Below are 111,863 nucleotides of genomic sequence, written 5' to 3' on the forward strand. Positions count from 1 at the left end.
CGTCTCGTGGACGATGGACAGGCCCGAGGCCTGCGTCAGCGCCACCACCAGCGGCTGCTGCCAGTCGGTCTGGAAGCCGGGGTGCACGTCCGTCTCCAGGGCGATGGCGTTCAGCGCGCCGCCCGGGTGCCAGAAGCGGATGCCCTCGTCGTCGATCTCGAAGGCGCCGCCGACCCGGCGGAAGGTGTTGAGGAACGTCATCATCGAGCGCTGCTGTGCGCCCCGTACGTAGATGTTGCCCTCGGTGGCCAGGGCCGCGGACGCCCAGGAGGCCGCCTCCAGGCGGTCCGGGATCGCCCGGTGCGTATAACCGTCCAGCCGGTCGACACCGGTGATCCGGATCGTCCGGTCGGTGTCCATCGAGATGATCGCGCCCATCTTCTGCAGTACGCAGATGAGGTCCTCGATCTCCGGCTCCACGGCCGCGTTGGACAGCTCGGTGACGCCCTCGGCGAGTACCGCCGTCAGCAGCACCTGCTCGGTGGAGCCCACCGACGGGTACGGCAGCCGGATCTTCGTGCCGCGCAGCCGCTGCGGGGCCTCCAGGTACTGCCCGTCCGCCCGCTTCTCGATGGTCGCGCCGAACTGCCGCAGCACGTCGAAGTGGAAGTCGATCGGCCGGCCGCCGATGTCGCAGCCGCCGAGCCCCGGGATGAACGCGTGGCCGAGCCGGTGCAGCAGCGGGCCGCAGAAGAGGATCGGGATGCGCGACGAGCCCGCGTGGGCATCGATGTCGGCGACGTTCGCGCTCTCCACATGGGTCGGGTCCAGGAGCAGCTCGCCCGGTTCGTCACCGGGCCGGACCGTCACACCGTGCAGCTGCAGCAGCCCCCGGACCACCCGCACGTCGCGGATGTCGGGCACGTTGCGCAGCCGGCTGGGCCCGCTGCCGAGCAGCGCGGCGACCATTGCCTTCGGCACCAGGTTCTTGGCGCCTCTGACGCGGATCTCGCCCTCGAGCGGGGTTCCGCCGTGGACAAGCAGGACATCGTCTGTGCCGGTCATGAATCTCGCGTTCCGGAGTGGTCGGGCAGGGGGCCAAACGAAAGAGTAATGGCCCACTGCCCCCATTCCGTAAGAGAACAGGGGGTGTACGAACGTCATGAATCCGCCACAACACGCTCTGCTTCCCCGGCCTTGCGGAGGGTGACCGTCCGCATGGTTCTCCGGAATGCGCGCTCCCCGTGCACCCGTGCGCCCTGAGCTGCGCCGCGGCCCATCCGGGGACCGGGCGGCCCACTTGGTCCCCGCAAGGAGCGAAGATGCGGGATCATTTCTGCCATGACCGAGGTGTCCTCGCTCACAGGGCGACTGCTCGTGGCCACACCCGCGCTCGCGGACCCGAATTTCGACCGCGCGGTGGTGCTGCTCCTCGACCACGACGAGGAGGGCTCACTCGGCGTGGTCCTGAACCGCCCGACCCCGGTCGGCGTGGTCGACATCCTCACGCCCTGGGCCGGCCTGACCGGCGAACCGGACGTCGTCTTCCAGGGCGGCCCGGTCTCGCTCGACTCGGCGCTCGGCGTGGCCGTCATCCCCGGCGACGAGGGGCCGCTCGGCTGGCGCCGGGTGTACGGGGCGATCGGCCTGGTGGACCTGGAGGCACCGCCGGAGCTGCTGGCCGCGGCGCTCGGCTCGCTGCGGATCTTCGCCGGGTACGCGGGCTGGGGACCCGGTCAGCTGGAGACCGAACTGACCGAGGGCGCCTGGTACGTGGTCGAGTCCGAACCCGGGGACGTCTCCTTCCCGCGCCCGGAACACCTCTGGCGCGCGGTCCTGCGCCGTCAGCGCAGCGAACTGGCGATGATCGCCACGTACCCGGACGACCCTTCGCTGAACTGAAGCTCCGGGCTGTCGGTACCCTTGGCGGTTATGAGCACTCTTGAGCCCGAGCGCGGGGCAGGTACCGGAACCCTCGTGGAGCCGACGCCGCAGGTGTCGAACGGCGACGGCGACCACGAGCGCTACGCCCATTACGTCCAGAAGGACAAGATCATGGCGAGTGCCCTGGAGGGCACCCCCGTGGTCGCACTGTGCGGGAAGGTCTGGGTACCGGGGCGCGACCCCAAGAAGTACCCGGTCTGTCCCATGTGCAAGGAGATCTACGAGTCCATGGGCGCCGGTGGCGACAAGGACAAGGGCAAGGGCGGCAAGGACAAGAAGTAGTCCGGAGCCGTCCGGCGACCACTGCTTCGGGCCCCCGGGGCGCGCGTTGAAGCGCGCCCCGGGGGCCTTTTGCGTTGCACGGACTGCTTCCCCGGGTCACAGAGTGGTAGAGACCACTTGTCGGCGTCTGCGTGCGCACCTACTCTCCTGCCAGTTGTGCGGAACGAAACGCACGTTGCGTATGTTGCAACGCCTACCGGAGGGGTTCCCGGATGAAGCTGTCTGCCCGAATTGCCGCCCCGGCCGCGGCGCTTGTGCTGGCGGGTCTCACCGCCACCGCCTGTGCGCCGCAGACCTCCGACACCGGAGCCAAGGGGGACGAGAAGACCGGCACGCTGCGGGTCTGGCTGTTCCAGGAAGTCGGCAACAAGCCCAAGGAGCAGGTCGTCGACGCGGCGGTCGCCGACTTCAGGAAGGCCCACAAGGACGCGGAGGTCGAGATCGAGTACATACCGGTCGACACCCGGGCGCAGCGCATCAAGGCGGCGTTCAACGACCCCAAGAGCGCCCCGGACCTCATCGAGTACGGCAACACCGACACCGCCGGATACGTCAGGGACGGCGGACTCGCCGATGTGAGTGCCGAGTTCGCCGCCTGGGACGAGGCGAAGGACACCGACCCGACCGCCAAGCAGTCCGTGACGGTCGGCGGCAAGATCTACGGGGCCCCGCTCTTCGTCGGCGTACGGGCCCTGTACTACCGCACGGACGTCTTCGAGGAGCTGGGGATCGAGGCCCCCAAGTCCCAGGCCGAGCTGATCTCCACCGCGAAGAAGATCCACAAGAAGAAGCCGGACCTGTACGGACTGGCGGTCGGCGGCGCGTACACCTACGGCGCGATGCCGTTCATCTGGGCGGCCGGCGGCGAACTCGCCGACGAGAGCGGCGGCACGTACCAGGCGGCCATCAACGGCGACAAGGCCCGCAAGGGCATCGAGGCCTACACCTCGCTCTTCGGCGACGACAACTGTCCGGCCGCCAAGTGCGCGGCCATGGGCGGCAACGCGACCGTCACCGCGTTCGCCTCGGGCAAGGCCGCCATGGCGATCGGCGGCGACTTCAGCCACGCGGCCGTCGAGGCGGGGTCGGTGAAGGGCAAGTACGCGGTGGTGCCGCTGCCCGGTGTCGCCGAGGGTTCCGTCGCCCCCGCGTTCGCGGGCGGGAACAACATCGGCGTACTGAAGAGCAGCTCGCACCGCACCCTCGCCGTGGACCTGATGAAGTCCCTGACCGGCAAGCGGACGCAGACGAAGATGTTCGACGCGATGGGCTTCCTGCCGACGTACACCGACGTGCGGGCCGCGGCCGCGAAGAAGGAGCCGTTCGTCGAGCCGTTCGTCAAGACGCTCGGCGCGGGGGCGAAGTCCGTCCCGGCCTCGCCCGGCTGGGGCCAGATCGACTCCTCGCTGGTCCTGCCGACGATGTTCCAGGAGATCGTCAGCGGCCGTAAGGACGTGGCGAAGGCCTCGGACGACGCGGCGAAGAAGATGGACGCCGCGTTCGCCGACGCGGGCTGATCATGACCGCGAACAGTACGGCGTACAAAGCGCCCGGCACGTCCGGAGCGGGCGGCACGTCGGGAGCGGGCGGCACCTCCACCCGCCCGCTCCGGCGGCGCCGCCCGGCCCCGTCCGCGCGCCGCTCCGGCTGGACCCCCTGGCTCTATCTCCTGCCCGCACTCGTCCTCCTCGGCGGGCTGCTCGTCTACCCGATCTACCAACTCGGTCTGATCTCCTTCCTGGAGTACACCCAGGCCCAGGTCAGCGGTGGTGAGCCGACCACCTTCCAGGGGTTCGGGAACTACGCGACCCTCTTCGGCGACAGCCAGTTCTGGCAGGTGCTCCTGGCGACCGTGGTCTTCGCCGCCACCTGCGTACTGGCCACCCTCCTCGTCGGCTGCGCGCTCGCCGTCCTGCTGACCCGCATCCGGGCCCTGCCGCGGCTCGCGCTGATGATGGCCGCGCTCGGCGCCTGGGCGACCCCCGCGATCACCGGGTCCACCGTCTGGGTGTTTCTCTTCGACCCGGACTTCGGCCCGGTCAACCGGGTGCTGGGGCTCGGCGACTTCTCCTGGACGTACGGGCGCTACAGCGCCTTCGCCCTGGTGCTCCTGGAAGTCCTGTGGTGCTCGTTCCCGTTCGTCATGGTGACGGTGTACGCGGGCATCCGGGCGATCCCCACCGAGGTGCTGGAGGCGGCGGCGCTGGACGGCGCCTCGCAGTGGCGGATCTGGCGGTCGGTCATGGCCCCGATGCTGCGGCCGATCCTCGTCGTCGTCACCATCCAGTCGATCATCTGGGACTTCAAGGTCTTCACCCAGATCTACGTCATGACCAGCGGCGGCGGCATCGCCGGCCAGAACCTGGTGCTCAACGTGTACGCGTACCAGAAGGCGTTCGCGTCCTCGCAGTACAGCCTCGGCTCGGCGATCGGCGTCGTGATGCTGGTGATCCTGCTGGCCGTCACGCTCGTCCATCTGCGCCTGGTGCGGCGCCAGGGGGAGGAACTATGAGCGCACGGAGCATGCTGCGCATCCGCCGGCCCGGCCGGCTGGCCGCCGAGGCCGCGTCCCTGCTGATCGCCGCCGCGGTCGCCTTCCCGCTGTACTGGATGGTGCTCTCCGCCCTCAAACCGGCCGGCGAGATCCAGTCCACCGACCCCCGCCCGTGGACGCTGTCGCCGTCCCTGGACTCGTTCCGCCGGGTCTTCGAACAGAACGACTTCGGGCGGTACTTCCTCAACAGCCTGCTGGTCGCCGGAACGGTCGTCATCGCCTCCGCGCTGATCGCCTTCCTGGCGGCGACGGCGGTGACCCGGTTCAGGTTCCGCTTCCGCACCACGCTGCTGATCATGTTCCTGGTCGCGCAGATGGTGCCGGTCGAGGCGCTGACCATCCCGCTGTTCTTCCTGATGCGGGACTTCGGCCAGCTGAACACGCTCGGCTCGCTGATCCTGCCGCACCTCGCCTTCTCGCTGCCGTTCGCGATCTGGATGCTGCGCGGCTTCGTCAAGGCCGTACCGGATGCGCTGGAGGAGGCCGCGTACATCGACGGGGCGAGCCGCACCCGCTTCCTGTGGCAGATCCTCTTCCCGCTGGTCTTCCCCGGCCTCGTGGCGACCAGCGTCTTCTCGTTCATCTCCACCTGGAACGACTTCCTGTTCGCGAAGTCGTTCATCATCAGCGACACCTCCCAGTCGACGCTCCCCATGGCGCTGCTGGTCTTCTTCAAACCCGATGAGAACGACTGGGGAGGGATCATGGCAGCCTCGACGGTGATGACCATTCCCGTGCTGGTCTTCTTCGTACTCGTACAGCGCCGCCTGGTCTCCGGACTCGGCGGAGCGGTAAAGGACTGACGCCATGGACATGGACATGGACCCGACCACCGACCGGACTGCCGCCCCGATCACCGGCCTGATCCCGGCACCCGTGCGCGTCGGTGGTGAAGGGCGGTGCGGCTTCCAGCTCGACCCGTCCACCACCATCACGGCGGGCCCCGGCACGGAGAGCACCGAACGCTGGCTGCGCACCACGCTCGGCGCCGCCTTCGGCCTGCCGCTCTCCCCGCAGCCGGCTGCCCCGGGCGGCGAGCCCGCCGCGAACACCGTCCGGCTGGCCATCGACCCGGCACTGGAGCCGGAGGGCTACCGGCTGAGCACCGGCGCCGGCGGGAGCGTCGAGATCACCGGAGGCAGCTCCGCCGGGGTCTTCTGGGGCGCGCAGACCCTCCGTCAGCTCCTGGGCCCCGAAGCCTTCCGCCGAGCGCCCGTCAGCCCCGGCGCGCGGCGCACGATCCCCGTCACGGACATCGAGGACAGCCCCCGCTTCGCCTGGCGCGGCATGATGCTCGACGTGGCACGGCACTTCATGCCCAAGGACGACGTCCTGCGCTATCTGGACCTCCTCGCCGCGCACAAGCTGAACGTCTTCCACTTCCACCTCACCGACGACCAGGGCTGGCGCATCGAGATCAAGCGCTACCCGCGGCTCACCGAGATCGGCTCCTGGCGGCCCCGCACCAAGCACGGCCACCGGGCGTCCGAGCTGTGGGACGAGACCCCGCACGGCGGCTACTACACGCAGGACGACATCCGCGAGATCGTCGCGTACGCCGCCGAGCGGTATATCCGCGTCGTCCCCGAGATCGACGTACCGGGCCACTCGCAGGCCGCCATCGCCGCGTACCCCGAACTGGGCAACACCGACGTCATCGACACCACCACCCTCTCCGTCTGGGACACCTGGGGCATCAACGCGAACGTACTCGCCCCCACTGACAACACCCTGCGCTTCTTCGAAGGCGTCCTCGAAGAGGTGCTCGACCTCTTCCCCGCCGCCACCTCGCCGTTCATCCACATCGGCGGCGACGAATGCCGCAAGGACCAGTGGAAGGAGTCGCCGGTCGCCCAGGCCCGGATCGACGAATTCGGCCTGGCCAACGAGGACGATCTGCAGTCCTGGATCATCCGGCACTTCGACACCTGGCTCACCGCCCGCGGACGCCGGCTGATCGGCTGGGACGAGATCCTGGAGGGCGGCCTCCCGGCGGGCGCCGCCGTGTCGTCCTGGCGGGGTTACGGGGGAGGCATCGCCGCCGCCGAGGCCGGCCACGACGTCGTCATGTGCCCGGAGCAGCACGTGTACCTGGACCACCGTCAGGACGGCGGACCCGACGAGCCGATGCCCATCGGCTTCGTCCGCACCCTGGAGGACGTCTACCGCTTCGAACCCGTACCGGCGGGCCTCTCCGAGGAGGCGGCCCGTCACATCCTGGGCACCCAGGCCAATGTCTGGACCGAGGTGATGCAGAACCGGGCCCGCGTCGACTACCAGGTCTTCCCGCGCCTCGCGGCGTTCGCGGAGGTCGCCTGGTCGCCGCTGCCCGCCCCCGGCGACCGGGACTTCGCGGGCTTCGAACGCCGAATGACCACGCACTACGGCCGGCTTGACGCCCTCGGTGTCGACTACCGGCCGCCGAGTGGTCCGTTGCCCCGGCAGCAGCGCCCCGGTGTGCTGGGACGACCCATCGACGGGGCGCCGCCGAACGTGTGATCCCGACCGCACCCGGACTCCGGCCGGCAGTTTTTTTGTCCGGAACTCGCCCTGCTGGAATGGAACACGGCAACGGAACACCGCAATGGCCACCGCAACGGAACAATCGGCGGCAAGGCATGGCGAAGAGTCACAATTCACACTCTGCGTCGAAGCGGACCGAAGCGGGCCGAAACGGGAACATTCCCCTGATCAGGGATGGATACGCCCTTCGCGGACCCTCGCGTCGGTCCGATCCGAAGATGTGCCAGAGTTGCCACGTCCAGGCTTTGAGCACGTACCGTACGGCGAAACAGCCGGACAGCCGGGACACCGGGAAGGGGCAGCTGGGTTGACCACGCACGCACCGCAGGCGACGCAGTCCGTGACGCTGCCGGCCTCGCTCGACGAGGCCGTGGCGGCGCTCGGCGCCATGCCCGCCGCCGTTCCCGTGGCAGGCGGTACAGACCTGATGTCGGCCGTCAACAAGGGGCTGCTGCGCCCCTCCGGTCTGGTCGGCCTCGGCCGGATCAGCGAGCTGCGCGGCTGGCACTACCAGGACGGCCACGCCCTGCTCGGCGCCGGACTCACCCACGCACGCATGGGGCGGCCCGACTTCGCCGCCCTCATCCCCGCGCTGGCCGCGTCGGCACGCGCCGCGGGCCCGCCCCAGATCCGTAACGCCGGAACGCTCGGCGGCAACATCGCCACCGCGGCCCCGACCGGCGACGCCCTGCCGGTGCTCGCCGCGCTGGAGGCCGAGCTGGTCATCGCGGGTCCGGGCGGCGCCCGCCGCGAGATCCCGGTCTCGCACCTGCTGGCCGGCCGCGACATGCTCGAACCCGCCGAACTCATCGGCTTCGTCCGGGTCCCGCTGCTGCACGCCCCCCAGGTCTTCCTGAAGGCCACCGGCCGCACCGGTCCCGGCCGGGCCACCGCATCCGTCGCGATCGTCCTGGACCCGGCCCGGCGCGGGGTGCGCTGCGCGGTCGGCGCCATCGCGCCGATGCCGCTGCGGCCGCTGGAGGCCGAACGCTGGATCGCCTCACTGATCGACTGGGACGGCGAACGGGGCCTGGCTCCCGACGCGCTGGCCGCCTTCGGCGAGTACGTCGCCGCGGCCTGCATCCCGGACCAGGTACCGCCCGCCGACGGGGGAGAGGCGCCACCGCTGCCCCCCGCCGTACTGCATCTGCGGCGGACCGTCGCCGCGCTGGCCCGACGCGCGCTGGGGAGGGCACTGTCGTGAGCAACGAGGACCACAACGAACAGCACGGGCAGCAGGAGCACCTGCAGCACGGGAGCTGGCAGCCGACGCCGCAGGGCGGCGAGTACGACGACGGGGCGACCGCCTTCGTCCACCTGCCGCCGGAGGACCTGGCGAACATCCCGCTGGCCGCGCCCGGCCAGGGCTACGTACCGCCGATGATCCTGCCGCTGACACCGGCGGCCGGGCTCGACCCGTCGGCCACGGGCAGCTGGGTCGTGCAGACGCAGAGCCAGCAGGAGCGCGGTACGGCAGCGGAGCAGCCGGCACCCGGGACGGTGCACTGGCCGGACCCGAACCAGCAGCAGGGCCCGTACGACTACGGGTACGAGTACCAGCAGTCCCCTGATGCGCCTCAGATGCCTCAGGCTCCTCAGGCCCCTCACGATCCGTTCTCGCAGGAGCAGTACCGGGAGACGCCGTCGGCCACGGGCCAGTGGAACTTCACCGAGTCCACGGAGTTCGGCGTCCACACCGGTCAGGCCGGTCAGGCCGGTCAGGCCGGTCAGGCCGGTCAGACCGGTCAGACCGACCACGCGGGTCACGCGGGTCACGCGGGCCAAGCCGACCAGGCCGACCACACCGGTCAGGCCACCCACGCCACCCACGCCAGCCACTCCAACCATGATGGCCACACCGGTCAGTGGACGATCCCGGTCGCCGACGGTGATCTCCCGGAGGAGTCCGGCGAGTTCGCCGCCTCGGCCCTGGCCGCCCAGTGGTACGGGGACCGGACTCCGCCGGCCACGCTGCCGGGCGGGGCGCCCGCACCGTGGGCGACGCAGCAGCCCGCCTCGGAGCCCGGTCCTGAGCCCGAGCTCGTGGCGGAACCGGCACCCCCGGCCGACATCGAGCCGGAGCATGCGCCGGGAGCCGAATTCGAACAGGCCCCCGAGGCGGCACGGGCCCCTGAGGCGGCACGGGAGACGGAGCCCGTCGAGGACGGCCCCCTCCCCCTATCCGTCCCCGGAGCGAACCTCGCGCAGGAGACGGCCCCCGCCGTCGCCCCCGACACCGCCCCGGCCACCGCCGCGGGCGAGGCTCCCTCCGATCATCCGGCGGAGGCCGCGCCCGAGCCGTACCCGGCCGGACAGTCACCGGAGACGGCCCTCGACGAGTCGCACGACGTCGCCGCCGGCGCCGCCACCGACACCGAGTCCCCGGAATCCGGGCCGCCCGACACCGACTCCCCGGAATCCCAACCGTCAGACTCCCGACCGGCAGACTCCCCGCCGGCCGAATCCGGACCGGTCGAACCCGAGCTGGTCGAATCCGAGCCGGTCGAAGCCGGGCGGGCCGATTCCGAGCAGGCTGATTCCGAGCAGGCCGATTCCGGGCTGCTCGGCGCCCCCAGCGAGCACCCCGCCGCCTCCTACGTCCTGCATGTGAACGGCGCCGACCGCCCCGTCACCGACGCCTGGATCGGCGAGTCGCTCCTCTACGTGCTCCGTGAGCGCCTCGGCCTCGCCGGTGCCAAGGACGGCTGCTCGCAGGGCGAGTGCGGCGCGTGCAACGTCCAGGTGGACGGCCGGCTGGTCGCCTCCTGCCTGGTCCCCGCGGCGACCGCGGCCGGCAGCGAGGTCCGTACGGTCGAGGGCCTCGCCGTGGACGGCGAGCCGTCCGACGTCCAGCGTGCCCTGGCCAAGTGCGGCGCCGTCCAGTGCGGCTTCTGCATCCCCGGCATGGCCATGACCGTCCACGATCTTCTGGAGGGCAACCACGCCCCCAGCGAGTTGGAGACGCGCCAGGCGCTCTGCGGAAACCTCTGCCGCTGTTCCGGCTACCGCGGCGTCCTCGACGCCGTCAACGAGGTCGTCGCAGGCCGTGAGGCGACCACCGACCCCGCCTCGTCGGACTCCACGTCCCCGGAGCCCGACGAGGCCCGCATCCCGCACCAGGCGGCCCCCGGCGCCGGTAGCGTCCAGTCGCACCCGCAGGACGGAGGCATGGCGTGAGCAACGACGCAGCCACCGCTGCCAACGCGACCAGCACACGGATCACCACCCCGGCGACCGAAGGCCCCGAGACCGAGCCGCCCGCACTCGGCCTCGGCGTCTCGCTGCCGCCCGCCGACGCGCGCGCCAAGACCGAGGGCACCTTCCCGTACGCCGCCGACCTCTGGGCCGAGGGCCTGCTCTGGGCGGCGGTCCTCCGCTCCCCGCACCCGCACGCCCGCATCCTGTCCATCGACACCTCGGCCGCCGTCGAGATGACGGGGGTACGCGCCGTCATCACGCACGAGGACATCCCGGGGGAGGGCTCGTACGGCCGCAGGGTCGTCGACCGCCCGGTCTTCGCGTCCGACCTGGTCCGCCACCACGGCGAGCCGATCGCCGCGGTCGCCGCCGACCATCCCGACACGGCCAGGCTCGCCGCTGCGGCCATCGCCGTCGAGTACGAGGTCCTCGAACCGGTCACCGACCCGGAGAAGGCCTTCGCCGCCGAACCGCTGCACCCCGACGGCAATCTGATCCGCCACATCCCGCTGCGCTACGGGGACCCGGACGCCACCGGCGAGGTCGTCGTCGAGGGTTTGTACCGCATCGGCCGTCAGGACCCGGCCCCGATCGGTGCCGAGGCCGGACTCGCCGTGCCCCGTCCCGACGGCGGGGTGGAGATCTACACCGCCTCCACCGACCCGCACACCGACCGCGATCTCGCCGCCGCCTGCTTCGGCCTCGAACCGGACCGGGTGAAGGTCGTCGTCACGGGTGTCCCCGGCGCGACCGGCGACCGCGAGGAACCCGGCTTCCAGCTTCCGCTCGGCCTGCTCGCCCTGCGCACCGGCTGCCCGGTCAAGCTGGCCGCCACCCGTGAGGAGTCCTTCCTCGGCCACTCCCACCGCCACCCGACGCTGCTGCGCTACCGCCACCACGCGGACGCCGACGGGCGGCTGGTGAAGGTCGAGGCACAGATCCTGCTCGACGCGGGCGCGTACGCCGACTCGTCGTCCGAGTCGCTCGCCGCGGCGGTCGCGTTCGCCTGCGGCCCGTACGTCGTCCCGCACGCGTTCATCGAGGGCTGGGCGGTCCGTACGAACAACCCGCCCTCGGGCCATGTGCGCGGCGAGGGCGCGATGCAGGTCTGCGCGGCGTACGAGGGCCAGATGGACAAGCTGGCCGCCAAGCTCGGCATCGACCCGGCCGAACTGCGCCTGCGCAACGCCCTGTCCACCGGCGACATCCTGCCCACCGGCCAGACGGTGACCTGCCCCGCACCCGTCTCCGAACTCCTCGCCTCCGTACGGGACTTCCCCCTCCCCGCCCTCCCCAAGGACGCCCCGGAGGACGACTGGCTGCTGCCCGGCGGCCCCGAGGGCGCGGGCGAACCCGGTGCGGTGCGCCGAGGGGTCGGCTACGCGCTCGGCATGGTCCACATGCTCGGCGCGGAGGGCGCCGACGAGGTCTCCACGGCCACGGTCAGGGTCCACGACGGCATCGCCACGGTCATCTGCGCGGCGGTCGAGACGGGCCAGGGTTTCTCGACCCTCGCCCGCCAGGTCGTCCAGGAGACCCTGGGCATCGAAGAGGTCCACGTGGCGTCCGTCGACACCGACCAGCCCCCGGCGGGCCCGGCGACGCACGGCCGCCACACCTGGGTGTCGGCAGGGGCGGTGGAACGAGCCGCCAAGATGGTCCGCACCCAGCTCCTCCAGCCCCTGGCCCACAAGTTCGGCATGTCCACGGAGCTGCTGCAGATCGCCGACGGCAAGATCACCTCGTACGACGGCGTGCTGTCCACGACGGTCACGGAAGCGATGGACGGCAAGGAACTCTGGGCCACCGCCCAGTGCCGCCCCCATCCGACCGAACCCCTCGACGAATCCGGCCAGGGCGACGCCTTCGTCGGCCTCGCCTTCTGCGCGATCCGCGCGGTGGTGGACGTCGACATCGAACTCGGCTCCGTCCGGGTCGTGGAGATGGCGGTCGCCCAGGACGTCGGCCGGATCCTCAACCCGTCCCAGCTGACGACCCGCATCGAGGCCGGCATCACCCAGGGCATCGGCGCCGCCCTCACCGAGAACCTCCGCAGCGCCCGCGGCCTGATCCGCCACCCCGACCTCACCGGCTACGCGCTCCCGACCGCCCTGGACGCACCCGAAATTCGCATCGTCAAACTCATCGAAGAACGCGACGTAGTGGCCCCCTTCGGCGCCAAGCCCGCCTCGGCGATCCCCGTGGTGACGTCCCCGGCAGCAGTGGCCGCAGCCGTACGCGCCGCCACCGGCCGCCCAATAAACCGCCTCCCCATCAGACCCCAGGCGGCGGTGGCGGCCCCCAACTCCTGAGCCCTGCACGGGTGGCGTGATCCGATGCAATCCGGGTTGCAGGTGCAACCCGGAGATGCGCACTGTCACCGCTGCTGGCTAAGGTGAACCCCGAAGCAGTAGGCGGCTGTTGCTGAACGGGGGAGGGCACTGTGGGAGAGAGTGATTTGGGGACGGAGTCTTCGGCGTATCCCCTGGCGGTCTTGGGCGGCATCGGCGCGATCGGCGCGGTGGCCCAGAACGCCGCGGGTGAGCTGGTCACCGAGCTGTCGTCGTTCACCAAGTTCCGTACCCGTATCGACGAACTTCTCCGGGATCTCAAGGCATCCCCGGCGGACTCGAAGACGGTGGGCGAAGTCTCCATCGGCGCGACTCAGTTCGGGGACCCTGCGTGGACAGAGGCATCCGGCTTGCACGCCTCGTACCAGAAGGTCGTCACAGAGCTGGAAACCCTCTCGAAGCTGCTGTCGGATTCCATAGAGGGTCTGGGCATCGCGGTTCTTGCATCGCACAAGGGCTACGAGAACCTCGACGATGACATCCGCGACCGCATGCTCGCGATCAAGAGGGACACGCAGGAGCACTACGACGGGGTGTACAACCCGGTCCCCGAAGAGGGGAAGCCCACCGGTGGGAAATCGTCTACTGAAAAGCCGACGGGAGGCGACACGGCGGGCGTCGGGGGCATCTGACGATCGCGATCACTGGTTCGGCAGCGACGGAAACGGGGGAGTGAGATGGGTACGACATCGTTCGACGGCATGTCGCACGAGCAGATGGCCGCGTGGCTGGAAAAGGCCAACAGTGCGGCTGTCCAGGCCGCCGCCGACCGTTTGTCGAGCGCGGCGACCGAGATCGACAGGATCGGCGAAGAGCTGAAGATCCGTCCGCAGATCGTGAACTGGAAGGGTGCCGGAGCGAACTCGTTCCGCACCTGGAGCGCGGACCTGGCCAACGCCACCCTGCGTCTGGGCCTGTACAGCAGGGAGGCGTCGAAGCGACTCGGCGAAGCCGCTGAGGCGATTGCGTCAGCCAAGGCTGCGGCGCCTCGTCCCGAGGCAGGCGCGAAGGCGAACCTGGAGGCAGCTCTCTCGGCACAGAACGACCCGGACGCGTCAGCACTGGCGGCGAAGCTGCGCACGGAGAAGGACGCGATGGCCAGGGAGATGACGAAGCTCTCTCAGGCGTACAACCAGTCGGTGGACAGAATCGGCGCCTTGAAGAAGCCGGAATTCCCTCCGCCGCCGCAGGCGATCGCGCCGAGCGAAACAGTTGAGGAACGCGGCCGCGCCGGTAGTTATGTCTCTGGCGAGGGGGCGGTAGGCGGCGCCGGTGCGGTGTCACGCAGTGTTTCGATGCCCGGCGCCGGCCATGAATCGCCTGTTGGGTCGGCAGTACCCTCAACCGCGCATTCAAGCGTCACCGCTCCGGCCGGCGGTACCGTGCCGCGCCCGGTGGACATGGAGATCGATGGAGTCGCGACGCTGCCCAAGGCCGCACCGAATCCTCCAGCGCATCCGCCTGAAGTGCCGGGCCTGGCGAAGCCCGATGGCGGCCTGCCTGTACCGCCTGCGGTTCTGCCGCCGAGCATTGGCGACAGAACCGCAGTGCAGCCTCCGTCGACAAATGCGGGTGGCAGGACAACGGGTATTTCTCGTCCATCGATACCTTCGGCTACAGGGAACCCGGTGGCAGGGCCCGTGGGGAGGCCGTCCCGGGACACTGGAATCGTGGGTGGCCGTCCGGCCGCGCAGACAACTGGGCGTCCCACGGGGGGCCTTCCTCGCGGCACCGTGATCGGCGGCGAGGGCGCTCACGCCGGTCGCGGAATGATGGGGCACGGCGCCGGGATGGGCGGGGCCGTGGGCAGCGGCCAGAGCGGGATCGCCGGTGGCCGCCGATTGGCGGGCGAGACAGGGGGCGTCATGGGGGGCCGCCCCCAGCAGCCCGGCCGCACGGGCAATCGCCCCTTTACGCCCGGTGGCACCGGTCTGGTGCGGGGTACGGCAACGGGCGACGGGAGCCGAGGAATTGGACAGGTAGGTCGCGGGGCCTCCCATAGTCCGAGAGCCGGAGACCCACGCCGTGATGAGCGGGAACGCCCGGATTACCTCGTGGAGGACGAGGAAACCTGGCAGCAGGGTGACCGACGGGTTGTCCCGCCGGTGATCGACTGAGTAACCGAAACCAGAAAAAGGGAATGGGATGCGTACCAGCAGTGCAGCGGCCATCCGTCGTGGAATCGCCGTCTCGTCCGCAACGGCGCTGCTGCTGTTGGGCGCCAGTCCTGCGTACGCGGACACCATCCGTTCGCGCCAGTGGTACCTGGATGCGATGCAGGCCGAGCAGATGTGGGAATTGAGCACGGGAGAGAACGTCACCGTAGCTGTTATCGATTCGGGCGTGGACGCATCCATCCCGGATCTCAAGGGGCGCGTTCTCAAGGGGTTGGATCTGGCGAAGGATTCCCCAGGGGATGAACACACGGACTACCGTAATCACGGGACCGGAATGGCGAGCATTATTGCCGGAACTGGTAATGCGCGTGGTGGCGGTGGTTCTTTTGGGCTCGCACCGGGGGCAAAAATCCTACCGATTCGCCTGAGAGACAACCTCGGTAAGGTGAACGGGGCTACAGCGGACAAGCATTTCAATGATGACTTGTCCATGGCGATTCGCTTCGCCGTCGACCATGGTGCGAAAATCATCAATGCTTCGATCGGGAAAAGTGTTGGGTCGCAGCAGCTCACGGATTCCGTGAAGTATGCCCTGGGCAAAGGTGCACTCATTTTTGCGGCTGTGGGGAACAGTGCTGATAAGGAAAACCTGATCGAGTACCCTGCCGGGACTCCAGGGGTCGTCGGCGTGGGGGCGATCGGGAAGAACCTGCACAAGGCAGATTTCTCTCAATATGGCTCGCAGGTCGATCTCTCGGCCCCAGGCGTGGACATGGTGCACGGTTGCAGCGGTGGCACGAGACTATGTAAAACCAGTGGTACCAGCGATGCCACAGCTGTCATTTCCGCTTCTGCCGCGCTGATCTGGTCCAAGTATCCGGACTGGACCAATAACCAGGTACTGCGGGCTCTGCTCAACACAGCCGGCGCTCCGACCAGTGGCGCTCTGCGCAACGACTATGTCGGATACGGGGCCGTCCGCCCGCGCATCCCTTTGAAGGCCCCCGGCGACCCCGGCCCTGCCGATGAGTACCCGCTCCCCGACCTTGCCGCGGCGGCGTCCCCGTCTCCGTCCCCCTCCGCCCAGCCGTCCAAGGCCGGTAACGGCGCCGAGGAGAGCGACAGGCCCTCTGCTGGGCCCCCGGTGGCCGACGGCCAAAGCGACAACACCGCACTCTGGATGGGCCTCGGTATCCTCGTGGCCGCTCTTGCCGGTGCCGTCGTGACCTTCGTCGTCATCCGCTCCCGCCGCCGCCAGGCTGCAGCATCGGCCCCGCCGCCGCATCAGCCGCCGTACGCCCATCAGCCGCCGCCGTATGCGCCCTACACTCCGCCGCCGGGCGACCCAGGAGCCAACTCGCCCTACGGTGGCGCTCCGAACCAGGGCGGCCCGACCAGGTGAGTGTGTTTCGCCGCGCCTGCGAGCGAGGCATGCCCATCAGCGTCAGGCGAAGGAAGAGGAAGTGGCATAAGGCGGTCCTGCCAACTGCGTTGGCACTGCTGCTGGTCGGCTCCTCGGCCACGACGGGGTCCGCCGCGACCGTCCTGTCCCGGCAGTGGCACCTCGGCGCAATGCAGGCGGAAACGATGTGGCGCACGAGCACCGGCGAAGGCGTGACCGTCGCCGTCATCGATACCGGGGTGCGCGAGGTGCCCGAGCTGGCCGGGCGACTCCTCGAAGGCAAGGATTTCACCGACGGGGTTGCCGGGGAACACGACGAAGCAGGCACCACGGCCGCCGCTGTGATCGCCGGAACCGGGAAGGGGGCGGGCGGTAGGGAAAGCGCGTACGGGCTCGCTCCCGGCGCGAAGATCCTTCCTCTGAAAGTATCGGACGGAAGCGAAACCCCGGATTCCGGCGAGCGGTCGATAGCGGTCAATAGTGACTTGGTGCCCGCTATCCGGTATGCGGCGGACTCGGAAGCGAAAATAATCAGCATCTCGGTAACTGCCAGTCTGAGTGGTGGTGGGGCAGTGAATGAAGCCGTGATTTACGCTCTGTCCAAGGGGAAATTGATCTTCGCTGCTGCAGGTGACTCCGAATTTCCGAAACGGCCGGTGAAGAACCCGGCAGCGATTCCAGGCGTCACCGGAGTCGCTGCTCTGAGAAAGGACGCGACAGCCCTCAAATCGTCTGCAGTCGGTCCCGAGGTGACACTCAGTGCTCCTGGTGAGGACGTGCTCAGCGCATGCGCTGAGCGCGAGGGTCTCTGTACAAGCAGCGGTACGGCCGTGGCCACAGCCGTCACCGCGGCGTCCGCCGCGCTGATCTGGTCCAAGCACCCGGATTGGACCAACTACCAGGTTCTGCGCGTCTTGCTGAACACGGCCGGCGCTCCCAAGAGCGGTGCCGTGCGGAACGACTACGTCGGCTACGGGGCGGTTCGCCCCCGGATCGCGCTGAAGACCCCGGGTGACCCGGGACCAGCTGACAGCTACCCGCTCCCTGATCTCGTCGAGACGCCTGATGCGCAGCCCGGCGTGGGCAGTGGTGCCGGAGCGACCACACCGGCAGCATCCGCTGAGACCGACCACCGCGGCACTGCCCTCCTGGTCTCCCTCGGCGTGTGTGCGGCTGGCCTGATCTGCCTCGCCGTCGCGGTTCCGCTGCTCATCGCCGACCGGCGACGTACCGGGCTCAGCCGTCCTTGAACTGCCATGCCGCCGTGCCACCGCCCACGGCGAGCGCTGCCCCTCCGAAAGCGAGCGCGGTCAGGAACCGGCGTCGGGCCCGGCCCGGATGCGGGGCTGGAACCGCTGCCGCTGGGACGAGGCGGCGTACCTCCGCATGGTGCCGGTCGATCACCGCGCCCAGACGCCCCTGCCGCCAGATATCGCCCGTGCCACGCGCGGGTGCGAAAGCGGCTTCGATCTGGCCGGGGTTCGGGCGTAGACCGGCTTCCTTGACGAGGCAGGGGGCGATGAGCGCGCGAAGCATCTCAGACACCTGTTGCAACTGTGGCTGTCCGTGCACCACTTCGTACTGGACCGCGGCGATATGGCCTCCGCCGAAAGCGCGTTGCCCGGTCGCGGCGTACACCAGCACGGCACCCAGGGAGAAGACGTCGGCGGCTGGGCCCACCCGTTGGCCCAGTACCTGTTCGGGCGCGCCGTATCCGGGAGTGACGGGAATTTCTCCCGTTGTCGTCAGGGTGAGCCCGTGCTCCGGCCGAGCGATGCCGAAGTCGATGACCCGGGGGCCGTCCGACGTCATCACGATATTCGCCGGTTTCACGTCGCGGTGTACGAGCCCCGCGGCGTGGATGTCCCCCAGAGCGCGGGCGAGGTCGGCGGCCAGGGTGCGCACCATAATGTCGTCGAGCGGACCGTGAAGGCTGACAGCCTCGTCCAGGGTGGGACCGACCAAGAACTCGCTGGCGATCCAGGGACGCCCCTCCACGGTCTGCGCATCCAGCACCCTGGCCACACCGGTGCTGGTGACGGACCGAGCGGTCCATGCCTCGCGTACGAAGCGCTGTGCCAGGTTCTGGTCGTATGACATCTCGGTGCGGAGAACCTTCACAGCGGCGCAATCGCCGAGGCTGTCCTGCCCGAGATAGACCTTGCCCATCCCGCCCTCACCGAGGACACCGAGAAGGCGATAGGGGCCGATCCGAAGGGGATCTCCGATGCTGAGCGGTTTCATGGGGTTCCTCGGGGGCCGGGCGTATCAAGCGATGGGTCGACTTCTCTATTTCATGCGCAGGGCCGTTACTCTCTCCTCGCCGACCCCGATGATCATGCGGTTATGAGGATCAGTCGCGAGACGTCGCAAAGATGCCGCCTGAGTCCGTACATGCGCATGGGTACGCAGGTCGATCGCTCCGAGTCCCGCCTTGCCCGTGTAGTAGAGGTAGGACGCGCTGAGTACGGGCGGTGCGCCAAGGAGGGGCGCGTTCTCCTCGGGTGCGGGGGTCTCCCACAGCAGTTCGCCGCGCCGGGTGTCGACGGCGACGATTGCACCCGTGCGCTCTGCCGCGTACACGACTCCCTTCCGAATGGCGGGGGCTCCATAGTGAGTGGCCAGCGGCGAGGCATCTCCGAAGTCGCGGAAGTTGCCGAACTCCCAGATGACTGTGCCGTCGGATACCCGTATGGCCTGGACGAGACCCGCTCCGATGTATATGTGCCGGCCGTCATCCGCGAGTTCCGCGCCGGTGGTGACCGGTGCGGTGGTTTCGTCCATCCAGTCGGATACTGCGCTCGACCAGAGATGCTTGCCTGAGCGGTTGTCGTATGCGTGAAGCTTGAGCTGATCGAACTCGCCGCCCAGAACCAGCACGTCTCCGATGGTCTTGGCGAACCACACGCCGACCTCGAACGAGGGATCCTCCGTCTCATTGAACGGTGCCTGCCAGCGAATCTTCCCCGACGTGGTGTCCACCGCGAGGAGATGCCAGTCCTCGGTGTGCGGTTCTGCGTCGCGTCCGGCAGCGAGGTAGACCGTGTCGTTCGATGCGTGCAGAAGCGCGGCGGCCGTGGTGGAGGAGCCCAGGGCCTTCACGTCGGGCAGTGTGACGATCGTGCGGTCCGTCCCGCCGGTTTTGCCGAGGGAGAGGAGCGACAGACGATCCTTGCTGTCCAGGACGAGGCAGTAGATGCGAGATCCGTCTGAAATGGCCTGATTGCGCGTCGACAGTGACATTGAGTGCCAGCTGTCCTTGCCGGTTGCGGGGTCGAGGCCCACCAGCCGGTTGATGTCCATGACTACGGGGGTATCGCCGACGAAGAACGGGGTCCCGTAGTCCTGGGCCCTGGCGGTGTAGTTCGTCCACAGGGGGCGGAGCAGATCCTGTTTCCCCGGTCCCACCTGTCCGTGCGACGCGGCAGCGTCCGGTTTGTTCGCGCCGAGGAGTTCCACTCCGGCCCAGACACCCGCCCCCACGGCTGTCGCCGACAGACCTGCGACGCTGAGGAGCCGGCGGCGGGACATGCCGACACGGCGTGGCACGGTCGGCTCGGGCAGGGGGCCCGCCTGCTCCGGTGGCGCAGGCAGGCGGTGGGATCTGTACTGCCAGACCTCCGCCGAGAGGCGGGCGATCTCCGTGAGCACCTTGGCGGGAAGGTGGTCCGCGAACTCGCCGTGACCGTCATGCAGTTCCGTGACCAACCGCTGGGTGGTCGGGCGCAGAGCCGGGTCCTTGGAGAGGCACCGGGCCAGCAGTGGGGCAAGCGAGTGCGGTACGCCGGTGAGGTCCGGGTCCGCGTACCGGACCCGGTAGATCAGGTCCGCGGCTTGCCCGCCACCAAAAGGACCGTGGCTCGTGGCAGCGAAAACGAGGACGCCTGCGAGGGCGAACACATCACCGGCGGGCGTCTGCTCCTGCCCGCTCGCCTGCTCCGGCGACATGTACGCGGGTGTGCCGGCGGCGGTTCCCGTGCGGGTGAGCCGGTCGTCACCGAGGGCACGGGCGATACCGAAGTCGATGACCTTCGGGCCGTAGGCGCTGAGCATGACGTTGGACGGCTTCAGGTCACGATGCACCACCTCCGAGCTGTGCAGCTGACCGAGCGCGCCGCACAGAGCCGCCCCCACCGCACGCACCGCCGTCTCCGGAAGCGGACCGCAACGGGAGACCGCCTCGTCCAGGGGCGGGCCGAGGACGTACTCCGTGGCCAGCCAGGGTGTCTCGGCGAGCGGATCCGCATCGAACACCCGGGCGCCGTGCAGACCTCCGATGACGCGGGCGGCGTCCACTTCGAGATGGAAGCGGGTACGGAAGGTGGCGTCTGCGGCGATGTGTGGGTGGACGGTCTTGAGCGCCACTGTGCGACCGCCCGGCGAGCGTGCCAGATAGACCGTGCCCATACCGCCACTGCCGAGCCGGGCTGCCAGCCGGTAGGAACCGATGCTGTGTGGATCGTCGTGGAGGAGGGGCTTGAGCACGGTCAGCTTCCGAGGGGCAGGGGGAGGTCTGCGGCGAGGATTTCCGCAGACTGGCGAGCCAGGGCCGCGATCACACGACCGGGGAGGGGGAACTCTCTCGATCCTGGATCGATGACGGTGGGGGAAGGAGCTGTGCCGGACGTGGAAGGGGCCAGCGCCTGCAGGACGTCGATGGCGCGCGGCCGGGCGGTCGGGTCGCGAGCCAGGCAGGCAGGTACGAGTGAGCGGAGCAGGGAGGGGAGCTCCTCGCGGTCGGGAACCGTGTGCCCGGTGGCCGCGTACGCGAGGACCGCGCCCAGTGCGTAGACATCACCGGGAGGACGCGGGCGTCCACCGGTGGCCTGCTCCGGGGCCAGGCTGCCGGGTTCGAGTCCGGGGAGCCCCGAGCGTGGTTGTCCGTCCTCGGCAGCGGCCCGTACTGCGCCGAAGCAGGTGAGTTGTGGCCCGTCTCCGGCCAGCAGCACAGCGGCGGGGGACACCCCGGCGTAGGTCAATCCGGAGGCGTGGGCGGTGACCAGCGTCTCGGCCAGGCAGACGCCCAGGGCCCGCAGCGTGTCTCCGGTGAACGGTCCCCCATGGACGGCCAGAGCCGTCGGAAGAGGGACGGCCGGCACGTACGGGCGCGCACACCACGCGAGCACGCCGGGCTCCGCGTACTCGGTGACGGGGGCGAACCAGGGGCCGAGATGGCACCGGGCGGCCTGAGCCTCCACGAGGAATCGGGCGGGGTCGACGCCGTCGAGCGGGACGCTCACCACGGATGTCCGGTCGCCGTCCGCAGCACGTGCGATGAAACGCTGCTCGGGGACGGGCATCGTACCGGGGCCGGTCGGATCAAGCCTCGTGATGACGGTGTAGGGGCCGATCTGCCGGGCGGAGGTGCGGCGCGGCTGTTGCATGTATCGGAAATCCCCCCGGACGTCATCAGAACAAGGGAAGCCTACTCAGTCCCTCGGAAGCCGATCTCAAGGGTGTTGGCCGTGGCCACTGTTGATGAGTGTCTCGACCGGACGGCTGGTGCGAAGGGAAGGCGGCGCCGGCGAAGCCACGGCTTCGGCGTCGACTGGCAAGCAAGTGAGGAGACGGAGTCCTGCGGGTCCCTGAGCCGAGGGCGATCGCCGCGGCGCGGCCCAACTGGTCCGGATCGCCGCCCCTGAGGGCGCGCCAGGATGTCGGCGACCAGGGTGTCAGTGAAGTCGAGCAGGATCCCGAACTCGTCCGTCGCGGACCGGCCCCGGTGGATGTCGATACCGCCGTACGCCTCACCCCTCCTCCGGCGCCAGCTGTGCCATCACCAGCCCGTACAGCAGCTCCACGTCCACGAACTCCCCTTCCCTCGGCGCCCCGCACCGCCAGCTCAGTGGGTACGTGTTGCCGTCAGGTGCGGGGATTCCCACGTACTGGTCCCGGGCAGCCGGCCCGAAGCACCTGGCGCCCGGCGGCCAGTCGTACTCCTTGCTCGAACCGGGCGGGATCAGGAAGTACGTCCACCGGGCGCCCGCGATCTCCCGTACGACCGGGCCCGGTTCGCCTTCGGTGAGTGTTCCGAGGTGCTGCAGTACTGCCTCGCCGCGTACGCCCCGCAGCCGGATGGCGTCGAAGTGGATGCCGGTCAGGTGGAGTTGGTGTCCGGCTGCGGGAACCCATTCGGGGAGTTTCTTGCTCGTCATGACTCCAAGGATTCCGGTGGCTGCATAGCGTGACCAGGAGGACGCGGTCCACATCGACGCGATGTGGGGAGGGAGAGGGTGGCTGTGGGGACGAGTGGTGAGCCGTCGCAGGTGCGGCGGCTCGTGGGCGAACTGATCCGTATCCATCGGGTGCGAGCCGGGCTCACGCAGAAGGACGCGGCGGACAAGTTGTTGATCTCGGAGTCGTTGATGGGGGCGGTCGAGCGGGCGGAGCGTATTCCGACGCTGGAGCTGCTGGCCGACGCGGACCAGGTCTTCGACGCGGGTGGTGCGCTGAAGGCGTGCGTCGAGCTGATCGACGAGGAGAAGTACCCGGCGAAGTTCCTGGGCTGGGCGCGGCTGGAGCGCAAGGCGCGGGTCGTCAGCGCGTACGAGACGATGCTGATCCCGGGGCTGCTCCAGACGGAGGCGTACGCGTACGCCCTGTACCGGGCACGTAAACCCGCGTACACCGAGGACGAGATCGTCCGGCACGTCGAGGCTCGACTGGAACGGCAGGCGGTGCTGATGCGCACGCCACCGCCGTACGTCGGGTTCGTCATCGAGGAGTCGATCCTGGACCGGACGCTCGGCGGCGCGGAGGTGTTGAAGGAGCAACTGCTGCATCTGCTGGAGTGCATGCGGCGGATGAACCACCTCACGGTGCAGGTGATGCCCTCGGATCAGCACACCCACGCGGGGTTGAACGGGCCGATGCAGTTGATGTGCACGGCGGAAGGCCGCAATCTGGTCTTCGCGGAGAGCCAGGGCGGCGGTAGGTTGATCTCTAAACCGGAGCAGGTGGGCGATACGTTCGACCTCTTCGGCATCCTGCGGGCCCAGGCGCTCAACCCCTGGAAGTCGGCAGAGATCATCGAGACGAAGGCGAGGCAACTGTGACCACCGGGCCCGATCTCTCCTGGTTCAAGTCCAGCTACAGCAACAACGAGGGCGAAGCCTGTGTCGAAGTCGCTTACGACTGGAGCAAGTCCAGCTACAGCGGCAATGAGGGCGGAGCCTGCGTAGAGGTCGCCACCTGCCCCCACACCGTCCATGTCCGCGACTCCAAGGTCGTCGGCGGGCCCACCTTCGCCGTCGCCCCGGCCGCCTGGACCGCCTTCCTGGCCGGCGCTGTCACGGGCTGACCGCGAACGTGTTGCGAACTGTTGATCCCGGACCCGCCGTCGTCCTCATCACCGGTGCGATGGCTTCCGGGAAGTCCACCGTGGCCCAGGCCCTCGCCGAGCGGTTGCCGAAGGCTGTTCATGTGAGGGGGGACGTCTTCCGACGGATGGTGGTGTCGGGGCGGGCCGAGATGGTGCCGGGGGCGTACGAGGAGGCTGCCGCACAACTCCGGCTCCGGTACAGGTTGTCCGCGATGACGGCCGACGCGTACGCGGGTGAGGGCTGGACCGCCGTGGTTCAGGACGTGGTGCTGGGGGAGGAGCTGTCCGCGTATGTCGAGCGCGTGCGGACGCGGCCGCTGTACGTCGTCGTGCTCGCTCCCGATCCGGGAGTCGTTGCCGAGCGGGAGGCCGGGCGGAGCAAGAGCGGTTACGGGGCCGGGTGGACGGTGGAGTCGCTGGACCGGGTGCTGCGGGAGGAGACGCCGCGGATAGGGCTCTGGCTGGATACGACCGGGCAGACCGTGGAGCAGTCGGTGGACGCGGTCTTGGCGGGGCTCGAACGGGCGCGGGTAGTGGGAGCGTCAGAGGGCTGAGGAGGCGGGAGGTTCGATCACTCGCTTCACATCCGTCGGCACGCGCATTCATCCCACCGGCCACGACCGCGGCGGCACCCCCGGCTACTCCTCGTCGTCTTCGTCGTCCTCGTCGGTCTTACCCAGCACGTCGGAGAGGTGTTGAGCGATGGGGTTGCCCAGCTCGTCTTCGGCGGCGAACAGTCCGTGCACGGGGCGTTCGGCCAGCCACGCCAGCAGGTCGGGGTGGGGCTGCGAGTCGATGACGTGGTCTGTGCGATCAGCCATGCCGCCGACTGTAGAGAGCCTCTCGGACAGTGGGAGCGAACTGTCCACCCTGGCAGACCAGTTGACGCGATACTCCTCAACAAGCCGAACGGCCTGCGCCTCCCCTGCCGGGCCATCCCGGTTGTAACTCAGTTACGGCTGGGGATGGTCGGGGCGCACGCCGACGTGCGGAGGGGTGTCAATCCGAGAGTGTCGGCGGTTCCGATCGGGTGCGGCGAGGAGCCAACGAATGGTGGATCCGGCTGCCCACTGAGTCGCCTTTTGTCCAGTTGTGCTCGAAAAGTGAGCACCTCTCGGAGTGCGCCGACTGAAACCGAGCGGCTAGCGTGAGTGTCGGCGAAAATGGCTTCGGCGGCATCCAGGAATGGTCTACGGGGGAATTCGTGACGTTCGACGCAGAGTGGGCGAATCTTCGTGCCGAATCGACACAACGGGTCAACATGCGACTCAATGGTGTCGATGACGGCGCTGGCGGTCATGGTGGTCCCACTCACGCTGATCTGGCAGTCAATCAAGACCACTTGGGTGCCATTGGGCATGATGCGTACGGTTTGCGTACCCGGCTGTCCAAGGAGGGTGACCACGCTCGGCCCTCGACCTTCGATGCGGCGATCGCGCTCACCAATGGGAACTTTTCGAGTGGGTCTGCGCTGTTGAAGGTCCATGATCGTTGGAACACTCACCTGAAGACCCTTCTCGATGCCTGTGCGCAGATCTCGAACCATCTCGACTACACCAAGTCCGCCCATGCGAAGGACGATGTGCAGATCGGCGGCGACCTGATTTCTGTCTCCAAGCTCAACGAATACCTGAAGTAGTACGTGGGGGAACAGGCGCATGCTGAAGTTCGAGGACATTGTCGACGCGCCCGTGGCCAAGCTGAAGGCGGCGGCCGAGGACTGGTCGGAGATGGTCGCCAAACTGGACCGACTGGCCGAGGACGCCCGTGACGGTATGAAGGCCAAGGCGGACAAGGCCGAGTGGGAGGGTGTCAACGCGGGCGTCACGAAGAAGTTCATCGGCAAGACGGTCAAAGAGTTCAAGGACGCTGCTGCCGAAGCCAAGGGGGTCAAGCAGATCCTCGAAGACGCGTGCGCGGCCATCAAGAAGGCCAAGGATGAGCTGATCAGCATTCGCGACGACGAGGGACCCTCGGCCGGTATCCATGTGGATGCCAAGGGCAAGGTCACGGCTCGGCACCCTTACGAAAAGTCTGGAGTCTCGCCCAACCAAGATCCCGACTATTTCGAAATTCTGGGCCAGCAGAAGAAGGCGATCGAGGCGTGGCAGAAGAAGATCGACCTCATCGTCGACAACTGCAATGACACCGATGTCGCTTTCAAGAACGCCCTTGAGGCCAACGTCACCGAGGGGCGCGACTTCACCGCGCCGAAGTACGAGAACTTGGACCAGGAGGAGGCGGCCCGCGCCGCCGCGCTCGCTGCCAAGGGCCGCGACATCACCCACACCGAGCTGCAAGCGCTCAACGAACTGCTCCACGACAATGGCAAGTCGAAGGAGTTCGCGAAGAACTTCTACGAGAAGCTGGGCCCGGAGAAGTCGCTCGCGTTCTTCGGCCAGCTCTCGACGGACACGTACGAGTACGGAAAGGTCGACAAGGAGCGGCTGAAGGACGTCCAGGCCCTCCAGAAGAACCTGGGTCTCAACCTGGCCATGGCCTCCCACGACAAGGCGTTCACCGCCGAGTGGGGTCCGGAGCTGCGCAAGCTCGGCACGGAGCGCATTCCGCTGGCCAAGAACGACTACAACGGACCGTTCGGCTACCAGCTGCTCGGCGGGATCATGCGGTACGGGGACTACGACGCGAAGTTCCTCAATCCGATAGCCGAGCACGTGGCGCAGCTGCATCAGAAGAACCCGGACATGTTCCGCGGGAACAGTCTGGTGGCCATCCCCGGCAAAAACCCCTTCAACCCGTCCGGGGTGAACGGTTCCGGTTTCGACCCGACCGTCTCCATGCTGGAGGCGCTGGGGCACAGCCCGGAGGCGTCGAAGCACTTCTTTTCCGACCCGCCGACCGCGTACAACGAGGACGGCACGGTCAACAAGGGGGCGACGGCCAACCTCGGCAAGAAGGACGGCCAGGAGATCGACAACTATCTCGACTTCTTCGGCAACGAGAAGTGGCAGAACTTCGGGGACGTCGACGAACACACACCGAAGGAGATGGAGAGATCGCTTGGCTACATGCCGGACGCGCTCGGGCATGCACTGGAGTCAGCAGCCCTCGGGTATCCGTACGACAGTCCGGATGCCAGCGTCGTGCGGGACGCGAATAACGCCACGGTCATGCGGGACGTCATGGAGAAGTACGGCGCGGATGCGGGCCTGCTCAAGAAGCAGGAGGCGATGGCCGACAGCCTTGGGGCCATGGGCGCCGGGTACATCGATGACATCAACTGGTCTCTCGAAAAGAATGACTCGGAAAGTATCTTCGCTCCGGGTAAGAACCCTGAACGGCACCTCGACTTCTCCATCGAGAACAGTGACGGCATCAGGGACAACGGAAGAGATGTCGCGCGTCAATTTCTCAGCACCCTGGGCCAGCACCCGGACGCATACGCCACGCTGTCCACCGCTGAGCAGGTGTACACGGCCAGTGCGCTGGAGGCCCAGGTAGGTCCCGACGGTAAGCCCGACCCCGGGGCCGCCAGGTCGGTCGTGTTCCGTGGCGCCGAGGTGCAGGGCATGCTCGACCAGTCCCGTGCGGACCAGGTCCAGGCGGATCACATGAAGACCCACGAGGATTACGAGAAGGCCGTGGCCAAGCGGTCGGGCTGGGTGGAGTTCGGCGCTGTGGCGGGCGTCGCGGCCGGTGTGGCGTTCCTGCCTGCGACGGCTGCAGTGGGCACGGCCGCCGTGCTCGTTACGTTGGCAACCGACACAGCCACCGGAGCTACGGAGCAGGTCATCGGTCAGGTCGTCGGAGACGTCTCAGACAACTCGGTGGACAAGAGCAAGGAAAAAGCCGAGGAACTCACCCGAGAGGAATGGAACAAGATCTATCGGTCCGGCGAGTCCATGGCTGAGGCTCCGATGGAAAGCTTCCTCGAACGTCACGCATCCGGAAAAGAGAACCATGCTTTTCGTCAGGACATGATTGAGTCCATGGGGCTCGGCTACGTGCAGGGCAATAGCCGTGAGAATCAGCAGGGCAGTGATCCCGAGACCGGGGACTGAGCCAGGAATAGTGCAGGACGGGGCCCGAAGGTGAGGCTTATGAGAGCGGGACAGTTGAGGCGGGCATTGTGTATCACCGGCTTGGTGATGGCTGTCGGTGCCAGTGCGGTTGGGTGCGGCGGCGAGGAGAAGACGCCGGATTACGTCGGCGCGGAGGAGGTGTGTGACGGCCTTTTCAAAGGCCCTTTGGCGAAGACGATCGAGTCCGTCACGGGGGCGACTTCGTTCGCCTGGACCAATCCGAATAGCATGGACCGTGTCGTCGATGCACTCAAGGCCGGGTACGAGTCCGGCCATCGCTGGGCCGGAGGTGACACGTTGTGCCGGCTCTCCCCGGAGGGCGGTGGGAGAACGAGCCGGGCAGGAATCGCGTTTTCCATGTACGCGCCGCAGGACGTGGGGGATCTGCGCCTTCCGGCAGGCGGGCGGCTCTACACCATGGGGGAGCAGTCCGAGGCGACTCCTACGTCCGCTGCTCTCTACTTCGAGTGTTCGAGCCCCCAGTTCAGGGGGTCGAAGGGGCGTCCGATGCGCATACTTGGCACATTTGGCCGCCCGAAGGACCGTGAGCAGAACAAGCCTGATCCCCGGGAAGTAAATCTCACGGTTCTCCATGCTGCGTCCCTTGCCGTGGCAAAGGAGCTGCAGTGCGAGAACAACGGCGGGCTGCCCGAGAAGCCCGTGCTGAAGCCCCGGACCTGACACGGGCTGGACCGCCGGACGAGCTTCCGTCGGTGGCAGGGCTGGGACACCAACGAGGGCGTGTAGCGCAAGGCAGGTTTCACGGCGTAGGACGCTGTCGGGGACACTGCGGCCCGCGCCCCGGACCGGAGCAAGCCGCCTGCTCCGGAAATTCCCCGGGGCGGGCGGCTTTGTCTGGGGGCCGTAACCGGATTCGAACCGGTGTCCGAACAGGGGTGGCGGCTCGGCGCCCTTCACGGCGAACGGCTCGAACTTCCACACCGCCCCCTGGGTGCGGCGGGGCTGGAGGCTCAGCCATCGCTGCCCAGAGCACAGCGAAAGGGCCGCCCCCCTGCCAGGGGCGGCCGTTTCGCCGCGCTCTGCGTTACGCCTGGAGGCCGTGACCGGATTCGAACCGGTGTAACTCGAGTTGCAGTCGAGCCCCTGAACCACTCGGGCACACGGCCGTGTGTTCCTCGTCGTGGTTCGACCGTAGGGCCGGGTGTCCCGGCCGCTCAAGAGTGCGGGGCGGGGTGCAATGCGACTGCCATACGGCGTTCACGATCGGCGTCGCGGTCCTACGACCAACGTAGGACCGGAGGACCGTCTCGCGACAGGGTCCAAACGAAACCTTGCCCCTTACTCTTGGGCTCATGAGTGCCCTGGAACCGCGTGACGACATCGATGCCCCGCCGCTTGCCGCGGAGGCTCCTGTCGCCGTCGAATCCGGAGGGGTGCTCGGGCGGACCTACCGGGCGCTCAGTGTCGGCATCGTCTCCGTCGTGTTCCTGATCGCCTTCGAGGCGACCGCCGTGGGGACCGCGATGCCGGTCGCCGCGCGTGAGCTGCACGGCATTCCGCTGTACGCGTTCGCATTCTCCGCGTACTTCACGACCAGCCTCTTCGCCATGGTGCTCTCCGGGCAGTGGGCGGACCGGCGCGGTCCGCTGGGGCCGCTCGCCGCCGGGATCAGCGCGTTCGCGGCGGGACTGCTGCTCTGCGGGACCGCCGGGACCATGTGGATCTTCGTCGCGGGGCGGGCGGTTCAGGGGCTCGGCGGCGGGCTGGTGATCGTGGCGTTGTACGTGGTGATCAGCCGGGCCTATCCGAAGCGCCTGCAGCCGTCGATCCTGGCCGCCTTCGCCGCGAGCTGGGTGATCCCGTCGGTGGTCGGGCCGCTCGCCGCCGGGAGCGTGACCGAGCACCTGGGGTGGCGCTGGGTCTTCATCGGCATCCCGGTCCTCGTGGTGTTCCCGCTGGCGCTCGCGCTGCCCGCGATCCGGCGGCGGGCGTCCGGGCCCGCCGACCCCTCGGCGCCCGTCGAGCCGTACGACCGGCGGCGCATCCTGCTCGCGCTCGGGATCTCGCTGGGTGCGGCGCTGCTCCAGTACGCCGGGCAGGAGCGGAACTGGTTCGCGCTGCTGCCGACGGCCGTGGGTGTCGCACTGCTCGTGCCCGCCGTGCGGGGGCTGCTGCCCCCGGGGACCGGCCGCGCGGCGCGCGGGCTGCCCTCGGTGGTGCTGTTGCGCGGGGTGGCAGCCGGCTCGTTCATCGCCGCCGAGTCGTTCGTACCGCTGATGCTGGTGACCCAGCGCGGGCTCAGCCCCACGATGGCCGGGTTCTCGCTCGCGGCCGGGGGCGGGACCTGGGCGCTCGGTTCGTACGTGCAGTCCCGGCCGCGCCTGGAGCCGTACCGGGAGCGCCTGATGGTGGGCGGCATGGTGCTGGTCGCCGCGGCGATAGCGGCCGCGCCGTCCGTGCTGATCGACTCGGTGCCGGTCTGGACCGTGGCCGTGGCCTGGGCCTTCGGGTGCTTCGGCATGGGCGTGGTGATCGCGTCGACGAGCGTGCTGCTGCTGAAACTGTCGGCTCCGGAGGAGGCGGGGGCGAACTCGGCCGCCCTCCAGATCTCCGACGGGCTGTCGAACGTGCTGCTGCTGGCCGCGGGCGGAGCGGCCTTCGCGGCGCTCGGCGGCGGTGCGGTGGGGGCCGTGCACGAAGCGGCGGAGGCGGGGGCCGCGGGGTCTCATCCGGGTGCGTTCGTGGTGGTCTTCCTGCCGATGGCGGGGGTGGCGCTGGTGGGGGCCTGGGTGGCGGCCCGGGTGCGGACAAAGGCTTAGTGTCACGTGGTACCACGCGGTACCATCCATGCATGGCTGGTCTGAATCTGCGGTTCACCGAAGAAGAGCTGGACGCACTGCGCGCGCGCGCCGAGTCGGAGGGGCGGAGTATGCAGTCGTTCGCCCATGACGCGGTGATCACCGCCATAAACGAACACTCGCGCCTCTTCAACGAGGCTGCGGACCACGTGCTGAAGGTGAGTGAGGAGCTCAACCGGAGGCTCGCCTGATGCAGTACCTGACACTTCCCGAGCTGCTCAACCTCGCCGAGCGTCTCGGGGCCGCCGAGGTGCGGGACTACGGGCTGCTCGATTCGGCACTCGCCCGTCCGCAGGCGAGCGTGTTCGGCCAGGATGCCTATCCGGACGTGTGGCAGAAGGCCGCGGCACTCATGGAGTCGCTGGCGCGCAATCATGCGCTCGTCGACGGGAACAAGCGCATCGCCTGGTATGCCACCTGGGTCTTCTTGCACATCAATGGGCATCGCCTGAGCGCGGACTTCGATGTCGACGCGGCCGAGAAGTTCGTGCTGGACGTGTGCCAGGGGGCCCTCGACATGCCCAGGATCGCGGAACGGCTCCCCGGGTTCGCCGCGTAACGCGCTGCTCTGTGAAGAGGGTCTCAGCGGCGCCGAACCACCGTTCGTCCGTACAGGGTTCCGCGCCGCCCCCCGGTAAGGTGGCCCGGTTGTCGTATCGCGTGCGGGTCCGTCCCGGCCGTGCGGACAGCGCCCCACGTACCCGAGAGACCCGAACCGGAGACCGTGACTACTACCGCCTCCCACCACCTCTCACCCGCCTTCCCCGGCCGCGCCCCCTGGGGCACGGCCGGCAAGCTGCGAGCCTGGCAGCAGGGCGCCATGGAGAAGTACATCCAGGAGCAGCCGCGCGACTTCCTCGCGGTCGCCACCCCCGGCGCGGGGAAGACCACCTTTGCGCTGACCCTCGCGTCATGGCTGCTGCACCACCACGTCGTGCAGCAGATCACCGTCGTCGCGCCGACCGAGCACCTGAAGAAGCAGTGGGCCGAGGCAGCGGCCCGGATAGGGATCAAGCTCGACCCCGACTACAGCGCGGGCCCGCTGAGCAAGGAGTACGACGGCGTCGCGGTCACCTACGCCGGCGTCGGCGTACGGCCGATGCTGCACCGCAACCGCTGCGAGCAGCGCAAGACCCTCGTGATCCTCGACGAGATCCACCACGCCGGTGACTCGAAGTCCTGGGGCGAGGCGTGCCAGGAGGCCTTCGACCCGGCCACCCGGCGGCTCGCGCTCACCGGTACGCCGTTCCGGTCCGACACCAACCCGATCCCCTTCGTCGTGTACGAGGAGGGCAACGACGGCATCCGGCGTTCCTCGGCCGACTACACCTACGGTTACGGCAACGCGCTCGCCGACGGCGTCGTCCGGCCAGTGATCTTCCTCAGCTACAGCGGCAACATGCGCTGGCGCACCAAGGCCGGTGACGAGATCGCCGCCCGGCTCGGCGAGCCGATGACCAAGGACGCCATCGGGCAGGCCTGGCGCACCGCCCTGTCGCCCACCGGCGAGTGGATCCCCAATGTGCTGAGCGCCGCCGACAAGCGGCTGACCGAGGTGCGCAAGGGCATTCCGGACGCGGGCGGCCTGGTCATCGCCACCGACCAGGAATCGGCGCGCGAGTACGCCAAGATCCTCAAGCGGGTCACCGGCGAGAAGGCCACCGTGGTCCTCTCCGACGAGAAGGCCGCTTCGAAGAAGATCGACCAGTTCAGCGAGGACGAGTCGCGCTGGATGGTCGCGGTCCGCATGGTGTCGGAGGGCGTCGACGTGCCACGCCTCGCCGTGGGCGTGTACGCCACCACCATCTCCACGCCGCTGTTCTTCGCGCAGGCCGTCGGGCGTTTCGTGCGCTCGCGCAGGCGCGGCGAGACCGCTTCCGTCTTCGTGCCGACCATTCCGATGCTGCTCGACTTCGCCAACGAGATGGAGGTCGAGCGGGACCACGTCCTCGACAAGCCCAAGAAGGGCAGCGACGAGGAGAACCCGTTCGCGGAGGAGGACAAGCTCCTCGCCGACGCCGAGAAGCTGGAGGACGAGGAGACCGAGGAGCAGCTGCCCTTCGAGGCCCTCGAATCCGACGCGGTCTTCGACCGGGTGCTGTACGACGGTGCCGAATTCGGCATGCAGGCGCACCCCGGCAGCGAGGAGGAGCAGGACTACCTGGGGATTCCGGGGCTGCTGGAACCCGACCAGGTGCAGCTGCTGCTCCAGAAGCGGCAGTCCCGGCAGATCGCGCACAGCCGCCAGAAGCCGGCCGGGGAGGCCGACCTGCTGGAGAAGCCGGCCGAGGCGCGGCCGGTGGTCACGCACAAGCAGTTGCTCGGGCTGCGCAAGCAGCTCAACACGATGGTGTCGGCGTACACGCACCAGAGCGGCAAGCCGCACGGAGTGATCCACACCGAGCTGCGGCGGGTGTGCGGCGGGCCGCCGAGCGCGGAGGCCACGGCCGGGCAGATCCAGCAGCGGATCAAGAAGGTCCAGGAGTGGGCCACTCGCATGACGTGAGCGCGCCCTCTCGTACGGAGCGAGTGGGAGTGCGGGTGCCGGCCCGGGGCGGGGACAGCGGTCCTCGCCCCGGGCCGGCGTCGTACGTGCGGATGAGGGGGCGGGGCCGCTACCAGACGAACGGGGCGGACTGGTTCGCCGTGGCCACACACGGAACCGTGGCCGACGTCGGGGACGACGCCACGATCTGCAGTGACCAGTTGGTGGCGCTCGGGGGAGCGGGCAGCACCACGGAATTCGTGCTGTCACCCGCCGCCAGGGTGCCGGAGGTGAGCTTCAGCGGGCCCAGGGTGATCGGGTTGCCGCCGCTCAGGCCGGGGTTGGTCTTTCCGGAGAACTGCACCTGACTGGTGACGCCGCCCGAGGTCTTGGTGAGCTTGAGCGTCGTCGTGATGCTGTTCGGGTCGGCGCTGGTACCGGTCGGCATGGTGATCGCGGTGGACGTGATCTTGATGGTCTTGGACGTGCCCGAGTCGGTGGCGGTCAGGGTGGCGAGACCGCTGCCCCAGGCGCCGCAGTCGTACGTGGCCGTCGCGGTGAGCGGAGTCACCGCATGGGCTGTCGGGGCCAGCGCGAGCGCGCCGGCCACGGAACAGGCCGCGGCCAGTACCAGGGGGATGTGTCTTCGATTCGACGACATGACGGGGGGAACTCCTTCCGGTTCTGAATTCCGCAGATTCACCGAAGAACTGAAGAGGTGGATCTGCGTGCCGGGCCCGGCATGTCGGGTGCAGTGAAACTGTGATCTTCAGAGAAGTCAAGAGATGTCAACAGGCACCCTTGAAATTTCCGCAGAAATGCTTTCCGGGCATTTCAGATAAGGATCAATCAGTTAAGGATCAATCAGTTCTCTCTTGACTTCTCTGCACCCGCCCTCCTCAATGTGCGCAATCAATGGGCCATGGAGGGGTGTCTGGTGATACGACGACGAAGACCCGGCGTGACCGGTCTGCTCGCTGCCTGCTTCGTGATGTCGCTGAGCTGCGCCGGGGCCACCGCCCAGGCCGCACCGCCGGCCGGGGGGCAGGCCGCCGGTACGGTCACCCCGACCGTCCACTGCACCCTGCCCGCGGGCCAGGGCGAGGCGACCGGGCCGCAGCAGATGACCGTCGAACTGTCGCCCGCGGTCGTCGCCCCGGGCGGGAAGGTGCATGCCAAGGTCACGCTGGGCCCGTCCCCGGCCACCAGCGCGCTCGCCCTGGAGGACGTACCGACCATCCCCAGCCTCGACCTCGCCATGTCCGGCGGGGCGACCGGCACCGTCACGGTGCGGGGCGCCGAGTTCACTATGGACATCCCGGCCGGCAAACCCATCGAACTCCCGCCGTACGAAGGTGACTTCCTGGTCCCGGCGGATGCCTCCGGGGACCTCTCGTTCACCCCGCTCCGCACGCTGACGCAGACCAAGGTGCTCGGCTCGGTCTTCGAGACGCCGTGCGACGTCGTCGACGGCGGCGGCAGCATCGGCACCGTCACGGTGGAGGGCACCGGCTCCGAGCCCGCCACCCTGAGCGCGCCCGCCGACCCCGTACGCCCCAACACCGCCGTGACACTGGGTGGTTCGGGCTGGACGCCGGGCGGTGCGCCGGTGCCCTCGCTCTGTGCGGTGGGCGGTGGCGGCTGCGATCCGCTGAAGTTCAGGAGCCACACGCTCACCATCGACGGTTCCGGGACGCTGCACGGCACGGCCACCCTCGCGGAGGCCGGTGCGGTGCCGGACGGCGCGTACGAGGTGAAGGTCAACGACGGCACGAAGGAGGCCACGGCTCCCCTCACCGTCAGGGCCGTCGCGGCCGGCGACCGCGAGATCTCGCTGTCGCGGAGCAGCGGCCCGGTCGGCAGTGTGATCACGGTCAGCGGCAAGAACTACAACCCGGACCGCTGGATCAATGTCATCGGCCTCGACGCGACGGGCACCGGGCTCGACGACAGCGCGGTCTACGTCAAGAGCGGCCCGGACGGCACCTTCGCCGTCGAGTTCACCGTGATCTCCGACGCCGTCGTCGCCGTCCAGGCGGACGAGGGCAACGACCCGGCGACCGTACGGACCGCCCCGTTCACCGTCTCCACGGATGGGGGAGGCGGCGGCAGCGCCGACCAGAAGCTGAACACCTCGGTCAGGGCCGGGACGCTGTCCATGGTCCAGGACGGCGACACCGTCGACTTCGGTACGACGGTCCTGGGCACCGGCAGCGGTGTGCAGCGCTCCCGGCTCAACCGGGTCGAGGTGGAGGACGCCCGCGGCGTCGACAGCGGCTGGTCCCTGACCGCCACCCTCACCGGCTTCACCGGCTCCGACGGCGGCACCATCCCGGCCGACGCCGTCCGCTGGACGCCCAGATGCACGGCGCAGAGCGGCAGCGTCGGGGTGCCGGTGGCCGGGGCGCCCGCCGCGCTCGGGAGCGAGGCCGCGAGCCTCTGCCGGATGGACCCGGACGGCTCCCGCCCGTTCACCGGCGGCCGGTTCGACGCCGACGCCGATCTCACCCTCACGGTTCCCGGATTCACCCGGCCCGGGGATTACAGCGCCACTCTCACCCTCACTCTTCTCTGAGAACCGGCAGGAAGAACGTCGGGGAGAACCGCCAAGGAAAGTCCCGGAGGCGCCCGCCCGCTCCGTATCGCATCGGAGCGGGCGGGCGCCTGCCTTTCGAATTCGGAGCATTCCCGCAGCCGTGTCCCGGTCGCGGACGAAACCCATGGAGGAGCAACATGCCTGCCCGACAACAGAGAAGAACCGAAAGACCGGGTGCGGTGTTACGCCGTGCCGTGGCCCTCACCGCCGGGGCCGTGCTCGTCTGGACCGGCGGCACCGTCGCACTCGCGCCCGCCGCCGAGGCCGGCACCGTCACCCCGACCGTCCACTGCTCCCTGCCCGCCGGACAGGGGGAGGCGACCGGGCCGCAGCAGATGAGCGTCGAGCTCTCGCCGGGGATCGTCGACCCGGGCGGCAAGGTGCACGCCAAGGTCACCCTCGGTCCGTCCCCCGCCACCAGCGGCCTCAGCCTGAGCGATGTGCCCACCACCCCCAGCATCGACTTCGCCATGTCCGGCGGCGCCACCGGCACGGTCACCGTCACCGGCCCCCAGATCAACCTCGACATCCCGTCCGGCAAGCCGATCGAAATCCCGCCGTACGAAGGGGACTTCATCATCCCCGCCGACGCGAGCGGCCCGATCTCCTTCACCCCGGTGCGCAATCTGACGCGTACGAAGGTGCTCGGCTCCACCTACGAGACCCCGTGCGACGTGGTGAGCGGCGGCGGGTCCATCGGCACGGTGACCGCCGAGGGCACCGCGGGCCATCCGGCCACCCTGAACGCTCCCGCCACCGCCGTCCGGCCGTCCACCTCCGTCACCCTGTCCGGCAGCCTGTGGACCGCGGGCGCCACTCCCGTACCGTCGCTGTGCGCGGCGGACGGCGGCGGCTGCGACCCCGGCAAGTTCGTCTCCGGCACGCTCGCGATCAGCGGCTCCGGGGAACTGTCCGGCAGCGCGGTGCTCGCCGCCGCGGGCGCCGTGCCCGACGGCTCGTACCTGGTGAAGGTCGGCGACGGTACGAAGGAGGCGACCGCGCCCCTGACCGTCAAGGCCTTCGTCCCCGACGGGCCGCGGGCCATCGCGCTCTCCCGCGCCGGCGCCCCGCTCGGCAGCGTCATCGAGGTCACCGGCACCAACTACTTCCAGGACCGGTGGATCAACACCGTCGCCCTGGACGCGAGCGGGGCGACGCTCGACGACACCGCCGTCTATGTGAAGAGCACCCCCGACGGCACCTTCAGCGCCGAGTTCACCGTCTCCGACCCGGCCATCGCCTCGATCCAGGTCGACGAGGGCAACGATCCGGCCACTGTGCTGACCACACCGTTCACCGTGACCGACGCCTCCGCGACGCTCTCCGCGGGCGCGGCGAAGGTCAGGCCCGGTGGGACGATCGCCCTCTCCGGCGGCGACTGGCCGACCGGCACCACGCCCACCGCCACGCTCTGCGGCGCCGACGGCGGCTCCTGCGACAGCGCCCGGATCAGCGGCTCCACCCTCCGGATCGGCGCCGACGGAACGCTCGCCGGTACGGTCACGGTCGCCGGATCCACTCCGCGTGCCGAGTACACGCTCCAGGTCACCGCCGGGGGAGCGCAGGCCCTCACCCCGCTGACCGTCGCCCCGTCCTTCGTCGTGCTCACCCCGTCGGCCGGTCCGAAGGGCACCGCCGTCACCGTCATCGGGCAGGGCTTCGCGAAGGTGGCGACCGTGTCCATCGTCGGGCTGCGGGCCGACGGATCGCAGACGTCCGATCCGGCGAGGACGAAGGTGGTCGGGCTGGACGGGGCGTTCTCGCAGACCTTCAAGGTCGACGCCGCCGACACCGTCGCCATCCGGGTCCGGGAGGTCCTCGTCAACCCGCGTACCGAGACAGCGGCGTTCACCGTCCAGGACGGGACCGTCCCCGCCGGACCGTCCTTCGCGCTCTCGCCGCCCGAGGGACCCGTCGGCACGGCGGTCCAGGTGACCGGCCGCGGATTCGCCCCCGTCGCCACGGTCTCGGTGACCGGCCGCACCGCGGACGGGAAGCAGACCGCCGACCCGTACGTCACCCGGGTCATCGGACTGGACGGCACCTTCGCCCTCGTCTTCACCGTCCGCGACCCGGCGACGCGGGCGATCCGGGCCTGCGAGGTACTCGTGAACGGAAAAATTGTGCAGCAGTCGTTCACCGTGAGTTGACGACAGTTCACTTCAGGTACGTGAAGTGCCGTGAAGGCGTCGGCCGACCTGGACGCGCGTAGACCTCCGGGCTTCGGCCGACGCCGCGCTGACCGGCACTTATGCTGCTTCAAGACAACCTTGCCCCGGACAACGCCCGGATTCTGGACGAGGCCTTCCGCTGAGCGGACTCGCTCGCTACTGTCCCAAAAAATGAACGCCCCGTGGCAGAGCCGCCCCGGGGCGCAGCCGGTGCCTGGTTAGGCCGGCGGCCTCTCCGTGCGTCGCCGCTGGGACCGGCGGCGCACATTCCTGGGAACCAGCCGCTGCCGCTCATCAAAGAGGAGAGGGCGTCGTGACCGCGGAAACCTCCCAGACGCTCGACCGGGGCCTGAGGGTCCTCAAACTGCTTGCCGACACCGACCACGGCCTGACCGTCACCGAGTTGTCCAACAAACTCGGGGTCAACCGGACCGTGGTCTACCGTCTGCTCGCCACCCTGGAGCAACACGCCCTGGTGCGGCGCGACTTGGGTGGCCGGGCCAGAGTGGGCCTGGGTGTGCTGCGCCTGGGCCGCCAGGTGCATCCGCTCGTCCGGGAAGCCGCGCTGCCCGCGCTGCGGTCGCTCGCCGAGGACATCGGGGCCACCGCCCATCTCACGCTGGTCGACGGCAGCGACGCGCTGGCCGTCGCGGTCGTCGAGCCGACCTGGACGGACTACCACGTGGCCTACCGGGCGGGTTTCCGCCATCCGCTGGACCGGGGCGCCGCCGGCCGGGCGATTCTCGCCGCACGCCAGAAGCCGGTCGGCGAGACCGCCTTCACCCTCACCCACGGCGAGCTGGAGGCCGGGGCGAGCGGGGCCGCGGCGGCGCTGGTGGGGGTGACCGGGGTCGAGGGCAGCGTGGGCGTGGTGATGCTCGCGGACTCCGTGCCCGAGCGCGTCGGCCCCCGCGTGGTGGACGCCGCCCGCGAGGTCGCGGACGCGCTCCGGTAGCGCGGGCTCGGCGGGGCCTCGCAGGGGTCCTGGCGCACCGGGAGCCCCTGGCGCTCCGGCCCCCGCCGCACGGGTTCCGCCCTCAGACGCCGGGCGGGCCGAAAAGATGCCCTCAATCGCCGGGCGGGCCGGATGTGCCACCGGGCGGGCCGGTGTGTCCCCGGGGCGGGGCACTCGGTGACCGGGGCCGGTTAGATTGGGCGGGTGCTCACTCGTCTCTCGCGCCCCCGTGCCCTCGTCCTGTGCGCCCTGCCCGTCCTCGCCCTGTTCGGCGTGGCCGCCTTCGCGCCGCTGCCGTTCACCCTGGCACAGCCCGGCTCGACGGCGAACGTGCTCGGGAACGATCACGGCACGCCCGTGATCAGCATCAAGGGCACACCCACCCGCACCACCGAGGGTGAGCTGCGGATGACGACGATCGTCGCGACCGGGCCGACCGCCGATGTCGGCATCGGCGATGTGATCGACAGCTGGTTCCGTACGGACCGGGCGGTCCTGCCCCGTGACTCCGTCTACCCGACCGGTGGCTCCGAGAAGGAGATCGAGAAGCACAACCTCGACGACATGGTGAAGTCGCAGGACTCCGCGGTCGACGCCGCCCTGAACTACCTCGGGAAGAAGCCCGGCTCGGTCGACGTGACCCTGCATCTCGCCGACGTGGGCGGCCCCAGCGCCGGTCTGTTCTTCGCCCTCGGCATCGTCGACAAGCTCGACGGCGACGGCTCCGGCGGCGATCTCACCGGCGGCCGCACCGTCGCGGGCACCGGCACGATCCAGGCGAACGGCGAGGTCGGCGCGGTCGGCGGGGTGTCGCTGAAGACCCAGGCCGCACACCGCGACGGGGCGACCGTCTTCCTCGTGCCGAAGGCGGAGTGCAGGGAGGCGGGCGCCGAGCTCCCCAAGGGGCTGCGGCTGATCCCGGTCACGACCCTGAAGAACGCGGTGTCCTCGCTCCGGGCCCTGGAGCAGGGGCACAAGGTTCCGAGCTGCTGATCTCCCCGGCCGGTGACGGCACGGGCGCGGGGTCCGGCTCCGTCACCGCCACCGCCCCGTCCATCGCGCGCCACGCCGGGAACACCAGCGGGCTCAGCGTCGCCAGCAGGTACACCCCGCCCATCGCCAGCAGCGCCCCCTGCACGCCCGCGCTCTCGACCAGCAGCCCGGCCGCGAGACCGCCCACCGGCATGGCCAGTTCGCCGCCCGCCGTGAGGACCCCGGAGACCCGGCTGCGCAACTCGTCGGGGACCGTTCCGTAGATCACCGTCGTCAGGATCGGGTTCAGTACCCCGCCCGCGAGACCGCTCAACGCCATGGTCACGGCGAGCGGCAACGTCGTCCCGGTCAGCGCCGCGACCACGTACCTGGGCGCACCGCACAGCACCACGCACACCGTGAACACGGCCCGCCGCGAGAAGCGGTGCCCGACCGCCCCGTACAGCAGCGCCCCGGTCAGCCCGCCCGCGCCGAACAGGGCGGTGAGCAGCCCGATGTCCCTGGCCCCGCCCAGTTCGGCGGCGGCGTGCACCGGCAGCAGGACGGCGTACCAGCCCTGGTCGGTGCCGTTCATGAACATGACCATCGCCACGACCGCCAGCAGCAGCCGGTTGCCCAGCAAGTAGGCGAAGCCCTCGCGCAGTTCGGTGCGGTACGCCCGCAGCGAGACCGGCGCCGCGGCCTTGCGCGGCTCGGCCGCGCGCACCCCTTGTACGCCTGCCGCGATCAGCAGCGCGGACGTCAGGAACGTCGCCGCGTCCAGCAGCAGCACGCTCTCCGCGCCGACGAGCGCGATCAGCACGCCGGCCAGCGCCGCCCCGACCATCCGGGCCCCGCGCGAGACGGCGTCGAAGAGGCTGGCGGCGCGGGCGAGGGTGGTGCCGGCGTGCTCGGCGAGATCCGGTACGAGGACGTAGCGCGCGGTGTTGCCGGGGGTGTGCAGGAGTCCGCCGACCGCCATCAGTACGCACAGCATCCAGAAGGCGAGGGCGTCCGCGTAGTGCAGCAGCGGAATGGCGGCGACGGCGAGGCCGCACACCAGGTCGGAGGCGACGGAGACCCGGCGCCGTCCGATCCGGTCGATGACGGGACCGCCGATCAGGGCGGAGACGACGATCGGCAGGGTCGCGCAGAAGGCGACGACACCGGCCCGGCCGGCGCTCCCCGTGGTCTCCAGGACGAACCACGGGACGCCGATGAGGGTGAGTGAAGTACCGGCCGTGGATATGGAGTTGGCGGTCAGTACGGCGATGAGCGGGATACGGCTGCGGTCCCCCCGGACGTTCACGCCGTACCGGCTGCGAAGGGAGTGCGGCCGGGGTGGCGGGGCAGGATGCGCAGTCCCAGGTCGACGAGGGCCCAGCCGAGCCGGGTGCGCAGTCCGGTGCGCGACGCGGTCGGCGCGAGGTGGAACTCCGCCGCGTGTTCCCGTAGTTCGGCGGAACGCAGGCTGTGCAGCAGCAGATGTGTGTGGGAGTGCATGACGGTGTCCTTCCGGTCAGGAGGGGCTCGTTGCCCGCGGGTTCGTCGCGCTGCGGGCTCGTTGCTCCGCGGGCTGGTTACTCCGGGGGGCGCGGGAAGAAGTGCACATGGCTGCGGACGGTGGCCGATCCCTCGGTGCCTTCCGGGACCCGGCCCCGGTAGCTCTCGATGAGGTCGTGGATCTTCCGGATCAGTTCCTCGGAGAGATCGGGGGTGAGGCGTACCTGGAAGTCGCTGATGTCCCAGCCCTCGCGCCATTCCTCGGGCCATTCCCGCATGGTGCCGATCCAGGTGTTCAGCTCCCTGGCGTGTGCGGTGGCCATCTCATGGAGTACGACGTCCACCGCGCCGCGCACCTCGGGGTCCGGGTGGCTCAGGAACCTGCCGCTGTCGAAGATGGTGCCCCGGTGTGCGGCCCGCCACCAGCGCTCGCGGCCCTTGCCGCGCCCCGGGTCGTCCTCGACGAAGCCGTATGCCGCCAGCTGCCTGAGGTGGTAGCTGGTGGCGCCGCTGGACTCGCCGAGCCGGTCGGCGAGACCGGAGGCGGTGGCGGGGCCGTACTCCCGCAGGGTGGCCAGCAGGCGCAGCCGCAGGGGGTGGGCCAGTCCGCGCAGGGTGCGGGCATCGACCTTGTGGATGTTCTCGGCTTCGGCGGGGGTCTCGGCGCCGTCCTCAGGTGCGGGCATGGGTAAACCGTAGAGTTGCAAAGCTCTCTTTGCAACATGTTCTTTGCATTATATTCTTTGCAACGGAATCTTTGCGAGCGGCGGGCGCGGCCCGGGGGAGGGCGGTGACGGAGGCTCCCGGCTCAGCCCTGCTTGATGAACCCCTCCTGGATCAGCCAGTCCTTCGCGACCTCGTGCGGGTCCTGCCCGTCCACGTCCACCTTGGCGTTGAGCACCTGGGCGACCTCGGTGGTCAGCTTCTTGCTGACCGGGTCGAGCAGCCCGGCGATCTGCGGATACTTCTCGAAGGTCTTGGTGTGGATGACCGGTGCCGCGTTGTAGTTGGGGAAGAAGTGCTTGTTGTCGACGAGCACGTCGAGGTTCATCGCCTTGATCCGGCCGTCCGTGGTGAACACCTCGCCCAGCAGGCAGGAGTTGGACTTCGAGACCTGGGTGTAGATGATCCCGGCGTCCATCTTCTTGATGTTGGCGGCCGGGAGCGACATCCCGTAGGCCTTCTCCATGCCCGGCAGCCCGTCGTCGCGCGAGGCGAACTCGTTCTCCACGCAGATCGTCACCGCCGACGGGTCCTTCTTCGCCAGCGCCGCGACGTCGGAGAGCGTCTTCAGGTGGTACTTCGCGTTGTTCTTCCGGCTGATGGCGAGCGCGTAGGTGTTGTTGAGCGTGGACGGCGTCAGCCAGGTCACCCCGTTTCTGCGGTCCTGGTCGCGGACCGCCGCCCACTGCTTCAGCGGGTCGGGGATCGGTTTCGCGTGGCCCAGGTAGGTGATCCAGCCGGTGCCCGTGTACTCGTACATCGCGTCCGCGTCACCCTTGACGATCGCCTCGCGCGCACTGATCGAGCCGGGCAGGTTCGTCCGGTCCAGGACCTCCGCGCCGGCGGCCTTGAAGACCAGGCCGATCATCTGGCCCAGGATGATGTTCTCGCTGAAGTTCTTCGAGGTGACGGTCAACGAGGCACCGTCCAGCGGCTTCCCCCGGCCGACCGAGCCCGGCTCCACGTCGTCCACCATCGGCGAGCCGCTCTTCAGCCCGCACCCGGAGAGCAGCAGCGCCAGCGCCGCCGCCGTCACCGCCAGGCCGGCCCGTACCTTCCACGGACCCATCACCCCACCTCCAGTCCGCGCGGCGTCAGCGCCACCTCGACCAGTGAGGCCAGCCAGTCCACCAGCAGCGCCAGCACCACCGTCAGCACGGAGCCGAGCACCAGCACCGGCATCCGCTGGGTCTGGATGCCCGAGGTGATCAGGTCCCCGAGGCCGCCGCCACCGACGAAGGTGGCCAGGGTCGCCGTGCCGACATTGAGCACCAGCGCCGTGCGTACCCCGGCCAGGATCAGCGGGACGGCGAGCGGCAGTTCGACCTTGGTGAGCGTCCCCGTCGCCGACATGCCGATGCCGCGCGAGGCCTCGACCAGGTTCGGCTCGATCGCCTTGAGACCGGCCACCGTATTGGAGAAGACCGGCAGCACCGCGTAGATCACCATGCCGATGATCGCCGTGGAAGGACCGATGCCCAGCCAGATCACCAGCAGCGCCAGCAGGCCGATCGCCGGTGTCGCCTGCCCGATGTTGGCGACCGCCGTGACCACCGGGGCACCCTTGCGCAGCCTGCGCCGGGTCAGCGCGATCCCCAGCGGAATGGCGATGATCAGCACCCAGAACGTCGAGATCGCGGTCAGCCGCACATGCTGCCACCAGCGCAGCTGCACATTGCCGCCGGTCAGTGAGTTCCGCGCGATCGAGTCGAGATGGACATGGGTGATCCACAGATACGTGATGACCAGCACGATCGCGAGTGCGAGCGGCATCATCACCAGCTTGCGCCAGGTCAGCCGGCGCGGCGGACCGGCCGGGGGCGGGGCGGGCTCCTCCTCCTCGTCCCGGAAGGCATGGCCCTTGACGTCGTGCTCGCCGGGCGGGCGGTCCTTGTCGGAGGACGGCACGGGCGGTCCGGAGCGTGCCCGGCGGGAGGATTCGTGGTTCAACGGTGAGTTGGGGGTCATACGCCCGCACCGCCCTCCAGCTCCGCCTCGGTCTGGTGGCTGCGCAGCTCCTCCAGGTCGTGCTGGTGCTCGATGGCGGCGAGCCGGTCGGCCTCCAGCAGTTCATGGACGGAGTTCATCAGGGTCTGCATGTCGACGACCCCGATGAACTCGCCGCGCCGCCCGGTCACCGCGACCCGCCCGCCGCTGTCGATCAGCACCGCCTCCAGCGCGTCGTGCAGCGTCGCGTCGCGCGTCACCGTGTCGTGGACCAGCTGCCCGGCCCGTGCCAGCGAACCCCGGGCCCGCATCAGGTCGCCGCGCCGCAGCCATTTGTACGGGCGGTTCCTGCGGTCCAGCATCAACAGCTCGTTGTGCAGGCCGCTGCGCAGCTTGTTGAAGATCGACTGGAGCGGGTCGTCGACCGTCACCGTCGGGAACGTGGCCATCTCCACATCCCGTACGCGGGTGAGGTTGAGCCGCTTCAGTGCCGCGCCGGCCCCGACGAAGCCCGAGACGAAGTCGTCCGTCGGATTGGTGAGGATCGCCTCCGGGGTGTCGAACTGCGCGATGTGCGAACGCTCCCGCAGCACGGCGATCCGGTCACCCAGCTTGATCGCCTCGTCGAAGTCGTGGGTGACGAAGACGATCGTCTTGTGCAGTTCGTGCTGGAGCCGGATCAGCTCGTCCTGGAGGTGGTCACGGGTGATCGGGTCGACCGCGCCGAACGGTTCGTCCATCAGCAGCACCGGCGGATCGGCCGCCAGCGCCCGCGCCACGCCCACCCGCTGCTGCTGACCGCCGGAGAGCGCGCGGGGATAGCGCCCGTGGAACTCCCGTGGATCGAGCCCCACCAGATCGAGCATCTCCTCGACCCGGTCCTTCACCTTCGACTTCGACCAGCCGGCCATCTTCGGCACGAGGGCGATGTTCTCGGCGACCGTCATGTGCGGGAAGAGCCCGGACGACTGGATCGCGTACCCGATCTTGCGGCGCAGCTTCACCGGGTCGATGTCGGTGACGTCCTCGTCGTTGATCCTGATCCGCCCGGACGACGGCTCGATCAGCCGGTTGATCATCTTCAGGGTGGTGGACTTCCCGCAGCCGGACGGCCCGACGAAGATCACCGTCTCGCCGGCCTTGATGTCCATCGAGACACTGTCCACCGCCGGGTTCGGATTGCCCGGGTAGTGCTTGGTCAGGTCCTCCAGCTGGATGGTGGCACCGGAAGTGGTCCTCTCCGTTCCGGCGCCGTCGGTGTCCGTGCTCCCGGTGGCGGTCTCAGACACGAATCCCCCTTGGAATGGTGAGCCGCCCGAGCAGTACGTACGCGGCGTCGAAGAGCAGAGCGAGGATGACGATGCCGAGCGTGCCCGCGAGGACCTGATTGATCGCGTTGGCGCTGCCCAGCGAGGCGATGCCGCGGAAGATCTCGTTGCCCAGGCCGGGCCCCGAGGCGTACGCGGCGATGGCGGCGATGCCCATCAGCATCTGCGTGGAGACCCGGATCCCGGTGAGGATCGGCGGCCAGGCGAGCGGCAGTTCCACCCGGCACAGCCGGGCCAGCCGCGACATCCCGATGCCCTTCGCCGCGTCGACCAGTGCCGGATCGACGCCGCGCAGCCCGACGATGGCGTTGCGGACGACGGGCAGCAGCCCGTACAGCGTCAGGGTGATCACCGTGGGGGCGACCCCGAGGCCGACGAGCGGGATGAGCAGACCGATCGCGGCGAGGGAGGGGATGGTGAGGATCGTCGCCGTCGACGTGATGGCCAGCGACCCGGCCCAGCCGCTGCGATAGGTGACGACCCCGATCAGGATGCCCAGCACGGTGGCGATGACCATGCACTGGAACACGGCGCTGACATGCTGGTACGCGTCGGTGAGCAGCTGTTGGTGGCGGTTGCCCAGGTACTCCCAGAAGCTCACGCGTCACTCCTCGGCTCAGTCGTTGTCCTCCGCGGCCTGCTCGACGAGCGGGATGATCCGCAGCGGGACCGGGTTCTCCATGACGATGGCCGTGGAGGCCCGGACGATGCCATCAAAACCGACAACCCGGTCGATCACCCGTTGAAGATCGGCGTTGGAACGCGCGACGAGACGGCAGAGCATGTCGCCGTGCCCGGTGGTGGTGTGCAGCTCCAGCACTTCCGGTACGCCGGCCAAGTGGGCCCGTACGTCGGAGCCTTGGCCCTGCTTGATCTCCAGCGTGGCGAACGCGGTGACCGGATAGCCGAGCGCCGCCGGATCGACCGCCGGGCCGAATCCGCGGATGACTCCATTCGACTGAAGCCGGTCGAGCCGGGCCTGCACCGTCCCGCGGGCCACACCGAGTCTGCGCGATGCTTCCAGGACGCCGATGCGGGGCTCGCGGGCCAGCAGCACGATGAGCCGCCCGTCCAGGTGATCGATCGCCATGGTCTTCTCCGGAGGGCCGACGTGATGGTCATCATGTACAGATAGCCCGCTCATCATCCCTATCCGCTGTACAGATTGCCCAGCGGATTCGCAAACTATTGCGCACCTTGCGAAGCGGCGAGAGCCTTCGGACATGACTGAGACTCTGCACACCACCCCCGACACAGCCCGGCAGGCCGACCCCTTCCCGGTCAAGGGAATGGACGCGGTCGTCTTCGCCGTCGGCAATGCCAAGCAGGCCGCGCACTACTATTCGACGGCGTTCGGCATGAAGCTGGTGGCCTACTCCGGACCGGAGAACGGCAGCCGCGAGACGGCGAGTTACGTACTGACCAACGGATCGGCCCGTTTCGTCTTCACCTCCGTCATCAAGGCCGCCACCGACCACGGCCGCTTCCTCGCCGCCCATGTGGCCGAGCACGGCGACGGCGTCGTCGACCTGGCCATCGAGGTCCCGGACGCCCGCGCGGCCTACGCGTACGCGGTCGAACACGGCGCCCTCGGCCTCGACGAGCCGCACGAGGTCAAGGACGAGCACGGCACCGTCGTGCTCGCCGCCATCGCCACCTACGGCAAGACCCGCCACACCCTCGTCGAGCGCTCCGGCTACGAGGGCCCCTACCTCCCCGGCTACGCCGCGGCCGACCCGATCGTCGAGCCCCCGGCCAAGCGCACCTTCCAGGCCGTCGACCACTGCGTCGGCAACGTGGAACTCGGCCGGATGAACGAGTGGGTCGGCTTCTACAACAAGGTCATGGGCTTCACCAACATGAAGGAGTTCGTGGGCGACGACATCGCCACCGAGTACTCCGCGCTCATGTCGAAGGTCGTCGCCGACGGCACCCTCAAGGTCAAGTTCCCGATCAACGAACCCGCGATCGCCAAGAAGAAGTCCCAGATCGACGAGTACCTGGAGTTCTACGGCGGCGCCGGCGTCCAGCACATCGCGCTCGCCACGAACGACATCGTCGCCTCGGTACGGGCGATGCGGGCGGCGGGCGTCCAGTTCCTGGACACGCCCGACTCGTACTACGACACCCTCGGCGAGTGGGCGGGCGAGACCCGCGTACCCGTGGAGATCCTGCGCGAGCTGAAGATCCTCGTCGACCGCGACGAGGACGGCTACCTGCTGCAGATCTTCACCAAGCCGGTCCAGGACCGCCCGACCGTCTTCTTCGAGATGATCGAGCGCCATGGCTCGATGGGCTTCGGCAAGGGCAACTTCAAGGCCCTGTTCGAGGCGATCGAGCGCGAGCAGGAGAAGCGCGGCAACCTCTGACCCCCGGGTCGGCGCGCCACAGGCTCCGGGCTCCTCAGCGGCTGCCCGGGGCCTGTGGCGTTGTCGCGGGCTTCTGCGGCTCCGGCTCCTGCGGCTTCTGCGGCTCCGGCCTCTTCGGCTCGGGTTTCTGCGGCTCCGGCTCCTGTGGTTCCGCTTTCTGCGGTGCGGGAGCCTCGGCCGCGGGCACCGGCTCGGGCTCGGGCTCCGGGGCGGGCCGCATGTCGTGCGGGGCGACCGGCGGGGGAGGCGTCAGGCTGTCCAGGGCCTCCCGAGCGGCCGGACCGGCCAGCGGCGAGAACCGCGGGTTGGAGCGCAGGGCCTCCTCCAGATTGCGGCGCGCCGGACCGTACTCCCGCAACGCCTTCTGGACCACGCCCAGGTGGTACGCGTACGAGGCGTTCTGCCCACCCGTGTCGACCGCTTGGGCCGCGTACTCCAGCGCGGCGGACGGGTCGCCGGAGCGGTGCAGGGCCCAGCCCAGCGCGTCCGCCACCGCCGCGCTGCGGTGCGAGCGCGCCCACGCGGCGTCCAGCAGCTCGACCGCCGCGTCCGGGTCCCCGTGATCGGCCTCGTAACGGCCGCGCAGGAGCGCGTTGTCCACGCCCTGGGCATCGTCCTGGGCGAGCGCCTCGCGGAGCCGTTCGTACTGGCTGCGGGCCTCGCCGTCCAGCCCCAGCGACTCGTACAGCTCGCCCAGCTCCAGCATGTACTCGGGCCGGGGGAGATGCGCCAGCGCGGCCCGGTAGTCGCGCTGCGCCTCGTCCGTACGGCCGAGCGCCGCCAGTGCCCTGGCCCGGCCCGCGAGCGACGGATGGTGGGCGCGGTCGGTCCGCAGCGCCGCGCTGTACTGCGCCACCGCTTCCTGCGGCTCGCCCCGCTCCCAGGCCAGTTCGCCCAGCAGGGCCAGGCATTCCGCCTTCTGCGCGGGTGCGGCCGCCCGGTCCGCCGCGTCCTGGGCGTTGGCCAGCGCGTCCTCGCGCCAGCCGCGGGCCAGGTACATCCGTGCCGTCTGCAGGAGCGCCGGGACCCCCGCGCGCAGCGCCGTGAACCTCGCCACCGCCGTGTTCACGGACTTGTAGTCCCCGAGACCGCTGTACGCGTCGATCAGCGCCGGATACACGGTCCACTGCTTCGGCTGCCGCGCCCGTACCGTCTCGCCCCACTTCTTCGCCGTGGCGAAGTCGTGCCGGGCGTCGGCGAGCTCCGCGAGTCCCACCCAGGCCGCCGTGTTCCCGTTCTCACCCGGCCGGACATTCAGCGAGCGCTTCAGCGCCTGCTCGGCCCGTCCGTAGTACGCCGTGTCCGCGGAACGCCGCGCCCACTCCACGTAGGCCGTGCCGAGCACCGCCCAGGACCGCGCGTCGGACGGATGCGTGCCCACCCACTGCTGCCGGTCCCGGATCAGTGCCGTCAGATCGGAGAGCGAGGCCGGGGAGCCCGCGGCCGTCGCTGTCAGCGCACGCGAGACCGGGCCGGGCACGGGCGGCGTCGAGGCCTTCTTCCCGTCCTCCGGAACGGCCACCACCGCACCCGTCACCAGCACCGCACCCGCCACCACGCCCAGGGCCGCCCTGCGCAGCGTCGTACGCAGCGAGAGGGGCGGGAGCTCGGCCGGTGACGCCGGCTCGGAGAGCGCGGAGGCGCCGGAGAAGCCGTAGAGCGCGGGGTCGTCAAGGGGAGGGCGGCTCGGTTCGGGGGGCTGCGGAGGCTGCTGCGGCATGACATCCATGCCGATCACTCTGCGTCAGTAATAAGAGCACACCGCGTCTTACGAAGGCTGCCGCAGACGGGTTCACACCAATGGGCCCGGGTGCCACGCTGGGATCATGAACGGTCTTCTCGAACAACTGCGTGCGGGGCTGCCCGCCGAGGCACTGATCACGGATCCCGACGTCACCGCCTCGTACGCCCACGACATGGCGAGCTTCTGCGACGCGGGCACGCCCGCGGTCGCCGTGCTCCCGCGCACGGTCGAGCAGGTCCAGCACGTCATGCGCACCGCCACCGCGCTGCGCGTCCCGGTCGTCCCGCAGGGAGCCCGCACCGGCCTGTCGGGCGCGGCCAACGCCTCCGACGGCTGCATCGTGCTGTCCCTGGTCAAGATGGACCGGATCCTGGAGATCAGCCCGGTCGACCGGATCGCCGTCGTCGAGCCCGGCGTCATCAACGCGGTGCTGTCCCGGGCGGTCGACGAACACGGTCTCTGCTACCCGCCGGACCCCTCCAGCTGGGAGATGTGCACCATCGGCGGCAACATCGGCACCGCGTCCGGCGGCCTGTGCTGCGTGAAGTACGGGGTCACCGCCGAATACGTACTCGGCCTGGAGGTCGTCCTCGCCGACGGGCGTCTGCTCACCACCGGCCGCCGCACCGCGAAGGGCGTCGCCGGATACGACCTCACCCGGCTCTTCGTCGGCTCGGAGGGCAGCCTCGGCATCGTCGTCAAGGCCGTGCTCGCGCTGAAGCCCCGGCCGCCGCAGCAGCTGGTCCTGGCCGCGGAGTTCCCGAGCGCGGCGACCGCCTGCGACGCGATCTGCCGGATCATGGAGCGTGGTCACACTCCGTCACTCCTCGAACTGATGGACCGTACAACGGTCCAGGCCGTCAACAAGATGGCCAACATGGGCCTCCCCGACACCACCGAGGCGCTCCTGCTCGCCGCTTTCGACACGCCGGACCCGTCGGCCGATCTGGCCGCCGTCGCCGAGCTCTGCACCGCGGCGGGCGCCACCGACGTGGTCCCCGCGGAGGACGCCGCCGAGTCCGAAATGCTGCTCCAGGCCCGGCGGATGGCGCTCACGGCGCTGGAGACCGTCAAATCGGCCACGATGATCGACGACGTCTGCGTACCCCGCTCGAAGCTCGGCGCCATGCTGGAGGGCACCGCGGCCGTGGCCGAGAAGTACGGCCTCACCATCGGCGTCTGCGCGCACGCGGGCGACGGCAACACCCACCCCGTCGTCTGCTTCGACCACACCGACGCCGACGAGTCCCGGCGGGCCCGCGAATCGTTCGACGAGATCATGGCGCTCGGCCTGGAGCTCGGCGGCACGATCACCGGTGAACACGGCGTCGGCGTCCTGAAGAAGGAGTGGCTCGCGCGCGAGCTCGGCGAGGTGAGCGTCGAACTGCACCGGGGCATCAAGCAGGCGTTCGACCCGCTGGGGCTGCTCAACCCCGGCAAGGTGTTCTGACGGTCGGCGTTCCGGCGGCCGGGCGGAACCGCGCCCGCTCACGCCTCGCCGTCCTGCGACTCGTCCGACGGCCACGGGTCGCGCATCCACAGGTCGTCGGCCGGCAGCGGCGCGAGCAGCTCGGCGAGGCCCTCGTCGATCCCGAGCAGCTCGGCCTCCGTGCCGGGCGGGACCACCCGCAGCGTCCGCTCCACCCAGGCGGCCACCGCGGCGGACGGCACCTCCAGGAGCGCGTTCCCGTCGGGCGAGGTCAGCGCGACGAAGAGGACGTTGCGCCGTTCGACCTTGGTCGGCCAGATCCGGACATCCCCGTGACCGCACGGCCGGAACACCCCCTCGACCAGCAGATCGCGGGCGAACGTCCAGTGGACCGGGAAGTCGGAGCCGATGTGAAAGGCGACGTGCACGGCGTACGGGTCTTCCGTGCGGTACGTCAGACGGGCGGATACGGGGATGCTGCGCTCGGGCGACAGGACCAGCTTGAGTTCCAGCTCGCGTTCCACGACGGTGTGCATGAGTGCGTCCTTCCGGTGCCTGTGGGCCGGTCCCTTGACCGGTCCGCACAAGGAGAGAGCGCCCTCCCCGCCATCTATTACGCGACTTCCGAAAAATATTTCCGGGCGACGGGAAAGTGGCCCAAACCCCTGGAGTGGCCCAGGGGTACGCGGGCGTCTGGTAGATGTGGACCCGTTGCATTCAGGCCTCGAAGAGATACGGGACCACGGTGATGAGCGCCCCAACCCCGGCACCCGGTGACGAAAGCCCCCGCGAGGGGTACTACCCCGACCCGTCCATTCCCGGATATGTCCGGTACTGGAACGGTGCTTCGTGGGTGCCCGGCACGAGCCGCCCCGCTCCTCAGCAGGGCGAGTCGATGCCTGCGGCGCCTTCCGGAGCAGAGCCCTCCACCCCGGCGGCCGAGCCGCAGTCGCAGCCGCTCCCGGCGGTCCCGGCACCGGTGGACGAGACCGGCCCGGTCTTCCTCGACGAGGAGCCGCACGCGGGCAACCGCCCCGAACCGGCCACCGCCTGGCAGGCCGACGCCTCCCGGCAGACCGGATTCGGCGGGGAACGCGACCGACGGGTCTCCTGGGGCGGCCCCGGCCGGCCCGACGAACAGGGCGGCCAGGGTGAACAGGCCAGGCCGTCGGGGCCGGAGTCCGGAGCCGGTACGGAGCCCGGCCACGATCCGCGTATGCCTGCCGACCTCGTCCCCGTGAACCCCGTACCCGTGAACCCCGTCCCGGCCGCCCAGGTGCCGGACGACCGCGCTCCCGCGGTCCGTGCCCCCGCGGACCCGCGACGGCCCGCCGCCGCTCCCGTTCCCTCTCCCTCCGAGCCGGCGGACGGTGCGCTGCCGGGCGCGCGGGACGCCGGTGGCCAGGTCCCCGAGAACACCGTGGCGATCCGGGTCGGCCCCCGGCCCGCTCGCCGGACGCCGGAACCGGCGGCCACGGAGGGGACGATGACGATCCGCGCGAGTGCCCCCGCCACGGCCGCACAGGCCCCCGCCCGGACGCCGGAACCGGCGGCCACGGAGGGGACGATGGCGATCCGCGCGAGTGCCCCCGCCACGGCCGCACAGGCCCCCGCCCCGGCCCCCGCGCAGAACCCCGCCCCCTGGACGCAGCAGTCCAATCCGCCCGCCCAGCCCCAGCTCCCCGCCCAGCAGCACCAGCCTCAACTCCAACCCCAACCCCAACCCCAACCCCAGCCTCAACTCCCGGTCCAGCAGCACCAGCCTCAGCCCCCGCCGCAACTCCAGCACCAGCCCCAGCACCAGCCCCAGCAGCCCCGCCCGCAGTTCGGTGCGCAGGGTGCGCAGGGTGCCCAGCCGGACCAGCCCGTCGTGCCCTGGAAGCCTCCGGTCGACGACCCCTTCCAGCAGCTCGCGCAGGCCCAGGCGGCGGCCAGGCCCGCCGGGCTCGGCAAGCGGTTCGCCGCCCGGCTGATCGACACCGTCGTACTGATGGCGCTCGTCGGCGGGGTCGGCTTCCCGCTCGTCTCGCAGGCGCTGGACCACATCGACGAGAAGATCAACGCGGCGAAGCTGTCCGGTGAGACGGTCACCGTCTGGCTGGTGGACTCCACCACGGCCGGTCTGTTCGGCGGGGTGCTCGGCGCGTTCCTCGTGCTCGGCGTCCTGCTGGAGGCGCTGCCGACGGCCAAGTGGGGGCGCACGCTCGGCAAGAAGCTCTGCGGACTCGAAGTGCGGGACATCGAGTCCCACGGCCCCCCGGCCTTCGGCGCCGCGCTGCGCCGCTGGCTGGTCTACGGCGTGCTGGGCGTCCTCGTGATCGGCGTGGTCAACGTGCTGTGGTGCTTGTTCGACCGGCCGTGGCGTCAGTGCTGGCACGACAAGGCGGCACACACCTTCGTGGCAGGCTGACTGCACCCATCCGGCCGACGGCCCATCGGGTGAGGGGCCGTCGGGCCGCCCGTTCCCCCGAACGCACCTGAGCCGTTGCGGGCACCCCCGGGGCGGGGTGCACTGCCCCCATGAGCAACGATCAGCCGACGTCCGGTCAGCCGCCCGAGGACGACCCGTTCCTCAAGAAGCCGCACGAGCCGCCGCCGTCATCGGGTTCGCCGTACGACAGCGCTCCGCCGCCCCCGCCGCCGCCGTACGATCCGGGCCCCTTCGGCGGCGGCGGACCGTACGGCGGCGTGGATCCGCTGGCCGGCATGCCCCCGCTCGCGGAGCCGGGCAAGCGCATCCTGGCCCGGCTGATCGATTTCCTGATCATCTCGATCCCGCTCTATCTGATCTCGCTGCCGTGGGGCGGCGCGGTCGAGGTGTCGGACAACAACGGCAACGGCAACGGCAACGGCGTCGGCGACGTCTTCAGCCAGACGTACAGCGGGCACCAGCTGCTGTGGTCGCTGATCGGCCTGGTCGTCTACGTCGCGTACGACACGTATTTCACGCACAAGGACGGCCGGACCCTCGGCAAGCGGCTGCTGAAGCTGCGGGTCGCGATGCTCAACGACGGCCGGGTGCCGGACACCGGTGCGTCGTTCCTGCGGGCCGTGGTGCTGTGGCTGCCGGCGCTGCTGTGCTGCCCGTGCCTGTGGTGGCTGATCAACATCGTGCTCATGTTCACGGACAAGCCGTACCGGCAGGGCCTCCAGGACAAGGCGGCGAAGACGGTGGTCGTGCAGACCAACTAGAGGACGCGCGCGTCCGCGGCGGACGCGGAAGGCTGTGCGGCCTCGCGGGGCGCGGGGATCGGGGACTGGACCCCGTCGCGGGCGAGGCCCTCGGCCTCGACGGCCGCGGAGACCGCGTCCTGGTTCACCCGGACCGCGGAGCGGGCCCTCGCCTGCTTCGCGGTTTTCGCGCGTGACGGCTGGGGTACGGTCACGGCCACCAGCAGACCGAGCGCGAGCGCCGCGGTTCCGATGACGGCGATTCCGACGCCCGAACCCGTACGGGAAAGCAGCAGCATCGCGAGGGTCGCGAAGACGACGGTGACCGAACCGTAGGAGAGCTGTGCGGCAGTGGGACGCGGCATGGCGGTATCCGTCCTCGGGGCATCGGATGGGCAGTCTCTCAACACGGTCGCACTGTCAAGCGACTCTACGACGGTGGATGCCCGAGAGGGACCACTGGTAAGCACGACCTAACCCACGGCACTGGTGCACGGGGGGCGCACGGAGTCACGCTCCGCTCCAACCGTGGTCCATGACGCACCGGTTGCCCGCTCGATGAACGTCCGGATAACGGAAGCGTTCTCCTACATAGTGCACTTGGCCTGTTCAAGTCAAGATCTGTCTTTTCTCGCGTAACTCCGGTCGAATGTCGTCACTTGTGACGCGTATTCGCGCGCGGCCCCACACCACCCTGGCCGCAGCGGCGAGTGCCGGGGAGGACTGCATCAAGTGACCAAGAACAGACGGGCGCTTCGCGCTGCAGCGGTTGTCGTGGCCATGGCCGCCACTGCCGCCACGGCGTCAGCTTTTGCCACGGCCCAGGCAGATGACAAGACGCCGGCAGCCAAGAGCACCACCATCGACCGCCGCGACCCGGGGTCGGCCAAGGGCAACGAGCACGACCTGAAGGGCCCGTTCAGCAAGCAGCAGGACGCGCAGCGTCAGGCCGCCCTGGAGCAGGTCATATCGGGCGACAAGAAGATCTCGAAGAAGGGCGGCTCCAAGGTCGTCAAGCTCGACGACAAGAAGTACGTCGAGCTCGGCCGCGAGAAGACCGACAAGATCTTCACGATCCTGGTGGAGTTCGGCGACAAGGTCGACAACACCACCATGTTCGACCCGGACGGCGACGGCCCGAAGCCGGCCGTTCCGAAGTACGGGGGCACGCCCGGCCCGCTGCACAACAAGATAGCCAAGCCGGACCCCAAGAAGGACAACAGCACCGCCTGGCAGGCCGATTACAACCAGGCGCACTTCCAGGACCTCTACTTCGGTTCGGGGGCCGGCAAGGACTCGCTGAAGACGTACTACGAGAAGACGTCCTCCGGGCGCTACTCGGTCGACGGCGAGGTCTCCGACTGGGTCAAGGTGCCCTACAACGAGGCCCGTTACGGCTCCAACTTCTGCGGTGCGACCAACTGCGCCAACGCCTGGGACATGATCCGGGACGGCGTGAACGCCTGGGCCGCCGACCAGAAGGCCAAGGGCCGTACGGCCGAGCAGATCAAGACGGATCTCGCCAAGTACGACCAGTGGGACCGTTACGACCACGACAACGACGGCAACTTCAACGAGCCCGACGGCTACATCGACCACTTCCAGATCGTCCACGCCGGTGAGGACGAGTCCGCGGGTGGCGGCGCCGAGGGCAAGAACGCCATCTGGGCCCACCGTTGGTACGCCTACGGCACCGACGCCGGCGCGACCGGCCCGGCCGACAACAAGGCCGGCGGCACCGAGATCGGTGACACCGGCATCTGGGTCGGCGACTACACCGCGCAGCCCGAGAACGGCGGCCTGGGTGTCTTCGCCCACGAGTACGGCCACGACCTGGGCCTGCCGGACCTCTACGACACCACCAACACCGCCGAGAACTCGGTCGGTTTCTGGTCCCTGATGTCGGCCGGCTCCTGGCTCGGCACCGGCAAGGACTCGATCGGTGACCTGCCCGGCGACATGACCGCCTGGGACAAGCTCCAGCTGGGCTGGCTCGACTACGCCGAGGCCAAGGCCTCGACGAAGTCCACCCACAAGCTGGGCGTGTCGGAGTACAACACCAAGAACAAGCAGGCGCTCGTCGTCACGCTGCCCGAGAAGCCCGTCACCACCGCCGTCACGAAGCCGGCGGAGGGCTCCAAGCAGTGGTGGAGCGACATGGGCGACAACCTCGCCAACACCCTGTCCCGTTCGGTCGACCTGACCGGCAAGTCCAAGGCCTCCCTGGACCTTGCGGGCTGGTGGGACATCGAGAAGGACTACGACTACCTCTACACCGAGGTTTCGGAGAACGGCGGCACCAGCTGGACCGCGATCGACGGCACGGCCGACGGCAAGGCGATCCCGCGCGACGCCAGTGACAAGCCGGCCCTGACCGACGTCTCCGGCAAGTACCAGAAGCTCTCCTTCCCGCTGGACGCCTACGCGGGCAAGAAGATCGACATCCGCTTCCGCTACGCCACCGACGGCGGCGCCGGCGGCATCGGCTTCGCGGCCGACACCATCTCGGTCAACGCCGACGGTGCCGTGCTCTTCACGGACAACGCCGAGGGCGACGACAACGGCTGGACCGCCAAGGGCTTCTCCCGCGTCGGCGAGTCGTTCGAGAAGGACTACCCGCAGTACTACATCGCGGAGAACCGCCAGTACGTCAGCTACGACAAGACCCTCAAGGTCGGCCCGTACAACTTCGGCTTCTCCAAGACCCGTCCCGACTGGGTCGAGCACTACCCGTACCAGAACGGTCTGCTCGTCTGGCTCTGGGACAAGTCCCAGAAGGACAACAACGTCTCGGTCCACCCGGGCCATGGCCTGATCCTGCCGGTCGACTCCCACGCCAAGCCCCTGAAGTGGGCCGACGGCACGATCATGCGCAACAAGATCCAGCCGTTCGACGCCCCCTTCAGCTGGTACGCGACCGACGCCTTCACGCTGCACAACGCGGACGCACCGGTCCGGGTGAAGTCGCAGCACGGTGTCCCGGCCTTCGACGACCACAAGGGCACCTACTGGTACAAGGAGAACCCGACCGGAAGTGTTCAGGTCCCTGACACGAACACCCGGATCTCGATCGTCAAGGAGCCGCGCAGCGGCTCGACGATCACCGTCAAGGTCGGTCCCTCGCACAAGTAGTCCCGTATAACCGCAGGTCAGAGCATGATCGGCCGTCGCCCTCTAGCGGGCGGCGGCCGATCGTGTTTAGGTGCGTCTTGTTCGGATCCTTATTGACACGACGTCTCACGGGGGAGCGCGGAGTATGGCAGGCGGAGGATTCTGCAAGTTGCCGAACGGCAGTGTGGTGGTGGCGATCACCCTGCCCAGTCCGACGGACGGAGCGGGTCCGGGCGCCCCGGTCCGGGTCCTGGTGCACGCGGCCAACCGGGCCCGCGCCCTGACCCGGCTGCGCAACGCGGGCCTGCGCGCCGTCTACCTCCGCGGCAACGCCGAGCCGCCCACACCCGACGAGATCACCGCCGTGCTGCACCACCCCGACGGGCTGCTGTGGCGGGCGAGACCGGAGAAGGCGCAGGAGCTCTGGCACCCGATCCGGGCCCTGGTGCGCCCGGCCATACCCGTACGACGGCCGGCCTGAGGCGCGGGGCCGGCCCGGATCGCGGGGTCCGTGCCGCTACACCACCGGCTTGCCGGACAGCTTCACGCCCGCCCTGCGGAGCTCCTCCAGGGCCCGCTCCGTGGTCGCCTCGGCGACCCCCGCGGTCAGGTCGAGCAGCACATGCGTGGTGAAGCCCGCCCGGACCGCGTCCAGCGCCGTCGCCCGCACACAGTGGTCGGTCGCGATGCCGACGACGTCGACCTCGGTGATCCGGCGGTCCCGCAGCCAGTCGGCCAGCCCCACACCGTTCTCGTCGAGGCCCTCGAAGCCGCTGTACGCCGCGGCGTAGGCACCCTTGTCGAACACCGCTTCGACCGCCCCCGAGGCGACCGCGGGCGCGAAGTTCGGGTGGAAGCCGACCCCCTCCGTGCCGGCCACGCAGTGCGCCGGCCAGGACTGCTCGAAGTCCGGCTGGGCGGAGAAGTGATTGCCCGGGTCGATGTGGTGGTCGCGGGTGGCCACCACATGGCGGTACCCGGCCTGGGCCTCCCCGATCAGATCGGTGATGGCGGCGGCGACATCGGCGCCCCCCGCCACGGCGAGGCTGCCGCCCTCGCAGAAGTCGTTCTGAACGTCGACGACGATCAAGGCGCGGTGCATGGCGGGTGTCCTTCGGTGGGGGACGGTCGGCGGTCGTGGGGGGTGTGATTCGAGCCTAGGGACTCCGGCCCCGGATAGGGAGGGGACGGAACGGAGCCCGCGCGGCGCCCCGGGGCGCGGTGGTGGCCGGGCGCGCCCGCCCACCACCGCGCCCCTCGCTCACGCGTACTCCGTGGGAATCACCGGCTCTCCGCGGGAGAGTTGCAGCGCCGACATCGGCAGCCCCGCCCGTGCCGCTATGTGCCGCTCGCGCGCCGCGTCCAGCGGCTCCCGGGCTATCACCTCTCCGCCCTTGACCAGCTCGACCAGCAGCTGCCGGTCGGCCAGCTCCGCGGGCACGGCGCCGGTGCCGACCACCTCCGCCTCGGCCACCCCGTTCTCGTCCAGCCGGCGCGCGGCCCACTTGCGACCGCCCACCGACGACTTCGCGCCGAGCGACTTCTTGGCGACCGGACGCAGCGGCTCCGCGGGGTCGGCGGACCCGGCACGGGCGACGAGCTTGTAGACCATCGAGCAGGTGGGCTGCCCGCTGCCGGTCACCAGCTGCGTGCCCACCCCGTACGCGTCGACCGGCGCCGCGGCCAGCGAGGCGATGGCGTACTCGTCCAGATCCGAGGTCACCACGATCTTCGTCTCCGTGGCGCCCAGCTCGTCCAGCTGCTGCCGCACCCGGTGCGCGACCAGCAGCAGGTCCCCGGAGTCGATCCGTACCGCGCCCAGCTCGGTCCCCGCGACCTCGACCGCCGTACGGACCGCCTCGGTGACGTCGTACGTGTCGACCAGCAGCGTCGTGCCCCGGCCCAGCGAGTCGACCTGGGCCCGGAACGCGTCGCGCTCGGTGTCGTGGAGCAGCGTGAAGGCGTGGGCGCTCGTCCCGACGGTCGGGATGTTGTAGCGGAAGCCCGCCGCCAGGTCGGAGGTGGTGTCGAAGCCGCCGATGTACGCGGCACGCGCCGACGCCACCGCCGAGAGCTCATGGGTGCGTCGTGCACCCATCTCGATCAGGCCACGCCCACCGGCCGCGGCGGACATCCGGGACGCCGCGGCGGCGATGGCCGAGTCGTGGTTGAGGATCGACAGGATCACCGTCTCCAGCAGCACGCACTCGGCGAAGGAGCCCTCGACCCGCAGGATCGGCGAGCCGGGGAAGTACACCTCGCCCTCCGGGTAGCCCCAGATGTCACCGCTGAAGCCGTAGTCGGCCAGCCAGGCGAGCGTGGGTCCGTCCACGACGTTCTGTTCGCGCAGGAAGGTGAGCATCTCGTCGTCGAAGTGGAAGTTCTCCACCGCGTCCAGCACCCGTCCGATGCCCGCGACGACGCCGTAGCGCCGCCCTTCGGGCAGCCGACGCGTGAACGCCTCGAAGACCGACCGCCGGTCGGCCGTGCCGGCCTTCAGCGCGGCCTGCACCATCGTGAGCTCGTACTGGTCGGTGAAGAGCGCTGTCGACGGCACACCGACCCGTCGCCCAAGGTCCGCAGAGTTCATGTTCCGGATGCTACCCCTATTTCGTCAGAGTGACGAGATCTCGGGTCGTTTGTGCGATGCACCCTCCCGAGTGGCAGCATGGGGTGGGTGAGCGTCGCCCCCACAGAGATCGAGCGTCCCGAATCGGCCGAGGAGACTGTCGTCGTCCCCGAGCCCGACGTCCCCTGGGTGACGCTGGTCCACAACGACCCGGTCAATCTCATGAGCTATGTGGCCTATGTCTTCCAGGCCTACTTCGGCTACTCCAAGGACAAGGCGCACAAGCTGATGCTGGACGTCCACCAGAAGGGGCGCGCGGTCGTCTCCAGCGGCAGCCGCGAGGAGATGGAGCGCGACGTCCAGGCCATGCACGGCTACGGGCTGTGGGCCACCCTCACGCAGGACCGCAACTAGACCGATCGTCCGCCGCCCCGCCCGACTCCTGCCCCGCCCGACCCACCATCGGAGAAAACCCATGGCCGGCCACTTCGAGGCCACCCCCGGCGGCGGCGCGGCCGTCGCGCTCGACGAGGTGGAGATCGCGATCCTGCGCTCCCTCGCCGTCCAGCTGCTGGAACTGATCGGTCCCGGCGACGAACCCGCCGAGGGCGCGGACCCGCTCGCCGCCCTCTTCGCGGAGGGCCCCAGCGAACCGCCCACCGATCCCGCCCTGGCCCGTCTCTTCCCCGAGGCGTACGGCGACGAGGACAGCGAAGTGCGGGCCGCCTCCGCCGAGTTCCGCCGCTTCACAGAGAACGATCTGCGCGCCCGCAAGCGCGACGACGCCCTCACTGTCGTGCGCACCCTGGACGCCCTCACGATCGCCGGGAACGGCGGCGCCGTGCTCGAACTCACCGGCGACGAATGCCGCAACTGGCTCGGTGCCCTCAACGACCTCCGGCTCACCATCGGCACCCGCCTGGAGGTCTCCGACGAGGATGAGGGCGAGGCCGAGGGCGGGGGCGGGGGTGGGGGCGGCGCCGGATCGCTCTACCGGCTCCCCGACAGCGACCCGCGCAAGCCGATGGTCATGGCCTACCTCTGGCTCGGCGCGCTCCAGGAAACGCTCGTGGAGACGCTGATGCCGTAGCGGCAGCTGCCCGGGATGCCGCCGGATGCGCGCCGGGCGTTCGCTCAACGGACGCTCAAATCCGAATAACGATCCCGTCACCCGAATGGCCTTTTTGCTGCGGCAGGAAACTCTTGTCCGCTTTTTACTGTGGTGTGCACCACATAACGCCCGGTGGGTCTCCCAGGTGGTCGTGATAAATCTTCACGACCACTCGGGGGACGCCACACCTGTTCCCGAGGACGCCACGAGCCGGCCACCGCCGGCGGCACTCCATCCATATCCGGGGGGATCAGGACCTGATCCGCTGCCTCAACGGCGCGGATCGGCGTGGAGAAAGGCGCAGCACATGACATCGGCACAGGTCGACAAAGGGCAGGACGGCCGGCGGGCCGTAGAAGTCGCGGATGCCGGCCCGGCGGGCGAGGGATACCAGCGGGCCCTCGGCGCCCGTCAGATCCAGATGATCGCCATCGGCGGAGCCATCGGCACCGGGCTCTTCCTCGGTGCGGGAAAGGCGATAGCCAAGGCCGGACCCAGCCTCATCCTGGCCTACGCCGTCGCGGGCCTGGTGATCTTCTTCATCATGCGGGCCCTGGGTGAACTCCTCATGTACCGCCCGGTCTCGGGTTCCTTCTCCGAGTACGCCCGTGAATTCATCGGCCCCTTCGCCGGATTCGTCACCGGCTGGACCTACTGGCTGTTCTGGGTCGTCACCGGAATCACCGAAGTCACCGCCGCCGCCCAGTACATGACGTTCTGGTTCAGCATTCCCCAATGGGTTTCCGCACTGGTCTTCACGATCATTCTGTACGGCGTGAACCTGATCTCCGTGAAGCTCTTCGGAGAACTCGAATTCTGGTTCTCCATGGTCAAGGTGACCGCCATCGTCGGCATGATCCTCATCTGCGCCGGAATTCTCACCCTCGGCTTCTCCGACGCCGGGGACACCGCGTCCGTCACCCATCTCTGGTCCGACGGCGGATTCTTCCCGAACGGCATCAAGGGCACCTTGATGACCCTGCAGATCGTGATGTTCGCCTTCCTCGCCGTCGAACTCGTCGGCGTCACCGCGGGCGAGTCCAAGGACCCGAAGACCGTGCTGCCCAAGGCCATCAACACCGTGCCGTGGCGCATCGCCGTCTTCTACGTCGGCGCCCTCGTCATGATCCTCTCCGTGGTCCCGTGGACCGAGTTCTCGCCGGGCGTCTCCCCGTTCGTCGAAGCCTTCGACAAGATGGGCCTCGGTCTCGGCGCCGGGATCGTCAACTTCGTCGTGCTGACCGCGGCGCTCTCCTCCTGCAACTCCGGCATGTACTCCACCGGCCGCATGCTGCGCGACCTCGCACTCAACGGGCAGGGGCCGAAGCTCTTCACCCGGCTCACCCGGAGCGGCACCCCGCTCGTCGGCACCACCTTCTCCGCCGCCCTGATGCTCGTCGGCGTCTGGATCAACTACCAGTGGCCCGGTGACGCCTTCACCTACGTCGTCTCGTTCGCCACCATCTCCGGCATGTGGGCCTGGATCATGATCCTGATCAGCCAGATCCGCTACCGCCGCCTCGCCGACCTCGGGGTGCTTCCGCAGTCGGGCTTCCGGGCCCCCGGCGCCCCGTACACCAGCGTCTTCGCACTGGCCTTCATCGCGGTGGTCGTCGTGATGATGGGCATCGACAAGGACACCAGGATCTCGCTGTACTGTGCCCCGCTGTGGGCCGCCCTCCTCGGCGTCTCGTACCTGGTCCTCAAGGCCCGCAACCCCGAGAACAAGGCCTTCGCCAAGGACTGAGCCGCCCCGACCGGCCGCCCCGACCGACCGCCCCGGCGGTTGCGTCCACCATGCGGGCCCCTGCGTACCACACTTCGGTACGCAGGGGCCCGCATGCCTATCCTGGCGAAATGCTGACCATCACCAAGGCGCTCCACGACCAGATCGTCGCGCACTCCCGCGCCGACCACCCCGACGAGGCGTGCGGCGTGGTCGCGGGCCCGGCCGGGACCGGCCGGGCCGAACGGTTCATCCCGATGCTCAACGCCGCCCGGTCACCCACCTTCTACGAGTTCGACTCGGCCGACCTCCTCAAGCTCTACCGCGAGATGGACGACCGCGACGAGGAGCCGGTGATCGTCTACCACTCCCACACCGCGACCGAGGCCTACCCCTCCCGCACCGACGTCACCTACGCCAACGAGCCCGGCGCCCACTACGTCCTCGTCTCCACGGCGGACACCGACGACGCGGGCCCCTTCCAGTTCCGCTCGTACCGCATCGTGGACGGCGAGATCACCGAGGAGGACGTCGAGGTCGTCGAGGCGTACGAAACCGCCTGACCACGCCGTACCGCCGGACACCGGCAGGCCGCCCACCGGCGGACGGGACCGGACCCACCACGGCCCCGTCCGCCTGCCGAACGCCCACCATCCATCAGGTGAGATCACACTCGGGATTACGGACCGGGAATCGATACGATGAGCGCATGGTTCCCCATGACGTGAGCGACAAGACGCCGGGCATGCTGCTCGTCGCGCGCCTGCACGTCGACCTGTGCAGGCTCTCCAGCGCGATCTGTACGTGCCGCCTGCCCGCCGGCCGCAAGGCCTGAGCCGGGCCCGCGGCCCGAGCACCACACGTCACGCACCGACCCCCGCGCGGGGGCAGAGCCGCGCGCCCCACGCCACCTCTCCGTTTCCGACAGGAGCCCACGCCATGGCCATCGAGGTCCGCATCCCGACCATCCTCCGCACCTACACCGACGGCGCCAAGTCCGTCGAGGGCAACGGAGCGACCCTCGCCGACCTCCTCACGGACCTGGAGAGCCGCCACAACGGCATCCGCGAGCGCATCGTCGACGGCAACGAACTCCGCCGCTTCGTCAACGTCTACCTCAACGACGAGGACGTCCGCTTCCTCGACGGCATCTCCACCGAGCTCAACGACGGCGACAACGTCACAATCCTCCCGGCCGTCGCCGGCGGCATGAACTGATGCGGTACGACAGCCCGCTCGCCGCGGTGGGCAACACCCCGCTCGTCCGCCTGCCGCGGCTGTCACCCTCGGACGACGTCCGCATCTGGGCCAAGCTGGAGGACCGCAACCCCACCGGCTCGATCAAGGACCGCCCCGCGCTCCACATGGTCGAACAGGCGGAGAAGGACGGCCGGTTGACCCCCGGCTGCACCATCCTGGAGCCCACCAGCGGCAACACCGGCATCTCGCTCGCCATGGCGGCCAAGCTCAAGGGCTACCGCATCGTGTGCGTCATGCCGGAGAACACCTCCCAGGAACGGCGCGACCTGCTCGCCATGTGGGGCGCCGAGATCATCTCCTCCCCGGCGGCGGGCGGCTCCAACACAGCGGTGCGCGTCGCCAAGGAACTGGCCGCCGAGCACCCCGACTGGGTCATGCTCTACCAGTACGGAAACCCGGACAACGCGGGCGCCCACTACGCCACCACCGGCCCGGAGATCCTCGCCGACCTCCCGTCCGTCACCCACTTCGTGGCCGGCCTCGGCACCACGGGGACGCTCATGGGCGTCGGCCGCTACCTGCGCGAACACAAGCCGGACATCCGGATCGTCGCCGCCGAGCCGCGCTACGACGACCTGGTCTACGGGCTCCGCAACCTCGACGAGGGATTCGTCCCCGAGCTCTACGACGCCTCGGTCCTCACCACCCGCTTCTCCGTCGGCTCGGCGGACGCGGTCACCCGTACCCGCGAACTCCTCCAGCAGGAGGGCATCTTCGCGGGCGTCTCCACCGGCGCGGCGCTCCACGCGGCGATCGGAGTGGGGAACAAGGCCGTCAAGGCGGGGGAGCCGGCCGACATCGTCTTCGTCGTCGCGGACGGCGGCTGGAAGTACCTGTCGACGGGCGTCTACACGGCCCCGACCACGGAAGCGGCCATCGAGACGCTGCACGGCCAGCTCTGGGCGTAGGGCCCCGGACCTGTCCGGCGGATCAGGGCCGGACAGGCCCAGGGCGCGGGCGAACCCCGCCCGCGCCCACCCCGCCCCACCTCATCCGAGCCCCCGCACCCGCTCCCACACCGCCGCGTCCACGACCCCCACCCGTCGCCGGAACCCGCGCACGGCGACCTCCCGCAGCTCGTCCGTCTCCAGGAAGCTCGCCCGTCCCTGCGCGTCCCCCACCGTCCCCGCGGGCAGCACGATCACCCCGGGCCGGTCCTCGTGACGCTTGCTGGTGATCTTCGCGACGAGCGCCGAGTCGCCCCGTACCGACAGCACCAGACACGGCCGGTCCTTCCCCCCGGGCCCGTCCTCGTACGGCACCTCGGCCCACCAGATCTCGCCCGGCCGCGGCCTCCGCTCCGGCCCCGGCCCCCGTCCGGGCCCCGCCGGCGGGCGGGTCCGCCCACCCGGACGCCCACCGGTGCGCGTACCCGCCGTACCCGCCGACCTGCGGGAACGCCCACGAGGGCCGCGACCGCCCCGCCCCCGCCCATCGGCGACCGCCGCGACGAGCGCGAGCAGCACGACAAGAACGAGCGCGATCCACCACCAGGACATGTCCATGTCCCGACCGTACCGGCGTCACCACCGCTTCCATCGAACCGGTGACAGAGCAGGTGAGTTCCCCCACAACGGACGGCCGTGGAGGAGCGACCGGCTGTTTCGCGCCTTACGCTCGACAAACCGCTCAACAGACCGCACGAACCCTCCCCGTTCCCACGTCTCGGAGGTTCACGCTCCATGAAGCTCACCGTCGTCGGCTGCTCCGGCTCGTTCCCGTCCGCGGGATCAGCGTGTTCGAGCTACCTCGTAGAGGCCGACGGCTTCAGGCTGCTCCTCGACATGGGCAACGGCGCCCTCGGCGAGCTGCAGCGCCATGTCGGTCTCTACGACCTCGACGCCATCTTCCTCAGCCACCTCCATGCCGATCACTGCATCGACATGTGCGCGTACTTCGTCGTCCGCTACTACCGGCACGACGGGGGCCGCTCCGCCCCCCTCCCGGTCTACGGGCCCGACGGCACCGAGCAGCGGCTGACCACCGCACACGCCGACACCCCGTCCGAGCACGCGATGAGCGAGGTCTTCGACTTCCACACGCTGAAGCCGGGATCGTTCGAGATCGGCCCCTTCTCGGTCCGTACGGAGAAGGTCTGCCACCCCGTCGAGACCTTCGCGATCCGGATCGAGCACGGCGGCCGCTCGCTGGCGTACTCCGGTGACACGGGGATCTGCGACGCCCTGGACGAACTCGCCGAGGGCGTCGACCTGTTCCTGTGCGAAGCATCGTTCGTCCATGGCAAGGAGGACATCCCGGACCTCCACCTCAACGGCCGCGAGGCGGGCGAGACCGCCGCCCGCGCCGGAGTGGGCCGCCTCGTCCTGACCCACATCCCGCCGTGGACCGACGCCGACCGCAACCTGGCCGACGCCCGCACGGTCTTCCACGGACCGGCGGAGGTAGCGGTGCCGGGAGCGGTGTACGAGGTCTAGGGTCTCTCGTTCGGATCAGGCCGCACGACGAAGCCCTCACCTCCCGCCGTGGGAGATGAGGGCTTCGTCGTGCGGTGGCGAGGGTTACTTCGCCTCGGCCTTGAGCAGCTCGGCGAGCTCCTCGTCGGACTCACGGCCCGGAGTGGGCAGGTTGAACTTGGTGATCGCGAAGCGGAAGACCGCGTAGTAGACCACCGCGAAGCAGAGGCCGACCAGCACCAGCAACCACGGTTTGCTCGCGATGCCCAGGTTCAGGAAGAAGTCGACGGCACCCGCGGAGAAGCCGAAGCCGTCCTTCATACCGAGCCCCCAGGTGAGGGCCATGGAGACACCGGTGAGCACCGCGTGGATCGCGTACAGCACCGGGGCGATGAACATGAACGTGAACTCGATCGGCTCGGTGACACCGGTCACGAACGCGGTGAGCGCGAGCGAGAACATCATGCCGCCGACGACCTTGCGCCGCTCCGGACGGGCGCAGTGCACGATCGCGAGGCACGCGGCCGGGAGGGCGAACATCATGATCGGGAAGAAGCCGGTCATGAACTGTCCGGCCGTCGGGTCACCGGCCAGGAAGCGGTTGATGTCGCCGCTCTTGCCGTGGTACTCACCGGCCTGGAACCACGGGAACGAGTTCAGCAGGTGGTGCATGCCGACGGGGATCAGCGCACGGTTGGCGACACCGAAGATGCCCGCGCCGACCGCGCCGGAACCGACCAGCCACTCGCCGAAGTTGTGCAGCCCGGTGCCGAGCACGGGCCAGATGTAACCGAAGACGACGCCGATGACCAGACCCGCGAAGGCGGAGAGGATCGGGACCAGGCGGCGGCCGCCGAAGAAGCCCGCCCAGGCGGGCAGCTTCGTCCGGTAGAACTTCTGGTAGAGCAGCGCCACGACGATGCCCATCACCACACCGCCGAGGACCTTGGCGTCCACGGGGGCGTCCGTCATGACTATCTTGCCGTCGACCACCGTCGCGACCTGCGGAAGGTTGCTGTCGGTGAAGGTGGCCAGCACCTTCTGGAAGACCAGGTAGCCGGTGACGGCCGCGAGCGCGGTCGAACCGTCCGACTTCTTGGCGAAGCCGATCGCGATGCCGACGGCGAACAGCAGCGCCATGTTGTCGAGGATCGCGTTGCCACCCGCGTCCATGAAGCTCGCGATCTTGGTGACGAAGTCCGGGAACGAGGCCCTGCCGAGCATGTCGTCGTGGCCGAGACGCACCAGGAGCGCGGCCGCCGGCAGCACCGCGACCGGCAGCATGAGGCTGCGGCCGATGCGCTGCATGACCGACATCACGCCGGCACCCTTCTTCTTGGTGACCGCGGGTGCGGTGTCTGCCGTGGACATCAGCTTCCTCCATGGGACAAGGCGCCGCCCAGGTCGTTTGAGGGGGGAGGCGACGACTCGACAAACGCGGCAGAACGCCACGTGGTCTGGACCACTCAGTGGTGTAGACCAGTTTTAGCATGGTGAGCTACAGATAAGGAACCTGCAAATTCCGATTACTTCGCATGAGCTATCACCCACGCTCGGTGACATGCCGAAGGCCCCCGGACCGCGTGGGTCCGAGGGCCTTGGGGGGACTGCTCCGGCGGGGCCGGAAACCTTTTCGACCTGCTACTTCGTGAGGTTCCTCTCGATCTCCTCCTCCAGCTCATCGGGCTCGCGGCCCGGCGTCTGGAGATTGAATTTGGTGATCGCGAACCGGAAGATCACGTAGTACACGGCGGCGAATACCAGGCCGATCGGAATGATCAGCCAGGGTTTGGTCGCCAGGCTCCAGTTGATGACGTAGTCGATCAGACCCGCCGAGAAGCTGAAGCCGTCCTTGACCCCGAGTGCCCATGTCACCGCCATCGAGACACCGGTGAGCACCGCGTGGATGCCGTACAGCAGTGGTGCGACGAAGAGGAACGAGTACTCGATCGGCTCGGTGATGCCCGTCACGAACGACGTCAGGCCGACCGAGAGCATCATGCCGCCGACCGCCTTGCGGCGATGCGGCTTGGCGCAGTGGTAGATCGCCAGCGCCGCCGCGGGGAGGGCGAACATCATGATCGGGAAGAAGCCCGAGGTGAACTGGCCGGCCGTCGGGTCGCCCGCCAGGAAGCGGTTGATGTCACCGTGCACGACCGTGCCGTCCGGCTTGGTGAAGTCGCCGAACTGGAACCAGACGAACGTGTTCAGGAACTGGTGGAGGCCGATGACCAGCAACGCGCGGTTGGCGAGACCGAAGATGCCGGAGCCCACCCAGTCCAGGTCCACCAGCCACTTGGAGAAGCTGGTCAGGCCGTCACCGATCGGCTGCCACAACCAGGCGCACAGGCCCGCGAAGAGGAGGCCGACGAAGGCCATGATGATCGGGACGAGCCGGCGGCCGTTGAAGAAGCCCAGCCAGTCCACCAGCTTGACCCGGTGGTACCGCTGCCAGAACCAGGCGGACAGCAGGCCCATCACGATGCCGCCGAACACGCCGGGGTTCTGGTACTCGGCGGCCGTGACCTTGGCGTCGCCGGTCACGCAGGTACCGAACCAGGTGCCGCCCGAGGTGAACGTCGAACCCGGGGCGCAGTCCACCGGGAAGGCGTGCAGCACCGCGTAATAGACGAGGAAGCCGGCCACCGCGGCGAGCGCGGTCGAGCCGTCCGACTTCTTCGCCATGCCGATCGCGACACCGATGCAGAACAGCAGTGGAAGGCCGAGGCCCGAGTCGAGCAGCGCACCGCCCGCAGCCGCGAACACCTTGGCGATGTTGTTCCAGCCCAGGCCCTCGTCGCCGAATACGTCCGGCTGGCCCAACCGGTTGAGAATGCCGGCCGCCGGCAGCACGGCGATCGGGAGCTGGAGGCTGCGGCCCATCTTCTGGAGGCCTTGGAAGAGGCCGTTCCACCACGTCTTCTGCGGCACTGCGGCACTGCTCGAGCTCATCGGCATCCTCCCGGAACACGGTGCGTTCGGCGGTCGTTGCAGACTGGTGTAGACCAGTTGAGGTACGGTGCGTAACCCGCCTGGAAGACAGGGCGCCGGTGATCGTCATCATTGAGGACGGTCCGGCCACCCGCTCGCGAAGCTGGGCCAAACGTGCGTTACGGTGACGAAACGGACCCAGAGCGGGCCGTCGCACGCATGTGAAGAACCAGGGAGAAGGCCATGGCCAGCAAGGCTGAGAAGATCGTCGCCGGGCTCGGCGGTATCGAGAACATCGACGAGATCGAAGGCTGCATCACCCGCCTCCGCACCGAGGTCCACGACCCGAGCAAGGTCGACGAAGCCGCGCTCAAGGCCGCCGGAGCCCACGGCGTCGTGAAGATGGGCACCGCGATCCAGGTCGTCATCGGCACCGACGCCGACCCCATCGCCGCCGACATCGAAGACATGATGTGACCGGCCGCCGGACCCCCCGCTGAGCCGACCGCTCGGCACCGTACAGGCCCCGCCCACCCCGACGGGGCCTGTGCCGCACCCGGACCGGGTGCGGACCGGGACCGCCCCGCACCCGAACGGACGCCACGCCCGCACCCGATAAAGTCGACGCCATGTCTCGTATCGACGGCCGCACCCCCGAACAGCTCCGCCCCGTCACCATCGAACGCGGATGGAGCAAGCACGCCGAAGGCTCCGTACTCATCTCCTTCGGCGACACCAAGGTCTTCTGCACCGCCTCCGTCACCGAAGGCGTCCCGCGCTGGCGCAAGGGCAGCGGCGAGGGCTGGGTCACCGCCGAATACTCCATGCTGCCCCGCTCCACCAACACCCGCGGCGACCGCGAATCCGTCCGCGGCAAGATCGGCGGCCGCACCCACGAGATCAGCCGCCTCATCGGCCGCTCCCTGCGCGCCGTCATCGACTACAAGGCGCTCGGCGAGAACACCATCGTCCTCGACTGCGACGTCCTCCAGGCCGACGGCGGCACCCGCACCGCCGCCATCACCGGCGCCTACGTCGCCCTCGCCGACGCCGTCACCTGGGCCCAGCACAAGAAGATCGTCAAGCACGGCCGCAAGCCGCTGACCGACACCGTCTCCGCGATCAGCGTCGGCATCGTCGACGGCACCCCCCTCCTCGACCTCTGCTACGAGGAGGACGTCCGCGCCGAGACCGACATGAACGTCGTCTGCACCGGCGACGGCCGCTTCGTCGAGGTCCAGGGCACCGCCGAGGCCACCCCCTTCGACCGCAAGGAACTGGGCGCCCTCCTCGACCTCGCCACGGCCGGCTGCGCGGACCTGACCGCCATCCAGCACGAGGCCCTCGCCCACACCCTCGGCGAGTAAAGAAGCAACCAAGTACGCACCACAGCGCGTCGTTACGAACACGGGCGCACGGGTCGAACCGTGCGCCCGTCCGCGTATCCGCATCCGGGGAGGAACCGCACCATGGCCAAGGCCGCCCGCCATCGCCGCATCACCGTCGCGCTGACCCTGACCGCCCTCGCCCTCACCGCAGCGTCCGGCTGCGGCGCCGTCGACAAGGCGCTGGACTGCGTCCGCACCGCCGACGACATCGCCACCAGCGTCGACAACCTCCAGCAGGCGGTCTCCAACGCCACCAGCGACCCCACACAGGCCTCCGAAGCCCTCGACGAGATCGAGAAGGACCTCGGCGACCTCGGCGACAAGACCGACAACGCCGACCTCGGCAAGGCCGTCGACGACCTCCAGAAGGGCGTCGGCAACGTCCGCGACTCCATCGACAAGGGCGACGCCACCCCCGACATCACCCCGGTCACCGACGCCGCCGCGGAGATCGGCAAGGTCTGCACGCCCTGACCACCCCCGATACTGGGTGACATGACCCGCCTCATCCTCGCCACCCGCAACGCCGGGAAGATCACCGAACTCCACGCGATCCTCGCCGACGCCGGCCTCACCCATGAGCTCGTCGGCGCGGACGCGTACCCCCACGTCCCCGACGTCAAGGAGACCGGCGTCACCTTCGCCGAGAACGCCCTGCTCAAGGCCCACGCCCTCGCCAAGGCCACCGGCCTCCCCGCCGTCGCCGACGACTCCGGCCTCTGCGTGGACGTGCTCGGCGGCGCCCCCGGCATCTTCTCCGCCCGCTGGGCCGGCACCCACGGCGACGACAAGGCCAACCTGGACCTGCTCCTGGCCCAGCTTTCCGACATCGACGCGCCCCACCGCGGCGCCCACTTCGCCTGCGCGGCCGCCCTCGCCCTGCCCGACGGCACGGAACGCGTGGTCGAGGGCCGCCTGACGGGCACCCTGCGCCACACCCCGTCCGGCACGAACGGCTTCGGCTACGACCCGGTCCTCCAGCCCGAGGGCGACACCCGCACCTGCGCGGAACTGACCCCGGCGGAGAAGAACGCGATCAGCCACCGGGGCAAGGCGTTCCGGGCACTGGTGCCGGTGGTGCGGGAGCTGGTGGGGTGACGCGGCAACGCCCGGCCCCTTGTTGAGAGGGCCGGGCGTGCTCGGCTATTCGGTGCGCCCGGTCGGACTCGAACCGACACAAACACGACTACCTAAAAGTCGCCGCTCACCAGTTGGCGTACGGGCGCAGAACGAAGCCAAGGTTACCGTGCTACGCGGAGCCGGTGGGAGCGATTGGAGAAGCTTGGGGTTTGGCTGTGGCAGGACGGGCACAGGTAGCGCAGGTTCTCGCGGCGGTTGTCGAGCCGATCGCCATTGATGTGGTCGATCTCCAGGACGAGGCGCTTGCCCTGCCACACTCCTCCCAGACCGCATTCGCCACAGGCTTGCGGTGCCCCGGTCTCGTCGAGTGCTCGTCGCAGCAGGGCCGTCTTTGTCCTCGGCGCCCCGGCAGGGAGTCGTTGCAGGATGTCCTGCGCCGAGCGGCGGGTGGAGGGAGAGCGGCCTGCGTTGTGTCCTTGTCCCACGAAATGGGCTGTCGACAGTTCGTACACCGCAATGCTTCGCTGGGCCTTTGCTCTTCCTGCGCCACCGGAGGGATGCTTCCCGAGCACGCGCATCACCCCGGCCATGCTGAGTGATTCTGCGACGGCCCGAGTGATCTCTTCGCGAGGGAAGCAGAGCCGGTCGCCCTGGCGGCGGGGGCCGGTGAAATGTGCGGTATCTATGCCGAACTTCTCAAGCTTTCGGCTGATGTGGGAGTAGAGGCTGTCATACGGCACGACGCCCATGAACTCAAGCATCTCGCGGATGCTGTGTGAGTTGGCTGCTGCCTCCTGCAGGCGTTCTCTGGGGTACGAACGGGCTGGCTGAGGAGGTAACGGCTCATCCATGAAGTGCGACGTGTCGATGTCGTAGTGCGCCAGTCTGATGCGGAGGTACCGGCGAGGTCCGCTGGCGAGAGGGGCGTCGAGTCGACGCATGAGATCGACAAGGCTTGTCGCCGCAGCTGCCGCCCGGGCAAGCAGCTCGGGTGTGTACCGCGGCCTGTTCAAATCGTTGCCCGCCGCTTGCGTCCACGGTAAGTGTCCGTCACCGCATGGCAGTTGGGGCACAGTAGTCGCAGGTTGCCCGGACGATTGTCCCACCAGTCGCCATTCATGTGGTCTACCTCAAGCCGCAGCGGCTTGTTGTTCCACTCGGTGCCTGTGCCACACGATGCGCAGTGTTCCGGCACCCCGATGCGGATGAGTTCCCGGCGGAGCCGGTCGCCGGGAGTCCTTCCATCCAGTGGCGACTTCAGAGTGAGCAGATTGCCGCGTGGGCCCTTTGGGCAGCGCGGGGGCGTAGAGAAATGCGATGTGTCGATGCCCAGTGCTGCGATTCGGCGGCTGATGTGAGTGTGGTTGCCTCCAACCGGGCTGATGCCCAGGCGTCGGAGGACATCAGTCATGCTGGCGGACTCGGCGACCACCTCGCGCAGCCGCGTTTCCTGATGGCGGATCCGCCCTGTCGTGAAATGGGATGTGTCTACGCCTGCCTGCGCCATCTTCTGGCGCAGATAGCTCCGGCTCCCCGGCGTCGGTGTTCCCCCGCACCAGCGGACCGCATCGTTCGTGTTCGTGGTCTCCCGCGCCGCCTCTTCGAGTAACTCGCGGGTGTATCGAACCGCCACGTTCCCCTCCGTATCCGGCCGCGTGTTCGTGGCCTCGTACGGATCAACGAGCCATTTATCGGAGTGTCACGTCCGATATCCGACAAGATGTGGAATGCCCTGTGCCGCTTCGGTCGAGGACGAAGCGGCACAGGACATTCCGGGGGCCGGGAGACGGTCGGCTCAGATGCCGAGGTCCTTGATGATCTTGGCGACGTGGCCGGTGGCCTTGACGTTGTAGAGGGCGCGCTCGACCTTGCCCTCCTCGTCCACGACGATCGTGGAGCGGATGACGCCCGTCACCGTTTTGCCATAGAGCTTCTTCTCGCCGAAGGCGCCGTATGCCTCAAGGGTCTCCTTGGACGGGTCGCCGACCAGGGTGACCTTGAGGTTTTCCTGCTCGCGGAACTTGGCGAGCTTCTCGGGCTTGTCGGGGGAGACGCCGATGACGTCGTATCCGGCACCGGCGAGCAGCTCCAGGTTGTCGGTGAAGTCGCAGGCCTGCTTGGTGCAGCCGGGGGTGAGGGCGGCCGGGTAGAAGTAGACGATGACCTTGCGGCCCTTGTGGTCGGCGAGCGAGATCTCGTTGCCGTCGGCGTCGGGGAGGGTGAAGGCGGGGGCGGTGTCGCCGGGCTGGAGTCGCTCGCTCATGGTTCTCCTCAGGTGGCACGTGGGGTGTACGGGACCGAGCGTAATAGGGGTGCCGCCGGGTGCGCGGGTGGTCGAGCTGACAGACTGTCGATGAAGGTTTACCGGACGAGGACCACGGAGGCGGCGCAGTGTCGGATGCCAGGACCCCTGCGCAGATCGAGGCGGACATCATCAGCAGGCGCGAGCAGCTCGCGGTGGTGCTCGATGAGATCGGGGTGCGGGTGCACCCGGATACGATCATGGGTGATGTGAAGGCCAAGGCCGTCGAGGCCGTGGACCGGACGGCCGGGCGGGCTTTCGTCGCGGTGAACCGGGCGGTGTCGGACGTGAAGGCACAGTTCGTGTCCGAGGACGGGGCCCCGCGGCTGGAGCGGGTGATTCCGGCGGCGCTGCTCGCGGTGGGTGTCGTGGGTCTGGTCGTGGCGTCGAAGCGGCGCCGGAAGAGCTGATATCGCGGCCCGTGCACCCCGGAGGGGTGCGTGGCCGCGGCGGGCAGGTAGGTTGCGGGGCGTGAGCGAGAACACCGACGACAAACTGCCCATCCGCATGCTGCACGACCGCGTGCTGGTCCGGTCCGATACGCCCGAGGGCGAGCGGCGTTCCGGTGGCGGCATCCTGATTCCGGCGACGGCCGCGGTCGGCCGTCGGCTGGCCTGGGCCGTGGTGGTCGCGGTGGGTCAGAACGTGCGGACGGTGGAGCCGGGCGACCGGGTGCTGTACGACCCCGAGGACCGTGCGGAGGTCGAGGTGCGGGGTGTGGCGTACGTGCTGATGCGCGAGCGCGACCTGCATGCGGTGGCGGCGGACCGGTTCGAGGGATCGGTGGATTCGACCGGGCTGTATCTGTAGACGCGCAGCAGTTGTGAGTGGGGCCTGGTGACCGGTGTCACCAGGCCTTTTGCATGTTCTTTGCTACGGTGGGGTGACCCCGACGAGACGCGCCGTACCGGGCTTCGAAAAGACGACGCACCCGTGTTGTTCGCGTGTTCTGTCTGGTCGGAGGTGCCGTCATGGCCTGGGTTCTGCTCGTTGTCGCCGGTCTGCTGGAAGTGGCCTGGTCGATCGGGATGAAGTACACCGAGGGGTTCACCCGGCTGTGGCCGAGTGTGTTCACCGGCCTCGGGATCGTGGCGAGCATGGTGATGCTGTCCCATGCGGCCAGGACGCTGCCGATCGGTACGGCGTACGGCGTGTGGGTCGGTATCGGTGCGGCCGGTGCGGCGATTCTGGGCATGGTGGTGCTCAACGAGCCGGTGACCGCCGCCCGGATCTTCTTCGTCTGTCTGCTGCTGGTCGCCGTCGTGGGGCTGAAGGCGACCTCGGGTCACTGACGCGGGGCCGCCGGGGTGCCCCGGGTGCCGGGGAGGAGCGCGTTGCCGTCCCCGCCGATGTCGTTCCCGCCCGCGCCCCTGCCCCCGCCGTTGTCGCCGCCGCGGGGGTCGCCGTTGTCACCGCCGCCGTTCTGCGCGCCGCCGTGGTCCGTCGTGCCGCCGGCCGGGCTGCCGGTCTCCGTGCCGCCGGTCTCCGTGCCGCCGGTGGCCGGTGCGCTGCTTGTGGGGGTCGAGGGGCTGCCGGGCGGGGTGCTTCCGGGGCTGCTGGGCGGGGTGCTGGAGGTGGTTTCGGAGGGCGTTCCGGTGTTCTCGGGGCTGGATTCCTCGCCGGTGGGCGGGGCGGGTTCCTCGGCGCCGCTTTCGAGTTGGAGGTCGAAGTCCGTGGCCGTGGTGGAACGCAGGGCGGCCTCGGTGTACTGGGCCCAGGTCTGGGCGGGTGCGCCGCCGCCGTTGATGCGGGCGAGGCCGAGTGCTCCGTACAGCGGTTTCTGTACGCCGGTCTCGGGGTCCTGGCCCATGACGGCGACGACGGTGGTGAGGTCGGGGGTGTAGCCGGCGAACCAGGCGGCCCTGTCCTCCTCGGCGGTGCCGGTCTTGCCCGCGGCGGGGCGTCCCGCGCCCTGGGCGGCGGTGCCGGTGCCGCCCTCGACGACGCTCTGGAGGATCGCGGTCGTGGTGTCGGCGGCTTCGCGGCTGACCGCCTGCTCGGTGTGCCCGCTGTCGGGGAGCTTGAGGTCCTCGCCGTCCTTGCTGATCCGGTCGACGAGGGTGTACGCGCGGTGCCGGCCGTGGTTGGCGAGGGTGGCGTACGCCTCGGTCATGTCCAGGACGCTGGCGGTGGAGACGCCGAGTGCGATGGACGGGGTGGCGGTGAGGTCGGGGGTGTTCTTCGGGAGGCCGAGGCCGATGGCGGTCTGCTTGACCTTGTCCGGGCCGACGTCCTCGGCCATCTGGGCGTAGACGGCGTTGACGGACTTGTCGGTGGCGGTGGAGACGGTGATGGGCCCGTAGTCGATGTCGTCCTCGTTGGCGGGGGCGTATCCGGTGGGTCCGTGGGGGCCCTGGACCATGCGTTTGTTGGTGCCGTCGTAGAGGGTGTTGGGGGTGATGAGCCGGCCGTCCTGGGTGGTGGAGCCATTGGCGACGGCGGAGGTGAAGACGAAGGGCTTGAAGGTGGAGCCGACCTGGTAGTCGCGGCGGGTCGCGTTGTTCACGTACTGCTTGGTGTAGTCGATGCCGCCGTACATGGCGACGACGCGGCCGGTGCCGGGGTCGATGGAGGCGCCGCCGACGCGGACGTTGCGGTCGGCCTTGCGGTCGGGGCTGGTGTGGGACATGACGTTGTCGTCGACGGCCTTGACGAGGGCGTCCTGCTTCTTCTTCTCCAGGGTGGTGGTGATGCGGTAGCCGCCGGTGGCGAGGGTGTTCTCGTCGATGACGTCGTTGCCGGTGAGGTAGTCCTCGACGGCCTGGACGAGGTAGCCGCGCTGTCCGGAGAGCCCGGTGGACGGCTTGACCTTGCCGGGTACGGGGAACTTCATCGCGGCGCGTTCGCCGGCGCCGAGCCACTTCTCCTTGACCATGCCGTCGAGCACGTAGTTCCAGCGTCCGAGGGCCGCGGCCTTGTTCTCGGGGTGGACGACGACGTCGTACGCGCTGGGGGCGTTGAGCAGGGAGGCGAGGTAGGCGCCCTCGGCGGTGGTGATGTCGCCGATGTCCTTGGAGTAGTAGGCCTGGGCGGCGGCCTGGATGCCGTAGGCGTTGCGGCCGAAGTAGCTGGTGTTGAGATAGCCCTCGAAGATCTGGTCCTTGGACTCCTCGCGGTTGAGCTTGACCGCGATGAAGAACTCCTTGATCTTGCGGATGACGGTCTGTTCCTGGCCGAGGTAGTAGTTCTTGACGTACTGCTGGGTGATCGTCGAGCCGCCCTGCTTGCCCTTGCCGGTGAGCGTGTTGAAGGCGGCACGGGCCATGGCCTTGAGGTCGACGGCCCGTTCGGAGTAGAAGTCGCGGTCCTCCGCGGCGAGGACGGCGTGCTGGACGGTGAGCGGCACCTGGGCCAGCTTGACGTTCTCCCGGTTGACCTCGCCGGAGCGGGCGAGGACGCTGCCGTCCTTGTAGAGGTAGACGTTGGACTGTGCGGTGGCGCTGGTGTTGGCGGCCGGGATGCCGACGAGTTCGTATCCGGCGATGAAGCCGCCGATCAGGAGCGCGGCGACGAGGAGGACGGCGCCGAGGACCATCCGCCAGGTGGGGACGGCGCGGCGCCATCCGGTGCGCTTGGGGCGCTCGGGTTTCTTCGCCTTGCCGCTCCCGTTGCCCGTACCGCCGGACGCCCCGTCCTCGCCGCCCGTACCGCCGGGCGTCCCGGCGGCGCCGTGGGCAGCAGGGTCCCTCGGGTCCCAGCCCCGGGGTTCGTGTTCCCCGCTCGGCTGCTGTGGCTCGTCGCTCATGTCCGTGCAGACTCCTCGGCCGCGGTCAGTTCCCCCATAGTGCCCTTTTCTACGGAATAAGCACCGGATCGACCCCGAATCGCCCCCCGAAAAGCGGTCGCGGCGACCGTCCCTGTTGAACTAGGGTCGTGCGCTTTGGTGTCCAAAGCCGTTGGGCACCTGGCGAGGGGGTGCATGCGGTGCGGTTATACGCGGTGGTGGCGGCGGGAGGGTTCCGGCGCTACGCCACCTACCGGACCGCCACGGCGGCGGGAGTGTTCACCAATACCGTCTTCGGGTTCATCCTGGCGTACACCTACGTGGCGTTGTGGGACGAGCGCCCGCAGCTCGGCGGCTACGACATGTCCCAGGCGCTCAGCTACGTCTGGCTGGGGCAGGCGCTGCTGATGACCTGTTCCATGATGGGCGGCGGCTTCGAGGACGAGCTGATCGAGCGGATCCGCACCGGCGACATCGCGGTCGATCTCTACCGGCCCGCGGATCTCCAACTGTGGTGGCTCGCAGGCGATCTGGGCCGTGCCGCGTTCCATCTGCTGGGGCGCGGCATCGTGCCGATGCTGGTGGGATCGCTCGCCTTCGATCTGGCGCTGCCGTCGTCGCCGGGGGTGTGGGTGGCCTTCCTCGTCTCGGTGGCGCTCGGCGTCGTGGTGAGTTTCGCGATCCGCTATCTGGTGGCGCTCTCCGCGTTCTGGCTGCTGGACGGGGCGGGGACGGCGCAGATGGCCTGGCTGGCCGGGATGTTCTTCTCCGGGATGCTGCTCCCGCTGACGCTGTTCCCCGGGGTGCTGGGCGACGTCGCGCGGGCGCTGCCGTGGTCGTCGCTGCTCCAGGTGCCGGCCGATGTGTTCCTCGGCAAGTACCCGGGGTGGGAGCTGGCGCGGGCGTACGCCTTCCAGGCGGGCTGGGCACTGGCGCTGCTGCTGGTGGGGCGGATGGTGCAGTCGGTGGCGACGAGGAGGGTGGTGGTCCAGGGTGGCTGACACGACCGGTGCGGTGGAGGTGGCCGGGGCGGCGGACGCGCCCGGTGGCCGGCCCGCGGACTGGCCCGAGGCGGTGTTCGCCGAACGGTCGAGGCTCGTCGAGGGTGTCCGGGCGTACGGGCTGATCGTGATGATGTGGCTGCGCTCGACGATGGCGTACCGTGCCTCGTTCGCCATGACGGCGTTCGGGAACTTCGCGGCGACCGCCTTCGACTTCGTCACGATCCTGCTGATGTTCTCGCACGTGGACGAGTTGGGCGGCTACACACTGCCCGAGATCGCTCTGCTGTACGGGGTGTCGGGCACCGCGTTCGGCCTCGCCGACCTGGTGCTGGGCTCGATGGACCGGCTGGGTCGGCGGGTGCGCGACGGCACGCTGGACACCTTGCTGGTGCGGCCGGCCCCGGTGCTCGCCCAGGTGGCGGCGGACCGGTTCGCGTTGCGCAGGCTGGGGCGGGTGCTCCAGGGGCTGTTGGTGCTGGGGTACGCGCTGGTGACGCTGGACATCGGCTGGACGCCGCTGAAGGTGGCGATGGTGCCGATGATGCTGCTGAGCGGGGCGGCGATCTTCGGGGCGCTGTTCGTGGCCGGGGGAGCGTTCCAGTTCGTCGCGCAGGACGCCGCCCAGGTGCAGAACTCCTTCACGTACGGCGGGAACACACTGCTCCAGTACCCGCCGTCGGTCTTCGCGAAGGACCTGGTGCGCGGCGTGACATTCGTGGTGCCGCTGGCCTTCGCGAACTGGCTGCCCGCGCTGTACGTGCTGGGCCGGGAGTACCCGCTGGGGCTGCCGGACTGGGTGGCGTTCCTGCCCCCGGTGGTGGCGGGTCTGTGCTGGCTGCTCGCCGGTCTGGCCTGGCGCTCGGGCCTGCGCGCGTACCGCAGCACCGGAAGTTGATCCACAACATCGAACGAGGCAGGGCATCGGACATGGACGCGGGAACCCCCACCGGATTCATCGAACTCGACAATGTGGAGAAGGTCTTCGACGTGCGTCGCAAGACTGGTTTCATGCGCAGTGAACGCCGCCAGGTGCGGGCGGTGGACTCGATCAGCTTCCGTGTCGCGCGCGGCGAGATGGTCGGTTACATCGGCCCGAACGGCGCGGGGAAGTCGACCACGATCAAGATGCTGACTGGCATCCTCACCCCGAGCGGCGGCCGGCTGCGGGTGGCGGGCATCGATCCTTCCCGGGAGCGTACGAGGCTGGCGCACCGGATCGGTGTGGTGTTCGGCCAGCGCACCACGCTCTGGTGGGACCTGCCGCTGCGCGACTCGTACCGCCTGATGCACCGGATGTACCGGATTCCCGACGCGCGCTACCGGGAGAATCTGGACCGCTGTGTCGAACTCCTCGATCTGGGCGAGCTGTTGGACGTTCCGGTGCGGCAGTTGTCGTTGGGGCAGCGGATGCGCGGCGACATCGCGGCGGCGCTGCTGCACGATCCCGAGGTGCTGTACCTGGACGAGCCGACGATCGGGCTGGATGTCGTCTCCAAGTCCAAGGTCCGTGGGTTCCTGCGGGACCTGAACGCCGAGCGCGGTACGACGGTGCTGCTCACGACCCATGATCTGACGGACATCGAGCAGCTCTGCAAGCGGGTGATGGTGATCGACCACGGCCGCCTGATGTACGACGGTGCCCTCGCCGGTCTGCATGAGGTGGGTGAGAGCGAGCGGACGCTGGTGGTCGACCTGGAGCGTCAACTGCCGCCGATCCGGCTGGAGTCGGCGCCCTCGGTCCGTACGGTGAAGGTGGAGGGGCCGCGGCAGTGGCTGGCCTTCCCGGCCTCGGAGTCGGCTGCTCCGCTGGTTGCCCGGATCGCCGCGGACTACCCCTTGGTCGACCTGTCGGTGCGGGAGCCGGACATCGAGGCCGTGATCGCGAAGATGTATGAGTCCGCCACCGGCATCTAGGACTGTGACGGCGATGCGGACGTTCAATAGGCTGCGCGGTATGACAAGTGACCTTCCGGAAATGCGTGCCTCCGATGCCGAGCGCGAGCGGGTCGCCGAGACCCTGCGCGAGGCGGTCGCCGAGGGCCGGCTGGAGATGGAGGAGTTCGAGCAGCGGCTGGACGCGACGTACAAGGCGCGTACGCACGGGGAGTTGGAGCCGCTGGTGCGGGATCTTCCGGCGCCGGGCGTGGCGGTGGCCCCGGTGGGGGCGGCTCCGGCGCAGACCGGATCGCAGCGGCGGTGGGCGGACCGGATCGGCAAGCCCGCCACGTCGGGTGGCGCGTTCGCGCTCTGGGGCGGCTTCGGCCGCCGGGGGAACTGGACGGTGGGCCGGAAGTTCACCGCGTTCGCGATGTGGGGTGGCGGTGAGATCGATCTGCGCGAGGCGAACTTCGAGGACCGCGAGGTGGTCATCCGCTGTTTCACGATCATGGGCGGCATGCAGGTGACGGTTCCGCCGGAGCTGGACGTCCAGGTCAAGGGCATCGGCATCCTGGGCGGCTTCGGGGAGCGGACGAAGGACGACGGGGTCCCGTCGCCGGACTCCCCGCGGGTGCGGATCACCGGGCTCGCGCTGCTGGGCGGCGTGGGCGTGGAGCGCAAGCGGAGCAAGGCGGAGAAGCAGCGGCTGCGGGATGCGGAGCTGGCGCGGGTGCGGGAGCTGGACCAGGAGCGCGGGCGGGGCCGGCTGGAGAAGGGCCGGGGTCCGTCGGACCGGTCCGACGACTGACCGGCGCTCAGGAGGTCAGAGCTGGTCGGAATCGGGCCGGTCGGGCACCAGTGCCGTCAGGTCCACCAGCGAGCCCAGCAGCCGGTAGCCGGCGTCGTTCAGATGGAGATGGTCGCCGCTGTCGTAGGCCGTCCGGAGCCTTGTCGGGCGGTGGGGGTCACGGGCCGCCGCGTCGAAGTCGATGACGTGGTCGAAGATCCCGCCCGCCCGGATCAGCCCATTGACCCGTTCCCGTACGTCGTCGCGCGCGGGTGTCCAGGTGCCGAATCCCTCGTACGGCATCAGTGTCGCCCCGACGACCCGCAGTCCGCGCGCGTGGGCGCGCTGCGTCATGGACCGCAGGCCGTCCGCGATGCGCTGCGGGTCGGTCTCCTGCGGGGACTGCTGCACGTCGTTGATGCCGAGCGCGATGACGACGGTCTTCACTCCGGCGACGTCCAGTACGTCGCGGTCGAAGCGGGCGCTCGCCCGTACGCCGCTCCCGTCGCGCAGGATTCGGTTGCCCGCGATGCCCGCGTTGGCCACCCCGTGCCGGCCGCGCAGCCGGTCGGCGAGCACATCGGGCCAGCGGCTGTTCGTGTCGAGGGTGGAGCCGGTGCCCGCGGTGAGCGAGTCGCCGATCACGGCGATCGTTCCGGCGGCGGTCGTGGTGTGCACGTCGACGGAGGTGAGGTAGCGCCAGTCGTCGGTCTGCCGGGCGCCCCACGCGGTGTCCACGTACGAGGTCTGGTGGCTGCGCCGGTGGATGGTGACGGGCCCCTCGGCGGTGGGGGTGCGCAGGGTGACCACGAGGTCGGAATCGGCGGCGACCGGGACGACGACGGGGTCGCTGACGATCTGCCCGCCGGCCGCGACGGTCACGGTGCCGGCGCCCCGGAAGGTCACGGGGCGGCCGGCCACGGCGGCGTGGTCCACGACCAGCGGACGGGTGCCGAAGACATTGGAGAGGGTGATGCGGGCCGCGTCGCCGCCGATGCTGGTGTGCACGACGTTACGGATGGTGCGTCGGTTCAGGGCGCTGCCGTTGTAGGAGTCGACCACCCCGGCGACGGGTGCCGCCGCCCAGGTGGCGGCCCAGAGGCCGGTGGAGTGGGCGGGGGCGGCGGGCGTACGGGCCACGGACCGCGGGTCGGGTGCGGTGAGCTGCTTCGGCCGGGTGCCGGAGCCGGAGAACAGCAGGGGGCCGGCGAACGCCACGGTGGCGGCGAGCGCGGCGGTGCCCGCCACGAGGGCGATGAGCAGGGCGTACCCCTGGCGCCTGGGCATGGGCGGTGTTTCTCCTCGTGATCAATCGGACTGTCCCATGATGGGGCAGGGCATCGGGAACTCGACGTGCGGCCCGGGAGTAGGTCAGGTAGGGACAATGCGTACGGGACACCGGGGGCGAGGCGTACGCGGACGGGTGGAGCGGATGGAACGGATCGATCGGACCGGCCCCGGGGAACCGGGTGCGCGGCAGCAGGAGAGTGCCGGGGAGCAGGCGGCGGGTGCGCCCCGTCCCGTACCCGGTGGCCGCCCTGCTCCGCTCGCCTCGTTCGCGTACACCGCGGCCGACGAGGAGAAGCGGCGCGGTGTGCGCCGGATGAAGACCACGGCCACGGGCCTCCTTCTGCTGGTCGCGCTCGTGTACGTACTCGCCACCTGGGCGAAGAACGCGGGTGTGGGCGGCTGGCCGGGCTTCGTCGCCGCGGCCGCCGAGGCGGGGATGGTGGGTGCGCTGGCCGACTGGTTCGCCGTCACGGCGCTGTTCAAGCGTCCGCTCGGCCTGCCGATCCCGCACACCGCCATTATCCCCACCAAGAAGGACCAGCTCGGAGCCTCTCTGGGTTCCTTCGTCGGCGAGAATTTTCTCTCCGGCGATGTCGTACGGGGCCGGATCCACGCGCTCGGTGTCGGCCGCCGCCTCGGTGCCTGGCTGGCCGAGCCGGACCACGCGGACCGGGTCACCGCCGAGCTGTCGACCGCGTTGCGCGGTGCGCTGAGGGTGTTGCGGGATTCCGATGTGCAGGCCGTGGTGGCTGAGGCGATCACCCGGCGGGCCAACGCGGCGGAGATCGGGCCGGGTCTCGGCAAGATGCTGGAGAAGATCGTTGCCGACGGGGGCCACCGCAAGGTGGTGGACCTGATCTGCGTACGTGCCCACGACTGGCTGGTGCTGCACGGCGATTCGGTGATGGACGCGGTGCAGGGCGGGGCCCCCGGCTGGACGCCGCGGTTCGTCGACAAGCGGGTGGGCGAGCGGGTCTACAAGGAGCTGCTGCGGTTCGTCACGGAGATGCGGGACATGCCGGGACACCCGGCGCGCGCTTCGATCGACACGTTCCTGACGGACTTCGCGGCCGACCTCCAGACGGACTCGGACACCCGGGCCCGGGTCGAGCGGCTGAAGTCGGAGATCCTGGGGCGCGGTGAGGTCCAGGACGTCATCGCCTCGGCCTGGTCGTCCGTACGCACGATGATCATCGCGGCGGCGGAGGACGAGCAGAGTGAGCTGCGGCTGCGGGCGCGGGCCTCACTGATGGCGCTGGGGGCGCGGCTGGCGTCGGACGACCGGCTCCAGGCGAAGCTGGACGGCTGGTTGGAGGACGCGGCGGTCTACGTCGTCACGACCTACCGCGCGGAGATCACCTCGCTGATCAGTGACACGGTCGCGAGCTGGGACGCGGATCAGACGTCGAAGAAGATCGAGGCGCACATCGGCCGCGACCTGCAGTTCATCCGGATCAACGGCACGGTGGTGGGCGCCCTGGCAGGGCTGCTGATCTACACGGTGTCGTGGGCGCTGGGGGCGTAGGGGCGCCCGGCCGGAGCGGACGGAGCGGAAAGGGGCGGGGGCTCCGGATGGTTTCCAGGAGCCCCCGCCCCTTTTCGTACGCCCGTACGCCCGTACGTGCTTCAGGCGGCCCGGCGGGTGACCGCCCACGACGCGGCGGCCATGCTGCCCGCCACGGCGAAGACGGCGGGCCAGGCGCCGACCTTCTTGGCCAGCGGGTGCGAACCGGCGAACGCGGCGACGTACGCCGTGGTCAGCCCGACGGCCGCGCGCGGCCCGGCCTGCCTGTTCCACTCGTACGCGGCGACGGTGCCCGCGGCGGCGAGGGCGACCCCGCCCAGCGGCCGCTTCCTGGTCCACCGCGCCACGGCGTACCCGCCGACCAGCCCGCTCGCCGCCACCGCCGCTGCCGGAACCTTCGCCATCGCAGCCACCTTCGCCTTCTCGTCCGTGTTGTCCGGGCCCGGAGCCCGGGTCTTCGAGGCTAACGCGACGCCGGGGATTCCGGTCGCCGAGGGGGTGCACAAGCGTTTACCCTGGGGGTGAACACGCGTGCACCCCCGCGCCGCACCCTCGCGCCCCGCACGACGCCCTTGCCGCCGAGCACCGTACGGAGAGCCATGCCCGCGGACATACCTGCCCCGACGCCTGCCTCGACCACCGTCTCCGAAGAGGCCCCGCACCCCCGCTTCGCCGTCGGTGTACTGGCGTTCTGCGGTGTCGTGGTCGCGGTGATGCAGACGATCGTCGTCCCGCTGCTCCCGCACATCCCGGCCCTCACCGGTGCGAGCCCGGCCGCCGCGAGCTGGCTGGTCACCGTCACCCTGCTCACCGGCGCCGTCTTCACGCCCGTCCTGGGCCGGGTCGGTGACATGTACGGCAAGCGGCGGGTGCTCGTCGCCTCGCTCATGGTGCTGGTGGTGGGTTCGGTCCTGTGCGCGGTCAGTTCCCACATCGGGGTGCTGATCACCGGCCGCGCCCTGCAGGGTGCGGCGCTCGCCGTCCTGCCGCTGGGCATGAGCATCCTGCGCGACGAACTCCCGCCCGAGCGGGTGCTGTCCGCCGTGGCGCTGATGAGCTCGACGCTCGGCATCGGCGCGGCGGTCGGGCTGCCGGTCGCGGCCCTCGTCGTCGAGAACTTCGACTGGCACACGATGTTCTGGGTCTCGGGCGCGATCGGCGTCATCGACATCGTGCTGGTGCTGTGGTGCGTACCGGAATCGCCGCTGCGCACCCGTGGCCGCTTCGACGCCCTCGGCGCGCTGGGCCTGTCCGGGGCCCTGGTCTGTCTGCTGCTCGCGGTCACCCAGGGCGCCGACTGGGGCTGGACCTCGGCCCGGACGGTCGGTCTGCTGGCGGCGGCCGTCGTCGTGGCGCTGTTCTGGGGCGCGTACGAGCTCCGGGTGGCGTCGCCCATGGTCGACCTGCGGGTCTCGGCCCGCCCGGCGGTGCTGTTCACCAATATCGCCGCCCTGCTGATCGGTTTCGCCTTCTACGCGAACTCCCTGGTCACCGCGCAGATGGTGCAGGAACCGAAGGAGACGGGCTACGGGCTGGGCGCCTCGCTCGTCGTCAGCGGCCTCTGCCTGCTGCCGGGCGGCGTGATGATGGTGGCGCTCTCACCGGTCTCGGCGCGGATCTCCGCGAAATACGGCCCGAAGGTCAGCCTGGCGCTGGCGGCCGGGGTGATCGCCACCGGTTACGTGGTGCGCTACTTCACCAGCCACAACCTCTGGCTGATCATCGCCGGCGCGACGGTCGTCGCCTCGGGCACGGCCATCGCGTACTCGGCACTGCCCGCGCTGGTCATGCGCGGCGTCCCGGTGAGCGAGACGGGCGCGGCCAACGGCCTCAACACACTGATGCGGTCGATCGGACAGGCCTTCTGCAGCGCGACGGTGGCCGCGGTCCTCGCCAACATCACCTTCCGGGTGGGCGGCCGGACGGCCCCGACGCTCCACGCGTACCAGCTGGTCTTCCTGATCGCGGCGGGCGCGGCCCTCGCGGCACTGCTGGTCACCCTGTTCCTGCCGGGCAGCCGCACACCCGCGACGGGTACGGTCGAAGGGAACCGCGACGTCCCGGGCGACCGGAAGGACGGTGTGCGGACGATGCCGATCCAGGAGGGCGCATGACCAGCGGCCAGGCCACCGCACCGGCCCCGGCCCGGCCCGGTGCCGATCCGGGCACCGGCCGGGACGCGATCCTGCGCGCGGCCCGCCGGGCGTTCACCCAGCGCCCGTACGCCGAGGTCACCATCAGGGGGATCGCGGCCGACGCCGGAGTGAGCCCGTCCCTGGTGGTCAAGTACTTCGGCCGCAAGGAAGAACTCTTCAACACCGTCGCCGACTTCGGCCCCGCCGCCGCGGAACTCTTCGACGCGCCGCTCGGTGTCCTGGGCCGCCACATGGTGGTGACGCTGGTGAGCCGCCGCCGCGAACTGCAGTCCGACCCACTGCTGCGCGTCGTCTTCTCGCTCGGCAACCGCGACGAACGCTCCCTGCTGCGCGACCGCTTCCAGGAACAGGTCACCGACGCCCTCACCGCCCGCCTCCCCGGCCGCGAACGCGCCCTGCGCGCCGAGCTGATCGCCGGCCACCTTCTCGGCCTCGGCGCCACCCTCAGCCTCCACCGTGAGGGCGCCGGCGCGGACGCCACCCCCGAACACCTCGCGGACCTGTACGCGCCCGCGCTGCAGTCCTTGATCGACGGGTGACGCGGGGCCGGACCGAGCAGGGCGGGGCCGAACAGGGCAGGGCCGGGCCGCCGGGCGGTGAGGCACCCGCGACCGCGTCCACACCTGGATGCAGGGCCACCCGGAGGACTACCGCTGACCGGCGGGCGCCGTCACGGGCGGTAGAGCGCCCGGCACCGGACCGGGTCGGCCGCCTCGCCCTCGCGGACCGGCAGGAAGTACTCCACCTGCCACTCCTGCGTACGGCCGGCCTGGCGATTGGGTGTCGTCACCCACGGCGGATAGACGCGGAACGCGCGCTTCCCGCCGGAACCGTTCCTCGACACGATGTTCCGCTCGCAGAGCACGTCACGGGGGAACACGAACTGCCCGAAGCCGTCGGCGTCGCGGGTGCTGATGACGAAGAGGTCGACCGGGTCCCCGGAGTCGTAGGGCCGGATCGGGCCCTCCGCGGACCGCTTCCACACCGTCACGAACTGGCCGGCCTTCGTCGGGGTGGTCCGGGCCACCCGGAACCTGACGGCGGAGCCGTCCACGGTGAAGGAGTGTGCCCCGTACTCGGCGCTCTCCGCTTCGGGCACCGGTCGCGTGCACACGAATCCGCTCGGGTCGTAGACCAGCGCCTTCGCCGCGAGGAGGTCGGGGTGAAGGGGCTCGCCGTACGGCCAGGGGTCGGGCCAGGGCTCGGTCCGGGCATCGGGCGAGGGTTCAGGAGGTGTTGCCATTTCGCCCATTCTGTCAGCGGCTGTCCCGTCGTCGAGCCGTGGGCGGGCGATGAGTTTCCCCGGCGGCCGGAGTCCCACCACTGTCACCGCAACGGCACCGCGACCGCGGCCCCGACCGCCGGCTGCGGGCCGTCGGCCACGACCTGCGGGGCACCGCCTGCTTTGTGCCCGACATCGCCGCGCTGACCGTCGCCCCGACGCGCGTCGTCGTCGGGGTCGGCGCCGACTCGGGAGGCCTGGTCACCTACCGGACGTCCGTCGCCCTGGCCGAGCTGCTCGGCACGCCGCCGGTCGAGTTCACCGGCGACCACGGAGGCTTCCTGGGCCGGCCCGAGGAGTTCGCCGAGGCACTGCGGCGGACGCTGGAGGTCTGACCTCTACCTGTCCCGCTCGACCTCCGCGGCCCGTTCCGTGAGCAGCGTGAGCACCTGCCCGAGCTGCTCACGGGCGCCCGGATCGGTGATGACCCCGTCCGGGCCGACCGCGTTCCGGTCCACGGAGATCCGTACGCAGGCCGGCTCCACGATGTCCGCACCGGTATAGCCGAGCACCGTACGCAGCGTGGCCGCGGCGCCCTGGCCGCGGCCGGGAGCCGCGGCGTTCACCCAGGCGGTCGGCTTGTCGCAGATCTCGGTACCGCCGACCGTCCAGTCCAGCAGGTTCTTGAACGCCCCTGGCAGGGTCCCCGCGTACTCCGGCGTGCAGACCAGAACGGCATCCGCCTCGTCGATCGCCGTACGCAGCTCCGCCACCGGACCCGGCAGCGGATCGGCATCGTCATCCGGGTTGAAGTGCGGGAGCGCCGCGAGGCCGCCGTAGAGAACGGTCCGTACCTCCGCGGGCGCCACGGCCCGCGCGGTGCGCAGCACGGTCTCGTTGGAGGAGCCGCTGCGCAGGCTCCCGGACAGCAGGAGGATCACGGGGGGAGTCGACATGCCCGGTCAACCTGCGACGACCGAACCTCATTCCCGCATGCGACACCACGCATGACGCCACCCCGGCACGGGCGCGGGGCGGGCTCGTACCGGGGTGGTGGTCGGGTGGTGCGGCGGGATCAGCTGAAGACGACCGAGCGGAGCTTCAGCCGCTCGGAGGCGTGGCCGCCATGGGGCCGGAGAGTGAAGTAGGGGCCTTCGCAGTCGGCGCCGGCGAAGACCGTCGCGCTGGAGTCGGTGAAGTTCCACGGAGTGTGGGCGGGGTTCGACGAAGCGGGGTCGGCCACCTCGGGCAGGGTGATGCACACCCGGCTCGGCGGGTCGACGAGGAAGCCGACCTGCGGCGAGCCGTCGAGGCCGGAGTAGGTGTACGTGAAGTCTCCGGTGGCCGCGCCGGCCGAGGTCGGCACGGCGACAATGAGCGCGAGGGCGCCGAGGGCGGCAGCAACGGTGGAACGAAGACGCATGAAGGGAACTCCTTGTGCGGGGGATCGGAAACGGCCCAAGTCTGTGCTGTCGACCTGCGGCCACTGTCGAATGTGGGGTTCCGTCACCCGGACGGGAGCTGCTGAATCGGTTCTGCCGACGGCCAAGTGGGTCATGGGCCGGTCCCACCACGTTGACCGCCGAGGGGCGGGCGAGCCGACGAGTCCGCGTCGGCCCCCGCTGCCGTACTACTGCACCGGCTCGCTGTCAGGTCCTAGTGTGGCCCGGTGAAGACGCAGATGATCGTGCTCAACGGTGGCTCCAGCTCAGGGAAGTCCGGGATCGCCCGGTGTCTTCAGGCGGTGTTGCCGGATCCGTGGCTGACCTTCGGGGTGGACACACTGGTTGAGGCGATGCCCGCGTCCATGCGTGCGTCGGACGCGGGCATCGAGTTCGCTCCGGACGGCGAGGTGATCGTCGGCCCCGAGTTCCGTACGCTGGAGACGGCTTGGATCGAGGGGGTCGTCACGATGGCCCGTGCGGGAGCCGGGGTCATCGTCGACGAGGTCTTCCTCGGCGGCGCGGCCTCCCAGCAGCGGTGGCAGAAGGCGCTCGGCGGGCTTCCGGTGCTGTGGGTGGGCGTCCGGTGCGAGAGCGCCGTCGCCGCAGCCCGTGAGATCGCGCGGGGTGACCGCGTCCCCGGGATGGCGGCCGCACAGGCGGACGTGGTCCACGAGGGCGTGACGTACGACATCGAGGTGGACACGACGCGGAGCGAGTCCATGGAGTGCGCGCGGATCATCGCAGCCCACATCGGGTGACCGGGCGCGGTCCCACCGCCGTACCGTCCGCCGCCCCACTGATCGTTTCCGGCCACGGCACTGCACGTCACGCCCTTACGCGTCGTCGAGCTCCAGCTCACCGACGACCTGATTCCCGCTCGTCTCCCCGGTCAGCCGGAACCCGAGCCTGAAGTAGAACTGCTCGGGCCCGTGCTCACCGGGGACCCAGCTCACGGTCGCACGCGTCTGCCCCCGTCGCCGGATCTCCTCGCACACCGCCTCCACGGCGAAGCGGCCGTATCCCTGCCCCTGCTGATCGGCGGCGATGTTAAGCCGCCAGAGGCCGGAGCGCAGCCTGTTGTCGTTCGGGTCGTCCGGGTAGAACCGGACATCGAAGAAGGCCATGACGAAGCCGACGAGCTGCTCGCCGTCGAAGACCAGCCGGGGCCAGGCGATGTCGGGGGTTGCGTAGGCCTGAGCCAACGACCAGGCGACCGGCTTCACGAGCCCGTCCTGGTCAGGGCGTACGTTCAGTTGGCAGGCGGCCTCGACGTTGTCCGAGGTGACCTTTTCCAGGCGCAGCGATGAAGGCATGCGGGCAACCTACCGACCGGCGCCCGGCCGCATCGAACGGATGCCCGGTGCCGCCGAGGTGGCGGAACCGGGCATCGAACGAACTCCCTTGTGACAGAGGTCAGTTCGCGGGTGCCTGGTAGAGGCCCCGGCCGGCGCGGTGGGCCCGGGAGGTGGCGACGAGTCGGTCGAGGGTGCTGCGAACGGTGTTGATGCCGTTGGGGGTGAGCTCGCGACCCAGGGCCTTCGTCACGTCACGGGCCCGGACGGGGGTGTCGCCGGATGCCGCGAGCACCTTCATGGCCAGCTCGGTGAGGCTGCCGCTGTCGTCGACGGCCGGTGCGGCGGTCGCGGAGGTCGCGGCCTTCTTCGGCGCCCTGGCCTTCGCGGGCTTGGCGGCCTTGGTCGCCTTGGCTGCCTTCGCCGGTGCGGCGGGCTTGCTGTCCTTGACCGTCTTGGTCGCCTTGGCGGGCGCGGCGGACTCCGCGTCCTTGCCGTCCTTGGCGTCCTTGACCTCCTCGGCGGGCTTGGCGGCGACGGCCTTCTTGGCCTGGCCGCGCTGGGCCCGCGGCTTGGCGGCGGCCTGCTTGCGGCCCTTGGGCGCAGCGGGCGCCTTGCGGGCGGCCCGGCGCGCGGGGGCCGCCGCCTGCTCCTGCGGGGCCTCCACCTGGTCGGTGGAGTCGATGGAGTCCTGCGCCTGCTGCGGGATCTTGGGAGCGGGAACGCTCGCCGCCCCGGCCTTGGCGGCGTCGGCCTCACCCGACTCCGTCACGTCTGCCACCGTCTCCGCCACCGCGCTCGCGCTCGCGGAGGGTGCCGGAGCGGGAGCGGGGGCGGCCGACAGCGTACGCAGTGCCGTCAGAGCGGTCCGCACCGACTCCAGGCGTTCAGTGACGGTCGCGAGCTCCTTCTCCAGGGTCTGCTGGTGCTGCTCCAGGCGAGGAAGTTCCGCCTCCAGCAAGGTAGTTGTGGCATCGATGGTGACCAGTGTGTTGGTCTCGGAGGTCATGTTGTCGCCCTTCTGTCCCGGCCGACCGTTGGTGACCGATGTATCGCAGGGTAAGGGGTGTTGTGTTGTGGCCGGAAATCGCCTCTCGCTGTGAACCGTTCAAGGGACACCGCCGGCACCAACCGTCAGTCTTCCGAAAGACCTGGCATCGCGCCCAGGAGATGGCGCGGGAGGCACTCTTTTGGCGGCATCCCACGCGGCCTGAACGACGCGGCGCGGCCCGTGAGGAACGAACGCGTCCCTCGTCCCCCGGCAGGAGCGGGGGACGAGGGACGCAGAAAGCGGGAGCGGGGAGCAGGGAGCGGAGAGCGTGGGTGGGGCCGGGGCCGGGGCCGTCAGCCGTTCCGGCTCACCGGCACGGAGGAGGTGGAGCAACTGGTGCCGTTCTCCAGGGTGTTGGGGATCTCGCGGCTGAGCCGGCAGTCGCAGTCCACGACGTTCCAGCGCGGATGCGCACCGGTCACGCTGCCGGTGGCGCCCGAAGTGCCGATCTGCTGCCCCTGCCCCTGTCCCTGCCTCTGTCGCCTCGCCTCTCAGACCCCGACCTCCCCGGCCGCGAGCGAGCCCTGGTCGTCCGGCGCCACCCGCCGCTCCCCGACGCGTTCCCACTGCAGCCGCAAACCCATCACGATCAGCGCAGCGACCGCGAACCCCGCCCCGGCCCAAGCAAGTTGACGAGCTCCGTACTCGGCCAGGACCCAGCCGCCGACCGCGGTGCCGACGGTGATGCCGAGGTTGGAGAACGAGATGAAGAGGCTGTTGCCGAACTCGGGTGCGTCGCTCGCGTCCCGCCCCAGCCAGCTCTGGCTCACGATGAGCCCGCCCGAATGCACGGCACCCCAGACCAGGACCGTCAGAACCATCGGCGCGAGCATCGGCCCGACGGCGTACAGAAGGACGTAGACCAGCAGGCACAGCGCCGGGTAGGCGACGACGGTGCGGACGAGGTTGCGTCGCAACAGGCTGCCGAAGGCGAAGTTCCCGAGGATCATCACGATGCCGAACGCCATCAGCATGGCGCTGACCCACGTACCGTCCATGTGCGTGACCTGCCCCAGGTACTCGGCGAAGTAGCCGTAGACCGAGAACATCGCCGCGAAGACGAGAACGATGGAGGCAATGGTCAGCCACATCTGCGGCCGCTTGAGGACCTTCAGCTGAGTGCCGTACGAGACGCGTTGGCCGACGGGCATCGACGGTACGAACCGCAGGATGCCCAGGAAGGCGATCAGGTTGACGAGCGCGCCGAACCAGAAGGCCGAAGCGAGTGACAGATGCTCGGCGAGGTACGAGGTCAGCGGCACACCGAACGCGAAGCCGACGGTGACTCCGGCGAACACGGTCGTCGTGGCCCGGGTCGCGTCCTTCGCAGGTACCAGCCGTGCGGCGGTGGCGAGCGCGACCGCGAAGAACACGGGATGGAAGAGGGCGGGAACGACGCGGAACGCGAGCATCACCTCGTACTGCGTGGTGAGCGCGTAGACGGCGTTGGAGACGGCGAACACCGCGATTGCGGCGGCGAGCACCTTCTTGCGGTCGACACCGGAGGCGAGCAGCGTGGTGAATGGTCCGGACACCGCGATGACCAGGGCGAACACCCCGACGAGCCAGCCGGCGGCGGACGGTGTGACACCGAGTTCGGCCGAGACCTGGGGCAGCACACCGACCATGCCCATCTCGGTGGTGATGATCCCGAACACGCCCAGGGCGAGCACCAGGACGGTGAGGGAGATCTTTCTCATCGGAACGATCAGCACCTTTCATCAAATCTAGAAAAGTAGATACATTGGATCAGGGCTCGACGCCGTACAGGGGGAGGGCGAGCTACAACTCGTCGCGGACGTGTGCGGCGAACTCGGCGATCACCGGCTCGTTGCGCCGGTAGTACGTCCACTTGCCGATGCGTTCCGAGGTGAGCAGCCCGGCGTCCTTCAGGGTCTGCAGGTAGCCGGACACCACCGACTGTGCCAGCCCGGACCGCTTCTGGATGTCGCCGACGCACACACCGATATGGAAGCCGAGCCCCTGCTGCCGGTAGGAGTCCTCGTCGAAATGCTTCTCCGGCTCCCTCAGCCACTGCATGAACTGCAGGCGCGCGGGATTGGCGAGCGCCTTGTGTACGGCCAGCGGATCCATCGCTCCACCCTTCCACAGTCTCTCGACGTTACGTATCTAGCTTTCGCGATATGTAGTGCCAAGTCAAATCACACCGTCCAGGTCAATGCGGCTAGGGTCCCCCGGGTGAGAAACAGGCGTGCGACGGGACCGGCGGGCTTCAGGTAGCCCGCCGGGAGATCCCCGGCGGCTCCCATCGTTCGGAGCCCCATGACGCGCACTGCCCACCACCTCCCCCCTGCGCAGGCCAGGAAGAGCTACGGCGACAGCCCGGGTAGCCCCTGGCACTCCGTGATCCTGCGCGACCTCCGGTACAGCGCCCGAAGCCTCGCCGAGGCGGCAGCCGAGGCTCGCAGACCCTGGCCGCAGGGCGTCCGCCGCCGGGTGGATGTCTACTGCTTCCCCCGCCACAACCGCGACCGTGGCCTCGCGCGCGCCGCCACCCTGGCGGAACGCCGGGCCCGCCAACGCCTCCGCGCACGCGCGGGCGTCCTCCGACGCCTGGTGAACACCCCCACCGGGGAGCTGGCCCTCGAAGCGGCGGACACGGTCGACATCCCACCGCCGAACCACCGCCACGGCGAACTCTGGCTGGCCTGACCGGCGCCGGGGATGAAGTCCCGTACGCGTGGCGGCAGATGAGGAAGATGCGGTACGGTGACGAAATCATCACGCTCTGTGTGTTCACGCGCACATAGGGCGGCCCCCGGCGGTGCGCCAACACCAACCCGAGGGCCTACACCACCAGTGGAACTGCGAGGCCACCGGAAATGCTGCGTCATGCTATCGCGCCGTCCGCGCGCTATACGAAGGCATCACACGATGTCGTCCGCCACCCGCGTCTGAGCAGTGACGCGAAGATCCTGCTCCTGTACGTCCAGGGCCTACCCGACACCACCACCTTCAAGCCGTTGAGCGAACTGGCCCAGAAGTTGGGCATCAAGGGCCGCGCGTACCAGAAGGCGAAACAGCAACTGGTCGAGAACGGGTACGTGCACGAGTGGCGCAGCCAGGCCGACGGCGGCCGCTGGATCACCGAGCAACTGGTCGCGAACACCGCGCTGACGAGTGAGCAGGCGACCCACGTACGAGGAACTCCACCAACCCCTTCCCCCGCCGCCATGCCACCGAGTACGCACTCTCCGACGGTCGGCGAACCGGCTCCCCGGACGGCCGGTGGCTATGAACCGGTAGAAGACCACAGTGATAAAACCACTCCCCACCCACCCTCCGAGCCCTCCGAACCCTCCGAGCCGGAGCGCCCGGCCGCAACGGCGGACCCAACCCAACTGGCCCGCGCCGAACGCGTCCTGCTCTCCCTGCGCCACTCCCGCCGCGAACTGCACCTGGGCGTACGCGAGGCCGCCAAGCTGGCCGTCGACGCGGTCAAGTGGCTGGAGCGCGGCCTGAGCGAGTCCGACCTGCGCCAGGCCCTGCTCGCCGAACGCCCGAAAGAAGGCGTGCGCTCAGCAGTCGGCTTCCTCCGCTACCGCCTCGCCCAAAAACTCCCCGAAGCCCGGACGACCCCCCAATCCTTCGAGCCCGCACGCCCCCGCGAACTGATCGAATGCCAGGGCCCAGGCAAGACACACAACTTCCGCCCCCTGCTGGACGAGACGGAATGCACCCCGTGCCGCCTGATCGCAGCGAACACCATGTACTCCGAAGCCCCCGCACCGGAGCCCGAGCCCCTGCCATGGCGAGAACGCTTCGCAAGGATCAACGCAACACCGACGGCTCTACCGGGCGAAGGCTGACGGCTACAGTGCCACTGGCGGCTAACCTCGTGCTTTCATGAGCGTGCTCGCCCATGGCTTGATCAAATAAGCGGAGAGTGCTTCTGACCTGCAACGATGGGACTTGTCTAGGGTCCTGTCAGCTGCACGGAAAGAAGCACTCTCCAGGTGAGCAAGCGTATCGGGTTGTACCCGCGTGTCCGCGTCGGGGGCGGCGGCAGCGGGGCGGTCTCGCAGGCCGGGGCAGTGCTGCTGGTCGAGACGGTCCGCAAGTCCGGGCTGGACGGCGCGATATCGGCGGCGCTGGCGCCGTGGCGCAAGCCGCGGACGGTGCACGACCCGGGCAAGGTCCTGCTGGATATCGCACTCGCGACGGCTCTGGGCGGGGACTGCCTCGCCGATGTCGCCATGCTGCGGGCCCAGCCCGACGCGTTCGGCCCGGTAGCATCCGACCCCACGGTCTCCCGCCTCGTCGACGCCCTCGCCGCAGCCGGGCCGAAGGCGCTCACCGCGATCCGCGCGGCGCGAGCCGAAGTACGCACGCGGGTCTGGGAGTTGGCCGGTGAAGACAGTCCGGCTGCCGGTGACAGCGTGATCGTGGACATCGACGGCGTGCTGGTGCTTGCGCACTCCGAGAAGCAGGACGCCACCGCGACCTGGAAAAAGACCTTCGGCCACCATCCGCTCGTTGCGTTCGTCGACCACGGCCAGGCCGGTTCCGGGGAACCGGTGGCCGCGCTGCTGCGGCCTGGCAACGCAGGCTCCAACACCGCGAGCGATCACATCGAAACCACCCAACTCGCTCTGGCCCAACTGCCCAAACACCTGCGGCGGGGCCGGCAGACGCTGGTCCGCACCGACTCCGCCGGCGGCACCCACGCCTTCCTCGACTGGCTCTCCCGCCGCGGCCGGTGGCTGTCCTACTCGGTCGGAATGACCATCACCGACGCCATCCACCAGGCTGTGCTGAAGATCCCGAAACGGACCTGGACACCGGCCTACGACTCCGACGGCACCGAACGGCCCGGCGCCTGGGTCGCAGAGATCACCGACATGCCCGACCTGAGCACCTGGCCCAAGGGCATGCGGCTGATCGTCCGCAAGGAACGGCCACACCCCGGCGCCCAGTTGCGCTTCACCGACGTTGACGGGCTGCGGCTGACCTGCTTCGCGACCAACACAAAGGACGGCCAGCTCGCCGACCTCGAACTGCGTCACCGCAGGCGGGCCCGCTGCGAGGACCGCATCCGAAACGCCCGCGACACCGGCCTGCGCAACCTGCCCCTGCACGACACAGCCCAGAACCGGATCTGGCTGGAGATCCTCTCCCTCGCGCTCGACCTCCTCGCCTGGATGCCGATGCTCGCCCTGACAGGCGAAACCCGCCGCTGGGAGCCGAAGCGCCTCCGCCTCCGCTTGTTTTCCGCCGCCGCCCAGCTCGTGAACACCGGCCGCCGCCGCTGGCTCCGCCTGGCCGCCCGATGGCCCTGGACATCCGTGATCACCAGCGCCATGGACCGGCTCCAGGCCCTACCGAACCCCGGCTGACCAGTAAATTCACCCGTCCCAACAACCCGCACGACCACCCCGGGAGTGGAACCCGGCGCCCACCCGACGCGACAACCGGGCCATCAGCCTGCCCCGCCTCGATAAAACCCGCACCCCGCACGCACAGAGCCCCCGCCAGCGAACCGACGAGGACTCATGAACAATCGAGGCTAATGGTTGAGGGTTGACGAGAAGCCGTGTCTCTTGCTGAATTCCACGAAGGCGGACCAGGATTCAGGTGGAATCAGCAAAGTGGCCCGCTCTCGGTTCTTGCTGTCCCGGACCATGACCGCGGCGGGTTGGTTGTCGGAAACCTCGACGCAGTTGTCATGAGTGGTGTACGTACTGGTGTGCCAGATCGGTGCTTCAGGCATTCTTGCCTCCTAAAATCGGTCGAAATGTTGGATCGCGGCGAGGATCAGCTCCCTTGCCGCTCTTCCGTAAACGGCTGACTGCTTCAATGAGGCGAAGGCCTTGGCGTAGAGCTCGACCTCCCGAGGCTGGGTGACCGAGAACTCGGCAGAGTAGGTCTCGACGAGAACGAGTTTGTTGTCGAACATTGAGAATGAATTACCAGGCCAGATGCTCAGGGGTGAAGACCGCGGCACTAGCCCCAGACTCAGCCGTGGAAGGCCCATCACTGCGAGAAGCCGGTCGAGCTGTCCCTTCATTACCTCAGGGCCACCGAAATTTGAGTAGAGAGCCTGCTCGGCGAGCAGTACGTTGAAGATCCGGTTGCCTTGGGTGAGATATCGCTGTCGCTCCAACCTCTTGGCCGTGGCAGCCTCGGAATCATCTGGGATTTCATAGAACTCCACGACCTGTTTGAACGTTTCCGCAGCGTACTCCGCTGTCTGAAGCGTCCCCCAGATGAGAGTGGGGTGCCAGATGCGAAATACTTTGGTTCTGGCGTAGACCGGCAGAGCCTTTCTCTGGCGCTTCTCAGCCCCGGTGGAGAGTTGTCGACGCCATTCCAGCCACAGCTCATCGATATGTCGGACCGTGGCGATCAAGTCGGTGGCCTGGTCCTGGGTGTTGGTCTTTTCGCACCAGATGCGAATGTCGTCTTCGCTGGCGGCCTGTCGGCCGAGTTCGATGCGGGAGACCTTGGATTCCTGCCACCCAGTGGCATGGGCGAATGCCCGGCCGCTTGCGAACCCTGCATCCTTGCGGGTCGAGCGAAGCCGGGCACCCAACGCCTCGCGTGCTTCCTGTGCGTTGGTGCTCACCGATGAGTCAGGGCTTGTACTCGGTGTGCGGGGTGGCTACGGACCAGAGTAGATCCCGAAGTCGAACGCATTCGGCCACGGTGTCGCGATCCTCGATGATCTCTGATCCCAGAACTCGACCCTCCGGGTCGAAGTGGCCGACTGCGAGCAGGCGGTCGTCGTACAGCCACCAGTCATTGCCCGCTACGGGGTACGAGACGCCTTCCGGGACCATGTGCCGAGGTAGCCAGCGGATGTCTTCGCCGGCCTCGATGTTGAGGTGGGTCAGCGAATTCTCCCATTCGACGTATCGGGAGTGCGGCTCCGTGACCACCCGGACCCGACGCACGGTCTTGCCCCCGCCAGTCACCCGCTGCATGAGCGTCTTCCACGGGGCGAGCCACGCGTAGTCGTCGGAATCGCCCCTCAGCCATCGTGCATAGGGTGTGTCTTCGATCGGCGATCCGTAGTCGTCCCTCAGTTCCAGATGGAATGCGTCGCGCTCGAAGCTTTTGAACAGCTCGTCACGCTGGGCGCTGGTGATCAGGTCCACTGTTCTCCTTCAGCAGTGCAGTGATCGAGGACGTGGGGACCTCGATGCAGTCCTCGTAGTCAGGCAACCGCATCTGGCCCAAGGCCTCGGTGTCTCGCATCTTCGGCCCCTGCACGATGCATGTGCCTTGCTCTGTGATGAGCATGATCGGCGCCTCGAAGTTCTTGATCTCGCCGGATGGCAGGCCGTCTTTGGTCAGGTACTCGAACAGTTCGGTCGGCACCTCGACTGCGGTATGACCTTCCGGCAAGTCGAGCTTCATCAGCAAGTCTTGGGCGTAGATCTTCCAGCCTTGAACGACGTAGCTGTCCCGGTCGCTGGCGTACAGGGTGGGGCTGTCTCCGGGAGTGGAGTTCTTACCGAGGAATCGTAACTTCATGGTTGCTCTCCAGTCCGCTGCCTTGCGCGGGTTTGCGTGACAAGCCGATCGTCGACCAGGCATTTGGGCCCGTCAATCGAGATGCTGCAAACTCTCGCAATCTTCTTGGGAGTTGGTTGCGCCCCGGTCTACGTTCGTCTTCGCATCGTCGTGAGGAACCGACCGCTGACCAGGAGCCACCGATGCAGACCCCTCGCAAGGACCGGTCGACGAACGTCGGAGGTGCGCACGACCTCGGATTGGGCCACTGGTCCCATCCGCTGCTGGGCTGCCTCGTCATCGATCACGCTCACGGCGCTCGGATCGGCATACTTCGTGGGCTCGCCCCCGACGTGGCAGAGGCCGACATCGGTCCGTCCCGCTCGATTCCGAATGCCCCACCCGTGGCGTGGCTCGCCCCGGAGAAGGGCGGAGTGGAGTGGACTACCGATCCCGCCTTCATCGAGGCAGCGGGTCCAGCGGCGAACAGCGCGATCTTGCGTACATGACGCGCCCCACGTGTCTGCAGGCCGGGTGCGGCAGGTGGACGGATGGGTCTCAGTGCACCACGGCGCGGAGAACGAGTCTTCGCACACTCCATGCATCGGGAGGACAATTCCATGGCGACGAATCTCTACAGCCTTCCCACAGAGGGCGTCCTGTTCGAGAACTTCTGTGGCGGCAACCTGGGCGGCGAGCACGAATCGTGTGTCGAGGTCGGCGTGATCCCCGGATCGACCTCCGCCTTTACCCTCCGCGACAACAAGCCCGAGGGAGCTGGCATCGAACTGCGATTCACAAAGGCAGAGCTCGACGACTTCGCGGTCGGCTGGGCCAAGAAGCAGGGGCTCGCGCTCTGATTCGGCAGTTTCCCGCGTCGCACCAGTCGGGCTGCTCTGCTTCGGCAGGGCGGCCCGGCACATTCTGGAGGGGAAGAAATGAGCTGGTCAGGACACTGGCACGGGTACGGGCCATGGATCGGGACCGGGGCCGCGTACGCGCAAGAGGGAAACCGTCGGCCCCCGCACCCCGGCGGCCCACCACAGCAAGCCTCGCCGGAGGACAAGGCTGCATACAGGGTGCTTGAGCGATACCGCGAGGCTGCTGCGGACTTCCAGGCGGGCAACTTGCCGCCCTTGATGACGGGTCACTGGTTGCTCAAGCGCACCCAGAGCGCGGCCGATCGCACGTGGACCGATGTTGGCATCGCGTTGGCGTGGCTGACGAAGCACTACGAGGAGAACCCTCCGTTTGGGCGCGAGGACGGCAGACAGGCGTATTGCGGCCTGGAGGAGAAGTTGGAGTATGCCTGTGACGTGCTGCCTCGTGGTGTCGATGTGAGTTGGGTGCACTACACCAAGTCGAAGAGTCTGTTCTCGCTTTCCGCTGTGTGCTGCCCGAACCGCTTCCACCCGGACGTCCCCTGCCCCCTCCCACCTTCATAGCGCGAGAGGAGACTCCGTCATGTCGCTACGCCTCCTGCTGCCCGAGAACGGTGTCGTCGATCTCTTGACGACTTGGCCCGATGAACCCCGCGTGTACGAGCGTGGGTCGACGGAACTGGATGCCACGGTCACCGCTGAATTCCTCGACGAGTACGTGGAAACCGGCTGCGTGCCCGCGAGCGAGATCGCAGTCGTCAAGGCTCCCAACCCGTCGCTGAATCGCGATGCATTCATGCGCAACGGGCGTACTGATGCCGCCAAGCTGCGGCAGCTCCACGACCGAGGCTTCACCATCCGCTTGGGGAACCTTCAGCGCGTCGTGCCGTTCTTGGCACGTGCCTCCCGCCGCATCCAGGAGGAGACGGCGGGCTACTCGAACTATGTCCACGCCTTCCTCACCCCTCCTGGCAACCAGGGATTGCGCCACCACTGGGACCAGCAGATGGCCGTGATCGTGCAGGTGGCCGGGGTGAAGCGGTGGCAGTTGTGGCGACCTCCGGTGGTCGCTCCCATGCGGGAGTACAACGAGAGCTGGCGGGTGTGGCGCGATGACTACATCCCGAGATGGGAGGCAGCCGGACCTGACCTTGAGTTTGATCTGAAGGCCGGCCAGTCCCTCATCCTGCCGCGCGGCTGGGTCCACAACCCGAGCGTGGCCGAGTTCGACAAGCGCAGCCTTCACCTGACCTTCGCGATCAGGGAGCGGACCCGGTTGTGGTTGGCCGAGCAGTTGCTCGCCGGAGCCATCGAACGCGAAGAGTTCCGGCGCATCGTCACGCCTGGTGAGATGCGCGGAATGGAGCTGAGTCGCCAACTTGCCGAAACTCGTGCGGCCTTGATGGATTACGTCGCAGATCTCGATCTGCCTGAGGTTGCATCGGCGGTTGGCCAGGCAGCCATGACGGAGCTGGAGTACACGACATGAATGAATAGGCGGTGGTCGGGCGGCGGGAGCAGGCACCTGGGCTTTCCTCACGCCTTGGAGGAGCCTGCTCAGTCACCCCGCCCACTCGGGCCGATGCTCTGACTGCTGCCGTGTCGACCATGAACATGTCCGACTCCGGGACGAGTGGGACGGCCCGCGCCGACTGCTGCCAAGGGTGTGGTTCGGGGACGGGCAGTAGCTTTGCATGCTGGTAGATGTGGCAGGCCCTGAGCGAATCCGCTGTGTCCGGAGCCGAGGCGCAATACGCGATCGGCCAGGCGAGCCGGAGCGTCGACGTTCGCTGGCGATCGGCGCCACGCTCGATCGGATGCCGGCCTACGGGGTGTACAGAGAAGCGATGAACCGTGCCCATGCGCTGCGACGTACGGATATGTGGGGTCCGCGGGGCTGCTTGGAGTCCCGTACGTCGACCGTCGAGTGCAGGTCCGCGACCTCGACGCACTCCCCGCCGGTGCCATTGCTGTAGCTGCTCTTTCGCCACCGGGCGGGCGCAGGGGGTCGGTTCATCGGGAGTGCTCCTTCAGGATTTCGCGGATCAATGCGCTCGAACGCTCAGGGCCGAGCGCCAGTGCCCTGAGATGGTCGAACGCCTTTGTGTACAGGCTGACATCTGCGGCACTTTCCAGGTAGACCGAGTCAGTCAGACCTTCGCGGTAGACGACGTCCGGGTCCTCCTGCTCGGGGAATCCCAGAATGGTGAACGGCCCTGTAGCCGGGTAGGCACCGGAGTCGTACGGCAGCACCTGGATGGTGACATTGGGCAACTCCGCCAGATCCCCGATGCGTTCGAGCTGCCCGACCATCACCGATCGGTTGCCGACGACGTGTCTGAGCGCGCTCTCGTGGATCACGGTCCAGAAGTCCGGTGGTGCCTCGGCGGTGAGTAACTGCTGCCTGCGCATGCGCACCTCGACCAGGCGCTGGATCTCCTCGCGGGACTGTTCGGCGGACGCGCGGCTCAGTTCCGTCGCGTACTCCGGTGTCTGGAGCAGCCCGGGGACGAACTCGCCCTGGTAGCTGCGCAGCCCGGAGGCGGCCTGTTCCAGGCCCACGTACACCGAGAACCACGAGGGGATGGCGTTGCCGTGAGCGTGCCACCACCCTTTGGTCTTGGAGTCTTTCGCGAAGGATCGCAACAGGTCCCGCAGGTCGGCCGAGGTGTCGTAGAAGCGGCAGAGCGCGTCCACATCGGAGGGCTGCACACGCCCTTGGCCGGTCTCCAGGCGATTGACCTTGGAGCCGCTCCAGTCGAGCTCCTTGCCGATTTGGTTGCAGGTCAGACCGCTCTCTTCGCGCAGCTTCTTCAGCTCGATCGCCAGACGTCGGCGGCGAGCAGTGGGTGAACCGGCCACTTCAAAACCTCTCTCGGTAACGGGAGTTACATCCCACCGGAAGTGGCGGCGATCGCCAATCACCCTAAGGGGGGAATCTCGCCGTGCACATTGCATATCGGGACGGGAGGTTGGCATTCTCTGAGCCTGAGCAACTGTGAGTCACGGCTCTTCACGAAGGGTGAGGTGTGCGATGGCTCGGGCATGGCGAAAGGCGTGTGCTCGTGGCGAACGGAAACGACGGCTGTATGACGCGGAAGCCCTGGGAGCTGCCCTTCCTGGCGGAGCCCGAAGAGGTTGCGGCCCTGAGGCGCATCATGCGGCTGCACCTGCGGTTGTGGGGCCTGTCGGATGTGTCCGACGCCGCTGAGATCTGCGTGAGTGAACTGGTGTCGAATGTGATCAGGCATGTTGGTGCGGGGACGCCGAGCACGCTCGTGGTCGAGATGAACGGCACGCGTCTACGGGTCGCGCTCCGCGACCCTGAAACCCGCGCCCTTCCCACACTTCTGTCCGCCGGCCCGAACGACGAGTCGGGGCGTGGCCTGGCGATGTTGGACTCCGTGTCGGAACGGTGGGGCGTGATTCTCGGCGCGGAGTCCAAGCTCGTCTGGTGCGACCTGGCCACCGGCCTCCGGTCGTCGAGCGATCACGTCGATGGGCCCCAAGTGGCGAAGGCGGAAGCATTGTTGGGGATTTGCGGGTTCGACGGCGTCCCGGCGGGCTCGTGTCGTGAACGGCTGAGTCTGACATCGAGGTGGGAGATGGTGATCGACCTCATCGTCGCCCTTCTGCATTGGCTCCGCGCCCACGGTTGTGATCCGGACGACGCCCTCGACTGCGCGCAAACGCACTTCGAGGCTGGGGAGGCTGGCATGGCGTGAAGCGGCCCGTGGCTGAGGGGGCTTGTCGGCATTGGTGAAGAGTGGGGTGAAATTACTCACGCCCTTCCGCAAGGGCGCTGAGAGTCGTCCCAGCGAGTAGTCACAGCCGATCGCCGACGTCTCCCTCTGGCTGCACGGGCGGCCACGGCCCCGACGAGGTGCCGGACCGGGCGCAATCAGTGGATACTTTTAGGCCAAGTGGCGAGGGAATCAGGCCACTTGGCCTCTCGGGACGGCAGGAGTGATTGAAAATGATCGAATGGCCGGAAGCATGTTCGCATGGCTGCGTACAGAGCTTTCTTCGGACATGTGGATGAGTTTCCTCCGGGCGCCCATTTTGATTCCCGGCAGGCTGTCAAGGAGGCCAGGCTTCACAAGGAGCGCGAGGCGGGTATCTCGTGGGGGCTCGATGGCGACGGGGAGAGAGCCGCCGATGCGATCGTGCTGAATCAGGGCTATGAAGACGATCTCGACAATTGGGATGAGGTCGTCTACACGGGTGCTGGTGGCCGGGACCGGAATACTGGTCGGCAGATTGAGGATCAGACTTGGGAGAACCGTGGGAACGCGGGTCTTCGGAGAAGTCGAATATCGGCCAACCCCATACGGGTCATCCGAGGCAGTGAAGGGGAGCGAGACTATTCGCCCGCAGGCGGGTACCGGTATGACGGCCTCTACGAGATTGTCGAGGAGTGGACCGAAGTCGGCAAGGCCGGCTTTCGGATCTGCCGCTTTAGACTGAGGCGCCTCTCAGCTGAAACGCAGGAACTTACGCCTGTTGAGCAGCAGGTCCGAGACATCCTCGACCAGCAAGGTCAAGGCACAGCTGATCAGAACAGTGCTGACGTGCCCGAGGTGGCTACGCAGCGCCGGACGGCCACGGTCGAACGCATCGTCCGAGACACGGCTGTTGTCCGCCGTGTCAAGCGGTGGCATGAGTACACGTGTCAGATCTGTGGCCTAGCGCTGACAGTTGGGGCTGAGGGCAAGAGCTATGCCGAGGGAGCGCACATACAAGCACTTGGGGGCTCCGCCGGGGGCCCTGATGTCGAAGGGAATGTGTTGTGCCTATGCCCTAACTGCCATGTGCGACTCGACCGTGGTGCCCTCTATCTGACCGATGATTTTCATGTTGTGGATCGCTACGCAGAAGGTCTGACCGCGCGAGCGGCTCCGTTGAGGACGGTGGAACAGCATCGCATTGGGGAGCGATTCCTCAGAGCACACCGCCGCTTCTGGCGCATAAGTGATCTGGATCGCTAACCCGCAGCGATTGCTGAGTAGGTCCACACATCGGCTGGCATCTCGTGGCGGAGGTTCCAGACGATGCCCATGGGTTTGCTGCCCTTGTGCTCGACGTACTCGGCAGGGCCAAGGAGCATCCACGGTTGTGGCCCGCCGATGTCTGTCTTCTTGTAGCGGCGGACGAAGAGGAGGACGTGGGTGCCTTTCTCCTTGTGGGTCTGGTAGCGGATGCCGGTAGGGGATGTCTCCGAGGTCTGGTTTTGGGACTCCCAGTGGAACAGGTGCTCGTTCCGAGCGTAATCCTTGTAGCGAGTTTCCGGGGAGAAGTCCTTCTCGTCCTTTTCGAGGGTGATGAGCAGTGCATCGGTCTGGATGTTCTCGCACCACTTCACGCCTTCGCGGAAGTGGCCCGGCATGAAGCCACCGACGTAGGACTGTCCAAGGGCGGGGAGGATCTCCTCGCGGCTATATGAGGCGTGGACTGACAGTGGCAGGCTCGCGTGCTCGCCGAGCAGCGGGACGGGTACGTGGTCAGCCTGGTCTAGAACGTGAGCAAGGACCTGGCGGAGTTCATCGCGAAAGGCGTGTTGAGGGCGGAGGGTGTCGAAGCCCTCTTGGTAGCTGCTGAATCCGCCGCCCAGTGGCCATAGCGAGAAGAAGAACATGCGGGCATAAGCCTGGTCTTGCTCGCTGAGGTCGCTGTACGCGGGGGCGTCGCCGACGAGCAGCTTGCTGTACGCGGCGACTCGGAGCGGGTCATCGACGTGGAGAAAGGCTGAGACGCGCTTCAGCAGCGAGGTTTCTCCGTCTGGCCCGGACTCGGGGAGGAGCTTGGCTCGGCGAAGCAGGCCTGTCCACGAGTTCCCGCTGCCCCGGTACAACTCCTTGAGCTCGCGGCGGCTCTCCTGGAGGTACTTGGCGAGTCGAGGCTCGGCGTAGTCGGCGACCTCGCGAGCGAGCTGCGTGACGTTGACACCGATCTGGCTGCGGATGTTGTCAATGATCAGTTCCTTGGCCTTCGATTCAAGGATGATCTGGCAGCCAGATGGCAGCTGTGGGAAGTCGTTCTCGATGTTGGCGAGCAGACGGTTGCGGGTGAGGTTGGTCAGCGCGCGGAACTGCTCCTCGAAGCGGAACTCCTTGCGGTGCTGACCGATGAAGTCCAGGACAGTGAGGACAGCCTTGTCCTCGGTCCGGCGCAGGCCTCGTCCCAGCTGCTGGAGGAACACTGTGGCGCTGGAAGTAGGGCGCAGGAGAAGCAGGGTGTCGACGTCTGGGATGTCGAGTCCCTCGTTGAACAGGTCGACAGAGAAGATGACTTGGAGTGTTCCGGCTTTGAGCTGGTCCAGAGCGTCCTTGCGCTCGTGGCGTGGGGTCTCGCCGGACAGGGCGACCGCGTTGAGGCCGGCTCGACGGAAGAAGTCGGCCATGAAGATTGCATGCGCGACCGACACGCAGAAGCCCAAGGCGCGCATCGAGCCCGGGTCGGCAACCTTGTCCCTCACGGCCTGCACGACGAGCCTGGCTCGTGCGTCATTGCCAGTGAAGAGATTGCTGAGATCCGTGGCGTCGTACGATCCTCGCTTCCAGGCGATGGCGCTCATGTCGGTGTTGTCGGTGACGCCGAAGTAGTGGAAGGGGCTGAGAAGGTCGTTCTCCAGGGCTTCCCAAAGGCGCATCTCTGCTGCGATCCGGCCGTCAAAGAACTCGTCCTGGATGTTCAGCCCGTCCATGCGTTCCGGGGTTGCAGTAAGCCCAAGGAGCTCCTGCGGCTCGAAGTGAGCCAGGATCCTGCGGTACGTCGGGGAGGTGCCGTGATGAAACTCGTCGATCACGATGACATCGAAGTGATCTGGGGCAAGGCGGTCCAGCGCACGTGAGTTGAGTGACTGGACGCTGCCAAACACATGCGTCCAGTTGTCTGGGATTTCCCCACCGACGAAAAGTTCGCCGAAGTTCGCGTCCACCAACACGTTCTGGTAGACGCGCAGTGACTGTTCCAGGATCTCCTTGCGATGAGCGACGAAGAGGAGCCGCGGATCGCGGCCCAGGGTCCGGCGCAGGCGCTTGAAGTCGAGTGCTGCCATCACGGTCTTGCCGGTCCCCGTCGCGGCAACGAGGAGGTTGCGGTGCCTGTCGTGGACGATGCGCTCCACTTCGAGACGTTCAAGCATGTCGCGTTGGTGGGGATAGGGGCGGACTTCAAGCCCAGAGAGCGTGATGGTGGGGCCTCCGTTCTGGCTGGATCCGCCAGCCTGGGAGAGCGCTTCGTCGAGTCGTGGTGCGTCACTGTCTGGGTCGTACAGCTCGAAGGAGCGCTCGCTCCAGTACGCATCGAATGTTGCCTCGAACTTGCGGATGACTGCGGGGGTGGCAACCGACGACAGCCGCACATTCCATTCGAGCCCGTCGAGCAACGCAGCCTTGGACAGGTTCGAACTGCCTACGTACGCCGTATCGAAGCCACTGCCGCGACGGAAGAGCCATGCCTTGGCATGGAGACGCGTCGAGCGGAGCTCGTAGTTGACCTTCACCTCAGCGCCGAATTCACGGACCAGACGGTCCAGCGCGCGACGCTCGGTGGCTCCGATGTAGGTGGTTGTCAGTACGCGGATGGGGACGCCGCGGTCGCGCGCGGAGGAGAGTGACTGCTCAAGGACTCGGAGTCCGTGCCACTTCACGAAGGCGCAGAGAAGGTCAACGCGGTCTGCCGTAGCCAACTCGGCTCGCAGCTCGAATCCCAGGCTCGGGTCTTCGGGAGAATTAGTGATCAGTGCTGTCTCGGAGAGGGGCGTCGCCGGGCGAATGGCGTAGACACCAGGAGCTTCCTGCTCTGCGACTGCGAGCAACTGTCGGGGACCTTCGATGACGAGGTCGACCCACTCGGTCGCGCCGTCGATGGTGCTGAGCGAATCCAGGATGTGGTTGGCGGCGACTACCTGCTCCGCAAGTGACAGGCCCTGGAGGACCCTTCGTACGATGGTCGCAATGTGGCGTGTCAGTACGTTTGGCGCAGATTCAGCGCCAACCACTTCGTCGATGGAGCGCCAGCCTGCGGAGTCGAACTGCTTCATGCGATCTTCGAGGCGTTGGGTGATCAGCGTCTCGTACAGCCCAGCGACTGGAGCTGCGTTGCCTGCCGCCTCGTTGGGCATGACGGAATCCCCTTATCTCGTCAGCTACGCATGCAGTTGTATCAAGTCGGACTGACAAACCGCTGGGCGCCTGCGTCGTCGCTTGAGGTGGTGGCTATCAGATCCCGTCTTCGGGACCTCTACTCAAGTCCCGCACGTAGCCCGAGCCCGGCCGGTCGCCCAGTTGGACCTTCTCTCCCGTGGGGACGAAGCCCGTGCGGGTCAGGACTGTGCGGGAGGCCGTGTTGTCGAGGGCGGCTGCTGCGCGGAGTGTGGTCAGGCCGTATTCCGTGGCTGCCAGTGTGCAGAGGTGGAGGACGGTGGCGGTGGCCAGGCCTCGGTGGGTGGCCTTCTCGGCCATGCGGAATCCCAGATCGGCGGAGCCGTCCGCGACGTCGACCAGGTTGAAGCGGCCCAGCACCTCGCCGTCGGTGTCGACCAGGACGTGGAAGTGGCAGAGCCCGGTGGCCTGTTCGGCGAGCAGGGCGGTGAGGCGGGCGTCGAAGTCGGTGAAGTAGGCGTCGCCGCGGTCCGGTATGGATGCGGCGAAGAACGCGCGGTTCTCCTGCTCGAATGTGAGGAGGGCGGGCGCGTGGTCGGGGCGGAGGCGCTGGAGCTCGGGCATGGCAGAACCATACGGATACGCATTCCGGTGGTGCGGGTGATTTCTTTGTCCGGAGTGCGCACGACCCCCTGTGTCCGTTCGCGCAGTGATGGGTGACCGTTGGGGCACGTCCGGGTTCTTGGGCCCGTTGGTCTCTTCCTCGGGCCTTCCCGGGCTTCGTATCTTCCTTGTTGGGCTTGGTGCGTCGGCCGGCATGGCGGGGAGGGCGGATGAGGACGGTTCCGGAGAAGGATCCTGACTCCGTGTCCGGCCGTGGAGGTACCCCCGTCAGGAGAACGTGACAGTCACGCCCGATGTGTCACGTTCGCAAGCACCCCCACTCCGTCGGCCGTCCGGGGACCGCCCCGCCCCGGACCCGCGCGGTCTTCAGCGTTTGCAGCGTGCGGCGGGGAACGCGGCCGTGTCGCGTCTGGTCGCGCAGCGGTATACGGCGCCGGTGAAGCCGTCGCCGGCGCAGGCGCCCGGTTTCCGCAAGGCGAAGGCGGATGTGGCGGCGAAGAAGGTTCGTCTGGCCCACCGTGTCCCGGCCGTCACGGAGTCGAAGTCGGCGCAGGGCGCGGCGGTCGCGCCTCCCGACGACAAGGAGGCCCAGGGCAAGGCGGCGAACGCGGAGAAGATGAATGCCGCGAAGCCGGGTGAGTTCAACAAGCAGGCGTTCATCGACGCGGTGAACAAGGTGGCGTGTGATGGTCGCCCGCAGTCCGGACCAGGCGGCCGATGAGCTCCGGTGCGTCATGGCTGTCGCGGACGACCCGCCGCCCGACCTGGTTCCGGTCATGAAGCAGTACGGGTCCGTCTATCTCTACCGCTGGAAGAAACACGTCCGCGTCCTGTACAGCGACGCAGAGTATCTCGAATGGCTGCGGCGCATGGTGCACGACTTCCGAGAGATCGCGGAGGGAGCGGGCCTGGAGCCGCGTTGAGTGCGTATGCGCTCAACGCGACCCCCGTACCTCTGTACCGATGCCTCACTCCGCCCCGTGGCACTCCCGGTACGTCCGCCCCGATCCGCACCAGCAGGCCGCGCTGCGGGCCGGGGGCCAGGGGGCTGCCCGGCCGCGGGCGGCCAGGGTGGTGGCGTACTGGGGGAGGAGGTCCGGGTCGGTCGGGGACGTGGCCTCCGAGGCGGCGAAGGCCTCGTACGACGGGACCGTGCCGGTCACGATGCCGAGGTTCGGGGTGCCGGCCTGGTGGAGGTCGCGGAGTGCGGCCTCCAGGCGGGCCAGGTGCTCGGGGTGGGAGGGGTACTCGCTGCGCAGGTCCGGGTAGGCGGTGAGGAGCTCGGCGAGCTCGGCGGCCGGCCAGTGCAGCACCGCGACCGGGAACGGCCGGGACAGCGCCGTGCGGTACGTGCCCAACTCGGCGCGGAGGCGGGTGATCTCGGCCCGGAGCTCGCCCGGGTCCGAGGAGCCCAGCGACCACAGGCGCTTCGGGTCGTGGAGCTCGTCCAGCGGGACGGCGGCGGTGTGGAGGGTGTCGGCCAGCTCGTCCCAGGCGTCGTGGCCGACGCCCATCAGCCTGCGTACCCGGTGGCGGCCGAACAGCAGCGACTGGGTGGCGTACGGGACTTCCTCGCCCGGCGTCAGGAGCAGCGTCAGCGCGGTCGAGAAGTAGTCGTGGGCGGCTTCCAGCTCGTCGTGGGCTTCGAGGGTCTCCGCCGCGATCTCCCAGGGCCCGGGGTCGAGCGGGCCCGCGGCACGGATGCCTTCGATGATCGCGCGGGCCTCCGCCTCGTGGCCGTACTCCCACAGGTTGGCCGCGTTCAGGGCCTTGACCAGGTGGGGGTGGTCGAGGTCGGGGTAGCCGAGGAGTTCGTCGTAGAGGGTGGTGGCGCGGGCGCGGTCGCCGGCGAGTTCCAGATGGGCCGCGGCCTGGAGGAGCAGCGGCTCACGGTCCTCGGGGTACCGCGCCGCGGCGCGCAGCAGGCGCTCGGCTTCGGTGGTGTGGTCGGCAGGCGTGTCGGGGCGCATGAACCACACCGTACTGCTGTACGGCTCCGGGGCGGAGGCTTGTTCCAGGCCTGGAGACTTACGGGCCATGGGCCTATCGTGCGGGCCGTGCGGGAGCGGATACCGGTTGTGGTGCAGCAGAAATCGCGAGGGCGCAGGGTCGCCGCGCGCGGGCTCTGGACGGGTGCCGAGCTGGTGGTGACCCTGGGTGTCGTCCTGTTGTTGCTCGTTGTTCATCAGCTGTGGTGGACCAACCGGCAGGCCCGCGCCGGAGCCGAGCACCAGGTGCGGGCCCTTCAGCGGGAGTGGGGGGAGGAGCGCGGGGGAGCGGTCGGCGGTGATCCTGAGGGCGGTTCCGACGAGTCGGGTGATTCCGGAGAGCCCCGTGGGTCCGGTGGCCGGTCGGCCGGGAGCGGCACCGCGCACTCCGCGCCCCGCTGGGACCAGGCGTACGCCGTCATCCGCATCCCGCGGCTCGGGCTGGTCGCCCCCGTCGCCCAGGGCGTCAGCAAGAGCGGCGTCCTCGACAAGGGGTACGTCGGGCACTACCCGCGCACCGCGCAGCCCGGCCGGGCCGGGAATTTCGCGCTCGCCGGACACCGCAACACCCACGGCGAGCCCTTCAGATACATCAACCGGCTGCGGCGCGGGGACCGCATCGACGTCGAGACCCGGGACGCCGTGTACACGTACACCGTCGACCGGACGCTCGCGCGGACGAGCGCGCGCGACAGCGGTGTCATCGCCGCCGTCCCGCGCAGCAACGTGAAGCCGTACGCCGGGTACGCCGAGGCCGGTTCCTATGTGACGCTCACTACGTGCACGCCCGAATTCACCTCTCGGTACCGGCTTGTCGTATGGGGAAAACTCATGGATGTCCGGTCGCGGTAGCGGTACCGCACTAAGGTTTTCCGACGTGCTCAGACGACGTCCGCAGTTGTTGTGGTTGCTGGTCCCCTACGTGCTGTACCTGGGGGTGCTGCCGCTCGTGAACCGGGTCCACCCGGTGGTTCTCGGGCTGCCGTTCCTCTTCGTGTGGCTGCTCGGGGCGACCCTGCTGACCCCCGTCGCCGTATGGCTGACCCGGCGGGGGGACCGCCGGTGAACGCCACGGTCGCGACCTCCGTCTTCGGGGTCTTCATGGTCGCCACCGTCGCCCTCGGGCTGCTCGCGACGCGTGGGCGGCGCAAGGGGAACGGCGAGGGCGGCGGGCTCGCGGAATGGTCCGTGGGCGGACGCAGCCTCGGGACGGTGTTCATCTGGGTGCTGATGGCCGGCGAGGGCTACACCAGCTTCAGCTACCTGGGCGCCGCGGGATGGGGCTACAACTACGGGGCGCCGGTGCTCTACGTGGTGGCGTACATGTCCTGCGGGTACGCCATCGGCTACGTCGTCGGGCCGATGCTCTGGGCGTACGCGCGCAAGCACGGGCTCGTCGGGATCACCGACATGGTGGCGCACCGCTTCGGACGGCCCTGGCTCGGTGCGCTCGTCGCCGTCCTCGCGACCGTCTTCCTGCTGCCGTACATCCAGCTCCAGATCACCGGCATGGGTGTGGTCGTCTCGACCATCTCCTACGGTGCCATCAGCCTGAACCAGGCCTACTTCATAGCCTTCGCCGTCACCACCGGTTTCGTGGTGGTGAGCGGGCTGCGGGGCAGCGCCTGGGTGTCCG

Annotated in this window: 115 protein-coding genes, 2 tRNA genes, 1 pseudogene and 1 riboswitch (2 of these 119 cut by a window edge); of the genes and pseudogenes, 70 read left to right on the forward strand and 48 right to left on the reverse strand. The window is 68.9% G+C overall.

Going from position 1 to position 111,863, the window contains the following annotated elements; genetic code table 11:
- Window positions 1–1,005 carry the 5' portion of a UDP-N-acetylglucosamine 1-carboxyvinyltransferase gene (murA, locus tag OG520_RS25255; protein ID WP_399331988.1) on the reverse strand. 336 nt of this gene lie to the left of the window's left edge, so the window shows 1,005 of its 1,341 coding nt (coding positions 1–1,005); the start codon lies at window positions 1,003–1,005; its stop codon lies beyond the left edge, outside the window.
- Window positions 1,006–1,281: 276 nt separating this feature from the next.
- On the opposite strand from murA, the gene OG520_RS25260 reads away from it, so the two are divergent.
- The 13 genes from OG520_RS25260 (at window position 1,282) to OG520_RS25320 (ending at window position 17,561) form a co-directional block, all read left to right on the forward strand.
- Window positions 1,282–1,842, forward strand: coding sequence for a YqgE/AlgH family protein (locus OG520_RS25260; protein WP_399331986.1), 561 nt, complete (start codon window positions 1,282–1,284; stop codon window positions 1,840–1,842).
- A 30-nt stretch (window positions 1,843–1,872) separates the two neighbouring features.
- Complete coding sequence (locus OG520_RS25265) at window positions 1,873–2,166, forward strand: DUF3039 domain-containing protein (protein ID WP_072484142.1); 294 nt, start codon at window positions 1,873–1,875, stop codon at window positions 2,164–2,166.
- A 212-nt stretch (window positions 2,167–2,378) separates the two neighbouring features.
- Window positions 2,379–3,683 (forward strand): extracellular solute-binding protein, encoded by a 1,305-nt coding sequence (locus tag OG520_RS25270; RefSeq protein WP_406014694.1) that lies wholly within the window; start codon window positions 2,379–2,381, stop codon window positions 3,681–3,683.
- Window positions 3,684–3,685: 2 nt separating this feature from the next.
- Entirely contained in the window at window positions 3,686–4,678 is a 993-nt protein-coding gene (locus OG520_RS25275) for a carbohydrate ABC transporter permease (protein WP_406014695.1), read from the forward strand.
- A complete protein-coding gene (locus tag OG520_RS25280; RefSeq protein ID WP_406014696.1) occupies window positions 4,675–5,523 on the forward strand; it encodes a carbohydrate ABC transporter permease in 849 nt (282 codons plus the stop codon). The genes OG520_RS25275 and OG520_RS25280 overlap by 4 nt, the downstream gene beginning before the upstream one ends.
- A 4-nt stretch (window positions 5,524–5,527) precedes the next feature.
- Entirely contained in the window at window positions 5,528–7,219 is a 1,692-nt protein-coding gene (locus OG520_RS25285) for a beta-N-acetylhexosaminidase (protein WP_406014697.1), read from the forward strand.
- Between the two features lie 331 nt (window positions 7,220–7,550).
- Window positions 7,551–8,447 (forward strand): FAD binding domain-containing protein, encoded by an 897-nt coding sequence (locus tag OG520_RS25290; RefSeq protein ID WP_385323791.1) that lies wholly within the window; start codon window positions 7,551–7,553, stop codon window positions 8,445–8,447.
- Entirely contained in the window at window positions 8,444–10,420 is a 1,977-nt protein-coding gene (locus OG520_RS25295; RefSeq protein WP_406014698.1) for a 2Fe-2S iron-sulfur cluster-binding protein, read from the forward strand. The genes OG520_RS25290 and OG520_RS25295 overlap by 4 nt, the downstream gene beginning before the upstream one ends.
- A complete protein-coding gene (locus OG520_RS25300; RefSeq protein WP_406014699.1) occupies window positions 10,417–12,753 on the forward strand; it encodes a xanthine dehydrogenase family protein molybdopterin-binding subunit in 2,337 nt (778 codons plus the stop codon). The genes OG520_RS25295 and OG520_RS25300 overlap by 4 nt, the downstream gene beginning before the upstream one ends.
- 131 nt (window positions 12,754–12,884) lie before the next feature.
- Window positions 12,885–13,424 (forward strand): hypothetical protein, encoded by a 540-nt coding sequence (locus OG520_RS25305; protein WP_406014700.1) that lies wholly within the window; start codon window positions 12,885–12,887, stop codon window positions 13,422–13,424.
- 45 nt (window positions 13,425–13,469) lie between these two features.
- Complete coding sequence (locus OG520_RS25310; RefSeq protein WP_406014701.1) at window positions 13,470–14,909, forward strand: hypothetical protein; 1,440 nt, start codon at window positions 13,470–13,472, stop codon at window positions 14,907–14,909.
- Between the two features lie 28 nt (window positions 14,910–14,937).
- Window positions 14,938–16,311 (forward strand): type VII secretion-associated serine protease mycosin, encoded by a 1,374-nt coding sequence (gene mycP, locus OG520_RS25315; protein ID WP_406014702.1) that lies wholly within the window; start codon window positions 14,938–14,940, stop codon window positions 16,309–16,311.
- Window positions 16,312–16,400: 89 nt separating this feature from the next.
- The gene (locus tag OG520_RS25320; protein WP_406014703.1) at window positions 16,401–17,561 is read left to right on the forward strand and encodes a S8 family serine peptidase; all 1,161 of its coding nucleotides are present in this window, start codon (window positions 16,401–16,403) and stop codon (window positions 17,559–17,561) included.
- 4 nt (window positions 17,562–17,565) lie between these two features.
- On the opposite strand, the pseudogene OG520_RS25325 reads toward OG520_RS25320, so the two are convergent.
- The 4 genes and pseudogenes from OG520_RS25325 to OG520_RS25340 all read right to left on the reverse strand — a co-directional run.
- Window positions 17,566–18,555, reverse strand: a pseudogene (locus OG520_RS25325) (serine/threonine-protein kinase); the annotation flags it as partial.
- A 45-nt stretch (window positions 18,556–18,600) separates the two neighbouring features.
- Window positions 18,601–20,796, reverse strand: coding sequence for a protein kinase domain-containing protein (locus tag OG520_RS25330; protein ID WP_406014704.1), 2,196 nt, complete (start codon window positions 20,794–20,796; stop codon window positions 18,601–18,603).
- 2 nt (window positions 20,797–20,798) lie between these two features.
- Complete coding sequence (locus OG520_RS25335; RefSeq protein ID WP_406014705.1) at window positions 20,799–21,695, reverse strand: serine/threonine protein kinase; 897 nt, start codon at window positions 21,693–21,695, stop codon at window positions 20,799–20,801.
- A gap of 363 nt (window positions 21,696–22,058) precedes the next feature.
- Window positions 22,059–22,466 carry a hypothetical protein gene (locus OG520_RS25340; protein WP_406014706.1) on the reverse strand — a complete coding sequence of 136 codons (408 nt, stop codon included), beginning with the start codon at window positions 22,464–22,466 and terminating at the stop codon, window positions 22,059–22,061.
- Window positions 22,467–22,550: 84 nt separating this feature from the next.
- On the opposite strand from OG520_RS25340, the gene OG520_RS25345 reads away from it, so the two are divergent.
- From OG520_RS25345 to OG520_RS25355, 3 genes are read left to right on the forward strand one after another with little or no spacing between them, the layout of a single operon-like run.
- Window positions 22,551–23,366, forward strand: coding sequence for a Scr1 family TA system antitoxin-like transcriptional regulator (locus OG520_RS25345; RefSeq protein WP_406014707.1), 816 nt, complete (start codon window positions 22,551–22,553; stop codon window positions 23,364–23,366).
- Window positions 23,363–23,611 (forward strand): DUF397 domain-containing protein, encoded by a 249-nt coding sequence (locus OG520_RS25350; RefSeq protein WP_406014708.1) that lies wholly within the window; start codon window positions 23,363–23,365, stop codon window positions 23,609–23,611. Before OG520_RS25345 ends, OG520_RS25350 begins: the two co-directional genes overlap by 4 nt.
- Before the next feature lie 11 nt (window positions 23,612–23,622).
- A complete protein-coding gene (locus tag OG520_RS25355) occupies window positions 23,623–24,186 on the forward strand; it encodes an AAA family ATPase (protein WP_406014709.1) in 564 nt (187 codons plus the stop codon).
- Window positions 24,187–24,270: 84 nt separating this feature from the next.
- Here OG520_RS25355 and OG520_RS25360 read toward each other — a convergent pair whose 3' ends face one another.
- Complete coding sequence (locus tag OG520_RS25360; RefSeq protein ID WP_406014710.1) at window positions 24,271–24,453, reverse strand: hypothetical protein; 183 nt, start codon at window positions 24,451–24,453, stop codon at window positions 24,271–24,273.
- Between the two features lie 383 nt (window positions 24,454–24,836).
- On the opposite strand from OG520_RS25360, the gene OG520_RS25365 reads away from it, so the two are divergent.
- The 3 genes from OG520_RS25365 to OG520_RS25375 all read left to right on the forward strand — a co-directional run bounded on the left by OG520_RS25365 (window position 24,837) and on the right by OG520_RS25375 (window position 28,356).
- Window positions 24,837–25,271 (forward strand): hypothetical protein, encoded by a 435-nt coding sequence (locus OG520_RS25365; protein ID WP_406016564.1) that lies wholly within the window; start codon window positions 24,837–24,839, stop codon window positions 25,269–25,271.
- A 19-nt stretch (window positions 25,272–25,290) separates the two neighbouring features.
- Window positions 25,291–27,654 (forward strand): hypothetical protein, encoded by a 2,364-nt coding sequence (locus OG520_RS25370; protein ID WP_406014711.1) that lies wholly within the window; start codon window positions 25,291–25,293, stop codon window positions 27,652–27,654.
- Window positions 27,655–27,741: 87 nt separating this feature from the next.
- Window positions 27,742–28,356, forward strand: coding sequence for a hypothetical protein (locus tag OG520_RS25375; protein WP_406014712.1), 615 nt, complete (start codon window positions 27,742–27,744; stop codon window positions 28,354–28,356).
- 371 nt (window positions 28,357–28,727) lie between these two features.
- Here the strand turns inward: OG520_RS25375 and OG520_RS25380 are convergent.
- Window positions 28,728–28,802: transfer RNA gene (locus tag OG520_RS25380), tRNA-Cys, on the reverse strand.
- 186 nt (window positions 28,803–28,988) lie between these two features.
- Here OG520_RS25380 and OG520_RS25385 point away from each other — a divergent pair.
- The 4 genes from OG520_RS25385 to OG520_RS25400 all read left to right on the forward strand — a co-directional run bounded on the left by OG520_RS25385 (window position 28,989) and on the right by OG520_RS25400 (window position 33,000).
- A complete protein-coding gene (locus OG520_RS25385; RefSeq protein ID WP_406014713.1) occupies window positions 28,989–30,455 on the forward strand; it encodes an MFS transporter in 1,467 nt (488 codons plus the stop codon).
- A gap of 32 nt (window positions 30,456–30,487) precedes the next feature.
- Entirely contained in the window at window positions 30,488–30,685 is a 198-nt protein-coding gene (locus OG520_RS25390; protein ID WP_114249050.1) for an Arc family DNA-binding protein, read from the forward strand.
- The gene (locus OG520_RS25395; protein WP_266418640.1) at window positions 30,685–31,053 is read left to right on the forward strand and encodes a type II toxin-antitoxin system death-on-curing family toxin; all 369 of its coding nucleotides are present in this window, start codon (window positions 30,685–30,687) and stop codon (window positions 31,051–31,053) included. Before OG520_RS25390 ends, OG520_RS25395 begins: the two co-directional genes overlap by 1 nt.
- Before the next feature lie 165 nt (window positions 31,054–31,218).
- Window positions 31,219–33,000: a DEAD/DEAH box helicase gene (locus tag OG520_RS25400; protein WP_399331952.1), complete on the forward strand. Its 1,782-nt coding sequence runs from the start codon at window positions 31,219–31,221 to the stop codon at window positions 32,998–33,000.
- 109 nt (window positions 33,001–33,109) lie between these two features.
- Here OG520_RS25400 and OG520_RS25405 read toward each other — a convergent pair whose 3' ends face one another.
- Complete coding sequence (locus OG520_RS25405) at window positions 33,110–33,640, reverse strand: hypothetical protein (protein WP_406014714.1); 531 nt, start codon at window positions 33,638–33,640, stop codon at window positions 33,110–33,112.
- Window positions 33,641–33,940: 300 nt separating this feature from the next.
- On the opposite strand from OG520_RS25405, the gene OG520_RS25410 reads away from it, so the two are divergent.
- The 4 genes from OG520_RS25410 (at window position 33,941) to OG520_RS25425 (ending at window position 39,694) form a co-directional block, all read left to right on the forward strand.
- A complete protein-coding gene (locus OG520_RS25410; protein WP_406014715.1) occupies window positions 33,941–35,554 on the forward strand; it encodes a hypothetical protein in 1,614 nt (537 codons plus the stop codon).
- 200 nt (window positions 35,555–35,754) lie between these two features.
- Window positions 35,755–37,725, forward strand: coding sequence for a hypothetical protein (locus OG520_RS25415; protein ID WP_406014716.1), 1,971 nt, complete (start codon window positions 35,755–35,757; stop codon window positions 37,723–37,725).
- Window positions 37,726–38,059: 334 nt separating this feature from the next.
- Window positions 38,060–38,701, forward strand: a complete 642-nt coding sequence (locus tag OG520_RS25420) for an IclR family transcriptional regulator (protein WP_124723277.1) — start codon at window positions 38,060–38,062, stop codon at window positions 38,699–38,701.
- A gap of 204 nt (window positions 38,702–38,905) precedes the next feature.
- A complete protein-coding gene (locus OG520_RS25425; RefSeq protein WP_406014717.1) occupies window positions 38,906–39,694 on the forward strand; it encodes a S16 family serine protease in 789 nt (262 codons plus the stop codon).
- Here OG520_RS25425 and OG520_RS25430 read toward each other — a convergent pair.
- From OG520_RS25430 to OG520_RS25465, 8 genes are all read right to left on the reverse strand, one after another.
- On the reverse strand, window positions 39,624–40,982 hold the full coding sequence (locus tag OG520_RS25430) for an MFS transporter (protein ID WP_406014718.1): 1,359 nt from the start codon (window positions 40,980–40,982) through the stop codon (window positions 39,624–39,626). The genes OG520_RS25425 and OG520_RS25430 overlap by 71 nt on opposite strands.
- Complete coding sequence (locus OG520_RS25435; RefSeq protein WP_266418654.1) at window positions 40,979–41,176, reverse strand: hypothetical protein; 198 nt, start codon at window positions 41,174–41,176, stop codon at window positions 40,979–40,981. The genes OG520_RS25430 and OG520_RS25435 overlap by 4 nt, the downstream gene beginning before the upstream one ends.
- A 77-nt stretch (window positions 41,177–41,253) precedes the next feature.
- Window positions 41,254–41,862: a winged helix-turn-helix domain-containing protein gene (locus OG520_RS25440; RefSeq protein WP_406014719.1), complete on the reverse strand. Its 609-nt coding sequence runs from the start codon at window positions 41,860–41,862 to the stop codon at window positions 41,254–41,256.
- Between the two features lie 122 nt (window positions 41,863–41,984).
- Entirely contained in the window at window positions 41,985–42,968 is a 984-nt protein-coding gene (locus OG520_RS25445; RefSeq protein ID WP_406014720.1) for a glycine betaine ABC transporter substrate-binding protein, read from the reverse strand.
- Entirely contained in the window at window positions 42,968–43,867 is a 900-nt protein-coding gene (locus OG520_RS25450) for an ABC transporter permease (RefSeq protein ID WP_406014721.1), read from the reverse strand. Before OG520_RS25450 ends, OG520_RS25445 begins: the two co-directional genes overlap by 1 nt.
- Window positions 43,864–45,135 (reverse strand): ABC transporter ATP-binding protein, encoded by a 1,272-nt coding sequence (locus OG520_RS25455; protein WP_399331943.1) that lies wholly within the window; start codon window positions 45,133–45,135, stop codon window positions 43,864–43,866. Before OG520_RS25455 ends, OG520_RS25450 begins: the two co-directional genes overlap by 4 nt.
- Window positions 45,128–45,775 (reverse strand): ABC transporter permease, encoded by a 648-nt coding sequence (locus tag OG520_RS25460; protein WP_266418664.1) that lies wholly within the window; start codon window positions 45,773–45,775, stop codon window positions 45,128–45,130. Before OG520_RS25460 ends, OG520_RS25455 begins: the two co-directional genes overlap by 8 nt.
- Window positions 45,776–45,790: 15 nt before the next feature.
- On the reverse strand, window positions 45,791–46,264 hold the full coding sequence (locus OG520_RS25465; protein ID WP_266418666.1) for an Lrp/AsnC family transcriptional regulator: 474 nt from the start codon (window positions 46,262–46,264) through the stop codon (window positions 45,791–45,793).
- A 133-nt stretch (window positions 46,265–46,397) separates the two neighbouring features.
- On the opposite strand from OG520_RS25465, the gene hppD reads away from it, so the two are divergent.
- On the forward strand, window positions 46,398–47,543 hold the full coding sequence (hppD, locus tag OG520_RS25470) for a 4-hydroxyphenylpyruvate dioxygenase (protein ID WP_406014722.1): 1,146 nt from the start codon (window positions 46,398–46,400) through the stop codon (window positions 47,541–47,543).
- A gap of 34 nt (window positions 47,544–47,577) precedes the next feature.
- Here hppD and OG520_RS25475 read toward each other — a convergent pair whose 3' ends face one another.
- On the reverse strand, window positions 47,578–49,272 hold the full coding sequence (locus OG520_RS25475; protein WP_406014723.1) for a tetratricopeptide repeat protein: 1,695 nt from the start codon (window positions 49,270–49,272) through the stop codon (window positions 47,578–47,580).
- 97 nt (window positions 49,273–49,369) lie between these two features.
- Here OG520_RS25475 and OG520_RS25480 point away from each other — a divergent pair, with 97 nt between their 5' ends.
- A complete protein-coding gene (locus OG520_RS25480) occupies window positions 49,370–50,737 on the forward strand; it encodes an FAD-binding oxidoreductase (protein ID WP_406014724.1) in 1,368 nt (455 codons plus the stop codon).
- Between the two features lie 38 nt (window positions 50,738–50,775).
- On the opposite strand, the gene OG520_RS25485 is transcribed toward OG520_RS25480, so the two are convergent.
- A complete protein-coding gene (locus OG520_RS25485; RefSeq protein ID WP_406014725.1) occupies window positions 50,776–51,252 on the reverse strand; it encodes an SsgA family sporulation/cell division regulator in 477 nt (158 codons plus the stop codon).
- A gap of 212 nt (window positions 51,253–51,464) precedes the next feature.
- On the opposite strand from OG520_RS25485, the gene OG520_RS25490 reads away from it, so the two are divergent.
- Window positions 51,465–53,126: an RDD family protein gene (locus tag OG520_RS25490; protein WP_406014726.1), complete on the forward strand. Its 1,662-nt coding sequence runs from the start codon at window positions 51,465–51,467 to the stop codon at window positions 53,124–53,126.
- A 110-nt stretch (window positions 53,127–53,236) separates the two neighbouring features.
- The gene (locus OG520_RS25495; protein ID WP_406014727.1) at window positions 53,237–53,908 is read left to right on the forward strand and encodes an RDD family protein; all 672 of its coding nucleotides are present in this window, start codon (window positions 53,237–53,239) and stop codon (window positions 53,906–53,908) included.
- Here the strand turns inward: OG520_RS25495 and OG520_RS25500 are convergent.
- Window positions 53,905–54,252 (reverse strand): hypothetical protein, encoded by a 348-nt coding sequence (locus tag OG520_RS25500; RefSeq protein WP_399331932.1) that lies wholly within the window; start codon window positions 54,250–54,252, stop codon window positions 53,905–53,907. The two genes, OG520_RS25495 and OG520_RS25500, sit on opposite strands and share 4 nt — an antisense overlap.
- 367 nt (window positions 54,253–54,619) lie before the next feature.
- Here OG520_RS25500 and OG520_RS25505 point away from each other — a divergent pair, with 367 nt between their 5' ends.
- The gene (locus tag OG520_RS25505) at window positions 54,620–57,019 is read left to right on the forward strand and encodes an immune inhibitor A domain-containing protein (RefSeq protein ID WP_399331930.1); all 2,400 of its coding nucleotides are present in this window, start codon (window positions 54,620–54,622) and stop codon (window positions 57,017–57,019) included.
- A gap of 124 nt (window positions 57,020–57,143) precedes the next feature.
- On the forward strand, window positions 57,144–57,479 hold the full coding sequence (locus OG520_RS25510; RefSeq protein WP_266418684.1) for a hypothetical protein: 336 nt from the start codon (window positions 57,144–57,146) through the stop codon (window positions 57,477–57,479).
- Window positions 57,480–57,515: 36 nt separating this feature from the next.
- Here OG520_RS25510 and OG520_RS25515 read toward each other — a convergent pair whose 3' ends face one another.
- Together OG520_RS25515 and OG520_RS25520 are read right to left on the reverse strand one after the other, a co-directional pair.
- The gene (locus OG520_RS25515) at window positions 57,516–58,100 is read right to left on the reverse strand and encodes an isochorismatase family protein (RefSeq protein ID WP_266418686.1); all 585 of its coding nucleotides are present in this window, start codon (window positions 58,098–58,100) and stop codon (window positions 57,516–57,518) included.
- 159 nt (window positions 58,101–58,259) lie between these two features.
- Window positions 58,260–59,588: a nicotinate phosphoribosyltransferase gene (locus OG520_RS25520; protein ID WP_406014728.1), complete on the reverse strand. Its 1,329-nt coding sequence runs from the start codon at window positions 59,586–59,588 to the stop codon at window positions 58,260–58,262.
- A gap of 78 nt (window positions 59,589–59,666) precedes the next feature.
- Between OG520_RS25520 and clpS the strand changes: the two genes are divergently transcribed.
- The 7 genes from clpS (at window position 59,667) to OG520_RS25555 (ending at window position 64,572) form a co-directional block, all read left to right on the forward strand.
- Window positions 59,667–59,981, forward strand: a complete 315-nt coding sequence (gene clpS, locus OG520_RS25525) for an ATP-dependent Clp protease adapter ClpS (protein ID WP_406014729.1) — start codon at window positions 59,667–59,669, stop codon at window positions 59,979–59,981.
- 61 nt (window positions 59,982–60,042) lie between these two features.
- Entirely contained in the window at window positions 60,043–60,657 is a 615-nt protein-coding gene (locus tag OG520_RS25530) for a DUF2017 domain-containing protein (protein ID WP_406014730.1), read from the forward strand.
- 328 nt (window positions 60,658–60,985) lie between these two features.
- A complete protein-coding gene (locus OG520_RS25535; RefSeq protein ID WP_406014731.1) occupies window positions 60,986–62,425 on the forward strand; it encodes an amino acid permease in 1,440 nt (479 codons plus the stop codon).
- A gap of 110 nt (window positions 62,426–62,535) precedes the next feature.
- Window positions 62,536–62,967: a M67 family metallopeptidase gene (locus OG520_RS25540; protein WP_266418696.1), complete on the forward strand. Its 432-nt coding sequence runs from the start codon at window positions 62,536–62,538 to the stop codon at window positions 62,965–62,967.
- 146 nt (window positions 62,968–63,113) lie between these two features.
- Window positions 63,114–63,239 (forward strand): putative leader peptide, encoded by a 126-nt coding sequence (locus OG520_RS25545; RefSeq protein WP_256088703.1) that lies wholly within the window; start codon window positions 63,114–63,116, stop codon window positions 63,237–63,239.
- A gap of 104 nt (window positions 63,240–63,343) precedes the next feature.
- Entirely contained in the window at window positions 63,344–63,622 is a 279-nt protein-coding gene (locus OG520_RS25550) for a MoaD family protein (protein ID WP_399329644.1), read from the forward strand.
- Window positions 63,622–64,572, forward strand: a complete 951-nt coding sequence (locus tag OG520_RS25555) for a PLP-dependent cysteine synthase family protein (protein WP_266418699.1) — start codon at window positions 63,622–63,624, stop codon at window positions 64,570–64,572. The genes OG520_RS25550 and OG520_RS25555 overlap by 1 nt, the downstream gene beginning before the upstream one ends.
- Before the next feature lie 81 nt (window positions 64,573–64,653).
- On the opposite strand, the gene OG520_RS25560 is transcribed toward OG520_RS25555, so the two are convergent.
- Window positions 64,654–65,169, reverse strand: coding sequence for a type II toxin-antitoxin system PemK/MazF family toxin (locus tag OG520_RS25560; protein WP_406014732.1), 516 nt, complete (start codon window positions 65,167–65,169; stop codon window positions 64,654–64,656).
- Between the two features lie 177 nt (window positions 65,170–65,346).
- On the opposite strand from OG520_RS25560, the gene OG520_RS25565 reads away from it, so the two are divergent.
- Window positions 65,347–66,099, forward strand: coding sequence for an MBL fold metallo-hydrolase (locus OG520_RS25565; RefSeq protein ID WP_406014733.1), 753 nt, complete (start codon window positions 65,347–65,349; stop codon window positions 66,097–66,099).
- A gap of 84 nt (window positions 66,100–66,183) precedes the next feature.
- Here OG520_RS25565 and OG520_RS25570 read toward each other — a convergent pair whose 3' ends face one another.
- Both OG520_RS25570 and OG520_RS25575 read right to left on the reverse strand, forming a co-directional pair.
- Window positions 66,184–67,449 (reverse strand): PTS transporter subunit EIIC, encoded by a 1,266-nt coding sequence (locus tag OG520_RS25570; RefSeq protein WP_266418705.1) that lies wholly within the window; start codon window positions 67,447–67,449, stop codon window positions 66,184–66,186.
- Window positions 67,450–67,719: 270 nt separating this feature from the next.
- On the reverse strand, window positions 67,720–69,030 hold the full coding sequence (locus OG520_RS25575) for a PTS transporter subunit EIIC (RefSeq protein ID WP_389971825.1): 1,311 nt from the start codon (window positions 69,028–69,030) through the stop codon (window positions 67,720–67,722).
- A 222-nt stretch (window positions 69,031–69,252) separates the two neighbouring features.
- On the opposite strand from OG520_RS25575, the gene OG520_RS25580 reads away from it, so the two are divergent.
- The 4 genes from OG520_RS25580 (at window position 69,253) to rdgB (ending at window position 71,495) form a co-directional block, all read left to right on the forward strand.
- Window positions 69,253–69,486 carry a glucose PTS transporter subunit EIIB gene (locus OG520_RS25580; RefSeq protein WP_014156020.1) on the forward strand — a complete coding sequence of 78 codons (234 nt, stop codon included), beginning with the start codon at window positions 69,253–69,255 and terminating at the stop codon, window positions 69,484–69,486.
- A gap of 152 nt (window positions 69,487–69,638) precedes the next feature.
- Complete coding sequence (gene rph, locus OG520_RS25585) at window positions 69,639–70,376, forward strand: ribonuclease PH (RefSeq protein ID WP_389971823.1); 738 nt, start codon at window positions 69,639–69,641, stop codon at window positions 70,374–70,376.
- A 102-nt stretch (window positions 70,377–70,478) separates the two neighbouring features.
- Entirely contained in the window at window positions 70,479–70,871 is a 393-nt protein-coding gene (locus tag OG520_RS25590; protein ID WP_406014734.1) for a hypothetical protein, read from the forward strand.
- A 21-nt stretch (window positions 70,872–70,892) separates the two neighbouring features.
- Window positions 70,893–71,495, forward strand: coding sequence for an RdgB/HAM1 family non-canonical purine NTP pyrophosphatase (gene rdgB, locus OG520_RS25595; protein WP_406014735.1), 603 nt, complete (start codon window positions 70,893–70,895; stop codon window positions 71,493–71,495).
- A 53-nt stretch (window positions 71,496–71,548) separates the two neighbouring features.
- On the opposite strand, the gene OG520_RS25600 is transcribed toward rdgB, so the two are convergent.
- The 4 genes from OG520_RS25600 to bcp all read right to left on the reverse strand — a co-directional run bounded on the left by OG520_RS25600 (window position 71,549) and on the right by bcp (window position 73,740).
- Window positions 71,549–71,623, reverse strand: a tRNA-Leu gene (locus OG520_RS25600).
- 15 nt (window positions 71,624–71,638) lie between these two features.
- Window positions 71,639–72,238, reverse strand: coding sequence for an HNH endonuclease signature motif containing protein (locus OG520_RS25605; RefSeq protein WP_406014736.1), 600 nt, complete (start codon window positions 72,236–72,238; stop codon window positions 71,639–71,641).
- A 248-nt stretch (window positions 72,239–72,486) separates the two neighbouring features.
- A complete protein-coding gene (locus tag OG520_RS25610; RefSeq protein WP_406014737.1) occupies window positions 72,487–73,110 on the reverse strand; it encodes an HNH endonuclease in 624 nt (207 codons plus the stop codon).
- 162 nt (window positions 73,111–73,272) lie between these two features.
- Entirely contained in the window at window positions 73,273–73,740 is a 468-nt protein-coding gene (gene bcp, locus OG520_RS25615) for a thioredoxin-dependent thiol peroxidase (protein ID WP_389971813.1), read from the reverse strand.
- 128 nt (window positions 73,741–73,868) lie between these two features.
- Here bcp and OG520_RS25620 point away from each other — a divergent pair, with 128 nt between their 5' ends.
- From OG520_RS25620 to OG520_RS25630, 3 genes are all read left to right on the forward strand, one after another.
- Window positions 73,869–74,189: a DUF3618 domain-containing protein gene (locus OG520_RS25620; RefSeq protein WP_072484096.1), complete on the forward strand. Its 321-nt coding sequence runs from the start codon at window positions 73,869–73,871 to the stop codon at window positions 74,187–74,189.
- A gap of 61 nt (window positions 74,190–74,250) precedes the next feature.
- The gene (locus tag OG520_RS25625) at window positions 74,251–74,589 is read left to right on the forward strand and encodes a co-chaperone GroES (protein WP_030923137.1); all 339 of its coding nucleotides are present in this window, start codon (window positions 74,251–74,253) and stop codon (window positions 74,587–74,589) included.
- A gap of 57 nt (window positions 74,590–74,646) precedes the next feature.
- Window positions 74,647–74,711: riboswitch (guanidine-III (ykkC-III) riboswitch) on the forward strand.
- A 39-nt stretch (window positions 74,712–74,750) separates the two neighbouring features.
- A complete protein-coding gene (locus OG520_RS25630) occupies window positions 74,751–75,071 on the forward strand; it encodes a multidrug efflux SMR transporter (RefSeq protein WP_329818232.1) in 321 nt (106 codons plus the stop codon).
- On the opposite strand, the gene OG520_RS25635 is transcribed toward OG520_RS25630, so the two are convergent.
- A complete protein-coding gene (locus OG520_RS25635; protein ID WP_406014738.1) occupies window positions 75,065–77,524 on the reverse strand; it encodes a transglycosylase domain-containing protein in 2,460 nt (819 codons plus the stop codon). The genes OG520_RS25630 and OG520_RS25635 overlap by 7 nt on opposite strands.
- A 179-nt stretch (window positions 77,525–77,703) precedes the next feature.
- On the opposite strand from OG520_RS25635, the gene OG520_RS25640 reads away from it, so the two are divergent.
- The 4 genes from OG520_RS25640 to OG520_RS25655 all read left to right on the forward strand — a co-directional run bounded on the left by OG520_RS25640 (window position 77,704) and on the right by OG520_RS25655 (window position 81,193).
- Window positions 77,704–78,504 carry an ABC transporter permease gene (locus OG520_RS25640; protein ID WP_406014739.1) on the forward strand — a complete coding sequence of 267 codons (801 nt, stop codon included), beginning with the start codon at window positions 77,704–77,706 and terminating at the stop codon, window positions 78,502–78,504.
- 19 nt (window positions 78,505–78,523) lie between these two features.
- On the forward strand, window positions 78,524–79,402 hold the full coding sequence (locus OG520_RS25645) for an ABC transporter permease (RefSeq protein ID WP_399329657.1): 879 nt from the start codon (window positions 78,524–78,526) through the stop codon (window positions 79,400–79,402).
- 32 nt (window positions 79,403–79,434) lie between these two features.
- Complete coding sequence (locus OG520_RS25650; protein WP_406014740.1) at window positions 79,435–80,421, forward strand: ATP-binding cassette domain-containing protein; 987 nt, start codon at window positions 79,435–79,437, stop codon at window positions 80,419–80,421.
- A gap of 61 nt (window positions 80,422–80,482) precedes the next feature.
- Window positions 80,483–81,193 (forward strand): DUF1707 domain-containing protein, encoded by a 711-nt coding sequence (locus OG520_RS25655; RefSeq protein ID WP_399329637.1) that lies wholly within the window; start codon window positions 80,483–80,485, stop codon window positions 81,191–81,193.
- Window positions 81,194–81,208: 15 nt separating this feature from the next.
- Here OG520_RS25655 and OG520_RS25660 read toward each other — a convergent pair whose 3' ends face one another.
- Complete coding sequence (locus tag OG520_RS25660) at window positions 81,209–82,459, reverse strand: SGNH/GDSL hydrolase family protein (protein WP_406014741.1); 1,251 nt, start codon at window positions 82,457–82,459, stop codon at window positions 81,209–81,211.
- A gap of 145 nt (window positions 82,460–82,604) precedes the next feature.
- Between OG520_RS25660 and OG520_RS25665 the strand changes: the two genes are divergently transcribed.
- On the forward strand, window positions 82,605–83,987 hold the full coding sequence (locus tag OG520_RS25665; RefSeq protein ID WP_406014742.1) for a DUF445 domain-containing protein: 1,383 nt from the start codon (window positions 82,605–82,607) through the stop codon (window positions 83,985–83,987).
- 101 nt (window positions 83,988–84,088) lie between these two features.
- On the opposite strand, the gene OG520_RS25670 is transcribed toward OG520_RS25665, so the two are convergent.
- Complete coding sequence (locus tag OG520_RS25670) at window positions 84,089–84,391, reverse strand: hypothetical protein (protein ID WP_259935065.1); 303 nt, start codon at window positions 84,389–84,391, stop codon at window positions 84,089–84,091.
- A gap of 195 nt (window positions 84,392–84,586) precedes the next feature.
- Between OG520_RS25670 and OG520_RS25675 the strand changes: the two genes are divergently transcribed.
- Together OG520_RS25675 and OG520_RS25680 are read left to right on the forward strand one after the other, a co-directional pair.
- Complete coding sequence (locus OG520_RS25675) at window positions 84,587–86,101, forward strand: MFS transporter (protein WP_406014743.1); 1,515 nt, start codon at window positions 84,587–84,589, stop codon at window positions 86,099–86,101.
- Window positions 86,098–86,682: a TetR family transcriptional regulator gene (locus OG520_RS25680; RefSeq protein ID WP_406014744.1), complete on the forward strand. Its 585-nt coding sequence runs from the start codon at window positions 86,098–86,100 to the stop codon at window positions 86,680–86,682. The genes OG520_RS25675 and OG520_RS25680 overlap by 4 nt, the downstream gene beginning before the upstream one ends.
- Window positions 86,683–86,813: 131 nt before the next feature.
- Here the strand turns inward: OG520_RS25680 and OG520_RS25685 are convergent, their stop codons facing one another.
- Window positions 86,814–87,386 carry a MepB family protein gene (locus OG520_RS25685; protein WP_406014745.1) on the reverse strand — a complete coding sequence of 191 codons (573 nt, stop codon included), beginning with the start codon at window positions 87,384–87,386 and terminating at the stop codon, window positions 86,814–86,816.
- A 164-nt stretch (window positions 87,387–87,550) separates the two neighbouring features.
- Here OG520_RS25685 and OG520_RS25690 point away from each other — a divergent pair, with 164 nt between their 5' ends.
- Window positions 87,551–87,760 (forward strand): hypothetical protein, encoded by a 210-nt coding sequence (locus OG520_RS25690; RefSeq protein ID WP_406014746.1) that lies wholly within the window; start codon window positions 87,551–87,553, stop codon window positions 87,758–87,760.
- Between the two features lie 3 nt (window positions 87,761–87,763).
- On the opposite strand, the gene OG520_RS25695 is transcribed toward OG520_RS25690, so the two are convergent.
- Together OG520_RS25695 and OG520_RS25700 are read right to left on the reverse strand one after the other, a co-directional pair.
- Window positions 87,764–88,321, reverse strand: coding sequence for an NADPH-dependent FMN reductase (locus OG520_RS25695; RefSeq protein WP_406014747.1), 558 nt, complete (start codon window positions 88,319–88,321; stop codon window positions 87,764–87,766).
- A 119-nt stretch (window positions 88,322–88,440) separates the two neighbouring features.
- Complete coding sequence (locus OG520_RS25700) at window positions 88,441–88,788, reverse strand: hypothetical protein (RefSeq protein WP_406014748.1); 348 nt, start codon at window positions 88,786–88,788, stop codon at window positions 88,441–88,443.
- A gap of 258 nt (window positions 88,789–89,046) precedes the next feature.
- Here OG520_RS25700 and cpt point away from each other — a divergent pair, with 258 nt between their 5' ends.
- Window positions 89,047–89,568: a chloramphenicol phosphotransferase CPT gene (gene cpt, locus OG520_RS25705; protein WP_406016565.1), complete on the forward strand. Its 522-nt coding sequence runs from the start codon at window positions 89,047–89,049 to the stop codon at window positions 89,566–89,568.
- Window positions 89,569–89,643: 75 nt separating this feature from the next.
- Here the strand turns inward: cpt and OG520_RS25710 are convergent, their stop codons facing one another.
- The 5 genes from OG520_RS25710 to OG520_RS25730 form a co-directional block, all read right to left on the reverse strand.
- Window positions 89,644–90,123, reverse strand: a complete 480-nt coding sequence (locus OG520_RS25710; protein ID WP_406014749.1) for a GNAT family N-acetyltransferase — start codon at window positions 90,121–90,123, stop codon at window positions 89,644–89,646.
- Window positions 90,124–90,223: 100 nt separating this feature from the next.
- Window positions 90,224–91,111, reverse strand: a complete 888-nt coding sequence (locus OG520_RS25715) for a hypothetical protein (RefSeq protein WP_406014750.1) — start codon at window positions 91,109–91,111, stop codon at window positions 90,224–90,226.
- Between the two features lie 335 nt (window positions 91,112–91,446).
- Window positions 91,447–91,575 carry a hypothetical protein gene (locus OG520_RS25720; RefSeq protein ID WP_406014751.1) on the reverse strand — a complete coding sequence of 43 codons (129 nt, stop codon included), beginning with the start codon at window positions 91,573–91,575 and terminating at the stop codon, window positions 91,447–91,449.
- Between the two features lie 69 nt (window positions 91,576–91,644).
- On the reverse strand, window positions 91,645–92,853 hold the full coding sequence (locus OG520_RS25725) for an MFS transporter (RefSeq protein WP_406014752.1): 1,209 nt from the start codon (window positions 92,851–92,853) through the stop codon (window positions 91,645–91,647).
- A gap of 82 nt (window positions 92,854–92,935) precedes the next feature.
- Complete coding sequence (locus OG520_RS25730) at window positions 92,936–93,247, reverse strand: ArsR/SmtB family transcription factor (protein WP_399329624.1); 312 nt, start codon at window positions 93,245–93,247, stop codon at window positions 92,936–92,938.
- 189 nt (window positions 93,248–93,436) lie between these two features.
- Between OG520_RS25730 and OG520_RS25735 the strand changes: the two genes are divergently transcribed.
- The 3 genes from OG520_RS25735 (at window position 93,437) to OG520_RS25745 (ending at window position 96,510) form a co-directional block, all read left to right on the forward strand.
- Window positions 93,437–93,826, forward strand: coding sequence for a hypothetical protein (locus tag OG520_RS25735; protein WP_406014753.1), 390 nt, complete (start codon window positions 93,437–93,439; stop codon window positions 93,824–93,826).
- Window positions 93,827–93,996: 170 nt separating this feature from the next.
- Window positions 93,997–94,983, forward strand: a complete 987-nt coding sequence (locus tag OG520_RS25740; protein ID WP_406014754.1) for a hypothetical protein — start codon at window positions 93,997–93,999, stop codon at window positions 94,981–94,983.
- 147 nt (window positions 94,984–95,130) lie between these two features.
- Window positions 95,131–96,510, forward strand: coding sequence for an IS1380 family transposase (locus tag OG520_RS25745; protein ID WP_406014755.1), 1,380 nt, complete (start codon window positions 95,131–95,133; stop codon window positions 96,508–96,510).
- A gap of 170 nt (window positions 96,511–96,680) precedes the next feature.
- Here OG520_RS25745 and OG520_RS25750 read toward each other — a convergent pair whose 3' ends face one another.
- Genes OG520_RS25750 through OG520_RS25765 form a run of 4 tightly spaced genes read right to left on the reverse strand, consistent with a single transcriptional unit; the run spans window position 96,681 to window position 98,650 of the window.
- Entirely contained in the window at window positions 96,681–96,884 is a 204-nt protein-coding gene (locus OG520_RS25750; protein WP_406014756.1) for a DUF397 domain-containing protein, read from the reverse strand.
- Window positions 96,885–96,893: 9 nt separating this feature from the next.
- A complete protein-coding gene (locus OG520_RS25755; protein ID WP_406014757.1) occupies window positions 96,894–97,739 on the reverse strand; it encodes a helix-turn-helix domain-containing protein in 846 nt (281 codons plus the stop codon).
- A gap of 7 nt (window positions 97,740–97,746) precedes the next feature.
- The gene (locus tag OG520_RS25760) at window positions 97,747–98,271 is read right to left on the reverse strand and encodes a DUF6879 family protein (protein WP_406014758.1); all 525 of its coding nucleotides are present in this window, start codon (window positions 98,269–98,271) and stop codon (window positions 97,747–97,749) included.
- Window positions 98,243–98,650, reverse strand: a complete 408-nt coding sequence (locus OG520_RS25765) for a hypothetical protein (protein ID WP_406014759.1) — start codon at window positions 98,648–98,650, stop codon at window positions 98,243–98,245. The genes OG520_RS25760 and OG520_RS25765 overlap by 29 nt, the downstream gene beginning before the upstream one ends.
- Window positions 98,651–99,249: 599 nt before the next feature.
- Here OG520_RS25765 and OG520_RS25770 point away from each other — a divergent pair.
- From OG520_RS25770 to OG520_RS25780, 3 genes are all read left to right on the forward strand, one after another.
- Window positions 99,250–99,489 carry a DUF397 domain-containing protein gene (locus tag OG520_RS25770; RefSeq protein WP_406014760.1) on the forward strand — a complete coding sequence of 80 codons (240 nt, stop codon included), beginning with the start codon at window positions 99,250–99,252 and terminating at the stop codon, window positions 99,487–99,489.
- Window positions 99,490–99,708: 219 nt separating this feature from the next.
- Window positions 99,709–100,074: a hypothetical protein gene (locus OG520_RS25775; RefSeq protein ID WP_406014761.1), complete on the forward strand. Its 366-nt coding sequence runs from the start codon at window positions 99,709–99,711 to the stop codon at window positions 100,072–100,074.
- Between the two features lie 19 nt (window positions 100,075–100,093).
- Window positions 100,094–100,999 (forward strand): JmjC domain-containing protein, encoded by a 906-nt coding sequence (locus OG520_RS25780; RefSeq protein ID WP_406014762.1) that lies wholly within the window; start codon window positions 100,094–100,096, stop codon window positions 100,997–100,999.
- A 336-nt stretch (window positions 101,000–101,335) separates the two neighbouring features.
- Here OG520_RS25780 and OG520_RS25785 read toward each other — a convergent pair whose 3' ends face one another.
- Both OG520_RS25785 and OG520_RS25790 read right to left on the reverse strand, forming a co-directional pair.
- Window positions 101,336–101,527, reverse strand: a complete 192-nt coding sequence (locus OG520_RS25785) for a DUF397 domain-containing protein (protein WP_406014763.1) — start codon at window positions 101,525–101,527, stop codon at window positions 101,336–101,338.
- A complete protein-coding gene (locus OG520_RS25790) occupies window positions 101,524–102,372 on the reverse strand; it encodes a helix-turn-helix domain-containing protein (RefSeq protein WP_406016566.1) in 849 nt (282 codons plus the stop codon). Before OG520_RS25790 ends, OG520_RS25785 begins: the two co-directional genes overlap by 4 nt.
- 203 nt (window positions 102,373–102,575) lie before the next feature.
- On the opposite strand from OG520_RS25790, the gene OG520_RS25795 reads away from it, so the two are divergent.
- Both OG520_RS25795 and OG520_RS25800 read left to right on the forward strand, forming a co-directional pair.
- Window positions 102,576–103,235: an ATP-binding protein gene (locus OG520_RS25795; RefSeq protein ID WP_406014764.1), complete on the forward strand. Its 660-nt coding sequence runs from the start codon at window positions 102,576–102,578 to the stop codon at window positions 103,233–103,235.
- 279 nt (window positions 103,236–103,514) lie between these two features.
- On the forward strand, window positions 103,515–104,498 hold the full coding sequence (locus OG520_RS25800; RefSeq protein WP_406014765.1) for a YDG/SRA domain-containing protein: 984 nt from the start codon (window positions 103,515–103,517) through the stop codon (window positions 104,496–104,498).
- Here the strand turns inward: OG520_RS25800 and OG520_RS25805 are convergent.
- Window positions 104,495–107,635 carry a DUF3427 domain-containing protein gene (locus OG520_RS25805; RefSeq protein ID WP_406014766.1) on the reverse strand — a complete coding sequence of 1,047 codons (3,141 nt, stop codon included), beginning with the start codon at window positions 107,633–107,635 and terminating at the stop codon, window positions 104,495–104,497. The genes OG520_RS25800 and OG520_RS25805 overlap by 4 nt on opposite strands.
- A gap of 97 nt (window positions 107,636–107,732) precedes the next feature.
- Entirely contained in the window at window positions 107,733–108,239 is a 507-nt protein-coding gene (locus OG520_RS25810; protein ID WP_406014767.1) for a GNAT family N-acetyltransferase, read from the reverse strand.
- A 400-nt stretch (window positions 108,240–108,639) separates the two neighbouring features.
- Between OG520_RS25810 and OG520_RS25815 the strand changes: the two genes are divergently transcribed.
- Complete coding sequence (locus tag OG520_RS25815; RefSeq protein WP_406014768.1) at window positions 108,640–108,960, forward strand: hypothetical protein; 321 nt, start codon at window positions 108,640–108,642, stop codon at window positions 108,958–108,960.
- A 13-nt stretch (window positions 108,961–108,973) separates the two neighbouring features.
- Complete coding sequence (locus OG520_RS25820; RefSeq protein ID WP_406014769.1) at window positions 108,974–109,162, forward strand: hypothetical protein; 189 nt, start codon at window positions 108,974–108,976, stop codon at window positions 109,160–109,162.
- 45 nt (window positions 109,163–109,207) lie between these two features.
- On the opposite strand, the gene OG520_RS25825 is transcribed toward OG520_RS25820, so the two are convergent.
- Window positions 109,208–110,209, reverse strand: a complete 1,002-nt coding sequence (locus OG520_RS25825) for an SEC-C metal-binding domain-containing protein (RefSeq protein WP_406016567.1) — start codon at window positions 110,207–110,209, stop codon at window positions 109,208–109,210.
- Window positions 110,210–110,287: 78 nt separating this feature from the next.
- On the opposite strand from OG520_RS25825, the gene OG520_RS25830 reads away from it, so the two are divergent.
- The 3 genes in view from OG520_RS25830 to OG520_RS25840 are tightly spaced (at most 55 nt apart) and all read left to right on the forward strand, a layout consistent with a single transcriptional unit that may run on beyond the window.
- Window positions 110,288–111,079: a class E sortase gene (locus OG520_RS25830; RefSeq protein ID WP_406014770.1), complete on the forward strand. Its 792-nt coding sequence runs from the start codon at window positions 110,288–110,290 to the stop codon at window positions 111,077–111,079.
- 55 nt (window positions 111,080–111,134) lie between these two features.
- Complete coding sequence (locus OG520_RS25835) at window positions 111,135–111,293, forward strand: DUF3311 domain-containing protein (protein WP_093540511.1); 159 nt, start codon at window positions 111,135–111,137, stop codon at window positions 111,291–111,293.
- Window positions 111,290–111,863 carry the 5' portion of a sodium:solute symporter gene (locus tag OG520_RS25840; protein ID WP_266418776.1) on the forward strand. It continues 962 nt past the right edge of the window, so the window shows 574 of its 1,536 coding nt (coding positions 1–574); it begins with the start codon at window positions 111,290–111,292; the stop codon falls past the right edge of the window. Before OG520_RS25835 ends, OG520_RS25840 begins: the two co-directional genes overlap by 4 nt.

It is taken from the genome of Streptomyces sp. NBC_00984 (genome assembly GCF_045162475.1).
Classification (GTDB): Bacteria; Actinomycetota; Actinomycetes; order Streptomycetales; family Streptomycetaceae; genus Streptomyces.

Bases quoted from the DNA above. Each gene is read 5' to 3' on its own strand.
- OG520_RS25260 (WP_399331986.1), top strand. From the start codon at position 1,282: ATGACCGAGGTGTCCTCGCTCACAGGGCGACTGCTCGTGGCCACACCC.
- OG520_RS25265 (WP_072484142.1), top strand. From the start codon at position 1,873: ATGAGCACTCTTGAGCCCGAGCGCGGGGCAGGTACCGGAACCCTCGTG.
- OG520_RS25270 (WP_406014694.1), top strand. From the start codon at position 2,379: ATGAAGCTGTCTGCCCGAATTGCCGCCCCGGCCGCGGCGCTTGTGCTG.
- OG520_RS25275 (WP_406014695.1), top strand. From the start codon at position 3,686: ATGACCGCGAACAGTACGGCGTACAAAGCGCCCGGCACGTCCGGAGCG.
- OG520_RS25280 (WP_406014696.1), top strand. From the start codon at position 4,675: ATGAGCGCACGGAGCATGCTGCGCATCCGCCGGCCCGGCCGGCTGGCC.
- OG520_RS25285 (WP_406014697.1), top strand. From the start codon at position 5,528: ATGGACATGGACATGGACCCGACCACCGACCGGACTGCCGCCCCGATC.
- OG520_RS25310 (WP_406014701.1), top strand. From the start codon at position 13,470: ATGGGTACGACATCGTTCGACGGCATGTCGCACGAGCAGATGGCCGCG.
- mycP (WP_406014702.1), top strand. From the start codon at position 14,938: ATGCGTACCAGCAGTGCAGCGGCCATCCGTCGTGGAATCGCCGTCTCG.
- OG520_RS25335 (WP_406014705.1), bottom strand. From the start codon at position 21,695: ATGCAACAGCCGCGCCGCACCTCCGCCCGGCAGATCGGCCCCTACACC.
- OG520_RS25340 (WP_406014706.1), bottom strand. From the start codon at position 22,466: ATGACGAGCAAGAAACTCCCCGAATGGGTTCCCGCAGCCGGACACCAA.
- OG520_RS25360 (WP_406014710.1), bottom strand. From the start codon at position 24,453: ATGGCTGATCGCACAGACCACGTCATCGACTCGCAGCCCCACCCCGAC.
- OG520_RS25370 (WP_406014711.1), top strand. From the start codon at position 25,291: ATGCTGAAGTTCGAGGACATTGTCGACGCGCCCGTGGCCAAGCTGAAG.
- OG520_RS25375 (WP_406014712.1), top strand. From the start codon at position 27,742: ATGGCTGTCGGTGCCAGTGCGGTTGGGTGCGGCGGCGAGGAGAAGACG.
- OG520_RS25385 (WP_406014713.1), top strand. From the start codon at position 28,989: ATGAGTGCCCTGGAACCGCGTGACGACATCGATGCCCCGCCGCTTGCC.
- OG520_RS25390 (WP_114249050.1), top strand. From the start codon at position 30,488: ATGGCTGGTCTGAATCTGCGGTTCACCGAAGAAGAGCTGGACGCACTG.
- OG520_RS25395 (WP_266418640.1), top strand. From the start codon at position 30,685: ATGCAGTACCTGACACTTCCCGAGCTGCTCAACCTCGCCGAGCGTCTC.
- OG520_RS25405 (WP_406014714.1), bottom strand. From the start codon at position 33,640: ATGTCGTCGAATCGAAGACACATCCCCCTGGTACTGGCCGCGGCCTGT.
- OG520_RS25435 (WP_266418654.1), bottom strand. From the start codon at position 41,176: ATGCACTCCCACACACATCTGCTGCTGCACAGCCTGCGTTCCGCCGAA.
- OG520_RS25440 (WP_406014719.1), bottom strand. From the start codon at position 41,862: ATGCCCGCACCTGAGGACGGCGCCGAGACCCCCGCCGAAGCCGAGAAC.
- OG520_RS25445 (WP_406014720.1), bottom strand. From the start codon at position 42,968: ATGGGTCCGTGGAAGGTACGGGCCGGCCTGGCGGTGACGGCGGCGGCG.
- OG520_RS25450 (WP_406014721.1), bottom strand. From the start codon at position 43,867: ATGACCCCCAACTCACCGTTGAACCACGAATCCTCCCGCCGGGCACGC.
- OG520_RS25465 (WP_266418666.1), bottom strand. From the start codon at position 46,264: ATGGCGATCGATCACCTGGACGGGCGGCTCATCGTGCTGCTGGCCCGC.
- hppD (WP_406014722.1), top strand. From the start codon at position 46,398: ATGACTGAGACTCTGCACACCACCCCCGACACAGCCCGGCAGGCCGAC.
- OG520_RS25475 (WP_406014723.1), bottom strand. From the start codon at position 49,272: ATGGATGTCATGCCGCAGCAGCCTCCGCAGCCCCCCGAACCGAGCCGC.
- OG520_RS25480 (WP_406014724.1), top strand. From the start codon at position 49,370: ATGAACGGTCTTCTCGAACAACTGCGTGCGGGGCTGCCCGCCGAGGCA.
- OG520_RS25485 (WP_406014725.1), bottom strand. From the start codon at position 51,252: ATGCACACCGTCGTGGAACGCGAGCTGGAACTCAAGCTGGTCCTGTCG.
- OG520_RS25490 (WP_406014726.1), top strand. From the start codon at position 51,465: ATGAGCGCCCCAACCCCGGCACCCGGTGACGAAAGCCCCCGCGAGGGG.
- OG520_RS25495 (WP_406014727.1), top strand. From the start codon at position 53,237: ATGAGCAACGATCAGCCGACGTCCGGTCAGCCGCCCGAGGACGACCCG.
- OG520_RS25500 (WP_399331932.1), bottom strand. From the start codon at position 54,252: ATGCCGCGTCCCACTGCCGCACAGCTCTCCTACGGTTCGGTCACCGTC.
- OG520_RS25510 (WP_266418684.1), top strand. From the start codon at position 57,144: ATGGCAGGCGGAGGATTCTGCAAGTTGCCGAACGGCAGTGTGGTGGTG.
- OG520_RS25515 (WP_266418686.1), bottom strand. From the start codon at position 58,100: ATGCACCGCGCCTTGATCGTCGTCGACGTTCAGAACGACTTCTGCGAG.
- OG520_RS25520 (WP_406014728.1), bottom strand. From the start codon at position 59,588: ATGAACTCTGCGGACCTTGGGCGACGGGTCGGTGTGCCGTCGACAGCG.
- clpS (WP_406014729.1), top strand. From the start codon at position 59,667: ATGGGGTGGGTGAGCGTCGCCCCCACAGAGATCGAGCGTCCCGAATCG.
- OG520_RS25530 (WP_406014730.1), top strand. From the start codon at position 60,043: ATGGCCGGCCACTTCGAGGCCACCCCCGGCGGCGGCGCGGCCGTCGCG.
- OG520_RS25535 (WP_406014731.1), top strand. From the start codon at position 60,986: ATGACATCGGCACAGGTCGACAAAGGGCAGGACGGCCGGCGGGCCGTA.
- OG520_RS25540 (WP_266418696.1), top strand. From the start codon at position 62,536: ATGCTGACCATCACCAAGGCGCTCCACGACCAGATCGTCGCGCACTCC.
- OG520_RS25545 (WP_256088703.1), top strand. From the start codon at position 63,114: ATGGTTCCCCATGACGTGAGCGACAAGACGCCGGGCATGCTGCTCGTC.
- OG520_RS25550 (WP_399329644.1), top strand. From the start codon at position 63,344: ATGGCCATCGAGGTCCGCATCCCGACCATCCTCCGCACCTACACCGAC.
- OG520_RS25555 (WP_266418699.1), top strand. From the start codon at position 63,622: ATGCGGTACGACAGCCCGCTCGCCGCGGTGGGCAACACCCCGCTCGTC.
- OG520_RS25560 (WP_406014732.1), bottom strand. From the start codon at position 65,169: ATGGACATGTCCTGGTGGTGGATCGCGCTCGTTCTTGTCGTGCTGCTC.
- OG520_RS25565 (WP_406014733.1), top strand. From the start codon at position 65,347: ATGAAGCTCACCGTCGTCGGCTGCTCCGGCTCGTTCCCGTCCGCGGGA.
- OG520_RS25570 (WP_266418705.1), bottom strand. From the start codon at position 67,449: ATGTCCACGGCAGACACCGCACCCGCGGTCACCAAGAAGAAGGGTGCC.
- OG520_RS25575 (WP_389971825.1), bottom strand. From the start codon at position 69,030: ATGAGCTCGAGCAGTGCCGCAGTGCCGCAGAAGACGTGGTGGAACGGC.
- OG520_RS25580 (WP_014156020.1), top strand. From the start codon at position 69,253: ATGGCCAGCAAGGCTGAGAAGATCGTCGCCGGGCTCGGCGGTATCGAG.
- rph (WP_389971823.1), top strand. From the start codon at position 69,639: ATGTCTCGTATCGACGGCCGCACCCCCGAACAGCTCCGCCCCGTCACC.
- OG520_RS25590 (WP_406014734.1), top strand. From the start codon at position 70,479: ATGGCCAAGGCCGCCCGCCATCGCCGCATCACCGTCGCGCTGACCCTG.
- rdgB (WP_406014735.1), top strand. From the start codon at position 70,893: ATGACCCGCCTCATCCTCGCCACCCGCAACGCCGGGAAGATCACCGAA.
- OG520_RS25605 (WP_406014736.1), bottom strand. From the start codon at position 72,238: ATGCTTGAGTTCATGGGCGTCGTGCCGTATGACAGCCTCTACTCCCAC.
- bcp (WP_389971813.1), bottom strand. From the start codon at position 73,740: ATGAGCGAGCGACTCCAGCCCGGCGACACCGCCCCCGCCTTCACCCTC.
- OG520_RS25630 (WP_329818232.1), top strand. From the start codon at position 74,751: ATGGCCTGGGTTCTGCTCGTTGTCGCCGGTCTGCTGGAAGTGGCCTGG.
- OG520_RS25635 (WP_406014738.1), bottom strand. From the start codon at position 77,524: ATGAGCGACGAGCCACAGCAGCCGAGCGGGGAACACGAACCCCGGGGC.
- OG520_RS25650 (WP_406014740.1), top strand. From the start codon at position 79,435: ATGGACGCGGGAACCCCCACCGGATTCATCGAACTCGACAATGTGGAG.
- OG520_RS25655 (WP_399329637.1), top strand. From the start codon at position 80,483: ATGCGTGCCTCCGATGCCGAGCGCGAGCGGGTCGCCGAGACCCTGCGC.
- OG520_RS25660 (WP_406014741.1), bottom strand. From the start codon at position 82,459: ATGCCCAGGCGCCAGGGGTACGCCCTGCTCATCGCCCTCGTGGCGGGC.
- OG520_RS25665 (WP_406014742.1), top strand. From the start codon at position 82,605: ATGGAACGGATCGATCGGACCGGCCCCGGGGAACCGGGTGCGCGGCAG.
- OG520_RS25670 (WP_259935065.1), bottom strand. From the start codon at position 84,391: ATGGCGAAGGTTCCGGCAGCGGCGGTGGCGGCGAGCGGGCTGGTCGGC.
- OG520_RS25675 (WP_406014743.1), top strand. From the start codon at position 84,587: ATGCCCGCGGACATACCTGCCCCGACGCCTGCCTCGACCACCGTCTCC.
- OG520_RS25680 (WP_406014744.1), top strand. From the start codon at position 86,098: ATGACCAGCGGCCAGGCCACCGCACCGGCCCCGGCCCGGCCCGGTGCC.
- OG520_RS25685 (WP_406014745.1), bottom strand. From the start codon at position 87,386: ATGGCAACACCTCCTGAACCCTCGCCCGATGCCCGGACCGAGCCCTGG.
- OG520_RS25695 (WP_406014747.1), bottom strand. From the start codon at position 88,321: ATGTCGACTCCCCCCGTGATCCTCCTGCTGTCCGGGAGCCTGCGCAGC.
- OG520_RS25700 (WP_406014748.1), bottom strand. From the start codon at position 88,788: ATGCGTCTTCGTTCCACCGTTGCTGCCGCCCTCGGCGCCCTCGCGCTC.
- cpt (WP_406016565.1), top strand. From the start codon at position 89,047: ATGATCGTGCTCAACGGTGGCTCCAGCTCAGGGAAGTCCGGGATCGCC.
- OG520_RS25710 (WP_406014749.1), bottom strand. From the start codon at position 90,123: ATGCCTTCATCGCTGCGCCTGGAAAAGGTCACCTCGGACAACGTCGAG.
- OG520_RS25715 (WP_406014750.1), bottom strand. From the start codon at position 91,111: ATGACCTCCGAGACCAACACACTGGTCACCATCGATGCCACAACTACC.
- OG520_RS25725 (WP_406014752.1), bottom strand. From the start codon at position 92,853: ATGAGAAAGATCTCCCTCACCGTCCTGGTGCTCGCCCTGGGCGTGTTC.
- OG520_RS25730 (WP_399329624.1), bottom strand. From the start codon at position 93,247: ATGGATCCGCTGGCCGTACACAAGGCGCTCGCCAATCCCGCGCGCCTG.
- OG520_RS25735 (WP_406014753.1), top strand. From the start codon at position 93,437: ATGACGCGCACTGCCCACCACCTCCCCCCTGCGCAGGCCAGGAAGAGC.
- OG520_RS25740 (WP_406014754.1), top strand. From the start codon at position 93,997: ATGCTGCGTCATGCTATCGCGCCGTCCGCGCGCTATACGAAGGCATCA.
- OG520_RS25750 (WP_406014756.1), bottom strand. From the start codon at position 96,884: ATGCCTGAAGCACCGATCTGGCACACCAGTACGTACACCACTCATGAC.
- OG520_RS25765 (WP_406014759.1), bottom strand. From the start codon at position 98,650: ATGAAGTTACGATTCCTCGGTAAGAACTCCACTCCCGGAGACAGCCCC.
- OG520_RS25770 (WP_406014760.1), top strand. From the start codon at position 99,250: ATGGCGACGAATCTCTACAGCCTTCCCACAGAGGGCGTCCTGTTCGAG.
- OG520_RS25780 (WP_406014762.1), top strand. From the start codon at position 100,094: ATGTCGCTACGCCTCCTGCTGCCCGAGAACGGTGTCGTCGATCTCTTG.
- OG520_RS25785 (WP_406014763.1), bottom strand. From the start codon at position 101,527: ATGAACCGACCCCCTGCGCCCGCCCGGTGGCGAAAGAGCAGCTACAGC.
- OG520_RS25800 (WP_406014765.1), top strand. From the start codon at position 103,515: ATGGCTGCGTACAGAGCTTTCTTCGGACATGTGGATGAGTTTCCTCCG.
- OG520_RS25805 (WP_406014766.1), bottom strand. From the start codon at position 107,635: ATGCCCAACGAGGCGGCAGGCAACGCAGCTCCAGTCGCTGGGCTGTAC.
- OG520_RS25810 (WP_406014767.1), bottom strand. From the start codon at position 108,239: ATGCCCGAGCTCCAGCGCCTCCGCCCCGACCACGCGCCCGCCCTCCTC.
- OG520_RS25820 (WP_406014769.1), top strand. From the start codon at position 108,974: ATGGCTGTCGCGGACGACCCGCCGCCCGACCTGGTTCCGGTCATGAAG.
- OG520_RS25825 (WP_406016567.1), bottom strand. From the start codon at position 110,209: ATGCGCCCCGACACGCCTGCCGACCACACCACCGAAGCCGAGCGCCTG.